The sequence below is a fragment of the Streptomyces sp. NPDC001135 genome (genome assembly GCF_053598395.1).
Genome location: NZ_JBSFKD010000015.1, coordinates 55,955 through 171,297, shown reverse-complemented (window position 1 = coordinate 171,297; position 115,343 = coordinate 55,955). Strand labels below are relative to the sequence as shown.

General features: G+C 72.5%; 101 protein-coding genes, 1 tRNA gene, 1 pseudogene and 2 riboswitches (2 of these 105 running past the window's edge). Of the genes and pseudogenes, 77 read left to right on the top strand and 26 right to left on the bottom strand.

Annotated elements, in window-relative coordinates; translation table 11 throughout:
• The 8 genes from ACWC94_RS20210 to ACWC94_RS20175 all read left to right on the top strand — a co-directional run.
• A protein-coding gene (locus ACWC94_RS20210) for a GNAT family N-acetyltransferase (RefSeq protein WP_450798129.1) crosses the window boundary here: on the top strand, positions 1–488 show its 3' portion. Its footprint begins 493 nt before the window's first position; 488 of the gene's 981 nt are visible here — the last part of the coding sequence; its start codon lies off the left edge, out of view; its stop codon occupies positions 486–488.
• The gene (locus ACWC94_RS20205) at positions 485–1,828 is read left to right on the top strand and encodes an ABC transporter substrate-binding protein (protein ID WP_450798128.1); all 1,344 of its coding nucleotides are present in this window, start codon (positions 485–487) and stop codon (positions 1,826–1,828) included. Before ACWC94_RS20210 ends, ACWC94_RS20205 begins: the two co-directional genes overlap by 4 nt.
• Entirely contained in the window at positions 1,822–2,781 is a 960-nt protein-coding gene (locus ACWC94_RS20200) for a carbohydrate ABC transporter permease (protein WP_450798127.1), read from the top strand. The genes ACWC94_RS20205 and ACWC94_RS20200 overlap by 7 nt, the downstream gene beginning before the upstream one ends.
• A complete protein-coding gene (locus ACWC94_RS20195) occupies positions 2,778–3,647 on the top strand; it encodes a carbohydrate ABC transporter permease (RefSeq protein ID WP_450798126.1) in 870 nt (289 codons plus the stop codon). Before ACWC94_RS20200 ends, ACWC94_RS20195 begins: the two co-directional genes overlap by 4 nt.
• Before the next feature lie 72 nt (positions 3,648–3,719).
• Entirely contained in the window at positions 3,720–4,532 is an 813-nt protein-coding gene (locus ACWC94_RS20190) for a LytR/AlgR family response regulator transcription factor (RefSeq protein WP_450798125.1), read from the top strand.
• 251 nt (positions 4,533–4,783) lie between these two features.
• Complete coding sequence (locus tag ACWC94_RS20185; RefSeq protein ID WP_450798124.1) at positions 4,784–5,032, top strand: hypothetical protein; 249 nt, start codon at positions 4,784–4,786, stop codon at positions 5,030–5,032.
• 31 nt (positions 5,033–5,063) lie between these two features.
• Positions 5,064–6,800 carry a sodium/solute symporter gene (locus ACWC94_RS20180; protein WP_450798123.1) on the top strand — a complete coding sequence of 579 codons (1,737 nt, stop codon included), beginning with the start codon at positions 5,064–5,066 and terminating at the stop codon, positions 6,798–6,800.
• 510 nt (positions 6,801–7,310) lie between these two features.
• On the top strand, positions 7,311–8,498 hold the full coding sequence (locus ACWC94_RS20175) for a sensor histidine kinase (RefSeq protein WP_450798122.1): 1,188 nt from the start codon (positions 7,311–7,313) through the stop codon (positions 8,496–8,498).
• A 27-nt stretch (positions 8,499–8,525) separates the two neighbouring features.
• On the opposite strand, the gene ACWC94_RS20170 is transcribed toward ACWC94_RS20175, so the two are convergent.
• The 5 genes from ACWC94_RS20170 to ACWC94_RS20150 form a co-directional block, all read right to left on the bottom strand.
• Positions 8,526–9,062, bottom strand: a complete 537-nt coding sequence (locus ACWC94_RS20170; protein WP_450798121.1) for a hypothetical protein — start codon at positions 9,060–9,062, stop codon at positions 8,526–8,528.
• Positions 9,059–10,234, bottom strand: coding sequence for a hypothetical protein (locus ACWC94_RS20165; RefSeq protein WP_450798120.1), 1,176 nt, complete (start codon positions 10,232–10,234; stop codon positions 9,059–9,061). The genes ACWC94_RS20170 and ACWC94_RS20165 overlap by 4 nt, the downstream gene beginning before the upstream one ends.
• Before the next feature lie 66 nt (positions 10,235–10,300).
• A complete protein-coding gene (locus ACWC94_RS20160; protein ID WP_450798119.1) occupies positions 10,301–12,496 on the bottom strand; it encodes a hypothetical protein in 2,196 nt (731 codons plus the stop codon).
• Positions 12,493–13,569, bottom strand: a complete 1,077-nt coding sequence (locus tag ACWC94_RS20155) for a hypothetical protein (RefSeq protein ID WP_450798118.1) — start codon at positions 13,567–13,569, stop codon at positions 12,493–12,495. Before ACWC94_RS20155 ends, ACWC94_RS20160 begins: the two co-directional genes overlap by 4 nt.
• Positions 13,570–13,581: 12 nt before the next feature.
• Positions 13,582–14,496, bottom strand: coding sequence for a protein kinase domain-containing protein (locus tag ACWC94_RS20150; protein WP_450798117.1), 915 nt, complete (start codon positions 14,494–14,496; stop codon positions 13,582–13,584).
• Between ACWC94_RS20150 and ACWC94_RS20145 the strand changes: the two genes are divergently transcribed.
• From ACWC94_RS20145 to ACWC94_RS20080, 14 genes are all read left to right on the top strand, one after another.
• Positions 14,479–14,661, top strand: coding sequence for a hypothetical protein (locus ACWC94_RS20145; protein ID WP_450798116.1), 183 nt, complete (start codon positions 14,479–14,481; stop codon positions 14,659–14,661). The two genes, ACWC94_RS20150 and ACWC94_RS20145, sit on opposite strands and share 18 nt — an antisense overlap.
• 102 nt (positions 14,662–14,763) lie before the next feature.
• On the top strand, positions 14,764–15,615 hold the full coding sequence (locus ACWC94_RS20140; RefSeq protein ID WP_450798115.1) for a CHAT domain-containing protein: 852 nt from the start codon (positions 14,764–14,766) through the stop codon (positions 15,613–15,615).
• A complete protein-coding gene (locus tag ACWC94_RS20135) occupies positions 15,612–16,250 on the top strand; it encodes a hypothetical protein (RefSeq protein WP_450798114.1) in 639 nt (212 codons plus the stop codon). The genes ACWC94_RS20140 and ACWC94_RS20135 overlap by 4 nt, the downstream gene beginning before the upstream one ends.
• A gap of 1 nt (position 16,251) precedes the next feature.
• Entirely contained in the window at positions 16,252–17,265 is a 1,014-nt protein-coding gene (locus ACWC94_RS20130; protein WP_450798113.1) for a HesA/MoeB/ThiF family protein, read from the top strand.
• A complete protein-coding gene (locus ACWC94_RS20125) occupies positions 17,262–18,761 on the top strand; it encodes an effector-associated domain EAD1-containing protein (protein ID WP_450798112.1) in 1,500 nt (499 codons plus the stop codon). Before ACWC94_RS20130 ends, ACWC94_RS20125 begins: the two co-directional genes overlap by 4 nt.
• A complete protein-coding gene (locus tag ACWC94_RS20120) occupies positions 18,754–19,845 on the top strand; it encodes a JAB N-terminal domain-containing protein (RefSeq protein ID WP_450798111.1) in 1,092 nt (363 codons plus the stop codon). The genes ACWC94_RS20125 and ACWC94_RS20120 overlap by 8 nt, the downstream gene beginning before the upstream one ends.
• A complete protein-coding gene (locus tag ACWC94_RS20115) occupies positions 19,793–20,665 on the top strand; it encodes a hypothetical protein (RefSeq protein WP_450798110.1) in 873 nt (290 codons plus the stop codon). The genes ACWC94_RS20120 and ACWC94_RS20115 overlap by 53 nt, the downstream gene beginning before the upstream one ends.
• Before the next feature lie 118 nt (positions 20,666–20,783).
• The gene (locus ACWC94_RS20110; RefSeq protein ID WP_450798109.1) at positions 20,784–22,697 is read left to right on the top strand and encodes an ATP-binding protein; all 1,914 of its coding nucleotides are present in this window, start codon (positions 20,784–20,786) and stop codon (positions 22,695–22,697) included.
• 39 nt (positions 22,698–22,736) lie between these two features.
• Positions 22,737–23,942 (top strand): AAA family ATPase, encoded by a 1,206-nt coding sequence (locus ACWC94_RS20105; protein ID WP_450798108.1) that lies wholly within the window; start codon positions 22,737–22,739, stop codon positions 23,940–23,942.
• A gap of 30 nt (positions 23,943–23,972) precedes the next feature.
• Entirely contained in the window at positions 23,973–24,767 is a 795-nt protein-coding gene (locus ACWC94_RS20100; RefSeq protein ID WP_450798107.1) for a hypothetical protein, read from the top strand.
• A gap of 3 nt (positions 24,768–24,770) precedes the next feature.
• Positions 24,771–25,040, top strand: a complete 270-nt coding sequence (locus ACWC94_RS20095) for a hypothetical protein (RefSeq protein ID WP_450798106.1) — start codon at positions 24,771–24,773, stop codon at positions 25,038–25,040.
• Positions 25,037–25,711 (top strand): hypothetical protein, encoded by a 675-nt coding sequence (locus tag ACWC94_RS20090; protein WP_450798105.1) that lies wholly within the window; start codon positions 25,037–25,039, stop codon positions 25,709–25,711. Before ACWC94_RS20095 ends, ACWC94_RS20090 begins: the two co-directional genes overlap by 4 nt.
• A 95-nt stretch (positions 25,712–25,806) precedes the next feature.
• Positions 25,807–27,462, top strand: coding sequence for a hypothetical protein (locus ACWC94_RS20085; protein ID WP_450798104.1), 1,656 nt, complete (start codon positions 25,807–25,809; stop codon positions 27,460–27,462).
• Entirely contained in the window at positions 27,459–30,626 is a 3,168-nt protein-coding gene (locus ACWC94_RS20080; RefSeq protein WP_450798103.1) for a hypothetical protein, read from the top strand. Before ACWC94_RS20085 ends, ACWC94_RS20080 begins: the two co-directional genes overlap by 4 nt.
• A gap of 42 nt (positions 30,627–30,668) precedes the next feature.
• Here ACWC94_RS20080 and ACWC94_RS20075 read toward each other — a convergent pair whose 3' ends face one another.
• The 4 genes from ACWC94_RS20075 to ACWC94_RS20060 all read right to left on the bottom strand — a co-directional run bounded on the left by ACWC94_RS20075 (position 30,669) and on the right by ACWC94_RS20060 (position 34,170).
• A complete protein-coding gene (locus ACWC94_RS20075; RefSeq protein ID WP_351240601.1) occupies positions 30,669–30,878 on the bottom strand; it encodes a radical SAM-modified peptide, FtsH ternary system-associated in 210 nt (69 codons plus the stop codon).
• Positions 30,879–30,882: 4 nt separating this feature from the next.
• Positions 30,883–31,890, bottom strand: a complete 1,008-nt coding sequence (locus tag ACWC94_RS20070; RefSeq protein WP_450798102.1) for a radical SAM protein — start codon at positions 31,888–31,890, stop codon at positions 30,883–30,885.
• Positions 31,891–32,017: 127 nt separating this feature from the next.
• Positions 32,018–33,193, bottom strand: coding sequence for a hypothetical protein (locus ACWC94_RS20065; protein ID WP_450798101.1), 1,176 nt, complete (start codon positions 33,191–33,193; stop codon positions 32,018–32,020).
• A gap of 140 nt (positions 33,194–33,333) precedes the next feature.
• Positions 33,334–34,170: a hypothetical protein gene (locus tag ACWC94_RS20060; protein WP_450798099.1), complete on the bottom strand. Its 837-nt coding sequence runs from the start codon at positions 34,168–34,170 to the stop codon at positions 33,334–33,336.
• Positions 34,171–34,387: 217 nt separating this feature from the next.
• On the opposite strand from ACWC94_RS20060, the gene ACWC94_RS20055 reads away from it, so the two are divergent.
• From ACWC94_RS20055 to ACWC94_RS20035, 5 genes are all read left to right on the top strand, one after another.
• Positions 34,388–35,035, top strand: coding sequence for a methyltransferase family protein (locus ACWC94_RS20055; RefSeq protein WP_450798098.1), 648 nt, complete (start codon positions 34,388–34,390; stop codon positions 35,033–35,035).
• Positions 35,036–35,145: 110 nt separating this feature from the next.
• A riboswitch (cobalamin riboswitch) is annotated at positions 35,146–35,265 on the top strand.
• A gap of 56 nt (positions 35,266–35,321) precedes the next feature.
• Positions 35,322–35,729 carry a hypothetical protein gene (locus ACWC94_RS20050; protein ID WP_450798097.1) on the top strand — a complete coding sequence of 136 codons (408 nt, stop codon included), beginning with the start codon at positions 35,322–35,324 and terminating at the stop codon, positions 35,727–35,729.
• A gap of 183 nt (positions 35,730–35,912) precedes the next feature.
• Positions 35,913–36,054, top strand: a riboswitch (cobalamin riboswitch).
• A gap of 36 nt (positions 36,055–36,090) precedes the next feature.
• Entirely contained in the window at positions 36,091–36,312 is a 222-nt protein-coding gene (locus ACWC94_RS20045) for a CbtB domain-containing protein (RefSeq protein ID WP_365725295.1), read from the top strand.
• Positions 36,313–36,334: 22 nt separating this feature from the next.
• Positions 36,335–37,087 carry a CbtA family protein gene (locus tag ACWC94_RS20040; protein WP_450798096.1) on the top strand — a complete coding sequence of 251 codons (753 nt, stop codon included), beginning with the start codon at positions 36,335–36,337 and terminating at the stop codon, positions 37,085–37,087.
• A 144-nt stretch (positions 37,088–37,231) separates the two neighbouring features.
• Positions 37,232–37,570: a hypothetical protein gene (locus tag ACWC94_RS20035; protein WP_450798095.1), complete on the top strand. Its 339-nt coding sequence runs from the start codon at positions 37,232–37,234 to the stop codon at positions 37,568–37,570.
• Positions 37,571–37,744: 174 nt separating this feature from the next.
• On the opposite strand, the gene ACWC94_RS20030 is transcribed toward ACWC94_RS20035, so the two are convergent.
• Together ACWC94_RS20030 and ACWC94_RS20025 are read right to left on the bottom strand one after the other, a co-directional pair.
• Positions 37,745–38,356 carry a histidine phosphatase family protein gene (locus ACWC94_RS20030; protein ID WP_450798094.1) on the bottom strand — a complete coding sequence of 204 codons (612 nt, stop codon included), beginning with the start codon at positions 38,354–38,356 and terminating at the stop codon, positions 37,745–37,747.
• Between the two features lie 334 nt (positions 38,357–38,690).
• Entirely contained in the window at positions 38,691–40,337 is a 1,647-nt protein-coding gene (locus ACWC94_RS20025) for a penicillin-binding transpeptidase domain-containing protein (RefSeq protein ID WP_450798093.1), read from the bottom strand.
• A 139-nt stretch (positions 40,338–40,476) separates the two neighbouring features.
• On the opposite strand from ACWC94_RS20025, the gene ACWC94_RS20020 reads away from it, so the two are divergent.
• On the top strand, positions 40,477–41,469 hold the full coding sequence (locus ACWC94_RS20020; RefSeq protein ID WP_450798091.1) for a LysR family transcriptional regulator: 993 nt from the start codon (positions 40,477–40,479) through the stop codon (positions 41,467–41,469).
• Entirely contained in the window at positions 41,466–42,338 is an 873-nt protein-coding gene (locus ACWC94_RS20015) for a serine hydrolase (protein ID WP_450798089.1), read from the top strand. Before ACWC94_RS20020 ends, ACWC94_RS20015 begins: the two co-directional genes overlap by 4 nt.
• 43 nt (positions 42,339–42,381) lie before the next feature.
• Here the strand turns inward: ACWC94_RS20015 and ACWC94_RS20010 are convergent, their stop codons facing one another.
• Together ACWC94_RS20010 and ACWC94_RS20005 are read right to left on the bottom strand one after the other, a co-directional pair.
• A complete protein-coding gene (locus ACWC94_RS20010) occupies positions 42,382–43,116 on the bottom strand; it encodes a hypothetical protein (RefSeq protein ID WP_450798087.1) in 735 nt (244 codons plus the stop codon).
• 160 nt (positions 43,117–43,276) lie between these two features.
• A complete protein-coding gene (locus ACWC94_RS20005) occupies positions 43,277–44,221 on the bottom strand; it encodes a beta-ketoacyl-ACP synthase III (RefSeq protein ID WP_450798150.1) in 945 nt (314 codons plus the stop codon).
• Positions 44,222–44,323: 102 nt separating this feature from the next.
• Between ACWC94_RS20005 and ACWC94_RS20000 the strand changes: the two genes are divergently transcribed.
• The 6 genes from ACWC94_RS20000 (at position 44,324) to ACWC94_RS19975 (ending at position 50,392) form a co-directional block, all read left to right on the top strand.
• A complete protein-coding gene (locus ACWC94_RS20000; protein ID WP_450798086.1) occupies positions 44,324–44,941 on the top strand; it encodes a TetR/AcrR family transcriptional regulator in 618 nt (205 codons plus the stop codon).
• Positions 44,942–45,047: 106 nt separating this feature from the next.
• Positions 45,048–45,761, top strand: coding sequence for a FadR/GntR family transcriptional regulator (locus ACWC94_RS19995; RefSeq protein ID WP_450798085.1), 714 nt, complete (start codon positions 45,048–45,050; stop codon positions 45,759–45,761).
• 13 nt (positions 45,762–45,774) lie between these two features.
• Positions 45,775–46,596, top strand: a complete 822-nt coding sequence (locus tag ACWC94_RS19990; protein ID WP_450798083.1) for a sterol desaturase family protein — start codon at positions 45,775–45,777, stop codon at positions 46,594–46,596.
• A gap of 42 nt (positions 46,597–46,638) precedes the next feature.
• Positions 46,639–46,851, top strand: coding sequence for a hypothetical protein (locus ACWC94_RS19985; RefSeq protein WP_450798082.1), 213 nt, complete (start codon positions 46,639–46,641; stop codon positions 46,849–46,851).
• A 118-nt stretch (positions 46,852–46,969) separates the two neighbouring features.
• Complete coding sequence (locus ACWC94_RS19980) at positions 46,970–47,773, top strand: intradiol ring-cleavage dioxygenase (protein ID WP_450798081.1); 804 nt, start codon at positions 46,970–46,972, stop codon at positions 47,771–47,773.
• A gap of 174 nt (positions 47,774–47,947) precedes the next feature.
• Positions 47,948–50,392, top strand: coding sequence for an ATP-binding protein (locus tag ACWC94_RS19975; protein WP_450798080.1), 2,445 nt, complete (start codon positions 47,948–47,950; stop codon positions 50,390–50,392).
• 250 nt (positions 50,393–50,642) lie between these two features.
• On the opposite strand, the gene ACWC94_RS19970 is transcribed toward ACWC94_RS19975, so the two are convergent.
• Both ACWC94_RS19970 and ACWC94_RS19965 read right to left on the bottom strand, forming a co-directional pair.
• Positions 50,643–50,828 carry a hypothetical protein gene (locus ACWC94_RS19970; RefSeq protein ID WP_450798079.1) on the bottom strand — a complete coding sequence of 62 codons (186 nt, stop codon included), beginning with the start codon at positions 50,826–50,828 and terminating at the stop codon, positions 50,643–50,645.
• The gene (locus ACWC94_RS19965; protein ID WP_450798149.1) at positions 50,828–52,504 is read right to left on the bottom strand and encodes an acetolactate synthase large subunit; all 1,677 of its coding nucleotides are present in this window, start codon (positions 52,502–52,504) and stop codon (positions 50,828–50,830) included. Before ACWC94_RS19965 ends, ACWC94_RS19970 begins: the two co-directional genes overlap by 1 nt.
• 192 nt (positions 52,505–52,696) lie before the next feature.
• On the opposite strand from ACWC94_RS19965, the gene ACWC94_RS19960 reads away from it, so the two are divergent.
• The 7 genes from ACWC94_RS19960 (at position 52,697) to ACWC94_RS19930 (ending at position 60,755) form a co-directional block, all read left to right on the top strand.
• Complete coding sequence (locus ACWC94_RS19960) at positions 52,697–53,434, top strand: flavodoxin family protein (protein WP_450798078.1); 738 nt, start codon at positions 52,697–52,699, stop codon at positions 53,432–53,434.
• Between the two features lie 4 nt (positions 53,435–53,438).
• Complete coding sequence (locus ACWC94_RS19955; RefSeq protein ID WP_450798077.1) at positions 53,439–54,881, top strand: molybdopterin-dependent oxidoreductase; 1,443 nt, start codon at positions 53,439–53,441, stop codon at positions 54,879–54,881.
• A 2-nt stretch (positions 54,882–54,883) separates the two neighbouring features.
• Positions 54,884–55,387 (top strand): hypothetical protein, encoded by a 504-nt coding sequence (locus tag ACWC94_RS19950; protein ID WP_450798148.1) that lies wholly within the window; start codon positions 54,884–54,886, stop codon positions 55,385–55,387.
• Between the two features lie 1,075 nt (positions 55,388–56,462).
• Entirely contained in the window at positions 56,463–57,302 is an 840-nt protein-coding gene (locus ACWC94_RS19945) for an RNA polymerase sigma factor SigF (RefSeq protein ID WP_450798076.1), read from the top strand.
• Positions 57,303–58,159: 857 nt separating this feature from the next.
• Positions 58,160–58,504 (top strand): MerR family transcriptional regulator, encoded by a 345-nt coding sequence (locus tag ACWC94_RS19940; protein WP_450798075.1) that lies wholly within the window; start codon positions 58,160–58,162, stop codon positions 58,502–58,504.
• 205 nt (positions 58,505–58,709) lie between these two features.
• Complete coding sequence (locus ACWC94_RS19935; protein WP_450798074.1) at positions 58,710–59,888, top strand: PP2C family protein-serine/threonine phosphatase; 1,179 nt, start codon at positions 58,710–58,712, stop codon at positions 59,886–59,888.
• 462 nt (positions 59,889–60,350) lie between these two features.
• Positions 60,351–60,755 carry an STAS domain-containing protein gene (locus tag ACWC94_RS19930; protein WP_450798073.1) on the top strand — a complete coding sequence of 135 codons (405 nt, stop codon included), beginning with the start codon at positions 60,351–60,353 and terminating at the stop codon, positions 60,753–60,755.
• A gap of 29 nt (positions 60,756–60,784) precedes the next feature.
• Here the strand turns inward: ACWC94_RS19930 and ACWC94_RS19925 are convergent.
• Positions 60,785–61,021: pseudogene (locus ACWC94_RS19925) on the bottom strand (carbonic anhydrase); the annotation flags it as partial.
• A gap of 585 nt (positions 61,022–61,606) precedes the next feature.
• Between ACWC94_RS19925 and ACWC94_RS19920 the strand changes: the two are divergent.
• A complete protein-coding gene (locus ACWC94_RS19920) occupies positions 61,607–62,077 on the top strand; it encodes an ATP-binding protein (protein ID WP_450798071.1) in 471 nt (156 codons plus the stop codon).
• Positions 62,078–62,451: 374 nt separating this feature from the next.
• Positions 62,452–62,525, top strand: a tRNA-Met gene (locus tag ACWC94_RS19915).
• Between the two features lie 627 nt (positions 62,526–63,152).
• On the opposite strand, the gene ACWC94_RS19910 is transcribed toward ACWC94_RS19915, so the two are convergent.
• From ACWC94_RS19910 to ACWC94_RS19895, 4 genes are all read right to left on the bottom strand, one after another.
• A complete protein-coding gene (locus ACWC94_RS19910) occupies positions 63,153–65,342 on the bottom strand; it encodes an FUSC family protein (protein WP_450798070.1) in 2,190 nt (729 codons plus the stop codon).
• Positions 65,343–65,687: 345 nt separating this feature from the next.
• Complete coding sequence (locus ACWC94_RS19905) at positions 65,688–66,863, bottom strand: glutathione-independent formaldehyde dehydrogenase (RefSeq protein ID WP_450798069.1); 1,176 nt, start codon at positions 66,861–66,863, stop codon at positions 65,688–65,690.
• Between the two features lie 292 nt (positions 66,864–67,155).
• Complete coding sequence (locus ACWC94_RS19900; protein WP_450798067.1) at positions 67,156–68,277, bottom strand: hypothetical protein; 1,122 nt, start codon at positions 68,275–68,277, stop codon at positions 67,156–67,158.
• A gap of 606 nt (positions 68,278–68,883) precedes the next feature.
• The gene (locus tag ACWC94_RS19895) at positions 68,884–70,665 is read right to left on the bottom strand and encodes a PucR family transcriptional regulator (protein WP_450798065.1); all 1,782 of its coding nucleotides are present in this window, start codon (positions 70,663–70,665) and stop codon (positions 68,884–68,886) included.
• 276 nt (positions 70,666–70,941) lie between these two features.
• Between ACWC94_RS19895 and dnaK the strand changes: the two genes are divergently transcribed.
• From dnaK to ACWC94_RS19835, 12 genes are all read left to right on the top strand, one after another.
• The gene (dnaK, locus tag ACWC94_RS19890) at positions 70,942–72,843 is read left to right on the top strand and encodes a molecular chaperone DnaK (RefSeq protein ID WP_450798063.1); all 1,902 of its coding nucleotides are present in this window, start codon (positions 70,942–70,944) and stop codon (positions 72,841–72,843) included.
• Between the two features lie 8 nt (positions 72,844–72,851).
• Positions 72,852–73,460: a nucleotide exchange factor GrpE gene (gene grpE / locus ACWC94_RS19885; RefSeq protein WP_450798061.1), complete on the top strand. Its 609-nt coding sequence runs from the start codon at positions 72,852–72,854 to the stop codon at positions 73,458–73,460.
• Between the two features lie 6 nt (positions 73,461–73,466).
• Positions 73,467–74,420 (top strand): DnaJ C-terminal domain-containing protein, encoded by a 954-nt coding sequence (locus ACWC94_RS19880; protein WP_450798059.1) that lies wholly within the window; start codon positions 73,467–73,469, stop codon positions 74,418–74,420.
• Entirely contained in the window at positions 74,417–74,824 is a 408-nt protein-coding gene (locus tag ACWC94_RS19875; protein WP_450798057.1) for a chaperone modulator CbpM, read from the top strand. The genes ACWC94_RS19880 and ACWC94_RS19875 overlap by 4 nt, the downstream gene beginning before the upstream one ends.
• Positions 74,815–77,454 (top strand): ATP-dependent chaperone ClpB, encoded by a 2,640-nt coding sequence (gene clpB, locus ACWC94_RS19870; protein ID WP_450798055.1) that lies wholly within the window; start codon positions 74,815–74,817, stop codon positions 77,452–77,454. The genes ACWC94_RS19875 and clpB overlap by 10 nt, the downstream gene beginning before the upstream one ends.
• The gene (trxA, locus tag ACWC94_RS19865) at positions 77,451–77,897 is read left to right on the top strand and encodes a thioredoxin (RefSeq protein ID WP_450798054.1); all 447 of its coding nucleotides are present in this window, start codon (positions 77,451–77,453) and stop codon (positions 77,895–77,897) included. Before clpB ends, trxA begins: the two co-directional genes overlap by 4 nt.
• A 5-nt stretch (positions 77,898–77,902) precedes the next feature.
• Positions 77,903–78,166 carry a UBP-type zinc finger domain-containing protein gene (locus ACWC94_RS19860; RefSeq protein WP_450798052.1) on the top strand — a complete coding sequence of 88 codons (264 nt, stop codon included), beginning with the start codon at positions 77,903–77,905 and terminating at the stop codon, positions 78,164–78,166.
• Entirely contained in the window at positions 78,166–79,980 is a 1,815-nt protein-coding gene (locus ACWC94_RS19855) for an FAD-dependent oxidoreductase (RefSeq protein WP_450798050.1), read from the top strand. Before ACWC94_RS19860 ends, ACWC94_RS19855 begins: the two co-directional genes overlap by 1 nt.
• A gap of 48 nt (positions 79,981–80,028) precedes the next feature.
• Positions 80,029–80,529, top strand: coding sequence for an Hsp20/alpha crystallin family protein (locus ACWC94_RS19850; RefSeq protein WP_450798147.1), 501 nt, complete (start codon positions 80,029–80,031; stop codon positions 80,527–80,529).
• 163 nt (positions 80,530–80,692) lie between these two features.
• Positions 80,693–81,256 (top strand): WS/DGAT domain-containing protein, encoded by a 564-nt coding sequence (locus tag ACWC94_RS19845; RefSeq protein ID WP_450798049.1) that lies wholly within the window; start codon positions 80,693–80,695, stop codon positions 81,254–81,256.
• Between the two features lie 223 nt (positions 81,257–81,479).
• The gene (gene panD / locus ACWC94_RS19840; protein ID WP_450798048.1) at positions 81,480–81,899 is read left to right on the top strand and encodes an aspartate 1-decarboxylase; all 420 of its coding nucleotides are present in this window, start codon (positions 81,480–81,482) and stop codon (positions 81,897–81,899) included.
• 41 nt (positions 81,900–81,940) lie between these two features.
• On the top strand, positions 81,941–82,285 hold the full coding sequence (locus ACWC94_RS19835; RefSeq protein WP_450798047.1) for a GNAT family N-acetyltransferase: 345 nt from the start codon (positions 81,941–81,943) through the stop codon (positions 82,283–82,285).
• A gap of 439 nt (positions 82,286–82,724) precedes the next feature.
• On the opposite strand, the gene gndA is transcribed toward ACWC94_RS19835, so the two are convergent.
• Positions 82,725–84,164: an NADP-dependent phosphogluconate dehydrogenase gene (gene gndA / locus ACWC94_RS19830; RefSeq protein ID WP_450798046.1), complete on the bottom strand. Its 1,440-nt coding sequence runs from the start codon at positions 84,162–84,164 to the stop codon at positions 82,725–82,727.
• 293 nt (positions 84,165–84,457) lie between these two features.
• On the opposite strand from gndA, the gene ACWC94_RS19825 reads away from it, so the two are divergent.
• The gene (locus ACWC94_RS19825) at positions 84,458–85,621 is read left to right on the top strand and encodes a transglycosylase family protein (RefSeq protein WP_450798045.1); all 1,164 of its coding nucleotides are present in this window, start codon (positions 84,458–84,460) and stop codon (positions 85,619–85,621) included.
• Here the strand turns inward: ACWC94_RS19825 and ACWC94_RS19820 are convergent.
• Entirely contained in the window at positions 85,611–86,801 is a 1,191-nt protein-coding gene (locus ACWC94_RS19820; protein WP_450798044.1) for a DMT family transporter, read from the bottom strand. The two genes, ACWC94_RS19825 and ACWC94_RS19820, sit on opposite strands and share 11 nt — an antisense overlap.
• Positions 86,802–87,028: 227 nt before the next feature.
• Between ACWC94_RS19820 and ACWC94_RS19815 the strand changes: the two genes are divergently transcribed.
• The 9 genes from ACWC94_RS19815 (at position 87,029) to ACWC94_RS19775 (ending at position 96,693) form a co-directional block, all read left to right on the top strand.
• Positions 87,029–87,790, top strand: a complete 762-nt coding sequence (locus tag ACWC94_RS19815) for a (2Fe-2S)-binding protein (RefSeq protein WP_450798043.1) — start codon at positions 87,029–87,031, stop codon at positions 87,788–87,790.
• 40 nt (positions 87,791–87,830) lie between these two features.
• Positions 87,831–88,982 (top strand): glycogen synthase, encoded by a 1,152-nt coding sequence (gene glgA / locus ACWC94_RS19810; RefSeq protein WP_450798042.1) that lies wholly within the window; start codon positions 87,831–87,833, stop codon positions 88,980–88,982.
• 50 nt (positions 88,983–89,032) lie between these two features.
• Positions 89,033–90,259: a glucose-1-phosphate adenylyltransferase gene (gene glgC / locus ACWC94_RS19805; protein ID WP_450798041.1), complete on the top strand. Its 1,227-nt coding sequence runs from the start codon at positions 89,033–89,035 to the stop codon at positions 90,257–90,259.
• A 9-nt stretch (positions 90,260–90,268) separates the two neighbouring features.
• The gene (locus tag ACWC94_RS19800) at positions 90,269–90,553 is read left to right on the top strand and encodes a hypothetical protein (RefSeq protein ID WP_450798040.1); all 285 of its coding nucleotides are present in this window, start codon (positions 90,269–90,271) and stop codon (positions 90,551–90,553) included.
• Between the two features lie 10 nt (positions 90,554–90,563).
• Positions 90,564–90,830 carry a hypothetical protein gene (locus ACWC94_RS19795; RefSeq protein ID WP_450798039.1) on the top strand — a complete coding sequence of 89 codons (267 nt, stop codon included), beginning with the start codon at positions 90,564–90,566 and terminating at the stop codon, positions 90,828–90,830.
• Positions 90,767–91,030: a GNAT family N-acetyltransferase gene (locus ACWC94_RS19790; protein ID WP_450798038.1), complete on the top strand. Its 264-nt coding sequence runs from the start codon at positions 90,767–90,769 to the stop codon at positions 91,028–91,030. The genes ACWC94_RS19795 and ACWC94_RS19790 overlap by 64 nt, the downstream gene beginning before the upstream one ends.
• A gap of 132 nt (positions 91,031–91,162) precedes the next feature.
• On the top strand, positions 91,163–93,484 hold the full coding sequence (locus tag ACWC94_RS19785; protein WP_450798037.1) for a GH92 family glycosyl hydrolase: 2,322 nt from the start codon (positions 91,163–91,165) through the stop codon (positions 93,482–93,484).
• A gap of 155 nt (positions 93,485–93,639) precedes the next feature.
• Positions 93,640–94,971, top strand: coding sequence for a wax ester/triacylglycerol synthase family O-acyltransferase (locus ACWC94_RS19780; protein WP_450798035.1), 1,332 nt, complete (start codon positions 93,640–93,642; stop codon positions 94,969–94,971).
• Positions 94,972–95,190: 219 nt separating this feature from the next.
• Positions 95,191–96,693: an SDR family NAD(P)-dependent oxidoreductase gene (locus tag ACWC94_RS19775; RefSeq protein ID WP_450798033.1), complete on the top strand. Its 1,503-nt coding sequence runs from the start codon at positions 95,191–95,193 to the stop codon at positions 96,691–96,693.
• On the opposite strand, the gene ACWC94_RS19770 is transcribed toward ACWC94_RS19775, so the two are convergent.
• The gene (locus ACWC94_RS19770) at positions 96,672–97,082 is read right to left on the bottom strand and encodes a hypothetical protein (RefSeq protein ID WP_450798031.1); all 411 of its coding nucleotides are present in this window, start codon (positions 97,080–97,082) and stop codon (positions 96,672–96,674) included. The genes ACWC94_RS19775 and ACWC94_RS19770 overlap by 22 nt on opposite strands.
• Positions 97,083–97,576: 494 nt before the next feature.
• Between ACWC94_RS19770 and ACWC94_RS19765 the strand changes: the two genes are divergently transcribed.
• Both ACWC94_RS19765 and ACWC94_RS19760 read left to right on the top strand, forming a co-directional pair.
• On the top strand, positions 97,577–97,750 hold the full coding sequence (locus ACWC94_RS19765; protein WP_106980896.1) for a hypothetical protein: 174 nt from the start codon (positions 97,577–97,579) through the stop codon (positions 97,748–97,750).
• 61 nt (positions 97,751–97,811) lie between these two features.
• Positions 97,812–98,297: an N-acetyltransferase family protein gene (locus tag ACWC94_RS19760; RefSeq protein WP_450798029.1), complete on the top strand. Its 486-nt coding sequence runs from the start codon at positions 97,812–97,814 to the stop codon at positions 98,295–98,297.
• On the opposite strand, the gene ACWC94_RS19755 is transcribed toward ACWC94_RS19760, so the two are convergent.
• Positions 98,275–99,657 carry an amidase gene (locus ACWC94_RS19755; protein WP_450798027.1) on the bottom strand — a complete coding sequence of 461 codons (1,383 nt, stop codon included), beginning with the start codon at positions 99,655–99,657 and terminating at the stop codon, positions 98,275–98,277. The two genes, ACWC94_RS19760 and ACWC94_RS19755, sit on opposite strands and share 23 nt — an antisense overlap.
• Before the next feature lie 218 nt (positions 99,658–99,875).
• Here ACWC94_RS19755 and ACWC94_RS19750 point away from each other — a divergent pair, with 218 nt between their 5' ends.
• Positions 99,876–102,212 carry an alpha-L-fucosidase gene (locus tag ACWC94_RS19750; protein WP_450798025.1) on the top strand — a complete coding sequence of 779 codons (2,337 nt, stop codon included), beginning with the start codon at positions 99,876–99,878 and terminating at the stop codon, positions 102,210–102,212.
• 475 nt (positions 102,213–102,687) lie between these two features.
• Here the strand turns inward: ACWC94_RS19750 and ACWC94_RS19745 are convergent, their stop codons facing one another.
• On the bottom strand, positions 102,688–103,734 hold the full coding sequence (locus ACWC94_RS19745; protein ID WP_450798023.1) for a LacI family DNA-binding transcriptional regulator: 1,047 nt from the start codon (positions 103,732–103,734) through the stop codon (positions 102,688–102,690).
• A gap of 215 nt (positions 103,735–103,949) precedes the next feature.
• Between ACWC94_RS19745 and ACWC94_RS19740 the strand changes: the two genes are divergently transcribed.
• From ACWC94_RS19740 to ACWC94_RS19710, 7 genes are all read left to right on the top strand, one after another.
• Positions 103,950–105,239, top strand: coding sequence for an ABC transporter substrate-binding protein (locus ACWC94_RS19740; RefSeq protein ID WP_450798021.1), 1,290 nt, complete (start codon positions 103,950–103,952; stop codon positions 105,237–105,239).
• 5 nt (positions 105,240–105,244) lie between these two features.
• Complete coding sequence (locus ACWC94_RS19735; RefSeq protein WP_450798019.1) at positions 105,245–106,132, top strand: carbohydrate ABC transporter permease; 888 nt, start codon at positions 105,245–105,247, stop codon at positions 106,130–106,132.
• Positions 106,129–107,034: a carbohydrate ABC transporter permease gene (locus ACWC94_RS19730; RefSeq protein WP_450798017.1), complete on the top strand. Its 906-nt coding sequence runs from the start codon at positions 106,129–106,131 to the stop codon at positions 107,032–107,034. The genes ACWC94_RS19735 and ACWC94_RS19730 overlap by 4 nt, the downstream gene beginning before the upstream one ends.
• A 26-nt stretch (positions 107,035–107,060) precedes the next feature.
• A complete protein-coding gene (locus ACWC94_RS19725) occupies positions 107,061–108,317 on the top strand; it encodes a glycoside hydrolase 5 family protein (RefSeq protein ID WP_450798015.1) in 1,257 nt (418 codons plus the stop codon).
• Positions 108,314–110,311, top strand: a complete 1,998-nt coding sequence (locus ACWC94_RS19720) for an endo-beta-N-acetylglucosaminidase (protein WP_450798013.1) — start codon at positions 108,314–108,316, stop codon at positions 110,309–110,311. The genes ACWC94_RS19725 and ACWC94_RS19720 overlap by 4 nt, the downstream gene beginning before the upstream one ends.
• Positions 110,312–110,371: 60 nt before the next feature.
• Positions 110,372–113,392, top strand: coding sequence for an alpha-mannosidase (locus ACWC94_RS19715; protein ID WP_450798011.1), 3,021 nt, complete (start codon positions 110,372–110,374; stop codon positions 113,390–113,392).
• 88 nt (positions 113,393–113,480) lie between these two features.
• On the top strand, positions 113,481–113,948 hold the full coding sequence (locus ACWC94_RS19710) for a DUF4231 domain-containing protein (RefSeq protein ID WP_450798009.1): 468 nt from the start codon (positions 113,481–113,483) through the stop codon (positions 113,946–113,948).
• A gap of 13 nt (positions 113,949–113,961) precedes the next feature.
• On the opposite strand, the gene ACWC94_RS19705 is transcribed toward ACWC94_RS19710, so the two are convergent.
• Positions 113,962–114,666: a FadR/GntR family transcriptional regulator gene (locus ACWC94_RS19705; protein WP_450798007.1), complete on the bottom strand. Its 705-nt coding sequence runs from the start codon at positions 114,664–114,666 to the stop codon at positions 113,962–113,964.
• Positions 114,667–114,828: 162 nt separating this feature from the next.
• Between ACWC94_RS19705 and ACWC94_RS19700 the strand changes: the two genes are divergently transcribed.
• Positions 114,829–115,343 carry the beginning of a sugar ABC transporter substrate-binding protein gene (locus ACWC94_RS19700; RefSeq protein ID WP_450798005.1) on the top strand. 550 nt of this gene lie beyond the right edge of the window, so the window shows 515 of its 1,065 coding nt (coding positions 1–515); its start codon is at positions 114,829–114,831; its stop codon lies beyond the right edge, outside the window.

The following is a 115,343-nucleotide window of genomic DNA, read 5'->3' as shown; positions in this document are numbered from 1 at the left end:
ACCGCGGCCTGGTCGGCTACCGGCTCCCGGACGAGGTCGCCCACCGCCTGGACGAACTGACGGCGCGGGGCCACCGATTCGCCACCCCCTCCGACGACGACCTGGTGGACCTGGTCGCGCTCGCCGGGAACCACTTCAACCCGGACTGGGCCCGCGCGATCCGGGAGTGTCTGGCCGCGGGCACACCGCTCGACCGGATCGTCGTCGCCCGGGACCCCTCGGGCCGCCTGACCGGCTGGGCGATGCACGGCGCGTACGCGTCGGCCGACGAGCGGTTCGGCCCGTTCGGCGTGCGGGAGGAGATGCGCGGCACCGGACTCGGCAACGTCCTGCTCCACCTGGTCCTGGAACGGATGCGGGCCCGCGGTGCGCACAGCGCGTGGTTCCTGTGGACCGGCGAACGGTCCCCGGCCGGCCACCTGTACCGCAAGGCGGGTTTCACCACCACCCGGGTGTTCCGCGTACTGCGCCGGGAGACCGCCCGGTGACGCGCCCACCGCACAGCCCCCGCCGCACCCACGGCCTGAGCCGCCGTCACTTCGCCCTCGCGCTCCCCTCGGCGCTGCTCGCCTCCGGTTGCGCCGCGCCGCACCGGGGGACCGGCCGGCCCGGGGACCCGATCGTCCTCACCCTGCTCTCCCACTACGCGAGCGGGGAGCTGAAACAGGCCCTGCAGGGCCCGGTCGACGAGTGGAACGCCACGCACGACCGGGTCAAGGTGCAGACGAAGGCCGTCGAGTTCACCGAACTGCTGACCACCTTCATGGTCCGGCAGGCCGCGGGCCAGGGCGCCGACATCCTGCACCCGTACTGCCTGTGGAACGGCCAGCTCGTCCGGGCCGGTGTCCTGCGGCCCGCCCCGGCCGAGCACGCCGAGGAGATCAGGCGCGGCTACGGCGCCGCCGCGGTCGGCGCCGCGTCGGTGGCGGGCAAGGTCTACGGCTACCCCACCGAGGCGCAGACGTACGCCCTCTACTACAACAAGCGCCTGCTGCGCGAGGCCGGTCTCGACGGCCCGCCGCGCACCTGGCGCGAGCTGGAGGAGACGGCGTACCGCACCGCCAGACGGGACCGGTACGGCAACACACTGGTCCAGGGGTTCGGGCTGTCGGCCTACGACGACTCCACCACCGTCGGCCAGACCCTAGCCCTGCTCAACGCCGCCGGCGGCAGGTTCGTCTCCGCGGACGGCCGGCGCACCGCCATCGACGCGCCGGCCGGCCGGGCCGTGTTCGCGCTGGAGCACCGCCTCGTCGGCAGAGGCGCGAGCGACCCCGGCGTCAACGTCTACAAGGCGTTCCCCTCCGGTCAGGTGGCCATGGTGATCAGCGCGGGCTGGTGGACCGGGAGCCTGAAGCCCCTGATGGGGAGGGCCTACCGCGACGTCGGCGTCGCGCCCGTGCCCGTCCCCGAGGCGGACGACCCGCGCGCCACGCTCTCCACCGGCTTCATGCTGGGTGTGAACACGGCCAGCGAACACCCCCGCGAGGCCTGGGAGTTCCTGCGCTGGCTCAACACCGAGAAGGTGCCCCTCACGAAGGGTGCGGCGGCGACCCGGATGAGCGCCCTGCAGGTCTCGGTCGGCTCCCTGACCGGCCGCGCCGACGACATGCGGACACTCCTGGGGCGGGGCGGCGATCCGAACCTGCGCCCGTTCCTGGACGCGCTCGCCTACGCGGTGCCGGAGCCGAACGTGCCGGGCGCGCAACGGGCCAAGTCGCTGCTGCGCAAGAACGTCGAAGCGCTGTGGACCGGTCAGCAGTCGGTCGACGAGGCCCTGCGCACCGTCCGCCGCCAGGTCGATCAGGAGGTGTCGCGCTCATGGTGAACGCCCTGGCGCCGCAGACGGCCGGACGGACGGCGGTCACGCCGCACCCCGCCGGCACGCTGGACGGCCGTACCCGGCACCGGCGCCGCCAGGCCGTCGTCGCCTACCTCTTCCTGGCACCGGCGTTGCTGTTCTTCGCGGTCTTCCTGGTCCTGCCGCTCGGCTTCGCGCTGCTGCTGTCGATGTCCCGCTGGGCCGGGTTCAGGCTCGGCGACATCGATCCGGTCGGCCTGGACAACTTCACCGGCCTGTTCGCGGACGGATCGACGTTCCTGACGCCGGTCCTCACCAACACGCTGCTGTTCGCCCTGGGCACCGTGGCCCTCGCGCTCGCCGGCTCGGTGCTCGTCGCCACCTGCATCGACAAGCTGCGGTTCCAGGGACTGTGGCGCACCCTCTACTTCCTGCCGATCGTCACGACCGTCGTCGCCGTCGGCAACGTGTGGAAGTACATGTACGAGCCGGGCGGTCTGGTCAACGGCGTCCTCAACGCCCTCGGGCTCGGCTCGGTGGCGTTCCTGCAGGACCCGGACACCGCACTGCCCTCGGTCGTCGTCGTCCAGGCCTGGGCCTCGGTCGGCTCGGCGATCCTCGTCCTGACCGCCGGGCTGAAGTCCATTCCCGATGCGTACTACGAGGCCGCCGCGCTCGACGGCGCCGGGCCCGGCACCGTCTTCTGGCGGATCACCCTGCCGCTGCTGCGGCCGTCCCTGCTGTTCGTGTGCATCACCCAGTTCCTCACCGGCCTGCAGTCGTTCGCACTGATCATCGTGATGACCCAGGGCGGCCCGGGTGACGCGACCAACGTGGCCGCGCTGGAGATGTACCGGCAGGCCTTCAGCTACGGCGACTGGGGCACCGCGAGCGCCGCCGCCTTCGTGCTGTTCACGGTGGTCCTCCTGGTCACCCTGGTGCAGTTGTGGATCTTCCGGCGCAAGGGGGAGGACGCATGAGCCGCCGCCGCTTCCCGTGGCTGTCGTACCTGCTGGTCGTGACCGGCGCCGTGCTCACGGTGGTGCCGTTCCTCGACATGGTGATGACGTCCTTCAAGGGGCCCGGCGAGGCCGGCACGCTGCCGTACCGGTTCCTGCCCGAGGCGTTCGACCTGTCCAACTACCGGGCGGCGATCCACCAGCTCGACCTGCCGGTGCTCTTCCGCAACAGCGTCGTCGCCACCGCCCTGATCACCGCGTCGGTGCTGCTCACGTCGTCGCTCGCCGGCTACGCGCTCGCCAAACTCCACTTCCCCGGACGGGGCCTCGTCTTCCGCCTCGTCCTGTCGACGATGATGTTCCCGCCGTTCGTCTTCTTCATCCCGCACTTCCTGATCCTGGTGCACTGGCCGCTGGCCGGCGGCAACGACCTGTCCGGGCGCGGCGGCGCGGGCCTGACCGTCAGCATCGTGGCGCTCGCCGTGCCGTTCCTCGTGAGCAGCTTCGGGATCTTCCTGACACGCCAGTTCATGCTGTCCATCCCGGACGAGGTCCTGGAGGCCGCGCGCATCGACGGGGCCGGGGAGTTCACCGTGTGGTGGCGGATCGTCCTACCGCAGACCACCCCGGTGCTGGTGACACTCGGGCTGCTGACCTTCGTCGACGCCTGGAACGAGTACATCTGGGCGCTGCTCGTGTCGACCGCGAACCCGGACGTGATGACCCTGCCCGTCGGCATCCAGCTCCTGCAGGACCACGTCGACCCGACCCGCACGACGCCCATCGTCATGGCCGGCCTCGTCCTGAGCGTCCTGCCGGTCCTGGTCCTCTTCCTGCTGCTGCAGAAGTACTACATCCGCGGTGTCATGCTCAGCGGCCTCAAGTGAGGCTTCCCATGAAGAGGCCGGGAGACCACCATGCACCGGTAAGCGGTTGAAAAGGAAAGGAGCCGGCGGGGAATGAGCGCGAGCGACGTGCCCTTGCGGGTACTGGCGGTGGACGACGAGGAGCCCGCGCTCGAGGAACTGCTGTACCTCCTGGGGCGGGATCCGCGGGTCGGCAGCGTGGTGCCCGCGGCAGGGCCCACCGAGGCCCTGCGCCGGCTCGGCCGGGCCTCCGAGGACGGTCCGGACGGCGGCCCGGCCGTCGACGTCGTCTTCCTCGACATCGACATGCCGGGACTCGACGGCCTCGAACTGGCCCGTCTCCTCGGCCGGTTCGCCGCACCACCACTGATCGTCTTCGTCACCGCGCACGACGACTTCGCGGTCCGCGCCTTCGACCTCAAGGCCGTCGACTACCTGCGCAAGCCCCTCCGCGAGGAGCGCTTCGCCGAGGCCGTACGCCGGGTCGCCGAACTGGTCCGGGCCGGCCAGGGCCCGCGGCCGGCCGCAGCCGCCGCAGCCGTGCCGGAACCGGCACCCGCCTTCGGCGACCACGTCCCCGTGGAACTGGGCGGGGTGACCCGGTTCGTGCCCATCGCCGACATCACCCATGTCGAGGCACAGGGCGACTACGCGCGGCTGCACACCCCGCACGGCAGCCACTTGGTGCGCGTCGCGCTGTCCACCCTCGAGGAACAGTGGCGGGCCCGCGGCTTCGTGCGCATCCACCGCAGCCGGCTCGTCGCACTCGGGCGCATCGAGGAACTCCGCCTGGACGGCGGCAACGTGACCGTGCGGATCGGCGACCGCGTCCTCGCCGTGAGCCGGCGCAACGCCCGCGAACTGCGGGACCTGCTGGCCAGGCACGCGGCCGGCCGGGCCCGTTGAGCACCCGGCGCGGTCCCCGGGTGACGGACCTGTGGCGATTGCCGTCCGCCGACTGTCTCCACGACGGCGCGCTGCGTACACTCACCGCAGCACAAGGTGATCACCGCGGCGTCGGGGAGTGCGGCATGGGTGCGGAGTCCGTCCCTCGCAGAGAGGTGGTCACCGGACCGCCACACCCTTCGGGCGGTACGACCGCACCACGCCCGGGTGCCCTGCCCGGGCCCCGACCGGACGTGCGCGTACGCCAGTTGATGCGCCGTCAGCTCCGGGCCGCACTCGCGGCCACGGCCCTCCTCGCCGTCCTGCTCGGCCTGCTCCCCGTACTCCTGCGTGTCCTGCCCCTCGCCGACGCGGCCCCCCGCGTCCCCCTCGCCGTCTGGCTCCTGCTGGGCGTCGCGCCCTACCCCGCGCTGCTGGCCATCGGCGCCTGGTACGTCCGCCGCGCCGAGGCCAACGAGACCGGCACGGCCACCGCCGGCATCCCCGCGGAACGCCCCTGACCATGCGCCGACCAACCGCCGGGGCCGGCCGGTGAACCAGACGTACGGCATCGTGGGCGTCACGGCCGTGGTCCTCGCCACGGTCCTCGTCGGCGCGCTCGGCCTGCGCATCTCCCGCACCACCTCCGACTTCTACGTCGCCTCCCGCACCGTCGCCCCGCGCCTCAACGCCTTCGCGGTCAGCGGCGAGTACCTGTCCGCCGCCTCCTTCCTCGGTGTCGCCGGACTCGTCCTCGCCCAGGGCGTCGACATGCTGTGGTTCCCCATCGGCTACACCGCCGGCTTCCTGGTGCTGCTGGCGTTCGTCGCCGCCCCGCTGCGCCGCTCCGGCGCCTACACCCTCCCCGACTTCGCCGAGGCGCGGCTCCAGTCCCGGGCGGTGCGCCGGATCGCCGGGGTGCTGGTCGTCGGCATCGGCTGGCTGTATCTGCTGCCCCAGCTGCGCGGCGCCGGTCTCACCCTGCGGCTGCTCACCGGCGCCCCCGGCTGGCTCGGCGGGCTGGTCGTCGCCGCCGTGGTGACCGTCGCCGTCGCCGCCGGCGGGATGCGCAGCATCACCTTCGTCCAGGCCTTCCAGTACTGGCTGAAACTCACCGCGCTGCTGGTGCCCGTGGTGTTCCTGCTGCTCGCCTGGCGCGCCGACCACGCCCCCGCACCGGCCTGGGACGACCGGCCCGTCCTCCACCGTTCCACCGAGGTGCGCGTCGAGGGGCCGCTCACCCTCACCGTGCACGAGCCGGTCCGCGTGACCGCCTCGGGAACCGTCGACGGCCGTGCCGTGCGGGGGAGTTCGCTGCGGCTCGGTGCGGGCCCCCACCGGATCGGCGCGCACACCGCCCTGCGCTTCCCGGCCGGCGCCCGCGTCCCCCTGCCCGATCCGGGGCCCGACCGCACCGCGGCCTCCAGCTGGGCCAGGCCGCTGTCCTCGGACCGCGAGCAGCACAGCCTGTACGCCACCTACGGACTGATCCTCGCCACCTTCCTCGGCACCATGGGCCTGCCGCACGTCGTGGTCCGCTTCTACACCAACCCCGACGGCCGCGCCGCCCGCCGCACCACGGTGAGCGTGCTCGCCCTGCTCGGCGCGTTCTACCTCCTGATCCCCCTGTACGGCATGCTCGGCCGGCTGTACGCCCCCGATCTGCTGCTCACCGGTGACACCGACGCCGCTGTCCTGGTCCTGCCGCAGCGGCTGATCGGCGGGGTCGCCGGTGACCTGCTGGGCGCGCTCGTCGCCGGTGGCGCGTGCGCGGCGTTCCTCGCCACGGCCTCCGGACTCACCATGTCCGTGGCGGGCGTCCTCGCCCAGGACGTCCTGCCCACGCTCGGCGTCCGGCACTTCCGGCTCGCCACGCTGCCCGCGATCGCGGTGCCGACCGCCGCCGCGGCCGTGGTCAGCGACCTCCCCGTGGCCGACGCGGTCGGCCTGGCCTTCGCCGTCTCGGCCTCCTCCTTCTGCCCGCTGCTCGTCCTCGGTATCTGGTGGCGCGGCCTGACCCCGCCGGGTGCGATCGCCGGGCTGCTCCTCGGCGGCGGCTCGGCGCTCACCGCGGTGACGGCCACGATCGCCGGCGGCGCCCGCTCCGGCTGGCTGCACGCCCTGCTGGCCTGGCCCGCGGTGTGGTCGGTGCCCGTGGGCTTCGCGGCGATGGTCCTGACCTCCCTGGCCACCCGCGACCGCGTGCCCCCCGGCACCGCCGCCACCCTGGCCCGCCTGCACCTCCCCGAACCCCCGCCCACCCCCCGCCCCGGACCGGCCACGACCTGACGAGGGATCCGTTGTGCACACCCCCGACACGACCCCAACAGTCCAGCCAGCACCCCACCCCCGTCCCCCCGCCACCCCCCGTCCCCCCGCCTGCACCCTCGCCGCACGTGCCTGCCATGTCGCCGACAGCGCCTGTACACCCGCTGCCCCCGGCCGCCGTTGGGCCGACAGCGCCTGTACACGCGCTGCCCACGCCCGCCATGCCGTCGGCGGGGCCTGCGCACCCGCTGGTTGCGCCCGCCGTTTCGCCGGTCGGGCTCGCACGCTCGCCGCACGTGCCTGCCGTGTCGCCGCCGGTGCCTGCGCACCCGCTGCCCACGCCCGCCGTGTCGCTGGTCGGGCCTGCGCACCCGCTGGTTGGGCCCGCGTGCGCGTCGGGCGGGGCCGCGGGCCTGCCCGCCGTGCAGGCGCGGCCGTCCGTCGGTCCGGGCAAGGGCGCGGCGGGTGCACTGTCGGTGGTGCCCTTGGGCGGGGTACCGCCCGTCCCGGCGCCGCGGACGCGCGGCGCCCATGACCGTCCTCGGTACCGCCGCCCTCGTCCTGGCCGGGCTCGCGCTGTTCGTCCTCGGTGTCGCCCTCGGGCACGGTGCGGCGCGCCGGCAGCAGGAGCACACGGCCGACAGCGACGGGGCCCACGCCCTGCGCACCGCCGCGCTCGCCGCGGCACCCCTGCGCGGCGGACTGACCCCGGACACCGCCCGCAAGGCGGCCCGCAGGCTGCGCCCCCTGCTCGGCAGTCCCGCCCTCGCCCTCACCGACGACGCCTCCGTGCTCGCCTGGGACGGTGCCGCCGACCACCACCGCCCGCAGATCGCGGAACGGCTCGCGGAACGGCTCGCCCACCCTGCGCGCACCCGGGCCTTCCCGCTGTCCTGCGACGACGCCGGCTGCCCCGTCCGCTGGGGCGCCCTGGTGCCCCTGACAGCCGACGGCGGTGTCCCCGGCGCCCTCGCCGTGCTCGCCGCCGCCGAGTCCACCGCTCTGCTCCGGGCCACCGAGGAAGCGGCGCGCCGGCTTTCGCTGGACCTCGAACTCGCCGGCCTCGACCGGGCCCGAGCCAGCGCCCACGAGGCCGAGGTCCGGGCCCTGCGCGCCCAGATCTCCCCGCACTTCATCTACAACTCCCTCGCGAGCATCGCCTCCTTCGTCCGCACCGACCCCGAGCGCGCCCGCGAACTCCTCCAGGAGTTCGCCGACTTCACCCGCTACTCCTTCCGCCGGGACGGCGACTTCACCACCCTCGCCGAGGAGCTGCGCTCCATCGAGCAGTACCTCGAACTCGCCCGCGCCCGCTTCGGCCGCCGCCTGAAGGTCACCCTGCGCATCGCCCCCGAGGTGCTGCCCGTGACCCTGCCCTTCCTCTGTCTGCAACCCCTCGTCGAGAACGCCCTCAAACACGGCCTGGAGGAGTCCGTGGAGCGCAGCAGCGTCACGATCATCGCCGAGGACGAGGGAACCGAGGCCCGGGTCGTCATCGAGGACAACGGGGTCGGCATGGAACCAGAGCGCCTGCGCGCGATCCTGCGCGGTACGGCCGGACCCGCCACCGGCATCGGACTGAGCAACGTCGACCGCCGGCTGCGCCAGGTCTACGGCGACGACCACGGCCTCGTCATCGAGACGGGCGTCGGCGCCGGCACGAAGATCACCCTCCGCGTCCCGAAGTTCCGCCCGGGCATCCAGGCCCCGCCGCCGTGACCCCGCCTGCGTGCCCCCGCCCCTCGGTCAGCTGTCGTCGTCCGAGGAGTGACACCTCTTCGGGAACGAGGTGTCGCCGTCGGGCGTGGCGAGGAAGAAGACGTCGATCCGCACCTTGCCGGACGGCCCGCCCTTCCAGTAGCCCCGCTTCGGCGCGTGCCTGAAGTGCGAAAACCCCCCGGTGATCATCGAGTTGACCTTGTCGGCGGCCTCCTGACCCGGCCCCGGGTCCGGCGCCGTGCCGAAGGAGAGCACGAAACCCGCCGTACGGTCCGCCACCCCGGCCCCGCGCAGCTGCGCGCCGAACTGCTTGCGCACGGACCCGGCACTGCCCGTCCGCACGGTGAAACTGCACGGCTTGAGCACCAGCCCCCGCTCCGCCGGCTGGGTGCTCGGCGGCGGGCTGGACGGTGTGCGGGGCTTCGGCGTCGTACCCGTGCGCTGTTCGCGCGGCAGTGAGCCGAGGGCGATCACGAGCAGCAGCAGGAGCAGGTCGGCGAAGAGCCACCCGGCGAGCAGCACGGTGCGCCCGGCGGCCGCCCGCTGCGGCGGCCGGCGGCTCACGGCCGGCCCCGGTACGGCGGCGGGTCGGCGTTGTCCAGGCCGCCGGACGGAAGGTGCCCGGTGCGGCTGTCGAGGCGGTCGACGAGCTGCCAGATGCTCCGGGTGGAGTCCACCAGGTTCTCCGCCCGCTCGGTGAAGACGAGCAGCGTCTCCCCGAGACTGCGGGCCAGTTCCCGTACCGAGGCGACCGCGAGGTCGTGCCGGTGGATCTCCTGCCCGGTCGTCTCCTGGGCGCGCCGCAGGTCGCCGACGAGCGTCTCGATGGCGGCGCGCAGTTTCGCCTCGTCCTCGGCGTTCTGCTCCCGGATCCGGATCAGGTCCTGGGCCAGCTCGCTGGGCGGGGTGAGCCCCCGGATCAGCCGGGTCAGTTCGTCGACCGTCTTCGTCCAGCCGTCCAGGGCGCTCTGGATCCTGCTGCCCGGGCCGGTCTCCAGGACGGCCGTGATCTCCTGGGAGGTGCGGTGCAACGCCGACACCAGTACCTCCGTACCGGCGTTGAGCTGGGAAGCGAGCTTCTCCGCGCTCCGGCTGTCCAGCGGCTTGCCGGCCGGCCGTGCGGGCGTGGCGAGCAGGAACGTGGCCAGCGCCAGTTCGTTGGCGAGCCGCCCGCGCTCCTCCTCACGGGAGAGCCGGCGCTCCCGGCTGCGCTGCAGGGCGTGCAGCACCAGGGTCAGCAGTACGACGGCCAGGATGAGCAGCGTGACGTGGAGCGCGGACGTGCCCAGGGTCACGGTGGTCGGCTCGGGCGGGCTGCCCTGCGGGAAGCCGCGGGCCCAGCCGAGCAGGAAGGGGTCCTGGCTGCGGGTCGCGTCGTAGGCGTCCAGGGCGCCGCGCAGCCGCCACCAGGTGAGTGCGATGGGCGCGAACACCAGCACGTCGCGGGCGACGCCGAGCCAGCCCTCCAGGGTGCCGCGGCCCTTCGAGGGCGCATCCGGGAGCAGCACCTCGGGCGGGTAGGCGGCGACCAGATCGGTGCCGGCGAGGGTGGCCCCGCCCCGCTCCAGGTCGGCGACGACGCGGTCGAGCACCCGGGTGTCGGAGCCGTCGGCGCGGGCACGGTTCGCCAGGGCGCGGATCCGCCCGGCGATGCCGTCGAGTTCGGAATCGAGGCCGGTGCGTTGCGTGGGGACCGACCCGGGGTTCGGCGGTGTTGCCTCTTCAGTCGATGTCATGCGGCGTCATTCGTGTCGTCCGGCAGTCGGTGTGGGGAGCGGGCAGGGCGGCGGGGGTGCCCGACGTCAGGGCATGGAGGTCAGCAGGATGTAGCCGAGCGTGCAGAGCAGGACGAAGAGCAGCGCCGACACGAAGACCACGGCGAGGCCGTCGAGTTGGCCCAGGCCCCCGAGCCCGCTGCGTCGGCGGCCGGGCGGCTCCTGCTGGCCGCCGTCGGCGTGCGGGCCGGCCGCCCACCGGCTCGGATCCCGCGGCGCCGGCGACTCCCACTGCGAGGGGTCGGGGACGACTCCCTGGGCGGGGTGGCCCGACCCTGGGACGGCCGGATGGTCCCACGCGGTGTGCGCGCGTGCGGGGGAGGGGGTCGACGGGTACGGGTCCGCACCCGTGGCGGCCGACGACTGTGAGCCGGTGCCCGTGGCGGGCGGGTCGTGCCGGGGCCCGCCCGGCGTGGCCGGGACCGGGCCGGGGGCGCCGTGGCCCGGCGGCGTGGCCGTTCCGCCGCCCAGTACCGGTCCGCCCGGCCGGGACCCGTAGGGGGAGCCCGCGCCGGGGCCGGGGTACCCCTCGGCGCGAAGGAACTGCTCCGACAGCTCGTATCGGATCCGCTGCTGGGCCCCGTCGTCCGCGGCGAGGTCCAGTGCGGCGGCGTACAGGCCCAGCGGCGCCCGGACCCCGGCGCGTTCCACCAGGGTCGCGGCGACCGTGCGGTCCAGCCGAGGGCCGTGCGCGGCCAGGAGCAGCTGGCGGAAGCAGTCGACCTCCTTCACGCGGTCGCCGCCGGCGATACGGTCCACCGGGTCGAGCAGCAGGCCCTGCTCGTACCACAGCCGGGCGGCGACCGGGCTCGGGCCCGCGTCCGCGAGGTGGCGCAGCACCAGGTGCATGGCCTCCGGGTAGCGGCCGGCGTAGCGCGCGACGAGGTCCAGGAGCTCCTCGGCCGGGCTGGCCGCGAGGAGGTCGGTGTGGTCCAGCGCACCGGGGGGCATGCGCAGGGCCAGGGCCACGATCAGGAGCCGCCGGTGTGCGGCCCGGCTCAGGTCCAGGCCCGGGGGCGGCACCTGCCGGCCGAAGACCCTGGCCACCACCGGGGGTGCCGGTTCCGCGTCCCTGGTCGCCTCCACCAGCCCGTCGGGCCCCTGCCCGGTGAGGCAGGCCTCCACGGCCTCGGTCAGCAGCAGGTCCCGCAGCTCGGGATGGCGGGCGGCCCGCAGCTCCAGGCGGCGCCAGCGGCGCAGCGCCGCCGTGAGCCACTCCGCGGACTGCCGGCGCAACTCGCCGGTCATGCGCGCCCGTTCACGGACCAGGACACCGCGCTCGACGGCCCGTTCGAGCAGGGAGTCGTCGAGGAAGACGTCCAGGCGGACCCGTGGGTCGGCGATCCGGCCGTCCACGACCGGTACCGTCCGCCGCCAGGCGTCCACGTCCTGCGCGGTGTGCAGCGGGTGCGGCGGGCGGATCCGCTCCAGCGCCGCGTGTCCGTCCTCCCGGTACAGCTCCACCAGCTGGGCGGCGAACCGGGCGGTGTCCGTGTCCGGCGGGGGCTCGGTCACGTCGACGCGCCGGCGCTGGTTGATGTACATCGACTGCGGCGGACGGGAGGCGAGGAACACCACCCGGGGCTGATGACCGCCCTTGTCGGTGGACTCCCGGCTCGCGAAGGTCCAGGGCCTGCCGGAGACCGGCCCGGCGATGTCGAACAGGGCCGTCATCGTCGGCAGGGCGAGCTGCGGCCGGGTGAGGACGCTGAAGTCCTCCGCGGGTTCGGCGAGGATCCGGGCGACGAGCGCGGTGAGCTGATCGGCCGGGACCTCGGCGACCCGGTCGCGCAGCGCGGCCAGGCCGGGCCGCGCCGCCTGCCTCAGGTCGTCCAGGTCGAGCGCGGCGAGGTCCGACCCGGCGCCGTCCGGCTCGCGGTCCCGCCAGCCCGGCCAGTCGTGCAGCCCCAGGGCGATTCCGGCGTCGATCGCGCGCGGGTCGCCGACCAGGACGTGGGTCAGCGTGGCGCCGCCCCGGCCGTGCGGGTTGCTGGAGGGCAGCTTGCGCAGGACGGCCGCCTCGTCGTCGAACACCAGGTGGACGAGGCTGGCGGAGTCCTCCGGCTGTTCGCCCTGGCCGTCCTGGGTGGCCCAGACGTACTGGAGGCGCTTGGCCCAGCGGTCGAGGGTGCGCAGCCCGGAGTGGGCGACGGGGCGGACCCCGGCGTTGCCTTCGTGGTCCCGTTCGGCCCAGCCGAAGAGGATCTGGTCGACCGTCGTCATCGGACAGCTCCCTGGCCGGGGCCGTCGGGGTCGAGGACCCCGCACATGGCGAAGAGGGCGAGCATGGGTTTGAGGGTCCGGCGCGGCGCGAAACTCCCGTGCGGGGAGCGCTGGACGCCGTCCGCCTCGACCGCCTTGTGACCGGTCGCGGTGGCGAAGTGCAGCGTGGAGCGGGCGCAGCGCACGAAGGGGGCGAGCCAGCCGGCGGCGCCGCGGGAGCTGAGGAAGGCGTAGGCGTCCTCGCTCTCCTGCTCCACGGTGGCCAGTTGCAGTTCCTCGTCGGGGGAGGTGTTCTGGAACCAGCGGTCGACGAGGGGCTCGTGGTGCCGCAGCAGATCGCACTTGCCGACCACGACGGCGGCCGGCAGCGGCAGGAACTGGGAGCCGTCCACCCCGTGCAGCCGACCGATCTTGTCGAGGACGACACCGAAGGACGGGTCGCCGGTGACGCTGCCGGTGGCGGCGGTCAGCCCGCGGATCCGGGTCGGGTCGACCACGAAGACCAGCGCGCTGACCGCGCCGAGGAACGGCACCTCGGCGTCGTGGTCGGCGAGCCACTCGCCGGAGACGTCGAAGAAGGCGACGGCGACATTGCGTCCGGTGTTGCTGTTGTGGATCCACAGGGCGTCGGTGAACTCCGGCGGCTGGGCCGGGGTTCCGGCCAGGCCCTGGCCCTGGTCGAGGAAGGGCCGGACGACGTCCTTCAGATAGCGCTGGTGCAGTTTCAGGTCGAGCCCGCCGACGACCAGGCCGAGGCGGGCCATCCGGTCGACGTCGGAGAGCATGCCGAGCATGGCGGCGAGCAGATGGCTCTTGCCGGCCGCGGACTCGCCGACCACGCCGATGACCAGGGGCTCGCCGAAGTCGCCGTAGCGGCCGGGCAGGACGTGCGGCTCGCCGCCGCCCGTGCACAGCCGGTAGGCGTCGAGGCGGCGGTGGTTGCCGAGCACGTCGTCCTCGCCCTCGAGCGGGGCGAGCGGCTCGGGCCGGCCGTCCGCGGTGAGGGTGACGGTCTCGGCCTTCGCCCAGTCGACCATGCTGAGGCAGATGGGGCACCTCACCTTTGCTGCCATGTCACTCCCCCCTCAGGCCAGCGCCAGGACGGCGATCAGCACGCCGACGAGCGTGACGGCCACGGCGACCGACAGGACGAGGGCCCGCCTGCCCATGACGGGCGTGACCGGGCCGGTGCGCGGGGCGGCGGCGGGCGGCTGGGGGTACGCCTGTCTGTGCTGCCGCTGGTTGAAGGCGTGCTGCCGGGCGCGCAGTTCGTGGAAGTGCTGGCGGGCCTGCTGTTCGGCCTCGGCGAGGCGGGGCGGGCGGGACGTGCCCGGGCCGGAGCCGGTGCTCCGGCCCGCCTGGGTGTCGCGGCGCAGCCGCAGTGTGTATCCGCTGACGCGCTGACGCGCCTCGTCGGTGAAGACCCCCTCCAGCAGGGTGCGCTGGCCGGCGTCGAGCCAGCGCACCCGGTCGCGCATGTCCGCGGCCGTGGTGGCCTCCTCGCCGGTGGCGAGGTGGAAGATGACGGCGCCGGCGGAGTAGACGTCGTCCCGGCAGTCGGCCCGGCCCTGGCCCTTGGCCTGTTCCGGGGACCGCCACGGGTCGGTGCCGGCCGCCGCGCCGCGGGGCTCGCCCTCGTCCAGGGTGAGACCGAAGTCGGCCAGCTGCAGGGTGGTCCCGTCCCACCACAGGGTCTCGGGCCGGATGTCCCGGTGCACCAGGCGCAGGTCGTTCAGGTGCCGGAGCACCGCGAGGATGCCGTCCACGACGGCCCACAACTGGCCCGCCGCCAGCGGTAACCGGTCGCCGATCTCGGACAGGGGGCGGCCGCGCCGGGTGGCGAGGAGGTAGGGCGCCCGGCTGTCCACCCGGTAGCCGATGACGCGGCTGAGTTCGGGCGGGTAGCTGGTGATGCCGAGCCGGCGCACCAGCACGTCGGCCGTCCTGACGGTCCGTTCCAGCTCCCGGCGCGCCGCGTCGGTGTGGGCGATGCGCTGCACGACACGCTCGCCGCCGCCGTGCACCAGCAGGCCGTGACGTTCCCGGAACCCGTCCCGGGATATTTCTCCCTGGCGATCGAAATCGATCTCGAAGATCGATTTTCCGGCATCGCGGCCACCACAGGTGATCATTTCCAGACGCTCGATCAAACCCGCCCCCGATAAGTGTGCTGCGGAATCCGAAACTACACCCGCGGAGCGTCACTGCGCGTACCCTTCTCACCAACGGCCCAATACGTGACGGTAGTTGGCTCGGGGGACGAACAGATGGCCAGTCCGACATGGACACAACTGCGTGATGCCGGCGCATTCGAAACACTGGGCGAATTGTTTCCGGACGCACCCCACAGTCACGCCTTTCTCGAAGACCTCGGAATCAGCCCGGCCCTGCTGCCGCCGTTCTCCCAGCTGCCCGCCGCCTCCTGGTGGCGCGCGGTCTGCCGGACCGTCGACCAGGGCCGCTTCCAGGGCGTCACGCTCGGCGACCTCGTCACCGCGGCGGCCGTGCTCTTCCCGGGACACGAGGGCCTCGCGGCCCTGGCCGGCCGGAGCACCCCGGCGGGCCTGCGGGTGCTGTGTCTGATGTCCGCGCCGCTCGACGAGGCCAGGCTGCGCATCGGCGCCGAACAGCGCGTCGTCCGGGAGGCGGCGGCCCGCTCCGCCGGCCGGCTGACGGTGGAGGCCCACCCGGCGGCCCGGGTGTCCGACATCCTGCCCCAGCTGCAGGCGGTCCGGCCGCACATCGTGCACTTCGCCGGGCACGGCACGGACGACGGCCGGCTGCTCTTCGAGGACGAGACGGGCACCTCCGCCCCGGTCCCGGTACGGGCGCTCGCCGCGGCCCTCGCCCTGTACGCGCCGCTCACCTGCGTCGTCCTCAACTCCTGCTGGTCGGCGGCGTACGCGGACGGCCTGCTCGGCTGCGCCGACACCGTCGTGGGCACCAGCGGCGAACTCACCGACGACGCCGCCCTCGCCTTCGCCAAGGGCTTCTACGAATCCCTCGCCCACTCCACCGCCGTCGACCGGGCCTGCGAGGCCGCCCGCGTGGCCCTCCTGCTGAGCGGCCACGACCCGGACGAGGTGCACCACCGCACCCGAAGGGGCCGCGCGGCATGACGACACCCGACACGCCCCGCGCCACCTCCGCCCCCGCCGGCGTCGCCAGCGCCTTCGAGCGTGGACTGCAGCGCGGCGACAACCCGCAGGTCGCCGGAGCCGACGGCCCGGCCTCCACCACCGTGGACTCGCGCTGGCTCGGCACCTGGCGGCGCCCCGGCTCCGCGCGCCGCGCCCCCTGCCGGGTGTGCGGCCACACCTTCCGGCTGGACGACACCGTCTATCTGCGCCACGCCGAGGACGGCAGACTGACCGACGTCACCCACCACTTGCGCAATCTGCCCTGCAGCGGCGAGGCCCCGCCCGCCGACCCGTCCGACCCGGGGGCGCAGGCCGCCTTCTTCCGCGGCGTCGACACCACCGACCCCCGGCCGGACACCCTGCACACCGTACGGCTGATGCCCGGCGACCCGGTCCTCGGGCAGCCGCGGCAGCGCAACGCCTGCTTCGTGTGCACCCACACCTTCCGGCTGTTCGAGACCGTGGTCGTCTGCCCCTGCTCGCCCGAGGACCCCGGCTGCCGCAAGGCCGTCCACCAGGACCCGGCGCGCGGCCTCGGCTGCTTCGAGCAGTGGCGCAGCGAACTGACCGTCCAGCAGTGCCCCATGAACTTCCGCACCCTGAGGCGGAACTGACATGGGACGCTTCGACCGCCACGCCCTCGTCAGCGGCTGGGACCAGCAGCGGCTGGCGGAGGCCACCGTCGTGGTGTGCGGGGTGGGTGCCCTGGGCAGCCAGTGCGCCCAGGCGCTCGCCCTGGCCGGCGTCGGCCGCCTGGTGCTGTGCGACCCCGACACGGTCGCGGAGTCCAACCTCAGCCGCGCCCCGCTGTTCCGCGCCGACGACATCGGCGCACCCAAGGCCCCCACCGCGGCCCGCAGACTCACCGCTCTGTCCCCGGTGACCCGGGCCGAGGCCCGCACCGCACCCCTGGCCAGCGGGGTGGGCCTGGCCGAACTGCGGGACGCCTCGCTGGTCGTCAGCTGCCTGGACAGCCTGGCGGCCCGGCTCCAGCTCGCCGGCCGCTGCCAGCTGGTGGGCGCCGCGCTGCTGGACGGCGGCACCAGCGCCTGGGGCGGCGAGATACGGCTGTACGAGCCGTCCGGGCCCTGCTTCGGCTGCGGCCTCACCCCCCGGGACCGCGCCGCCCAGGACGACCCGTGGGCCTGCGCGGACGCCGTCGTACCCGAGGCGGGCGCCTCGGCGCCCGTGTCCGCGCTGATCGGCTCATGGCTGGCGGTGACCGCGGTACGGCTGCTGTGCGGTGCCACCACCGGCCCGGGCGTGATCCGGGTGGACGCCGCCGGCGGTACGGCGACCCCGGTGACCGTGCCCCGCGACCCCGACTGCCCCCTGCACCGCCGTATCCCCGCCGACCTGGTGGCTCCCGTCCCCGACACGGTGCTGTCCACCCCCGCCGACCTGACCGCCCATCTGGCCCCCGAGGAGACCGTGATGACCTGGGCGCCCCTGCCCGGTTCCCCGCCCCCGCGCGAGTCCACCCGGCTCACCGACGCGCCCCCGCGTGCCCGGCTCGCCGATCTCGGTGTGGCGCCGCGCGAGATCCTGCCGGTCGTCACGACCGGCCGCACCCGCGGAATCCGCTACCTGGAACTGGCCGGGGCCGACGGGAAAGGAACACCCCGATGACGTACGAAGCGGGCAAGCTCCCCTCCGACATCAAACGCGAACTGGTCAACCTGCTGGGAGAGCTCTACCGCACCCAGAACCAGGCCGAGGAAGTCCTGGACGACATGGACTTCCCGCAGCAGGCCCGGCCGCGCTGGGACGCGGGCCAGGAGATCGGCGCCTACTGGCGGCAGGTGGTGCGTGCGCTGGAGCTGGGCGCCGTACAGCGCGACGGTGTCCAGCAGCTGCTGGACACGGTGCTGGGCCGCTGGCCGGGCAACCAGGCTCTGCAGAAGATCCGTGCCTTCCTCGAGGAGGAGGAGCGGGAGCAGGCCGGCACCGCCGGGAACGCCGACACGCTGTACCGGACGGTGGAGTTCGTGGGCAGCGACGCCTACCCCGAACTGCTCAGACTGGTGCGCGAGCTGGTCGACGCCGACGCCGTCCAGCTGTACGCCGGCCACCGGCAGGCCGCCTACCGGGTCGCCGCGATGCTCCCGGACGGACTGGACCGGCTGCGCGAGCGGGCCGCGCGCATCGCACCCGACGTGGAAGTGCTCTACGGCGAGTACGACTTCCGCCCGACCCTGTACACCCGCCTGGAGGTCATGGGCCCCGACGGCCAGCAGTTCGAGATCCCGTACGTGCCCAACACGACCCTGCCGAGCGAACTGGTCCCCGCCGTCTGGGCGCAGTACCGGCCGGAGGTCGCCCAGGACGCCAACGGCCATCTGCTGCGCGCCGTGGTCGACTTCCGCGACGAGAGCGGCGAGGCCCGCCGCCTCGATCCCGAACAGCCGCTCTACAACCAGGGCGTGCGCGACGGCGGCCAGCTGCAGATGTCCGCCGAGTCGACGGCCGGTGTCGACGGCTTGCTGCGCTTCGAGGCGCTGGCCCGGGCCCGCGACGACATCGTCGACTTCGCCGCCGAACACGACGAGTTCACGCTGGTCACCATGGACGACGAGCGGCTGCCGATGGAGTACCGGGTGGAGCTGCACGTCCCCGGCTTCGCCCCGCCGGAAGACCTGGAGACCTGGCCGCTCGAACCCCGCCGTATCGACCAGCACGAGCTGGACGTCTGGATGCCCTCCGAGTTCCCCATCCAGGCCCCGCGCGTGCGCTGGCGCTCGGACGTGTTCCACCCGAACATCGCCCGGGACGAGGACCGCAAGGGCGCGGTGTGCCTCGGACCGCTGATGACGGACTACACACCCGACCTGAGCATGTACTCGCTGTGCCAGATGCTCATCGACATGGCCCGCTACCGCAACTACGAGATCCTGCCCCACGACTACCGGATGGCCAGGGACTTCGACAGCCTCGTGCAGGACATCATCGAACGCGGCGGATACCTCGACGCGGGCGCCGCCGCCTGGGCGTTCTCCTGGGAGGGCCAGGAACGCATCAAGGAGATCGGCGGCACCACCTGGCTCGCCCGGGCGGGCCTGACCGAGCGGGCCGACCGCTCCCGGTTCCTGGAGGTCCAGCGCATGGAGGTGAGCGCGGATGAGTGAGGAGAACCGCGCCGGCACGGCCATGGTGCTGCTCTACAAGGGCACGTCCTTCGACCTGGTCGGCAAGATGACGCTGTCCTCGCTGATGGTCGAAGGACTGCGCCGGGACCTGCCCGACGGCGAACCCGACGAGCCGCTGATCATGCATCTGCGGTATGTGCGCAGGCCGGACCCCCGGCTGGTGGACGGCCCGCGCACGATCCACAACCTGCGCAGCCAGATCGGCCGTCTCTCAGTGATCGTCTCCCAGGGCGGAGAGACGGTCATCGACCGCGAGTACAAGGTGCGGGAACTGCTCGGCCCGGTCCTGCAGCACGTGGTGCAGCAGCTCGACCCCGACGAGCAGGTGTGGGGCTTCTGCATCGACCATCCCTCCCTGAGCGGTCTGGCCCTCGGGCGCTCGACCCCCGAGGTCGAGGGCACCATGGACCTCAACCTCCGCGAGAGCAGACGCAGTTTCACCGTGCGCAAGGTGGCCGAGCCGCCGGTGCCCGGGGTGGACCCGGCGGACCTGGGCATCGACGCGGCCGGGCTCGGCCAGGTGACGGTCCTGCTGTCCGGCGACATCCACGGCCATCTGCAGGAGATGAAACTGTCCCGCCGGCTGGAGGAGGGCGGGTTCCTGCTCGGAAAGGTCCTGCGCGTCCTCGGCCCGGAGCGCGCGGACGGGGCGGACGACACCGGCGAGGCGCCGGCGGACCGCTATCTGGTGGAGATCACCGAGGTCACCCCGGCCGAGCACGCGGGCGCCGGAGCACTGCACTTCACGTTCACCGGCGACTCCTTCCGCGAGGTGAACCAGCGCATCACCGCCTCCGGGCAGGACCGGCAGCTCATGGGCTGGTACCACACACATCTCTTCTCCGGGAACGACTCGGGCCTGTCGAGCATCGACGTCGATCTGCACCTCGGTACGTTCCGCCAGCCCTGGCAGGTCGCCGGACTGATCAATCTCACCGGCGAGGAGCGGCTGCTGCGTTTCTACGCACGTTCCGGCGACTCGGTGCGCGAATGCGAACAGTGGGTGAAAGATGACCGCGGTCGATACCGCCTTGCGCGTCCTGTTGTGGTCGACGGCCGCTGACGGCGGCGCGGCCACGCGGCCGGCACCGCCGGAGGGCGAGCTGACGGTTCCGCAGGAGCTGGCCGATCCGCCGTCCGACGCCACCGCGGCCGTCGTCCGGCTGGCGGCGCAGTCGGCGGCCCGGCTGCGGCTGGACGCCCTCGCGGCCCGCGAGCGGCGGCCGGTCGGGGCCGGGGCCCTCCTGCTGGCCGCCGCGGTCGGCGCACGGACCCAGGCCGAGCTCGCGGCCGAGACGGTCCGCGCGGTACCGCCCGCCCGCTCGCTGTGGGACGTGCTCACCTACCACGCGGTGGTCGCGCCCGCGCTGCCGCACATCGCCGACCCGGTGCTGGCCGGGCGGCTCCGGGCCGCCTCACCGCTCACCGCCCTGCTCGACCGGCCCGACCCGGTCGGCGAGACCCAGGCCGAACTCCTCCTGGAGGACGTGCTGCTGACCCATCCCCAGGGCCGCCGCCTGATCACCACCGTGTACTGCGAGGCCCCCGCCTCCCCGGCCCAGGCCCTGTGGCGGGGGCGGCTGCTCGACCAGCTCCGGATGGGCGAGCGGGAGCTGGTGATCGACGTGTACGAGGCGGCCCTGCTGCGCCACACGGAGGCACACCTGTCGCTCATCCACCGGGCCCGCGTCGGCCTGACCGTGCCACCCGACCTGGCCGCCGCCCGCCCGGTCGCCCACTGGTGGGCCGCACTCGCCCGGCTGGAGCGCTCGCACCGGCGCCTGCTGCGGGCCCGCTCGGGCATCGGCACCGCGTACCTGCCGGGGGTGCGGCTGTACCGGCAGGTGGAGCGGCTGGAAGCGAGTGGGGGGAGTACCGCGTGACCGGGACTGTGTGCCGGTGGCTGGTGGGGGGCCGTTGCGGTGTCGGTACCGCGTATCTGCCGGGGGTGGGGCTGTACCGGCGGGTGGAGTGGCTGGAAGCGAGTGGGGGGAGTACCGCATGACCGCAACCGTGCGCCGCATGTCCGTCGTTGCCCCGGACGAGGCGTCCCTGGCGGCGCTGCGCCGGCAGCCGCCGCACGTCACCGTCGAACAGGCCCTGGCCTCCGGGCCGTACCTGCTGCTCCTGCCGCTCCCGCCAGGCTGGGACGTGCTGAGCTGGGAGACCGTCTCACCCGAACTGCTGCTCCAGTCGGAGCTGCCGCACGGCACCCCGCTCTACGCACCGGCGTACTCGCCGACCGCGCCGCAGCCCGACCTGACCAAGCGGCCCGACCCGGGCCACACCACCGAACCACCCCGCGAACAGGCCGCACCCGAGGAGCCGGTGTACCGGCACCCGCAGCCCGGGGAGCTCCACGAGGACCAGGCGACCGTCCTCGCCTACGGCCGGGACATCGCCCAGGTCGCCTCGCTGCTGCGGGCCCGGCTGTCCGTGCTGGTCGTGGCCGAGAAACCGGTGGTGCCGCACCTGTGGCGGGAGATGGCCTCCCGGGCCGGGCTGCGGGCCGAGGTGCTGGAGGAGCCCCCCGAGGGCGAGGACGGCGACCCGCAGGAGCAGCCGCCGCCCGGCGAGCAGCTCATCCCCCCGGTGCAGCAGAACCCGCGCCAGCGCCTGCTGGCCCGGCTGCGCGAGCTGGTGCGCGCACTCAACGACGACACCGTGCTCGTCGTCCAGCACCTCGACCTCCTCGCCGGCGGCTCCGACGGACAGCTCTCGCCGGAGGCGCGGGAGGTGACCGAGCTGCTGCACGGGGCGCCCGAGCGGGTGATGCTCGCCTTCGCCGCGCCCTCGCTGTCCGTGCCCGAGGTGCTGGCCGAGCGGTTCAGCACCCGCGTCACGATCACCGGCGTCCCGCGCACCGTGTGGTTCCGTGACGACCAGGAGGAACAGCCGCTGGGCCGGGCCCTGGTCACCGTCGGCGAGGCGGAGCGGTTCGAGCGGTACGACCCCATCGAGTTCTACAAGCACGTCGCCGGCATGAACCCCGTACTGCTGCGCCAGGCCCTGCGCTACGCGATGAGCGTCCACCGGGACCACCCGGCGCCGGTCGCCCGCGACCTGTACTCCACGATCCGGGCGTTCAAGGCCCAGATGTCCAGCAACTTCGAGGTACCGGACGTCGGTTTCGACGACATCGCCGGCTACGACGAGGTCAAGGCCCACATCCAGCGGGCCATCGACATCGTGATGGGCCACCACCGGCTGCCCCCGGAACACGACCACCTGCGCACCAAGCTGATCCCGCGCGGCTTCATCTTCCACGGCCCGCCGGGCACCGGTAAGACCCTCTTCGCCAAGGCCATCGCCAACCGGATGAACGCCACCATCCTCGTGGTGTCCGGCCCGGAGGTCATGGGCACCTACGTCGGCGAGAGCGAACGCAACGTACGGGAGATCTTCGCCGAGGCCCGCCGCAACGCCCCCTCGGTCGTGGTCTTCGACGAGTTCGACTCCATCGCCTCGCGCCGCTCGGAGCACTCCGACGGCGGCACCCGCGCGGGCAACGCCGTGGTCGCCCAGATCCTCACCGAGATGGACGGCTTCCGGCCGGAGGTGCCGACCCTGGTGATCGGCACCACCAACCGGCTCAACCTGATCGACGAGGCCCTGCTGCGGCCCAGCCGCTTCGAGTCCATCGCCATCGACCTGCCCAACGACGAGGCCCGGCTGAAGATGATCAGCCTGCACGCGGCGAAGTTCGGCATCGACGTCAGCGGCGGGGTGGACGAGCTGATCGCGTCGGCGCTGCGCGGACGCAACGGCGACGACATCCACTCGGTCTTCCGGGACGCCTTCGTCGCCGCCCACTTCCAGGACCCGCCGGTGCAGCCCACACCCGAACAACTCGGCCAGATCGTCGGCCAGTTGCAGCGCAAACGACGCGAGCAGCGCCGCTCGGGCAGGCGCTGACGCCGTGGCGGTCACGAGGGACACGAGGAAGGAGGCACGGTGAGCTGGGGCCAGGACACCGTCGACACCATCAGGGACCTGGAGTACGTACGGCGGCGGCTCGACGGCGAGTTCGTCGGCCGGGACCGTGCGGTGCGGCTGCTGCAGCTCGCCGTGGTCTGCCGGGAACACGCGCTGCTGCTCGGACCGACCGGCACCGCCAAGAGCGAGCTCATCTCGGCCCTGGCCCGGCACATCGAGGCCCGCCGCTTCACCTATCTGCTCACCCGGTTCACGGAGCCGTCGGAGATCTTCGGCGCGCTGGACTTCGAGCAGTTCCGGCAGGGCGCCTACCAGGTGCGCACCGAGGGCATGCTGCCCACCGCCGAACTCGTCTTCCTGGACGAGGTGTTCCAGGGCAGCAGCGCCATCCTCAACACCCTGCTGACCCTGCTCAACGAACGCCGCTACCACAACGGCGCACGAGCCGAGGACGCCCCGCTGATCAGCCTGCTGGGCGCCACCAACGAGATACCCGACGATCCCGGCCTGACCGCGTTCTCGGACCGGTTCCTGATCCGGCTGGAGGTGGAGCCGGTGGGCGGTACCGACCTCGAACGGCTGCTCCAGGTGGGCTGGGAGCACGAGACCCGCCGGTTCACCGCCGCCGTCCAGGCGTCCGAACGGGCGCGGGGCGCGGACACCGCCGCCGGGACCGGCGCCCACCGCAGCTCGGGCACGGTGACCGTCGAACGGCTGGGCCGGCTCACCCTGCGGCTGAGGGACGTCGACCTGGACCCGGTCCTCGGCGAACACCGGGAACTGGTACGTCAGTTGCTGATCCAGGGGGTGCGGCTCTCGGACCGCCGGCTGGTGCGCAGCCTGAAACTCGTCGCCGGGGCCGCGCTGCTGCGCGAGTCCCGCACCGCCGAACCCGTCGACCTGTGGCCGCTGGCCCACATCTGGACCGACCCCGCCGACCGCACCACGGTCGAGGAGGCCGTCCAGGCCGTCGTGGAGAAGCACGGCGGGGAGCCGGCCGGGCGGCGCCGCCCCGACCACGAGATCCTGCTCGACGCCCGGGAGATCGGCGCACCGCTGATGGCCGGCCGGCGGCCCAGCGAGTGGAGCGTCGTCGAAGGACTCCACAAACTCGCCGATCTGTCACGGGAGTTGAGGGAGCATCCTCCGGTGAACACCCAGACCGAGGCAGAGCTGTCTCGTATCATTGCCGAAGTGAACGCCTTGCTCGACCAGTTCGAGTGAGGGCGGGAACACACGAGGGGGTACCCCAGCATGTGCAATCCCCGACGGGTCCGCATCCGGGCCTCCAGCCGGCTCACCCGCATATGGCAGGAAGAGCTGCGCCGTACGGGCCGGGCCAGCGCCGAGGTGGCCGGCGAGGCCACGCTGCGGGAGGAGTTCGGCACCCTGCTCGGCGCCCCGGCCCGCCGGGCCTTCGAGGACGCGCTCGGCGCCGACACCCGGTGGACCTGGCAGGACGGCGCCTACCGGCTCGAGATGGACGGCGGCACGGTCGTCTACCACCTCGACACCGGGGAGATCGAGATGACCGCCCGGCTCAGCGACATCGTGACCGCCGAGGCCGAGGTGACCCGCACGCTGCGGGGCACGGTCGACGTGAACACCACCGCCGAGCACACCGAGAGGTACTTCGACGACAGCTGGGCGGGTCTGAGCAAGTCTCTGGCCGAGCGCACCGCCCGCGCCCAGGCCCAGGAACGCGCCGACCGCGAGGCCGCGGAGCAGGCCGCCCGCCAGGAGGAGCGGGACCGCCTCGCCGGCCGGCGCAGCCTGGCCGGGCAGCGCGACGAGATCGACGCGGAGGCCCGCGCGGAGGCCGAACGCCGGGCCGCCACCGAAGCGGAGCGGCGCCGCGGGGAACTCGAACGGGACGCCGAGGCCCGGCTGCGGGACACCCGGACCGGCTTTCTGCGCCCGGTGCACGAGGTGCTGGCCGTGGCCTACCGCGACGCCATCGTGGCGTACGCCCGTGAGCACGGCGTGCAGGACATCCAGGTCGACGAGACGGACGGCACGCTCAACATCCAGTTCGAGATGGAGGCCTGAGCGATGCGGGTCAGGGTCGACTTCCGGTACAACGCCGAGACCGGCGAGGTCGAGCTGTTCCAGGTGGACGACATCGGCCGTACCACCCGGATCGAGGACCACGACGCCACCCACGAGGAGATCGCCTACGCGATCGGCCGGGTGCTGGACCGCAGGCCCGTGGCGGAAGAGGTACGAGACCAGGAACGCGAGCCGCAGCTCCGGCAGCTGCCCACCCAGGCCGATCCGGCCGGCGAAGAACAGCACCGCGAACCGAGGCGCGCCCACGAATGAGCAGATCGCCCGACCTCCTCGCATACGCCGCCCGCTGCTACGAGCAGGCGGGCGACTACGCCGAGGCCGCCCGCTGCCACGAGGAGGCCGGCCATCCGCTGAAGGCGGCCGAGCTGTGGGAACAGGCCGGTGACCCGGAGCGCGCCGCCGCCCTCTGGCGGCGCGCCCGCCGGCCGGGCCGGGCCGCCGAATGCCTGCTGTCCGCACGCCGCTTCGAGGCGGCGGCCGAGTGCTTCGAGCAGGGCGGCGACCTGCTGAGCGCCGGCTGGACCCTGGTCACCCTCACCCGGTCGTACGCCACCGCCGAGCACCTGTTCGCCGTCGCCCAGCCGCGAACGGCGGGCGAGCGGCTGCGGCGCCGGCTGGGCCGGCAGCTGGCCGCGGCCCGGGCCTACGGCGAGCACGAAGCCCTGCTGCGCACCCTGGCGGGCGTACCGGAGCGCATCGGCTCGCTCACCCCGGCCCGGGAGCGGGCCGAGGCCGAGGCCTGGGCGGTCACCGCGGCGGACCACATCCGCCGCCCGGACCTCGGCGCCCTCGTCTTCGCCGCCTCCTACCGGGCCGGTGTCAGCGGCTGCGCCGACCGCTGGCAGCAGTGGGCCGCCCGCACCCTCGGCGACACCACCGGCGTGCCCACCGGACCCGCGCCGCCGGACCCGGCACGGGACTAGGGCCCTTCCGACGGCTCTCCGCGGCGGAAGGCGCGGCGGTCCATCGAAAGGCCCTCGGGCGAGCAGCATCGGCAGATCCATACATCGGGGGATCCATGAGTACTCTTTGGCGGCGCAAGAAGCGGCCGTTCCCCTTGTTTCCCGCACAGCAGCCCGCGCCGCCCGTGCCGGCGCAGGCCGACCGCTCACGGTCCATCACCGTGATCCCCAAGCCCCCGCACGGCCAGGACACACCGCCCGCGCCCCCCGGTGAACCCCCGGCCGCCGAGCCGGGGGAGCGGGGCGAGCCGGCCGGCTGGTCGGCCGTGGTCCGCTTCCCGTCCCCCCGCGCCGCCCTCGGCCATGTCGCGGCGACGGCCGAACTGGGCCCGCCCGGCCTGCGCAGATCCCCCTACGACCCGTCCGTGTGGGCGCTGCTCACCCCCGGACACCAGCCGGGACTGCCCTTGGCGGCCGGGTACGGCGGCGTGGTCTGCGAGGCCGACGCCGACGGCCTGCTGTGGCCCGACCGCCCGGCCGCACGTGTCCCGCGGGCCATCGGCGAGTTGTCCACCGTCGCCGGGTGGGAGCCGGTGTCCCTCGCCGAACTCGCCGCGCACAGCCCGGTGGCCGGCCCGCCGCCCGGCCTGAAGGAGGCCGCCGTCCTCGCACCGGGCGCGCTGGGCCGCTGGCTGCTGCGCCGCTGCCTGGCCGCGGGCGTGGCGACCACCTTCACACCCGTCGAGCGGCTCGGACCGGACGGCCGGGACGCGGGCTGGCTGCTGCTGCGGCTGAGCGCCGCGGACGGCGCCGTACCCGCTGGACTGGTCGAGGCCTGCGGCAGGCTGCCGGGGACCGTGGCCTGCCGGGCCGCCGACCCCGACTGCCGGCTGCTGGTCGACGTGCGGCTGCGGCTTCCGCTGGACGACGCCGCACTGCTGGAGGAGGTCCCGCCCGCGGGGCACCTCGTCGTGGAGCGCGCCGTGGCCGGACCACCCTGGCAGTGGCGGCCGCTGGGCGAGGCCGCCGCGGGTGAACTCCTCGACGCGCACCCGGTGCCGGCCGCCACCGCACCCGTGCGCACCCCGGTGCCCGTGCCCGCCCTCGGGCCGCCGCTGCCGGTCCGCCTGGTGGCCAGCGCACGGGCCCCGCACCGGGTCGATGCCGTGCTGGTCGCGGACGGCGAACTCGACGCGCTGCGCCGCTTCCTGCGCACCCGGCCGCTGCACGAGACCGCCGTGGTCGCCTTCGGCCCCGGCCGCCACCTGGTGACCGAGCCACCCGGACTGTGCCAGGCCCTGCCCTTCGGCGTACCCGTCCACCAGGCCGGTCCCGGCGCCCTGTACCTGGAAAGCGGCTGCGTCCTCAACCCGCCGCTGCCGGACACCGCACGCGACGAGGTCCTCGGCCTCGGCCCGGACGTCATCACGGTGCTGTGCCGCGACGGCGCGTGGCGGCTGCGGCTGGCCGACTTACGGCCCGCCTGGCAGCTGTGGATGCCCGCGCCGCCCGCCTTCGCCACCGGACTGTCCGAGCCCGCGCGGGAGCTGCTGGACCGGCTGGCCGCGGTGATGCCCGAACCGGAGCCCGCCGGGCCGGCCGCGGCGCACACCCCGGAGGCCGAACGGCGGCGGCTGAACCAGGTCGCCATGGAGCACTCCCTGCGCGGCGAGTACCGCAAGGCCGCCGAACTGCTCGAGCGGGCGGGCCACTTCCAGCGCGCCGCCCAGATGTACGAGCGGGCCGCGGCCGAGCTGGGCGAGGGCCTGTGAGCACACCGCCGGCCGGTGCCTTCAGCGCCCAGCACATCCTCACCGTGCCGGCGGCCGACGCCCGCGGCCTGTGCCTGTCGCCGGACGGCACCGGACTGGTCGTGGTGCACGGCGGCGCGGTGGTGCGCCACGACGACGAGGGCCGCGTCGTGTGGCGGCTGCCCTGGCCCGGTCCACCGCTCGGCACGGACCCGCACCCCGGCACCGACGCCGCGGTGTGGACGCCCGACGGCGACCGGCTGTTCCTGCTCCGCGCGGGCCGGCTGGTCCTCCTCGACGCGGACACCGGGGAGCCCGTGGAACTGCCCGCGCAGCTCCACACCGAGGGTGAGATCACCGCCCTGGCCCTGTCGCCCGACGCCCGGCTCCTCGCGGCGGGCCTGCGCACCGGCGACGTCCTGCTGCTGTACCGGGCCGAAGGCACCGTGACCCGGCTGCGCGGGGTCGACCCGGTGGTGGAGGTGTGCTGGATCCCGGGCCGGCAGGACACCTTGTGCGTGGCCACGGCGACGTCCGCGCAACTGTGGGAACCGCACGGCGGCACCATGACGGGCACGCTCGGCGGGCTCTTCGAGGGCCTGCGCCGCGTGGCCTGCTCCCCGGAGGGGCGGCCGATCGCCGTCGAGGACTACGCGGGGCTACGGCTCCTGGACCCGGGCTCCGGCCGGGAACTGCGCCGCGAGTTCGTGCCGTACCGCATGAACGCGCTGACGTTCAGCCACGACGGCTCCCTGCTGATCGCCGGTTCCGAACTGGACGGGCTGCGCGTCCTCGGTCCGCGCCTCGACGTCCTCGGGCAGCTGCCCGGCCACATCACCGGCCCCGGCGACCTGAGCCTGTCGGCGAGCGGGCTGTTCGCCGCCCGGCTCGACACGGACACCATCGCGGTGTGGGAGCCGTCCGGCGCGGTGCCGCGCCCGCACCGGCGCCGCGACCCGGCCGCGCTGCGCCGCTGGGCCAACGCGATGGGTGTCACCGTCGGCAAGGTCCACACCCGCACCGGGGAACGGCCCCCGGGCGTGCTGCGCGCACTGCGCCTGCCGGAGGCCGGGCTGGGCTGTGTCGCCCCCGCCCTCGTGTGGTCGCCCGACGGCGCCCGGCACTGGTGCGAGTCCGGGCCGGGACGCATCCTCGAGTACGCCGCCGACGCGACCCGCCCGCGCGGCGAGGCGCCGGTGCGGAGCTTCCCGCACGGCTGGTACGACGCCGCCTGCCTGGCCGGCGACCGCCCGGTCCTGGTCCTGGCGTCCCATTACGAGCAGGGCGTCAACCGGCTGGTGGACCCGGGCGACGGCGGGGTGCTCGCCGAACGCGCGGCGGGGCAGGCGGTCACCGCCGATCCGCTGCGCCCGCTGCGCTGGGCGGCACCCGAACCCGGCGCCGCTCCCCGGCAGTTGCTGGTGCACGACCTGGCCCAGGACGGTAGCGGGCCGCAGCGGCTGCCCGTGGAGGACGGGGTGCGCCGGCCCGCCTGGTCCCCGGACGGCCGGCTCCTCGCGGCCGGTACCCGCGGCCGGGTGATCGTGTGGAGCACGGCTCCCACCGGCCGGTGCCGCCGCGTGCGGGTGCTCGACTGGCCCGACCCGCAGGCCATGGTGTGCCAGGTGGCCTGGTCCCCGGACGGCAGCCGGCTGGCCGCCACCCCGGGCAGCGCCGGCGGCCCGGTCGTCACCTGGGACACCGGCACCTGGCAGCGGCGGCAGACGTTCGGCGAGGCCGGCGGCCGGGACTGGGCGCCGGTGCTGTCCTGGTGCGCCGACTCCCGGCTGCTGGCGTTCGCGTCCGCCGACCAGGACTCCGTGACCGAGGTCTGGGACGCGCAGGAGGCGCGCCGGATCCGGGTGCTCGTGCCACCGGACGGGGTCGGCGGCCACCTGTGGACGCTGCGCTGGTCACCGGTCGGCGACCAGCTCGCGGCCACCTACAACTCCGGTGCCGCCGTCCTGTGGGAGCTGTTCACCGGCGGTTCGCGCACCGCCCCCACCCCGGTCCCGCCCAACGGCCAGGAGGAACTGGTACGGGTCGCCGTGCTCGCGGCCGTCCACGGGTTCGGGGTGCCGCTGGACCTGCTGGCGGACGTGCTGGCGCTGCTGCACGGCACCACCCCGCCCCGGCTGCGCACCCTGGCCGACCACCGCGGCCTGCACGCGCTGCGCGAACTGGGCTGGCCGCCGCCCGCGCTCGCAGGACTGGCGCTGCTGCTGGTCGCGGACCTGCCCGCCGACCCGGCGTACCTGGCCCCGCCCGAGGTCACCCCGGCCGACCTCGCCCAGGCCCTGGGCCGGGCACTGACCGGCTCCTCCATCCCCGCCCGCAGATCCGCCCCCACCCTCACCGAACTGACCGCGGCGCTGGGCACCGTGGACGACCGGCTGGTCGCGCTGCTGCGCATCCTCGGCCCCGAGGCGGTGGCCGCCGACCCCACCCTGCCGGCCCGGATGCGCCGGCTCCCGCTCTCCCTCACCCCGCCCGGCCCCGCGCAGCGCGCCCTGCTGGGTCTGAGGCTGCTGGACGGCGACACCGGCCTCGCCATGGGCGGCGGGGGCGGTACCGGCCGCTCCGGGCTGGCCCGGCACGGCCCCGCCAACCGGCTGCTGCCCACCCAACTCGCCCTGCCCACGGAGCTGCTCAGGGCCCGGCACGCCCGCGACGAGCTGCTGTACCGCACGAGCAGCGGCCGGCTGCCGCGCGATCCGCACGGCCTGGTCCTGGTGCTGGACGACACGCCCGCCACCCATGGCAAGGTCGGTTCCGTGCTGCGGCTCGCGGCCCATCTGATGGCCGCCACCGTGCTCAGACTGGGGCGGCCCTGCGCCCTGGTGCCGCTCGGCGAGCCGTGGCGGTCGCGGATCCTGCAGGGCCCGGAGGACCTGGTCCAGGTGTGGGCCGCCGGCCCGCTGACGCCGGGTGACGCGCCCACGGCGTTCCGGGAGGCCGAGGTGGTGGCCGCCCGGCTCACCGCCGACATGTCCGGGCCGCCCCGGATGGTGCTGTTGTCGCACCCCTACCTGCGGCCCGCACCGCGACCGGGACTGCGCGAACTGCGTGTGCACTACCCGCACATACCCTGGCGCGAGCCCGGTCGGCACCGCCAGGTCCTGTCACCGGAGCCGTCCCCGGAGGAGCTGCGGGCGGCACTGACGGCGCTGCTGTCGGACGACTGAGGACGCTGTTCCGCACGGGTGAGGGGCCGGCGTGCCGCGCGGTCAGCCGCAGAGCATCTGCTCGATCGCGTCCGGTCCCAGGGTCTGGAGCAGCTGCTCCAGCACCTCGGGCCGGAAGGCGTCGCCGAGCACCTGGACGCCCCCGCCGTCGACGCGGATGCTGATCCGCACCAGGCGCCCTTCGGGATGCTGCTCGTACTCCTCGGGCTGGATCAGGTCGGGGATGTGCTCGACCATCCGGTACTCGGCCATGGCGTCACCATCGTCCTTCCACTTCGGCGCCGCACCGCGGGCACCGGCCGTCTTCGAGAACGTTCCCGCCCAGGGCCCAGATGTCCCGTGCCACCACGGCCGTACGGCACCGCGGGCACCGGGTGGCCCGCCCGTCGGCGCCCAGGGCCCGTTCGACGTACACATGCCGCAGCCCCTCCTCGTGCCCGATCCGCACCCCTGCCTCGAGGTCGGCCACCGGCGTGGGCGCGTGGCCGGTGCGGCGGTGGGCGGGGGTGGCCCGGACGAGATGCCAGGGGATCGCGGGGTCCAGCGCGGCCAGCGCCCGGGCGATCGGCCGCAGGGTGCCGGGGCCGGCGGTGAGGCCGGGGATCAGCGGGGTCGACACCTCCACCCAGACACCGTGTTCCCGCAGGCCGGTGAGCGCGTCGAGCACGGGACCGGGCCGGGCGCCGGTCAGTTCGCGGTGGTCGCGTTCGTCGAGTGTCTTCACGTCGACGTTGACGGCGGCGACATGGCGTGCCGCGAGCTCGACGGCCTCGGCGGTGAGGAAGCCGTTGCTCTTCCAGACCACGTCCACACCGAGCGGGCGGCCCGACTCGGCGAGCGCGGCGGTCAGTTCGATGGCCAGCGAGGGTTCGGTGTAGGAGATCGCGACGCAGCCCGCGCGCCGTGCCGCCTCGCCGGTCACCTCGGCCGGGTCCACCGGCTCGGCGTCCCAGCGGACGGAGTCCACCCGGCCGTACTGGGACATGCGGTGGTTGATGCAGTAGTCGCACGCGAAGGTGCAGCCGGGCGCGGCCAGGGTCAGACAGGGTGTGCCCGGCCGGTAGTGGTACAGCGGTTTGCGCTCGACGGTGTCCCAGTGCCGTACCGACGACGCGAAGGTCGCGGTCTCCAGCCCGTCCCCGGACCGGCGGCGCACCCCGCACAGACCCGTCTCGCCGTCCTTCAGCGAACAGCGGAAGGGGCACAGCACGCACTGCACCCGCCCGTGCCGCGGCCGGTGGAGGACCGCCGGCGTCCACTGCATGCCCATGTACCGTCCCCCGCCCGGTCGGTGCGCCTTTGCCAGGGTAGCCCCAGCCGGGTCAACTCGCCTGCCGGTCAAGCGACTTCGATCAGGATTCAACAGGGGTGGAGCCGGCTGCGGCAGGGGCTCACCGGCGATCCACCCGGCCCGAATGCGCCGTCGTGGCGTCCAGCGCGTTCAGGACGGCACGTCCCGCCTCGGTGCGTGCGCGGCTGCGGCCGGTCACCGACGGGTCCGCGCCAGGCACCGCCCTCGTCCCGGCGGACCGCAGGCGCAGCACCTCGGCCACGGCCCGCTCGCCGACGCCCTGCCGGTCGTAGGCGGCCGGATCCCGCTGGAAGGCGAGGGCGGCCGCCGCCAGCACCCCGGACGCCGAGGAGCACCGGGACGGGCCGCCCGCCAGCAGCCGCCGCGCCCCCTCGCCTGTGTCCGCGCGGCCGGACGGACGCCCGGCCGCGAGGAGGCCGGTGAGCGACAGCCCGTCCAGCCCGGACCAGCCGCCCCGCACCAGCGCCCCCGCCACGACATGGGCCTCGTAGCCGTAGCCGTAGCCGTCGCCGTCGCCGGTGTCGTCCGGCGCGCCCGGGTGTCCGGCCAGCCGGGCGGCGGCACCGGCCAGCCGCAGCCGGGCCCCGGGCGGCGGATGCGCGCCGTCGAAGTCCCGCTCGTCCACGTCGTCCCCGGCGTCGAGCAGTTCGGCGAGTACGGCGCCGTAGGCGGGCCCGCACAGCACGGCGGCGCACACGTCGGCGAACGCCTCGCCCGACCACCGCTCCCAGGGGACGGCACGCCCCGGGGGCAGACCGGCCGTCGTGACCCGCCGGCGGATCTCGTCGCCGAGGCCGCGGTCGTCGTCGATGTGGTGTGCGGCCTCGTGCGCCACCGTGAGCAGGGCGGGCAGATGGGAGCCGAAGGACCAGGGCACGTCGATGACCGGGAACGGCAGCCGCGCGGCGGCCTCACGGCCCTCGCGGGTGTGGATGCCACCACGGGGCAGCAGGTCGTGGTAGGCGCTGCCCCGTCGGTGGGCGCGCGGCGCGGCCGCCCGGCTGAACGCGACCAGCGGGGGTTCCTTGGCGCGGGCGCCGGTGAGCCCGAGGACCGGGCCGTAGCACTCCCACGCCACCTCGTCCGCGACGTCCAGGACGCGGCGGTAGTCACGGACGCGCCGCAGCAGGAGCCGGGTGCGGTAGTAGTCCCACACATGGTGCAGGTCCAGGACCCGGCCGGGCACTTCGTCGCCGCGCCCGTCCGCGAGCCGCGCCCGTACGTCGGCCACGCCCACGCCGAGCAGCGCGAGCACCGCCTCCAGCTGGCTGTGGTGCTTCTCCAGCGGGCCGCCGGCGCGGCTCGCGCCCTGCCACTGGCGCAGTTCCTCCTCCAGCCCGGCGACGGCGTGCAGCCGTGCCGCGGCGCGCCGGACGGCGAGCGGGGCGGGGCCGGTCAGGGCGCGTCCTGGGCCGGCTCGGTCCCGGTCCCGGCTCTTCCGGCCGGCTGGGCCGGGGCCTCGAGCACGGCCGCCGGGTCGTCGCAGGCCTGCTCCAGCAGCAGGGGCGGTACCGGCTCGGCGTCGAGGCCGCGTCCCGGCTGCACGGGCCCGTACTCCTCACGGACCCCGCCGAGCCAGGTGGCGCGCAGCCGTACGACCCGGAAGAGGGGTGTGAGGGCCTCACCGATCCACTGGAAGCCCAGGTGCCTGCTGCCGGCGAGCCGCGCCGAGCCCGCCAGGTCGAGCAGTTGCAGCGGCCCGGTGCCGACGGACGCGGCCAGGCTCAGTTCGGCCGAGGCGCCCGCCTCGGCGGCCACCAGCACGGCGGCGGCGTCGGCCCGGACCACCTCGGTCACGGCGAGCAGCCCGGCCTCCCACCGGCCCTCCCAGTAGCGGCGGACGAGCGTGCCGGCCAGGGCGCGGGTGTCGGTCAGGCCGCTCCCGGTCAGGCCCTGGTACGCCACCAGCGCGGCCCGCTGCCGGGCGAACCGCAGCAGGACCCCGGCGTCCGCGTCGGCGAGGGCCGTGAAGAGGGGGTCCGTGGCGCCGGAGGCCTTGAAGCGGACGTCGATCCCGCCGCCGGCGTCGTACAGGAAGGCGCCGCGGGCCTCGGGCGGCGTCTCCTCGAAGCCGATCCGGTGGTCGGCCAGTGTCCCGGCCGCGCGGACGGATCCCCGTGCGTCGTGCAGGACGTCCCCCACGGCGACCTTCTGCAGCAGCGGCCAGGCCAGCCACCAGTCCCCCCACGCCTCACGCATGGCGTCCCGGTACACGGCGAACGCATGGACCACGGCGTTCAGCTCCTCCCCTGTCCCGCCCGAGCACCTGCGCGCAGGCTAGCAGCGCCCCCTCCGGACACGCCCGAACTTCCGTGTCTGTACGGGCCTTGCCCGTGACTTCTCCATCCGTGGACGGAGGACGGTGGAGACCGGTGGAGCCCGGTGCGGGGTCTCTCCATCGACCCGTGGGTGGTGGTGATCGGCTGGGTACGCGGAGCAGTCTTGAGGCATGGGTTCTCTTCACTCGGCACTCGTCCTGACCATCGACGTCTGCGTCCTGATCTTCGTCGCGGCCTGGGTCGTGGGCGCTGTCCTCTTCGGCGTGAAGAGCCGGTCCGGACTGCGCGGCTGGGTGCGCGGACTGCGCCGCACACTGCCGCGCCGGCTGCTGCCGGCCGCGGGCGTCTCCGTCTTCTTCATCCTGATCGGGCACTCCGAGGGCTTCTGGCGCCGGCTGCAGTACTGGCGGCCCGAGCCGGCGCTCCTGGGCGCACTGCTCGCCGTCGCCTCGACCGCCCTGCTGCTGTGGGCCCGCTGGGCGCTGGGCACGATGTGGGCCAGTGTGCCGACGGTCCGGGAGCACCACGAGCTCCGGACGGACGGGCCCTACCGGCTGGTCCGCCACCCCATCTACACCGGGCTGCTCGGCCTGGTCACCGGTTCCATGCTGGCCTGCGGCTTCGGCGTCTGGGTGGCGTTCCTGGCGGTCGCCGTCCCCTGGCTGCTGCGCCGGGTCCGGATCGAGGACGGCCTGATGGCCCGGCAGTTCGGCGCCGCCCACGACGCCTACCGCGCCGAAGTCCCGGCCCTGATCCCCCACATACGCCCCATGGCCCACCGGGCCGGCCGGCGCCCCGCGGGCAGCGTGCGGCGGTAGCCCGGTCGTCCGCTCCCACCGCGCCGCGGAGGGCGCGGGCGGTGACGGCTCACGCGGCGCTCCGAGAGGTGATGGCATGATGACCGGCGACATAGGGCGACGGCGGTCCGAGGAAGCCGGTGTGAATCCGGCGCGGTCCCGCCACTGTGACCGGTGAGCGAGTTCCGGCAGGCCTCCGTCCCTCCCGGGGCGGGCAGGCCGGGCGGGCGACGACCCGGGAGCCAGAGACTCACGCGGTCGCCTCCTCGACGTACACCGGGGCGGAGCTCCCCGGGAGGGGAGTGACATGGGCGTGCCCGAGAGGCCGGCGGAAGAGGTGTCCGGCGGGCCTGTGACGGGGAGCGCCGCGGCGCCGTGCCGGGTCGTCGTGTGCCGGGACTGCTGCTGTGGCACTCCCAAGGTGACCGGGGTCGATCACATGGCGCAGACCGCACGGCTGAGGGCACGGGTGCCGGTGCGGATCTCCGACTGCCTCGATGTGTGCGACCAGGCCAACGTCATCGTCGTACAGCCGTCCACGGCTGGCCGGGCCGCCGGTGCGCGGCCGGTCTGGCTCGGACTCGTCAACGATCCGGAGGCGACCGAGGACATCGTGACCTGGGTGCGGGCGGGCGGCCCGGGCGTCGCTCCCCAGCCGGACATCCTCGGCCTGTACACCTTCACACCGCCACGACGCCGTGCGGATCCCCGTTGACCCGTGGGTCCGGTGCGGCACCGAGCCCGGCGCAGGACGCCACCGGCCGACGCGCCCCGTGTGCAACTCGCGCCCGGAATCGACGGGTTGGGTCCCGGCCGCGGTGCCGTCCCACCGGCCTCGTACCGTCACGCCTGGTGAGGGGGGAAGGTCACGGCGGCCGGAGGCGGTCTTGGCCGTGCGCGCGACACGCGGTACGGTCTGTCCGATATCGACGACGGCGAGACGGAAGCCGGTGTGAATCCGGCACGGTCGCGCCACTGTATGCGAGTCGCCCCCGCGGCGTCCCGTGAGTCAGACCCGTGGCCGTCGTCCTGTGCACCACCGAGATGGGACGCGAACTCCCAGAGGAGGTTCTGCCATGGCGCAGACCGTCGCCCAGCCGACAGCCACCACCCCCGTCGTTCCCGCCAAGCTGCCGCTGAAGGCGATTGCTCCCTGGGCGGTCTTCTTCGGCATCCTGATGCTGGTCCTGCTCTACTTCGTCGGCGCCGAGCAGGGCGCCACCTCCGTGCTCAACGGCACGGACGTCCACGAGTGGGTGCACGACGCCCGTCACCTGCTCGGTTTCCCCTGCCACTGAGGCGAGGGGACACCGCACGCCCATGAATTCCGCAACCGTACGGAACCTCCTCGTACGGGGCATGCTCGCCGGCCTCGCGGCCGGCGTGCTCGCCCTCGTCGTGGCGTACGTCCTCGGTGAGCCGAGCGTCGACAAGGCGATCAGTTTCGAGGAGGCCCACTCCCACGAGCACGAGATGGAAGTCGTCTCCCGCTCCCTGCAGTCCACCGCCGGCCTCGCCACCGGCGTCCTCGTCTACGGCGTCGCCTTCGGCGGCATCGCCGCGCTCGCCTTCTGCTTCGCCCTGGGCCGCGTGGGCCGCTTCAGCCCGCGTGCCACGGCACTGCTGCTGTCGGGCTGCGCCCTGCTCGCCGTGTACGTCGTGCCGTTCCTGAAGTACCCGGCCAATCCGCCGTCGGTCGGCAACGCCGACACCATCGGCAAGCGGACCACCCTGTACTTCCTGATGATGCTGCTCAGCGTCCTGCTGGCGATCGCCGCCACCCTCCTGGGCAAGCGCCTGGTCCCCCGTCTGGGTACCTGGTGGGCGACGGTCGTCGCGGTGGCCGCGTTCGCCGTCGTGATCGCTCTGGCCTACCAGTTCCTGCCCGTCGTCAACGAGGTGCCCAAGGGCTTCCCGGCCACCCTGCTGTGGCGGTTCCGGCTCTCGGCACTGGCGATCCAGACCGCTCTGTGGGCCGGATTCGGCCTCCTCTTCGGCGAGTTGGCCGAGCGCCTGCTGAACCCGAAGCCGGCGACGGCCGGGAGGGGACGAGCGGTTCCGGCCGCGCACTGACCCCTTCCGGACAACAGAGGGCCCTTCGGAACCATCCGGGGGCCCTTCGGCGTTCTCCGGACACCGACGCGCACGGGATCATCGGCAGGGCACGGGAATCCGGCGGACCGGGCGCGTCACCCGGGCGAGGAGCGGAGGAACCGAGTGGCCAGAACCCCACAGCCCCGCCGCATCACCCTCGGTGGCCGCGACGCGGTCGCCCTCACCCCGCGGGAGTACGAGCAACTGGTCGCCAGCCGACGGCAGATCGGCGGCCAGAGCGCCCGCGTGCGGGTGCTCGCCCAGCAGGCCAAGCGCACCGAACAGCTCCTGCACGACCTGGAAACCCTGATAGCGGCCTCCGGGGACGGCTGCCAGGGACGGTCCCACCCGGCGCCGACGCCGTGCCCCGGCCGCCAAGCCACGGAGCCGAGCGCCGACGGCGCCTGCCTGCGCTGCGCGATAGCGGCGCTGCTGCGCCGTCACCGGGACTCGGCAGCCTGAACCGCCGGTCGCCGGCGCCTGGGCCCTCTCGTTTGGATCATCCCGGCGTCGCAGGGGCTGGCACGCACATCTGGCGCGTTGTCGTCACTCGCCGACGCTCCGCGTCGACTCCCTCCTCCGCCTCGCAGCCGCACGCACGAGACCGTGCTCCGGTCGGCTGGAAGGCACCCCACCTCACAGCCGGCCTGATCCAAACGGCAGGTCCTGGTCGGCGTCCGGCGCGGCAAGCGGACGCCCCAGCCGCAGATTCCAGCGCCCGGCCCGGCCACTGAGTTCGGTCACGGTCAGCGGCGGTACATCGAGGCGCCAGAACACCGTGGCGGGCATCCCCAGCGCGTCGGTGACGGCCGCCCGTACCACCTCCGGCTCGACGACGGCGACCGTACGGCCCTCCGCGGCCCGCGCGTCGGCCAGCCACCGCGCCACCCTTGCGCACAGGTCCCGCACGGACTCACCCCCATGCGGTGCGCAGCCCGGGTCGGTGAGCCAGCGGCCCACCGCCTCCGGCTCGGCCGCCCCCACCTCCTGAAGGGTGCGGCCCCGCCAGCGGCCCACGTCGAGCCCCGCCAGCTCGGGCACCGGCGCGCCGTCGAGGCCCAGCGCCGTGGCCGTCTCCCGGCAGCGCGTGCTGGGGGAGACGGCCACACGCCCCGCGCCGGGCAGCGACCCGGCCGCCGCCCGGGCCCGCGCCGCGCCACCGTCGTCGAGCGAGCTGCCGTCGTCGAACCGTGCCTGCCGCAACGACACGCTCGTGGCGGGGGAGACGAGTAGAACTCGGCTGGTCACGCGGATGCTCCTGCTGCCGTCATGGGGCGCGGGACTCGACCGGTACGGCCCACGCGGCCGCGAACATAGCATCCGCCGCATGCCTTCCGTGCTCCCCGGCCGGTCACTTCCGGCCCGGCCCGGTGCGCCGGTCGACGAGCGTGTCACCCGGAGGAAGGCGCGGAGCCCCATGGCCCCGGTGCTGTCCTCGGGCTGCCCTGGCGCTGCGCGGCACATCGGGCCGCCGGCAGTCCGGACGGCAGCGGTGCCGTTCCTGACACACGCGAGCCGAAAGAACACAGTGGCAACGCGTCCGCCGCCACGCCGGCCGCGCCTGCCGCGCGATGACGGTCCCTCAGGAGGCATCGGCGGGAACAGCGGTCAGCAGGCCGTGGATGATGGGGCCGGCGGAGCCGCCGCCGGTGACTCCCTGCTCCACGACGCACGCCACGGCCACGTTGCCCCGGTAGGCGACGAGCCATCCGTTGTTGGGCTCGCCCTCGGAGACCTCCGCGGTACCGGTCTTCGCGCCGATGTCACCCGGGAGGTCGGACAGGCTTCTCGCCGTGCCGTCGGTGACGGTGGTGCGCATCATCTCGCGCAGCTGTGCGACGACCCTGCCGGGAAGCGGGGCGGTGGTGGTCGTGTCCTTGGCGTCGCCCTTGATCGTGGGCTGATGGAAGGTTCCGGAGACGGCGGTCGCGGTGACGGAAGCCATGATCAGCGGATTGGCCTGGATCCTGCCCTGGCCGATCATCGAGGCGGCCTTCTCGGTCTCGTCCTTCGGCGCCGGTACCGAGCCGTCGTAGGAGGGGATGCCCACGTGCCAGTCCTGTCCGACGCCGAAGTACCTGCGGGCGACGTCGCCGAGCTCCCGGTCGCCGAGTCTGCCCCGCAGGCCGATGAAGGCGGTGTTGCACGACTCCGCGAAGTCCTTCGAGAACGTGGCGTTGCGGTGTTCGGAGGTCTCCACGTTGTGGAACTGCTTGCCGACCGTGACGTACTTCGGGCAGTCGACGATGTCCTCGGGCGCCACGGCGTTCTTGAGCAGCAGGGCGCTGCTGGTGACGATCTTCCACGTGGAGCCCGGCGCATAGGTGCCGGAAACGGCTCGGTTGAAGCCGGACGACGGGGAGTTGGCCATGGCCAGGATCTGCCCGTTGTCGATCCGGAGGGCGACCAGCGAGGCGTTCTTGCCGCCGGCGTGGGCCGTGAGGGCCCTCTCCGCGGCGGACTGCCAGATGACGTCGAGCGTGGTGCGGACGGCCCGGCCGCCCGAGGTGTCGCCCTTCCCGCCGAAGGTGGCCTCCGTACGCTCGACCTCCCCCGTGGTCCGGTCGACGAGCTGGATCGCACCTCGCGGGCCGGAACCGGAGCTCTCGCCGGAGGCCAACTGGGCCAGGACGGGGCGCACGGTGGGGTGGGCGTCGCCCGAGAGGGTTTTCCCGTTCCGGTCGACAGCGGGGGGCGGATCCGCGTCCTCGCGTTCCAGGTGGAACTTCGCCGAGTCGCTCAGGTGCGGGTGGACGAGCGAGAGTGTCCAGTGCACCTTCCATCCGCCCGCCGCGTGCTTGCTGAGTGACAGTGTCGACTTGTAGGTCCAGGTGCCCAGGCCGGTCACGGGCATCCGCGCCGTGAAGGGGACGCTGACGGTGCCGTCCCCGCCCTCGACGGGGGCCGCAGCGGTCAGCGTGGGTCTGCCGATGTCGAGGCCCTTGGTGAAGTTGCCCAGCACCTCCTGCGCCGTACCAGGCCGGTCGGTGCGGCCGGCCGCGTTCGGCAGGCGTCCTGCGGCCCAGTCCGCGAGAAAGGCGCGGGCCTGGGCGACGGCCGCCGGGGCGGGGCCGGAACGGGAGGTGCCGCGGGCGAAGGGGCCGAGGCCGGCCGCGTACGTCGCGCCCGCGACGACGGCTGTCACCACGGCGGTCGCGGTGACGGCCCGTACGGTCCTGCGGGGCTTGCGGCGGCTGGTGGCCGTGGTGGTGTATTCGGGTTCGGACATCGTCTGGTCCTGTCTCCGTGGGCAGTTGCCGGGCTCCCCGCGTGGGGAATCCGTAGCCCGAGGAGAGCAATGCCCCGCGGTGCCTGTCCAAGACCCATATCAATCGTGGATTGATCAATATCCGATATGATTGCTGATCGTGGACCTCGTACGGCACCTGGAGTGCTTCGTGGCTGTTGCAGAAGAGTCACACTTCGGCCGTGCCGCGACTCGGCTGGGCATGGCCCAGCCGCCGTTGTCACAGCGCATCCAGCGCCTGGAACGGGAGCTGGGTGTCCGGTTGTTCGAGCGCAGCAGCCGACAGGTGACCATCACCGAAGCGGGGACGCTGCTGTTGGCGGAGGCCCGTGAACTGCTGGCCCGCTCCGAGGCGTTCACCGCCACGGCGCGCCGCATCAGGGACGGCGAGACCGGGCTCCTGCGAGCCGCGCTGTCGCCCGACATCCCCGGCGAGACCGTCGCCGCGCTGCTCACGGACTTCCAGGGGCGTCATGCAGGACTGAAACTGGAGCTGCTGGAACTCACCACCACCCAGCAGCTCGACCGGTTCGCGTCGCACGACCTGGACGTCGGGATCGTCCATCATCCCTGTGACGTCTCCGGTTTGGAGCTCGGCCCGGTGCTGCGCCGCGAGTTGGGTGTGCTGCTGCCGCGCGACGCCGAGGCGGCCGAACTCGACGAGGTACCGCTCGCTGCGCTCGTGGGCTACGACCTGATCCTCTTCCCCCGTACCGCGGCTCCGGCGCTGTACGACGAGCTGCTGACCGCTTGTGCCCGCAACGGTTACACCCCGGCCGCGGTCCGGCACGGTCAGGGCGCCAGCTTCGTCCGCGGTCTGGTCCTCTCCGCCAACGCCGTGGCGTTCGGCCCGCGCGACGCCCAACCCGCCAAGGCACGCGACCGGCAGCCGGAGCACGCCGCCGGCATCGACGCGGGTGTCGTCTGGCGGCCCCTCGCCGGCGCCCCGCTGGCCTGGCGGCACTCCGTCGCCTGGCCCAAGGGGCGCGGCGACGCCGCCGTCAGCGCCTTCACGGAGGCGGCCACGCACGCCCTGCGCGCGACGGCCGGCGCCACCGGCGACGTACCCTCACGGCCGTTGCACCTTCGCCCGGCATCGGAGTACTGGCTGTGACCGACATCCCCGGCCGCATTCGCGCGGCCTTCACCGAAGCCGGTGTCACCGGCCGGCTGCACGCCCTCGACATCGACTCCGGCGCACAGATCGACGTCGGCGCGGACCAGCCGGTCTGCACCGCCAGCGTCCACAAGCTCTGCCTGCTCGTGACCCTCCACGAACTGGCCGCGGCGGGGCACCTGGATCTCGGCGAGCAGATCGAGTGCGCTTCGGCCGGCCGCACCGCCGGCCCCACCGGACTGGCCGCCATGCTCGACCCGGTGCGCATGTCCCTGCGCGATGTGGCGTACCTGATGATGGCCGTCAGCGACAACGCCTCCGCCGACCTGCTGCTGGGGCGTGTCGGCCTCGACGCCGTCAACCGCACCACGGCTCGCCTGGGCCTCACCCGTACGCACGCCGTCCACACCTTCGGGGAGCTCTTCGCGACCATCCGGGAAGACGCCGGACCCGGCGGCGCCCAGGCCCTGGCCGACCCCCACGTCATCTCCCGGCTCAGGGCGCTCGACCCGACCCGCACCAACCGCAGCGTCCCGCGCGACATGACCCGGCTGCTCGGCGCGGTCTGGCGCGACGAGGTCTGCACCCCCGAACACGGCGCCTCCATCCGCCGCCTCCTCGGCCTGCAGGTGTGGCCACACCGCCTGGCCTCCGGCTTTCCCTTCGACGACGTCCATGTAGCCGGCAAGACCGGCACCTTGCCGACGGCGCGCAACGAGGTGGGTGTCGTCGAATACCCCGACGGCGGCCGCTATGCCGTCGCCGTCTTCACCAGAACCGCCAACACAGCCGCCACCCTCCCCGCTGCCGATGCCGTCATCGGTACGGCCGCACGCATCGCCGTCGACGCTCTGCGCGCCTTCTGACGGGGATGCGGTGCGGATGAGCCCTGGCGCCGGCAGCGCAGGCTCACCCCGTGACGACGTGGCCGTCCTTGGCGACTTCGTAGTATTCGGTGGAGCCGAGATCCAGCTCGACCACCATGCCGTGCCGCTTGCGGAGACCCGCGACCGATCCCGACGCGGGCTCACGCAGGCAGCGCGTCACCGGAGGGTCGTCCTTCGGGCATGGCCCGGGCTCCTCGACGAGAAGGCGGGGATTGCGCTCACGCACCGGGTCCCAGACGAGTGTCTGCGGAGCGTCGAACAACTGGGTCGGCTCCGGGGAGTGCGGACCGGACGGATTGGGACCGTGTCCGCGGTAGTAGTCGACCAGGTGGCTGCGGTAGTAGTCGTGACCGAACGCGATGAGGGACCCCGGTCGGTCGCCGGCAGCAAATATGCCGTCGAGTACGGAGCCGAGCCGCTTCGGATCGACCCCGTAGTATGCGCTGACCTGCATCGAACAGCGGATCTTGTAGGCGTCGTCGCCGTTCGGCTCGAGCCACTGCTTCGCTGTTCCCCCGAAGCAGGCGTCGCGTACGACGAGCATGCCTCGTCCGAGCGGGGTGTCGTGGGCGTACGCCCGCACTACGTCTCGAAGGCGGTCCTGCGCGGCCTGCCGAGCGTGTGCCGCCCGGGCGCTGCCGGCGAGCTCGCGGACTTCCTCCGGGCTCGTGGCGCGGTCCTGGGAGGAGCAGGCGGAGAGAGCCAGCACGACCACGGCGGCAACCGTGCCCCCCACGGTCCTGCGCGATCCCGTCATGTTCCCCCTCCTTCTCCGGCGCGTCACCGCAGATGCGCTCTGGCACTCTGCGCCCGGGCGGGCGGCGTGCGCATGAGTACCCGTACTCACGTGTCCCGGAGGCGGGTCAGTCCTCTCGTGGCACCTGACAGGACGTGCCGGCCGGGCCCGTTCGAAGGGCTCAAGGGCAGTCGATGACCTGGCCCGCCCAGGACAGTCCGCCTCCGAACGCGAGCAGCAGGACCGGGGCGCCGGTGCGCAGTTCGCCCCGTTCGACCAGCTTGGACAGGGCGAGAGGCACGGACGCGGCCGACGTGTTGCCGGCATCCACCACGTCACGGGCGATCACCACGCTGTCGGGCAGACCGAGTTGTCCGACGACAGCGTCGATGATGCGCAGATTCGCCTGATGGGTGACCACGCCGGCCAGGTCGGACAGGGACAGGCCGGCCCGTGCGCAGGCTTCGCGGGCGATGGCCGGCAGTTCGCCGGTGGCCCAGCGGAACACGGTCTGGCCCTCCTGGGCGAAGGAGGGGTGCCAGTCGCCGACCAGGCGGACGGCGTCGCCGCGTGTGGGGTCGGAGCCCCAGGCGACCGGGCCGATCCCGGCGCTGTCCGCCGCGCTCAGCACGGCGGCGCCCGCGCCGTCGCCCAGCAGGACGCAGGTGCGGCGGTCGCTCCAGTCGGTGACGTCCGACATCTTCTCGACGCCGATGACCAGGGCGTGCCGGGCGGCGTCCGCACGGATCGCGTGATCGGCGCAGGCGAGTGCGGTGCAGAAACCGGCGCAGCCGTTGTTGAGGTCGAAGGCCACCGGGGCGGGCAGGCCGAGACGTCCGGCGACCTGGGCGGCGATGGAGGGGCACCGGTCGACGGCCGTGCACGTGGCCACGGTGATCAGTCCGATCTGGGCGGGCTCCAGCCCGGATGCGGCCAGCGCCTTGCTCGCGGCTGCCGCGGCCATGTCGGTCACCGATTCGTCCGCGGCGGCGATGTGCCGGGTGGCGATGCCGGTACGGCGCCGGATCCATGTGTCACTGGTGTCGACCATGGCGGCCAGGTCGTCGTTGGTGAGGACGCGCGTCGGCTGGTAGTGGCCCATGGCGGCAATGCGGCTGCCCGGCACGGTGGCATGCACAGGTGATCTCCTCGCTCGGCGACAGTGCAGCGGAATATAGCAACCGATCGGTCGGAAGTTAAACGTGCGCGGCTCGCTACGATGGACGGCATGAGCCCTCGCAACTCCGCAGTGGAAGCCCGCAGAACGCGGCAGCGCATCGTCGAGCGCGGCATCGCGCTCGCCTCGCTCGACGGTCTCGAAGGGCTCACCATCGGACGCCTGGCGGCCGACCTCGAGATGAGCAAGGCCGGTGTGCTCGGGCACTTCGGCACCAAGGAAGCGCTTCAGCTGGCGACGCTGGAAGGAGCCGCGGCAGCGTTCTCACGCCTGGTGTGGGAACCCGTGGCTCAGGAGAGGCCGGGCCTGCCCCGCCTGCGCGCCATCTGCGACACCTGGATCGCCTACCTCGAGAACGAACGTGACGTCTTCCCCGGCGGGTGCCTGTTCGCCACGGCCTCCGTCGAGTTCGACGCCCGTCGCGGCCCGGTCCGCGACGCGGTGGCCCGGCTCGCCCGCGTCTGGCGGCGGCGCCTCGCCACCGAGGTGCGCGCGGCCGTGACGGCGGGCGAACTCCCGGCGGACACCGACCCGGAACAGGTCGTGTACGAGCTGGTCGGCCTCTATCTGTCGCTCAACCAGGAGATCCAGCTCTTCGCCACCCCGGGGGCCTCCGACCGTACACGGCGGTCACTGGACCGCTTGTTGGGTCCGTGTCCGACATCGTGACGCGGCGGAGAAGAGCCCGCACGGGGCGCGCAGCCGGTCGGTGCCCCCGCAGAAAAACTGGTCCAACCAGTTGACCAGCAGGCCGTTCGCCCCCACCCTGATCGCCATGAATCAGGGACCCGTCCGGCGCGAGGCAGTCTCCGACCAGCTCTTCGCACTCCTGCGCGACAGGATCCTCGGCGGGGAACTGCCGGCGGGTGCCGCGCTCACCGCCGAACGGGAGCTGGCAGCCGAGTTCGGGGTGAACCGGCATGCCGTCCGTGAGGCCGTCAAACGGCTCCAGCAGGCACGGCTGGTCGAGGTCAGCCACGGCGGTCGCACGCTCGTCCTGGACTGGCGGCACACCGCCGGCCTCGACCTCGCCATGGGCATCGCGGCGGCCGACGCCGGGCCCTCGGTGGAGGACCTCGCCCGCGACGCCCTGGAGATGCGGGCGTGCATCGGCGCCGACGCGGCCCGGCTGTGCGCGATCCGGTGCTCCGAGGACACCGCCGGGGAGATCGCCGAGGCCGCGGGCCGCTACGCCCGCACCGGGCCCGATCTGACCGAGCTGGCCGAAGCGGACGTCGCCTGGTGGCGGCTGATCGTGGAGGGGTCCGGGAACACCGCCTACCTGCTGGCCTTCAACAGCCTGGTGGGCGGCACACTCCCGGTCGCCGACGTGCCGGACGACCTGCGGGCCGCGGAACTCCTCGACGTCGAAGCACATCAGCGCCTGGCAGCGCACATCGCGGCACGCGAGGCCGAGGCGGCCGACCGGCTGGCGCGCGAGCTGCTGTCCCGCAGTGTGCCCGCCGCGCCGCGGAAGGCGGTGCGCTGACATGATCCCGGCCGTGGTCTACGCGATACCCGCGTTCGTGCTCCTGGTCGTCGTCGAGGCACTGTCCTACCGCTTCCTCCCGGACGACGACGCGCGCGGCTACGAGCTGCGGGACACCGTCACCAGCATGTCCATGGGCGCCGGCAGCCAGGTCGTCGCGGTGCCGTGGAAGGCGGTGACGATCGTGGTGTACGCGGCCCTCTTCGCCGTCGCCCCGTGGCACCTGTCGCCGCTCTCCGCGTGGACGTGGGTGCTGCTGTTCTTCGGCGACGACCTGGCGTACTACGCCTTCCACCGCGCCCACCACCGGGTGCGGGTGCTGTGGGCGAGCCATGTGGTCCACCACTCCAGCCTCAGCTTCAACCTCTCCACCGCCCTGCGCCAGAGCTGGACGCCGATGACGGGCCTGCCCTTCTGGCTGCCGCTGGCGCTGCTCGGCATTCCGCCGTGGATGATCCTGCTGCAGCAGGCCTTCAGTCTCGTCTACCAGTTCTTCCTGCACACCGAGCGGGTGAACAAACTGTGGCGGCCGGTGGAGTGGTTCTTCAACACGCCCTCCCACCACCGCGTCCACCACGGCTCGAACGCCAGGTACCTGGACCGCAACTACGGCGGCGTCCTCATCGTCTGGGACCGGCTCTTCGGCACCTTCGAACCGGAGGGCGTACGCGTGGTGTACGGCCTGACGAAGAACATCGGCACCTACAACCCGGTGCGGGTGGCCTTCCACGAGTTCGCATCCGCATGGCGCGACGTCCGCGCGGCGCGGCGCTGGCGCGACCGTGTCGGGTACCTGTTCGGGCCCCCCGGCTGGGCACCCGGGGCGGACGGGTGACACACCGCCCCTGGACCGGGTCGTCAACCCCTGCCGGCGCCCGTGCCCGCCGTGCGCCTGTGGCGCTGGACCCGCACACGGCACGTTCCGGTCCTGGCCGGCCCCGGTTTCGCCGCCGGGGACGTGGCGCTGACGCTGCCCGGCCGGGTGGCCTTCGCCGGCGCGATCGCCTTCTTCCCGGGCGCGCGGCCGGCTGGAGGCCGCGTTCCCGCGTGCGGAGGCCCTGCGGTGACCGTCGCGGCATCGGCCCTGTGAGAGGGCCGTCTCGGGGATGACGAACGACCGGACCTGCTCCGCCCGGGTTTCGTAACGCGGTGGCTCCGTGGGTCGTCCGTGCGATCCCGTGGGCCGTCACCGGCGTCATGCTCACACCATGACTCACACCCCCCGCGACAACACCGCGGAACCGCAGCGCGACCTCGAGCCGTCGGACGTTCCCGCGGGTGCCACCCGCAGGTCCGTCATAGCCACCCTGGGCGGCGCCACCCTCGGTGTGGCCGCGCTGGGCCTCGCCGCGACGCAGGCGACCGCCGCCACCGGGCACCGGGCCGCGGCCCGGCCGGCCGCCGACTGTGTCCTCACGCCCGAGCAGACCGAGGGGCCGTACTACCTGGACCTGGAGACGGTCCGCAAGGACATCACAGAGGGGAAGGCGGGTGTCCCGCTGACCCTCCGCGTGACGGTGGTCGACGCGGCGACCTGCGCCCCGCTGCCCCAGACGGCGGTCGACATCTGGCACTGCGACGCCCTCGGGGTCTACTCCGGGTATGTCGCCGGCGGTTCCACCCCGGACACCACCTTCCTGCGCGGCGTGCAGCTGACCGACTCCGCCGGTGTCGCGGAGTTCACCACCGTCTACCCCGGCTGGTACGTCGGCCGGGCCCTCCACATCCACGTCAAGACGCATGAGGGAGGCACCGTGTCGGGCGGGACGTACCACGGCGGTCACGTGTCCCACACGGGCCAGCTCTACTTCCCGGAGGCGTACAACACCAGGATCGCCGCCCGGTCGCCGTACCGGAACAACACGGCCACCCGCACGCTCAACGCGCGGGACGGCATCTACCGCAACGGCGGGTCCTCGACCCTGCTGAATCTCACCCAGGCGGGCAGCGACCTCGGCAAGGGAGTGACCGGGAGCGTCGTACTCGGTATCGACCCCGCCGCCACACCCTGACGCGACCTGACGCACCGGGATGCCCGCGGTGGCCGGCCCCGCCACGGAGCCGGCCACCGCACGCGCGACGGCGGTCGCTCCGCTCCTGCCGAAGCCGACCGGCGCGGTTTTCACAGGGACACATGAGCCGAAGGCGATGGTTTCGTTCCGGGGCGGTGCGGCCAGGAATCGGGGATGAGCCGGAGTCGAACATGCGATGTGTGCGGTGCGGCGCTGATCGTGAGGCCGCACGGGGGTCGGCCGGCTCGGTACTGCTCCAGCGCCTGCCGGCAGCGGGCGCTGCGGCGACGGGCGGCTTCGGGTGCCACGGTCGCGACGGCCGGGGGGAGCTTCCTGCCGCCGGCGCTCGACTCCTTCGTCGGCCGGCAGCACGAGCTGTCGGGCCTGCGCACCCTCCTGAGGACCTCGCGCCTCCTCACGCTGACCGGTGCCGGCGGGGTGGGCAAGACCCGGCTGGCGCTGGAGTTCGCCAAGCGATTACCCAAGCGCTTCGCACGAGTCGACCTCGTGGAACTCGCCTCACTCCAGGACGGCGCGCTGCTGACGCAGTCCCTGGCCGCCGCGCTGGGAGTGGGCGAGCGAGCGGGCCGGACCGGCGTCGACGCGCTGGTGCGGGCGATCGGTGACGCCCCCCGGGTGCTGATTCTGGACAACTGCGAGCATCTGGCCGAGCCGTGCGCCAGGCTGGCCCAGACCCTGCTGGGCCGCTGCCCCCGTCTGCGGATCCTGGCCACCAGCCGGGAGGCCCTGAGGGTGCCCGGAGAGACCGTGTTCCGGGTCGGCGAGCTGTCCCTGCCGGCGGCCGACGCCGGAGACGATGTGACGGCCCTGATGCAGTCCGATGCCGTACGGCTCTTCGTCGACCGCGCCGCGAGCAACTCCCCGGGGTTCACGCTCCATCGCGGCAACGGCCACGTGGTGGCCGAGATCTGCCGCCGCCTGGACGGCCTGGCGCTCGCCGTCGAACTCGCGGCCCGCAACGTCGGTGCCCTCGCGCTGAGCGACATCCTGGCGGGGCTGGAAGACCAGTTCTCCCAACTGGACCTTCTGACCAGGGGGAGCCGCACCGGACCCGCACGCCACAGCGGGTTCGCCGCAGCGGTCGACTGGAGCCACCGGCTGCTGGATCCGGCCGAGCAGGCCGTCTTCCGGCGCCTCTCGGTCCTGGTCGGCGGGTTCGACGCGACCGCCGCACAAACCGTCTGCGCCGGTGACGGCATAGGCCGGCGGCAGGTCTTCCGCATCCTGTGCGCCCTGGAAGCGAAGTCGCTCGTCGTCCGTCTGCCGGGAGAGACGGCGCCCACACGTTTCCGGCAGTTGAGTGCCATCCGTACCTGCGCCCTGGACCGTCTGCGGGCATCCGGTGAGCTGCACGCCACCCTGCGCCGGGCGCTCGCGTGGCTGACCGAGCTGGCCGGGCGGGGCCGCGGGGAGGTGTTCGCCGACCAGGCCGGCAGCCCGCTCGCGGCGGAACGGGACAATCTCGCCTCCATACTGAACTGCAGCGCGGGCCACGGCGACACCGTACGGGTGCGGCTGACCCTGGAACTGGCGCGCGTGCACTACCAGCAGGAACAGCCGTCGGCCGCCCGTGCGTTGCTCACCGGTCTCCTGCGGGGAGCCGCGGGCCGGGCGCTGGGCGGGCAGGTGTCGGCGCTCGCCGCACGGGTGGCCTGTCAGCAGGCCGACCTGGACGAGGCACTGCGCCTGGCCGAGCAGGCGGTGCGGGGCGAGCGGACGCGCCGTGACGCCGCCGGACTGGCCAACGCCCTGGACGCCCGGGCGGCCGCGCGGCTGTGCCGCGGTGAGTTCGCCGAGGCCATCGCGGATCTGAGGGAGTGCCTGGAGGTCGTCGCGTCCACCGCGACGCCGCAGGACACGGCCTGGTGCACCCACCACCTGGCCTGGGCACTGCTCCAGGCCGGCGGAGAGCTGGAGGCCGACGAACTGATGTCACGATGTCTGCCCGTGCTGCGGCAGCAGGCGCCATGGCCTCGGACCGCGGCCGCGCTGCACACCGCGGGGGCCGTACGGCTGGCCCTGGGGCGTCTGCGCAGCGCGGAGACCTTGTTCGCCGAGGTGCTGCGGATCGTCCCAGGGTCCAGTTTCCATGCCCTGTACCCCGTGGAGGGTCTGGCCCTCGTGGCCGCCGAGAGCGGCGACATGCAGCGTGCGCTGCGGCTGTACGAGGCGAGCGTGCAGGCGCGGCGCCACCTGGACACCGAGCCCGAGGCTCCCTGGCGGCACAGGGTGGAACAGGCGGCGGAGCGTGCCCGGACACGGCTCTCGGCAGCGGCGCAGGAGGCTGCCGTCGCCGGTGCCCGCGGGCTGCGCGGGGAGCGGCTGGTGGTGTACGCGCTCGGCGCGGGGAGCGGCGAGGCCCGCACGGCGCGCGACGTCCGCGCCGGCGACGAGCGGCTCACCGCAAGGGAGTCCACGGTGGCCGAACTCGTCGCCGAAGGGCTGACCAACCGGCAGATCGCGGCCCGGCTCGGCCTTTCGATCCACACGGTCGCCACGCACCTGGACAAGGTCCGCGACAAACTGGGCCTGCGCTCGCGCACGCAGATCGCACTGTGGGCGGCCGCACGGACCGGGGGTGGGAGCACGGCCCGGTGAGCACCTGGAGGTGGTCCCCCCGTCCCTCACCCAGGTGAGGAAGGCGCTGACAGCCGCTGACGAAGATCTCGTACTTGGGATCGTCATCATGGTGGGCTGCTTCCCCGCTTGCTGTGTGCCGCACGTAAGAGGGCGCCCGCGCCGGCTCGCCGTCACTCGGGCGGCGGACCGGCCGCGAAGGTACGGCCCTCGTGGGTCCACCGGGCCGGCTCAGCATCCGCCGCGGCCGACGCGGCCCTGTCCTACGCCCTCACACGTCTTCCTTCGGCTTGGCGAGCCGGCGTTCCAGATCGCGCAGGTCCTTGGCGAGGGAGGAGCGGACCCGGCGGGACAGCAGGGCAGTGGCCAGCCGGAAGGGGCCACCGGGACCGCCTGCGACGCGGATGGCCGCAAGAGTGCCGCGCGGGTGCGGGTCGAACGAGTAGGTGACGTGCATCAGAACGGGCCGCTGAGACTGCCGAGCCGGTCGGTCAAGCGCAGGTTCTCGGAGTAGTCGACGGGGCAGGCGATCACGGAGACGCCTTCGTCGTCGAGGGCGCGGCGCAGTGCGGGCAGCAGCTGGTCGGCGGACTCGACCCGGAAGCCGCGTGCGCCGAAGCTCTCGGCGTAGGCGACCAGGTCCGGGTTGGTGAACCGGGTGTGGCTGTGGCGGCCGAGTTCCAGTTCCATCTTCCAAGTGATCAGACCGTATTCCTGGTCCACCAGAACGAGGACGACCAGCGGGATGCCTTCGCGCACCGCGGTCTCCAGTTCTTGTGAGTTCATCAGGAACGAGCCGTCGCCCATCATCGCCAGGACGCGCCGGTCCGGCCGGGCCAGTTTGGCGGCGATGGCGCCCGGCAGCGCGAAGCCCATGGTGGACAGGCCGTTGGAGACCAGGCAGGTGTCCGGTTCGTAGGTGGGGTAAAGACGCGACATCCACATCTTCCCGGCGCCGGTGTCGGCGAGCACGATGTCGTGGCGGTCCAGCGCGGTGCGGACGTCCGCCACCACGCGCTGTGGCACCAGGGGGAACGTGTCGTTGTCGCGTCCGTACCGGAGTTCTTCGTCGAGCAGCGTACGGATCTTCGCGCTGCTCGCCGAGTCGTAGGTGAGTCCGTCGGGCAGCGCTGCCGCGAGGGCGTCCAGTGCCTGGGAGGGATCGCCCTGGACGCCGACTGCGACGGGGTAGTGGGCGTCGACCTCGGCCGGAAAGCGGTGCACGTGCACGATCCGCTTGTCGCCACTGGGGTTGATCTTGGACGGATCGAACTCCTGGATCTCGTAGCCCACACAGATCAGCACGTCGGCGGCGTCGAAGCCGAAGTTGCCGTAGTCGTGGCGCATGAAGCCGACCGCACCCAGAGCGTTCGGGTGGTCGTCGGGGAAGACACCCTTGCCGTGAAACGTGGTCGCAACGGGGACGTTCAGCCGCTCGGCGAACCGCAGCAGAGCGGCTGACGCCCCGGCCCTGGCGGCGCCGTGGCCGGCCAGCACGGCAGGACGGCGTGCCGCGGTGAGCACCTCGACCGCACGCGCGATCTGCGAGAGTGACGGCGCATCGGCGTGCACCGCGTCGATCTGCAGGGGTGCCACATGCTCGGCGGGTCGCTCCGCTTCGACGTCCTCCGGCACCGCCAGGAACACCGCTCCGGGGCGTTCGCTCTGCGCGGTCTTGAACGCCTTGCGCACCATCTCCGGCACCGCGTCCGGACACTCCACGCGGGCCGCCCACTGGGTGACGGGAGCGAACATCGACACCAGGTCGATGACCTGGTGCGACTCTTTGTGGGTGCGGCGCAGGGAGCCCTGCGCGGACAGGGCCACCACCGGCGAGCTGTTGGTCATGGCGTCCGCGGTGCCGAGCAGCAGGTTGATCGCGCCGGGGCCCAGTGTGGCCGAACACACCCCTGCCCGGCCGGTCAGCCGCCCGTAGATCTCCGCCATGAACGAGGCGGCCTGTTCGTGGCGCACCAGGACGTACCGGATCCCGGAGCCCTGCAAGGCGTCCACGAAGCGGATGTTCTCCTCACCGGGGATGCCGAAGACGTACTCCACACCCTCGGCCCGCAGACAGCGCACCAGCAGGTGCGCCACGTCCTGCGCTGCTGCCGTGTTCCGCGACCCGGTCATGTCTTCGGTGCCCATGGGGCGAACGTAGGCAGGCCCGTCTGCCCCGGCCACTCGTCCGCCGCCGACCGGGGCGTGGACCGCCCAGGGCCATTCGGATGTGTTGTGGTGGCGGTCACCGCGGGCGGCCCGCACGCTGGGCGACGTGGACGAGTCGCCGTGCACGGGCCGGCGGCGGAACTCCGGGAGGACCGTGTGACCGCTACGTCGCCCGACACCGACGCACCACCGGCCCGCTACGACGACCTGCGCGCCCTGGTGCTCAACTGCACCCTCAAACGCTCACCGGAGACGAGCAACACCGAGGGGTTGATCCACCGGAGCACCACCATCCTGGAAGGACAGGGGGTGCATGTCGACGTCGTACGTGCCGTGGACCACGACATCGCCACCGGTGTGTGGCCCGACATGCGGGAGCACGGCTGGGAGACGGACGCCTGGCCCGAGCTGTACCAACAGGTCCTGGCGGCCGACATCCTCGTGCTGGCCGGCCCCATCTGGCTCGGTGACAACAGCTCCGTGATGAAGCAGGTGATCGAGCGCCTCTACGCCTGCTCCAGCCTGCTCAACGAAGCCGGGCAGTACGCGTATTACGGCCGTGTCGGCGGCTGCCTGATCACCGGCAACGAGGACGGCGTCAAGCACTGCGCCATGAACGTCCTCTACAGCCTGCAGCACCTGGGCTACACCATCCCGCCGCAGGCGGACGCCGGATGGATCGGCGAGGCCGGTCCTGGCCCCTCGTACCTCGATCCCGGCTCGGGCGGCCCGGAGAACGACTTCACCAACCGGAACACCACCTTCATGACCTGGAACCTCCTGCACCTGGCCCGCGCCCTGAAGGACCTCGGCGGCATCCCCGCCTACGGCAACCAGCGCACCGCCTGGGACGCCGGCTGCCGCCGCGACTACGAGAACCCCGAGCACCGGTAGCGCGATGCCGGAGACAAGCCGCGGAGGGCCGTCGGACTCGGAGCCACCCAGTGGATCACGCCGCCGAAGACCGGCCGAGAAGCATGCGTGGGAGCAACCGAAGCGTGTACTGGCCGGTGGGGCGGCAGCGGTGTCGAAGGCAGCCGCTCGTGCCCGTACGGCGGCGCTGCGCATCGGGCGACTGCCCGCGCCCCCGGGGCCGTTCCGTCCCGGGTTCTGGCGCAGTCCGATCCGGGGGCCTTGGCTTACGTCGGTGTTCGGCTGCGTGCTGCTGGCCGGCATTCCGCTGCTGTTCGTCACCGGACTGCTGTCCTACGCCTCCTACAACCCCGAGCTGAGCCCTCTCAACGACGAGACCCCCGACAAGGGCGTGCTGGGCTTCTACCTCTTCGACTGGCCCACGCATCCGTACTGGCTCTACCGACTGCTCCAAGGCGTGCACGTGACGCTGGGCGTCGTTCTGGTGCCGGTCCTGCTGGCCAAGCTGTGGTCGGTGATCCCGAAGCTGTTCGAATGGCTGCCGGTGCGCTCCCTCGCGCATGGACTCGAACGGCTGTCCCTGCTCCTGCTCGTCGGCGGCGTCATCTTCGAATTCGTCACCGGCATCTTCAACATCCAGCTGTACTACGTCTTCCCGGGCTCGTTCTATCGCCTGCACTTCTACGGCGCCTGGGTGTTCATGGCCGCCTTCGTGGTCCATGTGTGCCTCAGACTCGGCCGGATGACCCGGGCCCTGCGCTCGCGCAGCCTGCGCGCGGAACTGCGCACCGATCTCGCCCACACGGTGCCCGAACCCCCTGATCCGGACGGCTTGGTGGCGGCGGTCCCCGCCCCACCGACCATGACCCGCCGCGGCGCGGCGGGCATGGTGGGAGCGGGATCGCTGCTCCTCCTCGTCGTGACCGCCGGGCAGAGCATCGGTGGCCGGCTGCGTGCCACCGCGCTGCTCGCACCGCACAACCGGGATCCGGGCGTCGGCCCCAACGGCTTCCAGATCAACAAGACGGCGGCAGCCGTCGGCGTCACACCCGCACTGGTCGGCCCGGGCTGGCGGCTGGAGGTCCACGGACGCGGAGCGCCACGGATCCTCACCCGCGAGCAGCTCCTGGCGATGCCTCAGCACGCCGCCGCCCTGCCGATCGCCTGCGTGGAGGGATGGTCCACCGAGGACCAGCACTGGAGCGGCGTACGGCTGGCCGACCTGGCCGCCCTGGTCGGCATGTCCGACGCCGGAAGCGTTCTGGTGCGGTCCATCCAGCCCCCTGGCCCCTTCACCAGGGTGGTGCTGCGAAGCAACCAGATCAACGACTCCCGGGCATTGCTCGCCCTCCGCGTCAACGGCGCGGACCTCTCGCTCGACCACGGCTACCCGGCCCGCATCATCGTCCCGGCCAACCCCGGCGTGAACAACACCAAATGGGTCCATCGGCTCACCTTCAGGGCGTGACCATGGCACGATTCGTCCGCTGGTACGGCTCCGGCCCCCTGCATCTTCTGGTCCTGATCGCCTCGTTCGCCCTCACCGGCTACGCCACGGTGCGTCTGTTCGCCGTCCAGCCGCAGGAGGTGGCGATCTGGTTCGTCGGTGCGGCCGTCCTCCACGACCTGATCCTGCTGCCCCTGTACTCGCTGGCCGACCTGTCGACCCTCTCCGTACTGCGGCATCGAGCGGTCGACGGACCGATGGTCCCGTGGATCAACTACCTGCGCGTCCCCGCCTTCCTGTCCTGTCTGCTCCTGCTGGTCTGGTTCCCTCTCGTCTTCCGTCTGGCGGCCCCCTACCCCGGCGACACGGGGCTGCCCGACAGCGTCTACGTCAGTCGGTGGCTGGCGATCACCGGCGTACTCTTCGCCGGCTCCGCGGTGGCGTTCGCGGTCAGGCTCCGCCGCTGCCGGCATGCCCGCCGCACCGACGAGGGCCCGTCCGGCCCAGGGCGTGGCGGCACATCGTGACGACCGACGAGGGCGCACTGGACGCCGCCGACGAGGACCCCTGCGCGCTGGCCCCGCAACCCGGCCTCGGCCCGGTCTGTCTGCGGCTGCCGTGCTGGAACGCAGCGTCGGCCCCGACCTCGACGTCGGCTGCGGGCCGGCCCGGTTGTGCAGAGAGCTCCTGGGCCGAGGAGTCTTCGCCCTCGGGGTGTGCGCGGCACCCCGAGATCGTTCAGGGACCGGGTGCTCGTACGGGGGCATGCTCCGCATCCGCGCGGCCAGTGCGCGAGCTTCCACGGCACTGGTCTGCCGGGTCCCTGAGCGGGCCCTGTGGATCACACAGGCCTTCTGGCGGCGGAGCCAGTGCAGGACCACGGTCTCCCCTCGCTGCTCAGCCCCGCCGGACAGAGATCAGCCGCGCCACCACGGCCGGCTCCAGCACGGCCGCGATGAGGTAGAGGCCCCTCACGTCGGGGTCTTGCCCCTGACCTCGTCCTGGCTGCCGCACAGAAGGCGGCACCGGTGCCAGGGGCCGCGGACGACTGACGCATTATCCCGACAGCGAGGGGCGCGCCGTCGGAAGAGTCAGCAACGGGGCCGGTGTGAGTCCTCGAACCGGATCGCCGGTGATCTGGTGGAGGTCCAGGTGGGGGACTCCGACCCAGTGCTGCCGGTGGCTCGGGCCGCCGATGCGGGCCGGGTGGGGCAGGTGGAACGGCCAGTGGGGGCCCGTATCTCGGTGCAACCGCTACTGGTTCGCCCCCTGACGCCCCCGACCGGGGCCCCATTCGAGGACCCCGACGCCACTGCACCCGTGACCCGCTTGCTGGCCTGTGCCACAGGGCGCCGCCCCGGTTCCGGTCGCAACCCCTGCTCCACCCGCAGCACGAAGGACGCCAGGCCGACTCCGGAACGCCGGCGGGTTCTCCGGCCGGACCGGGCGGGCGGCCTCTCAGCGGGGAGACGTGCCAGCTCACAGCCCTGCCCCTCGATCGCGTGGTGGCAGGCATGGGTGGAAAGTGAAGGGGTAACCGAAGCGCCGTCGGCCCTTTCACAGCGGGCCGTGGCACGAGTTCGAATCCGGGAGGGGACCTACATGGCGCTCATGAGCACGCTGGACACACAGACCACCGAGCTGCCCGAAGTCGCCGACCCCACCCGGGTGGCGCCCAAGGATGCCCGCGAACTCTCCCGGTTGTTCTTCGAACAGCTGGCAGTGCTGGAGGAGGGCACGCCCGAGTACAGCTACGCGCGCAACACGCTCATCGAGATGAACATGTCCTTGGTCCGCTACGCGGCCGGCCGGTTCCGCAGCCGCGGACCGGAGGAGAGGGAGGACATCGTCCAGGTCGGCATGATCGGCCTGATCAAGGCGATCGACCGGTTCGAGCTGTCCCGCGAGGTGGAGTTCACCTCCTTCGCGATCCCCTATGTCGTCGGGGAGATCAAGCGGTTCTTCCGCGACACCACCTGGGCCGTGCACGTTCCCCGGCGGCTGCAGGAGGCCCGCGTACAGCTCGCCCAGGCCACGGAAGAACTGCGAAGCCGGTTGGGCCGCACGCCGACGGTCAAGGAACTGTCGGAGCTGATGAGCCTGCCCGAGGACGAGGTGATGGAGGCCCGTCTGGCCGCGAACGGCTACAACTCCTCCTCCCTGGACGCCGCCATCGGCGGCAGCGAGGACGGCGAGAGCGTCCTCCAGGACTTCATCGGCGTCGAAGACACCGACCTGGAGTTGGTGGAGGACTTCCACTCCCTGGCCCCGCTGATCGCTGACCTGGATGAGCGCGACCGGCAGATCATCCACATGCGCTTCGTGGAAGAACTCACCCAGGCCCAGATCGGCGAGCGCCTGGGCGTCTCCCAGATGCACGTCTCCCGGCTCCTGTCCCGCTGCCTCGCTCGCCTGCGCGAGGGCCTGCTCACCACCGGCTGACAGCCAGCTGTCCGCACCCGGCCTGATGCCCGCCACAACCGTGGCGGGCATCAGGCGTTATCCGGCGCACGGCCCCGAGGCCAGGGGTGCAAGGCGTCGCGAGCGGTGGGGTGACAGGCTACGACGTCATCGAGACCGACGATCTGGAAGAGACGTGCGACGGAGGCACTGGGTGCTGCCCGCCGTAACCGGCTCCCGGCGCTTCGCGCGGTTCGGGGGTGGTGGTGAGAGCGTTGATGCCGCTGGAGTCCATGAACGTGACGTCGTCGACGTCCAGCACCGTCCGGTACGAGGCGACGCCGTGAGCAGCTGCGGCATCCCGCCCCTCGGCTGGGGTCTCTGAGCGGATCGTGCGCCCCGACCCAGGAAGGGCGACCGCCATTCGAGTGGGCACTCTTCCTCCCTTACCTGCGGTAGAAGCACACACACCCTCCATGGAGGAAAACTGTCATGGCGACAGTAGACATTCCGCCGATGCGGGGTTAGCGTTGTCTCCGTACCCAGAAGTCGAAGTAGGTACAGCAGGTACGAACTGCTGTACAGGTAGACCAGAAGGACACGGCCCCCGTGGGGCTGTGAGCAGCACCCGCGGTATCCGCGCAATCGAAAGGTAAGGAGCAGAACGCCATCAGGATCGCCCGGGCGAGGAAGCAGTCCGCCCGGGTACAACGCAAGGCCCCGGATTGGAAGGTGGTCCCCGGTCACGCATTCGCGATCCCCGCAGCCCCGCCCTCCCGGGCGGCACCTGCGGAAAAAGAAGGCCGGCGCGGAGCGCCGGTAGATGGTGTTGAAAGCTCGGGGCCCGGGTGCCAGTACGGCACCCGGGCCCCCCGACGCGTCCCCGAAAGAAGAGGTCTATGCCGCCTGCCGGTTCCCGTCCCGTCGGCCCTCTCGACGATGATGACTATCCCGCCTACACCATGGGCCGGGCCGCCGAGATGCTCGGCACCACCCCTGCCTTCCTCCGTGCCCTCGGTGAACACCGCCTGATCACCCCGCTGCGCTCCGACGGCGGCCATCGCCGCTACTCCCGGTACCAGCTGCGCATCGCCGCCCGAGCCCGCGAACTCGTCGACCAGGGCACCGCCATAGAGGCCGCCTGCCGCATCGTCATCCTCGAAGACCAGCTCGAAGAGGCGCAGCGCATCAACGAGCAACTGCGCGCCGAGGGCGGCAAGCCTCAGCCGAGGACATCAGCCTGATCAGAACGCCCGAACCTGAGGGAACCGATGCACTGCCGGCGGACGCGGCCGCTGAGGGACCGCACCGCCGTTCGGCGGCTCAGACGGGCTCAACGCGTCAACCGAACTCCGCCGGAAGAGAGAACCGCGAGCGGGCGTGATGCAGGTAGTGGGTGACGAGGGGCGAACCCGGGGAAGAAGGACCGGCAACCGATAGGAGGTTGCCATGGATGGCGGGGATCTGGAACTGGGGCAGCTTCTGGCCGCCGCTGAGGCGGCACCGCCCGGGGAGTCCGTCGAGGTACTTGCGAATGACCTGCGCAAGCGCTTCGGGGCGGAGCGTGTGTCGTTCCTGTTCGTCGACCTCGTGGGTCGGCGGCTGCTGCGCCTGACCACACAGGCCGAGGATGACATGGGCGGCGCTGCCGAGCGGATCGACCTGGAGGGCAGCGTCTACGACGCAGTCCTGCGCACCCAGTGCCAGCGCGTGGAACCGGACGGCCAGGGCGGGCGGCGCGTGATCTCGCCGGTCACCAACCGCGGCGACTGCATCGGTCTGCTGGAGGCTACGCTGCAGAACGCCGACGACACCGTGCTCGCGCAGATCGAAGACGCGGCGCACGCACTGGCCTACATCATCGTCACGGACCGCCGCTTCACCGACCTGTACCACGCGGGACGGCGCACCACCCGGACCAGCCTGGCCGCCGAGATCCAGCACCACCTGCTTCCCTCGGCCTCCTGCTGCGAGGCTCCCCAGTTCACCCTCGCGGCAGGGCTGGTGCCGGCCGACGACATCGGCGGCGACACCTACGACTACACACTCGATCGCGACACACTGCACCTGTCCGTCACCGACGCCATGGGTCACGACACCAACTCCGCGCTGCTCGCCACACTCCTGGTCGGCGCTATGCGCGGCGCCCGCCGCAGCGGCTGTGACGCACTCCAGCAGGCGCAACACGCCCACGACGTCCTGCTGACCCACAGCCGCGGTCTGGCCACTGGCCAATTGCTGTGCATCGGCCTCACAACGGGGACCTGCGAACTGGTCAACGCAGGGCATCCCCGGCCCCTGCGCCTACGCAAAGGCGCCACCGAGGTCGAAGAGGTCCAGCTCGCAGTCAACCTCCCCTTCGGCGTGGCAGCCCCCGCCTCCTACCATGTCCAGGAACTCCATCTTCTCCCCGGCGACCGTCTGATCCTGCTCACTGACGGCATGCAGGAACGCGGCGCCGGAGCCGTCGACCTGGCATCCCTCGTGTGGGACACCCGCACCTCACATCCCAGGGAGGCCGTGCGCAGCCTGACCACCGCGGTACTGGATGCCTGTCGGGGAAACCTCAGGGACGACGCCACTGTCCTCATCCTGGACTGGCACGGTCCGCGGCGCGAAGACGGGTAGGGTCCGGTTCGCTGATGTCTGTCTTCACTGCCCCCACAACAGATCTCCCGCTGAACGTCTTCGCCGACTCCAGCACGCCGCTGAGCAGCGCGGGCGGAGGGTACCCTGCGGGGCACCTTCCGACCGCAACCGGTCTCCGTTCGCAGCCGGCGCCGACATCGGCGCGCTTGGCGTAGACCACCTGCACGGTCAGGTCGTTGGTGGGGCGGCGGCGTGGTGGGGCAGGACCGCGTGCAGTTCAACCCGGAGGGCCTGCTGCAGCTGCGTCGTGTGCCGTGACGGGGTCCGTCGCAGGGCCCGCGTCCTTCACCGTGGCGCCGGCGCCCTGCCCGGCTTGCGATCAACCGGGAAACGCCTTGGATGGAGGCAGGCGGCATCTGCACGCAAACCCTCGCTGACCAGGCGTGCAACGCGTCGCAGGGGGCCTGGCGTTTCGTGCAGAGCCGCGAGAAGGGACGGGCCATGCGCTGGAGCATCGTCCGCACCGAGGAGATCGCCGTCGCTTGCGACGTCGTCAACGGCTGGACCGTTGTCGAGGTCGACGGCGAGGTGGACATCCACACCCACGCCTTGATCCGTCAGGCAGTCATCCGGCTGCTGGGTGAGGGGCACCGCCACTTCGTCCTCGACCTGTGCTTCGTGCCCTTCCTGGACTCGATGTTCCTGGGCACCGTCGTGACGCTCACCAAACGCATCCGGGAACGCGAGGGCTCGCTGCGGATCACGTGCCCCTCGGCTCGGATGCGCACCGTCTTCGCGCACGGCGGCCTGGCCGACGCCTACGAGTTCTACGACTCGCCGCAGGAGGCCACCTGCCAGTCGCCGGCCCTCGACGGCCTGGCGCACTGGCCCGGTCCCGCACGCTGAGGAACCGCTGTGGAACGAGCCGGGGCCGGTCAGACCGCGGTGGGTACCGCGGCGCCCAGGCCCCGGGCGGCGACGAGCTGGGCGCCGCCGTCGGCGAGCCGGTAGCGCAGGCCGACCACGGCGACCCGGCCGTCGGCGACCCGCTCGGCCAGCACACGGGAGCGGTCCAGCAGCAGGTCGACGGTGTGCCTTATGCGCTCGGCGAGGACCTCGTCCGCGTCGAAGCGGCCCGCGGCCGTGGCCGCGAGCACGCTGGGGGTGACGCGCGAGCACCCGGACGACCCCGGGCAGCGTTGAACCCGCCCCGAGCTGGACGTGGTCCGGGTGGTACTCCGGTCGCTCGGGCAGCAGGACCGCGAATCGGTCCCAGAAGCGGTTCCGTCGGCCATGCCGGGCCGGGCACTCCGCCACCACCTATGCGGGCCGCCTTCTTCCCGCCCATGGAGAGGCCGCCGCTGAAGCGTCCGTGGCTGAGGGCTTGGTGGAGGGTTTCCCGGCAGTCGGTGAGGGTGTCGACGCCGACAATGCCGTGGTCGAAGCATCCAGGGCCTGGCGGAGTGTGTCGCCGGTGTGGTGGTCGATCTCTCCGGCCAGGGGCACTCTGCGGATGCCGTCGACGGTCGTGGACACGACCGACAGCGGGCCTGGCTGCCCAGTGGGTCCGGTATTGGTCATGGCTGCCTCGGCCATGCTGGTGATCCTGGCATATTCACACTCTCGTACGCAGTGCCGCCCGGCACGGTACGGGCGGCTTCTTTGCGTGGCACAGCCAACAAGGCGGGCAAGGCGTGAACCCCGCCTGCGGGGGTACGTGCCGGGCATCGTGAACGGGGAATGAATGGCGGGCTGTGATGGGATCAGACCCGCAAGGGGAGGACGACACCGCGCCTGACGCCCAAGTTCTGCAGACCGGCGTAGCGCTGGAGGGGGACGGGACCTGCATCGCCCAGGCCCGCCATCTGGCCGCAGGTTTCCTCACCCGCGCTCAGAGCGCACACGGTGTGACGGTCTCTCAGCGTGCCGTGGACCTCACCCAGCTGGTGGTCAGCGAACTGGTCACCAACGCCCGCAAGTACGCGCCCGGACCCGTACTGATGGAACTGCGGATCATGGGCGAAATGGTGGAGGTCGTCGTCTGGGACTCCGACCCGGTGCTGCCGGTGGCGCGTGCCTCGGACGCCGACCGCATCGGGCAGCACGGTCTGGAGATCGTGATGGCCGTCGCGCAGGGCGTGGAAGCCCGGCGCGAGCCGGTCGGCAAACGCATCACCGCCCGCATCGCCCTCGCCTCTGGCCCGGCCGGCACCGGCCACAAACCCTAGGAAACGTGGCCGGCTACCGCGGGCTCGCCCGCGTTCACCATCACGGCCGTGCCGGCTGCCACCGCCCGCTCCCTGCGGCACCCTGGCGCAGGGGGTACTGCTGTGTGAGTGTGGAGGAAGAACCTGTCTGGTCCGGTGAGAGCCGGGACCTCACCTTCGACATGGCACTGGTGACGTTCATGGACGCCGCAGGTCTGAACCTGCGGATGGTCTGAGCCGGGGCTGAACTTCTTGCAGGAGATCAGCGGGCTACCCCCCGAGGTGGAAGGTCCCGAATTCCGTGAGCACCGGGGCCTGCGGGAATTCAGAATCCGGACCGGGGCGAAAGTCGATTGGGCCGATCCTGCTCGGTGCCGTACAGTTCACCGTACCGACGCGGGGTGGAGCAGCTCGGTAGCTCGCTGGGCTCATAACCCAGAGGTCGCAGGTTCAAATCCTGTCCCCGCTACTCAAACGTGAAGGCCCGGTATCCACCGGGCCTTCACTGCATGTGGGCCGGTTCGGACCTGGCTCTCGGCGAACAGGGCACCGCGGTCGCAGAAGGCGTCAACGCACTGGGCTAACGCAACGGACGTACAGTACGTGACTGAGCGCCCCGCCCCGCCGGGTTGAAGCATGGCAGTTGGCCGTCGGATGGTCGTACTGGGTGTGGCTCCGGACTACCGAAATCCGAGGTTCGGGTCGGTGCAGGCCAGCTCGCTGCTGGCGACCCAAAGGCGAGAGGCGACGGCCGGGTCGGCCATGTGGGAAGGGACGGGACCTTGGCCTGCCCCAGGAGCGCGGCGGGCAAGGCGCGCAGCCGCTCGCCGGGGGTTGTCACGCTGACCTGCGGGCGGGACGGGGTGAGGGAGTCCGGTCTCTCGACGCGGCGGGTCGTCGACGGCGACCCCGCGTTGTGGACCACCGCGTCGAGATGATCGAGGTCCAGTCCGTCTGCGGCGGTCATCGTGACGGCCAAGGCGGAGAAGTCCTTTCGGTGGAACGTCGAGGGGATCGAACCGCTGATCCTGGCGGGTCTGATCCTCGTGATGGCGACACCGGCGTACGTGTGGCGGCGCTCGACGCGGCCGGGCGACTATGTCCCGTTCCAGGAGGCGCGACGCTCTCTGTGGCCGGCGCCGTCACCCACCCCGGTGCGCGGCCCCTCCTCCGTACCCTCCGCAGTCAGGGTCGCCCGCACCCGCTGCTCCTCGCGAGCAGAGGCGACGTCCCGTTCCAGGGGTGTGCGGCTCACGGCTGTCGCGAGGTCTTCCAAGGCCCGTTTTTGCAGTTCCGCCTCGCGCCGCACGACCGGGCTCCCATCGCCGGCGGCGTCCTCCCACGCGTGGAGCGCCTCCTCCACGCGTCCCCAGTCCGGATTCCTGTGCTCGCGCACGGCGATTGCCGCCTTCGCGGTGTCCGTCTCCAGGGCCTCGGCGAACCGCTCCGCCTCGGGGACGAAACGGCTGTCGGCCCGGGGGACGTGGCTCTCCATGAGCATCGCTGCCCGGCCGAACCCCTTGAGCGCCTCCTGCGCCTCCTGCGCCTCGCGCGACGTCAGACCCCTGGGGCGGACCGGTTCCTGCCGTGCCCGGTCGTATGCCTCCTGCCAGGCGGCACGTGCCTCCCTGCTCTCCAGCAGTGCCCTGCGCATGTCGGCGTGATGCTCCCGGGTCGGTTCGGCGTAGTTGCGGAGCACCGTGGCCGCGTAGCGGCCGTTGGCGGCGAGCCAGTCCGCAAGCCGGCCCGGCAACCGGGGTGTCTCCCATGCGGGGAACACCACGTACGCCAGCATCGCCAGGGCCCCGCCGAGCAGGGTGAGCACCACCCGCTCCGGGACTGCCTGCTCCCATGCCTGGCCGCCCATGCCGAGCAGGAAGACGACGTACGCGGCGGTGAAGCACTGGGAGTAGGCGTAGCCGGTACGGTTCAGCGTGTACGACAGGCCCGCCGAGACCACTGCCAGCGCGCCGAACACATGGGCATCCGGTCCCAGGGCCCGCACCATCACGGTGGCGAGCGCGACCCCCGCCAGGGTCCCGGCGAGACGGGCCACCGCACGCGCGTACGTCCGGTGGAAGTCCGGCCGCATCACCATCACCGAGGCGATGGGCGCCCAGTAGCCGTGGCCCAAGGGGAGCCGGGCGGCGATCAGATAGCCGAGCGTGGCCACCGCCGCCAGGCGGACGGCGTGCCGGAACACGGGCGAGTCCCGGCGGAGCTCACGGCGGACCGCCCGTACGACGACCGGGACCAGCCGGAGCATGGTCGGGCGCACCAGGAACTGGGCGCCGGCGAGGCCGGGCGGCGTGGGCGTCCTCCTGCGCGCGCAGCCGCTCCCGGCGATCTCCAACGCCTCGCCGAGCAGTTCCACGAGCCGCTCGGCGGCCTGCCGCGCGGGGCCCTCCAGCACCTCGTGCTCCTCGTCGACGCGCAGGACGTCCATGCTCCCGGGCCGCACCTCGGCGGGAGTGCCGCGGCGGACCGTACGGGCGGCCGCATCCAGGACGTCGGCCGCCGCGTCGAGCAACTCCCGCGCGCGGTCGCGCCCGGGTCCCTCCGCCGGGGCGCCGACGTCCGGGTCGGCGAGCGCGGCGACGACCGGCCGAATGCGCTCGGCGAGTCCCCGGGGGCCGTGCAGGACGGGGGGACGGGTGCGGGCCTGTGACGGCGTCACGGCAGCCGCGTCCCGGGCCGTCATCAACGGCTCCGGGTCGAACGGGGCGGTCGGGTCGTGCCGCAACCGGCGGGCGTAGTCAGCCACGGCGGCCAGGGCGTCGGCGAGCGCGTCACGATGCGCTCCCCAACGCCGGATCGGGAACAGCAAGATCAGCACGGCCTGCGTCACGCCCCCGAGTGCGATGACCCCGGCGTGCCCCAGGGCGCGCCCGACGCTCGTGGGCAAGGTGATGGTCACCAGCATGCTGCCCACGGTCGTCGCTGCGACGATCCCAGCGGTCGATCCGACGGCCCACGCCATGCCCGCGGCAAAGGCCCATACGGCCAGCAGCGGCAGGAACGTCACGAGTCGCCCCGCCGCCAGGTAGCCCACGAAGGTGCTGAGCGCCAGACCCGCGCCCGCGCCGAGCGCGACCACCTTGCGTGGACGCCAGCTGCGCTGGAAGGTGGCCCCACCCGCGGAGTAGGCGCCGAGGGCGGCGGACGCGGCGTACGCAGGGGAGATCAGCCACAGCGCCGGCCCGATGACGATCGCCACCCCAGCGGCCGTGCGCAGCGCGAGCAGGGGCTCCAGCCGCGTCTCCTCGATCGTGAGCCCGGATCGCACGACCTCCCCGAAGGACCGCAGCCACGTCACGGGTGTCCGCCTGGCCGGAACGCCCTGCCGGGTCGCGTCGGCCTGGTTGAGGTGCGGCAGCCGTCGGGCAAGGAAGCCTCCCACACGGCCCGCTGACTGGCTGGCGGCCGCAGCCGCTGGACGGGGCGCTGCTCCTGCGGACACTGCTGAGCGTCCGCAGTCCGTCCTCCAGGCCGGAGCGCGGGCAATCGTTGTCGGTTCAGGTCCGGCCGGAGCGCGGCGATTGCCCCCAGCCCCGTCCGGCGGACGGGCAGATCGCCACCCGTTCCCCGGACCGGTCCAGGGAAAACAGCGGGCACGGCGGCCCCGGGTCTCTTACCGCTTGTGGCCGTTGCCGTGTCCGTTGGGATGCAGGACCACCTTGGTCCAGCCCTCGTCACGGGCGTCGAAGTGCTCGTAGGCGGTGGGGGCCTCGTCCAGGCTGAGCTCGTGGGAGACGACGAAGCTCGGCTTCGCCTTCCCGCCGGCGATCAGGTCCCGCAGCGCCCGGTTGTACTTCTTCACCGGCGCCTGCCCGGTTCCCATGCGCTGGCCCTTGAACCACATCATGCCGAAGTCGATCGGGACCTTGCCCTGGGCTTCCAGCTCGCCCTGGGCCTCCGCGCCGCCGGGGTCCTGGGGCAGGAACACGCCCACCACGCCGATGTCGCCCGTGAACCTGACCGAGTCGATCAGGCCGTTGAGCGTGAGGCTGGCGTCCTCGTGTCCCTGGGGGTCGTGTGCCTGGTAGCCGACGCATTCGCAGCCGTTGTCGGCGCCCAGACCGAGGGTGGCCTCCTTGACGACCTCCGCCGGGTTCCGCTCGGCGGTGTTGATGGGGATGGCCCCGATCTCCTCCGCCTTGCGCAGCCGGTCGGGCTGGTGGTCGGCCGTCCAGACGCGGCCGGCGCCCTTGAGGAGGGCGGAGTAGGTCGCCATCAGCCCGACGGGACCGGCCCCGAAGACGATGGTCTGGTCGCCCGGCTTGACGTGGGCCATCTCGGTGGCGTGATAGCCGGTGGGGAAGATGTCGGCGAGCATCACGTAGTCGGTCTGCCGCTCGGCGGCGTCCTCGCCCAGGCGCAGCGCGTTGAAGTCTCCGTAGGGCACGCGCAGCAGCTCCGCCTGGCCGCCCTGGTAGGGGCCCATGTCGGCGAATCCGTAGGCGGCTCCGGCGAGGGCCGGTTCCGGCTGCATGGTCAGGCAGTAGTTGGTGAGGCCCTGCTCGCACTGCTTGCAGAAGCCGCAGGCGATGTTGAAGGGCAGGACCACATACTCGCCCACCTGGACCTTGCGGACGGCCGAGCCGACCTCCACGACCTGGCCCATGTTCTCGTGTCCCAGGGTGCGGCCGGACTCGAACGAGGTGCGACCCTCGTACATGTGCAGGTCCGAACCGCAGATGTTGGTGGTGGTGATCTTGACGACGATGTCGCAGGGATGTTCGATCTTCGCGTCCGGTACGTCCTTCACTGTGACCGTTCGCGGTCCTTCGTATACCGCTGCCTTCATGATGGCTTCCCTTGATGTCGCGGCATGGCGGTGCTGGAGAGGGCGTAAAGGGCCTGACGCTCGGAAGTGCCGGCGGGGTCCGTGGCTCCGCAGCCCTCTGCGGGCCGTTCACCCAAATCAGATGGAACGGTCTTGCCGTCGGCCCGCCAGGCGGAGCTTCGGCGCCCCGGCGGCGTTGCGTCCGGGTCCCCGTCGGCCCCCGAGGCGAAACAACCACGTACCGGCCGATCAGCGGAATCTCCGGACCCGGACGACCACCAACCGACGGCACATCTCCGACTGAGGTCACCCGCTAGTCACCGTGGTCGCGCTGCAGCATGCTGCGACGCTCCTGTTCGCGCTTGGAGTAGGCGGCTGCCCGGATCGCCTCATCGCTCTCCAAGCCCGATCCCAGCGCGCCGCCCACCGTGGCGACCGAAGCGACGAACCAGGCCAACGTCCAGTACTCCGTGACGTGCAGCGGCGTTCGTGTCGTGGAAGCGAACACCCGGTCGTTGAGGATGAACAGCGCGCACACCAGGTTGATGAGCATCAAACCCACGTAGCAGACGATCACCCCGATCCCCACGGTCACGATCGTCGAGGCGTTGTAGAGAGCCGCCCTCTTCCCCGCCTCCGGCGAAACCTCATCCGTTCGATGCCACAGGTTCGCGTCCACGATCAGCCAGCCGATCATGAGAGCGACAGACCCGACCATGGCGATCACCAGGCGTGGCGTGCTCAGGTAGGTGGCCAGGTTCCAGATGGTGGAATTCACCGTGGCGACCGCCCCCGTGGCGAGTGCGGCCGCCAGGGCTTTCGACAAGCCCGGCACCAAGCGCCACGGCCGGTTGGCGCGGACCATACCGCCGAGCACCCTCAGGTAACCGCGCGGCCCACTGACGACGTACCGCAGATCGGCGATCTCCTCCTCACCGATCTGGCCCGGATGGACAGGCGCGAGACGACCGATGAAGGGCCCCCGCAGCGGCTGGCTTCCCGGAGGCCCTTCAGCCCCCGTGCCCTGCAGGGCCGCCAAGCTGAGCACGGCTTCTTCCACGGCCTGCCGGGCCCTGGTCTGCAGCCGGAAGCCCCCCAGCGACGGAAGGGACAGCAGCGCCAAGCCGTGTTCGTGACTCAGATCCACCACGAGCTTGCGCCCGTGCGAGTGCAGCGGAAGGTCGGTGAGGGCCACGACGATGTCCCAACTCTCCGCACGCCCGCGGTCCATGATCCGGCGCGTCAACGTGGACAGGTCCTCGGTCCCTGCGGTGAAGGGCTCACTGACCACCTCGACGTCGAACCGTCGTCCCTGGCCTGACCTGTCGGCGAGCCGATCAGGAAGCATCTGGGCCATGCGCTGCGCGATCTCCGTCGGCGTATCCGGATCCGCCAGAAGAGCCACGACCGTAACGTCCTGAGACGACACCCGCATGACTCCTTCTCGTCGGCTGCCCCCGCGATCACACGTGGCCACAGGATGCCCCCGAGGTAACACCGACGCCGCGTGACACGCTGGCCCCTGCCAGCAGGTGCAGGCGGTACGGTCAGATCTCCTCGACCTCCCCCGTGCAGGACCTGTCCCACCACCGAGCCACACGGTTGCGTGCGCCACTACGAGCACCAGCTCCGCGCCACCCGGGCGGCACCGCACGCCGCGCCACCGGACACCCCGCTTCGGTGTCCTGCCCGGAACTGCGCAGGCAGGGGGCAGGCGAAGGCCCCGACTGGTTCGCGGGATCCCAGCCAGGGCCGATCGCGAGTGGGCGCGAAGGGCGGTCGCCTCGCGGCAGGGGCTCCATAGGGCTTCAACCGAACGATCGTCCTCATGGGCAAAGGGTGAGGCCCGGGGACACAGTTCCCTGGTCCGGGGCCCCCTGCCGTGGTCCGATGGCGGTGATGAACCAAGGCCCCGCCTCATGGCGCGACGCGACCTCGCTGGATCAAGGCGAGGAAGGGCCACCCACCCCCCGCAGCGCTGCAGCAGGGCAGCCCGCCCAACTGCTACTGACACCGCTCGCGCAAAAGTTCCAGTGAGGCATCAGCCGGGTCCGCCCAGCACGATCTTCCACACGCGGGTCGCCACCTGGAGGTTCAGCCGGTCCTCGACGTTCGCGAGGTCGTGGCCGCTGATGTCGCGGATGCGCTGGAGCCGATAGCGGAGCGTGCTGCGGTGGATCGCGAGGGAGTCGGCGGTCTCGTCGTAGTTCCCACCGCAGTCGAAGTACCGGGACAGGGTCTCCACCATGGTCGCGTGGTGCCGGGAGTCGTAGTCGATGAGCTGCCCGAGCCACTCCTGGACGAACGTCTCCAGTTCCCGGTGACCGCTGCCGGGTCCCAGGATGCGGTAGAGGCCGAGCTCGTCGAAGAACGACGTGCCGTAGCGCTCGCGGGACTGGCGGCGCACCTCCATGGCGCGCTGCGCCTCCTGGTAGTGGTGGGGGATGTCGTTCAGGGAGTCGCAAGGGGCGCTCACCCCGATCGTCCCGGACCGTGTCCCGGTCTCCCGGGCGAGTGCCTCGTACAACGCGCGGGCGTGCGGCCTGTCGCCAGTGATGAGGACGACGTGGTCGGAGCGGCGGGTCAGCAGCGAGCGCATGCCCACCGCAACGGCCGCCCGACGCACGGTCTGCGCGAAGGAATCGTCCGCGGTCCGGTTCGACCACTGCACCACGACGACGTAGTGGCTGCCGTGCAGGTCGTGTCCGACTGCCTCGGACCGGGCGTAGGCGCTCGGCTCGTCCGTCCCTGCCAGGAGGTCGTCGGCCAGCTCGCCGTGCAGCTTGAGCTCCACTTCGGCCAGATTGCGCAGGTGCGTCAGCTCCAGGGCGAGCGACGCGGCGGCGTGTCCAAGCGCGAGTACGGTGTGCTCGTCGGCCTCGTCCCGGGCATCGACCAGCGCCAGCACACCCAGGATCTCGCCGTGCGGGCGGATCAGGGTGATCAGCCGGTCCCTTATCCGCACCGGCCCGGCCTCTTTGGCGACGGCGTGCAGCATTTCGTCCCGGCGCACGGGGTCCGGTTCGGGATAGGGGACGGGGCGGTCGGGGCCGGTCCAGGACCTCAGCCGACCGAAGCGGTCCTCGAACAGCGCGGGAAGCCCAGTGAGCCCGTGCAGTGCGCGGGTGACAGCTTCCTCACCGCCACCCGAGGCAGCGACGTCGGCCATGAGAGCGTGAACGGCTCGCTCGTAGCCCAGCTCAGCCACCACAGAGATCAGCTGCCGCTGGAGGGCTGTGCGTTCCTCCCGCAGCCGGTGCAGCTCCAGCGCGTCCTCGCGTTGGCGGCGGTGTGCGAAGGCGACCGCCAGTGCAGCAGCGGTGTGCCGGACGAGCATGGCGAGCAGGGATCGCTCGGCCCTGGTGGGCCGGGAGCGGGACGTGACCACGAGGTAGCCGTGGAGTCCCCCAGGTCCGCGTAGCCCCAGGGCGCGGCCCCAGGGCCTGCCGGCCACGGTCACGTTGCCGTCCTGCCCGGCCAGCTCCCGAACCCTCCGGCCCACGGCCAACGCATGCGTCTGCCCGTTCCTCGGGCTGGGGACAAGGTCGCCGCCCACCTTGAGGTATCCGGCCTCGGCGTTGTACGGCCCCGCGGCGACTATGTGATCCATGGCCAGGCGCAGGATCTCGCCTTCGTCCGGAGCGTCGAACTGGGCGCGGGAGAGCGCGACCAGTTCGTGGAGGGCACGGGCGGCTGGGGTGCGAGCGGGCAGGCGGGGCCCCCTGGGCGCGGCCGTGGGGCGCCGCCCGCCGCTGCCCCGCGGAAGGCTGCCCTTCCGGTCGGAGCAGCGGTGGTACAGGCTGTACGCCCGACTGCCGACCATGCGATCACTCCGTCCTTCGGAGGTGAGCGGCTTTCGCGTACCCGGCCCCGGGCCGGCTACCCGAGACGTGTGGGTTCTTTCTCTCGTACTCGTGGGGCGACCGGACCCGTGCATTCCTGACTCGCCAGGCGCAGGCGTGGAGCCACCCGGTTCGACACCCTGGGGAGTGCTCGAGACCCTCCGTGCGCACCCGTGGGAACGCCCGAGATCCCACCTCTACCTGAACGAACGTGATCCGGAGAGTCGACGCAGGCGCCGCACCGGGAGGAGTTCCTCATGGCCAAGGCAGTGGGCATCGACCTGGGCACCACCAACTCGGTGATCGCCGTGTGGGAGGGCGGCGAGCCGTCCGTCGTGCCCAACAGCGAGGGCAACCGCACGACACCGTCCGTCGTGGCCTTCACCGACACCGGGGAACGTCTGGTGGGCCAGCTGGCCCGGCGCCAGGCGATCCTCAACCCCAAGGGCACCATCTACTCGGCCAAGCGGTTCATCGGCCGGCACTTCGACGAGATCTCCGACGAGGCCAGGGCGGTGGCGTACGACGTCGTCGAGGGCGACGGCGGGGCGGCCCGCTTCAAGGTGCGCGACAAGCTGTACGCGCCTGAGGAGATCAGCGCACAGGTGCTGCGCAAACTCGCCGACGACGCGTCCAAGCAGCTGGGGGAGCGGGTCACGGAGGCGGTCATCACGGTGCCCGCCTACTTCAACGACGCTCAGCGCACCGCCACCAAGGACGCCGGACGGATCGCGGGTCTGGAGGTGCTGCGGATCATCAACGAGCCGACGGCGGCTGCCCTCGCGTACGGCATGGACAAGAAGGAGCACGAGACGGTCCTCGTCTTCGACCTGGGCGGCGGCACCTTCGACGTGAGCATCCTCGACGTCGGCGACGGCGTGGTGGAGGTGCGCTCCACCGCTGGTGACAGCCACCTGGGCGGCGACGACTTCGACCGGCGTCTGGTGGACTACCTCGCGGACGACTTCCAGAAGGAGAACGGCATCGACCTGCGCAAGGACCCGCAGGCGCTGCAACGACTGTTCGAGGCGGCGGAGAAGGCCAAGACCGAGCTCAGTTCGGTGACGCAGACGCAGGTCAGCCTGCCGTTCATCACCGCCGACGCCTCGGGCCCCAAGCACCTCACCGACTCGATCATGCGGTCCACTTTCGAGCAGATCACCGGCGACCTGGTGGAGCGTTGCCTGGGACCGGTGCAGCAGGCGATGGCCGACGCGAAGGTCGGCGAGAGCGACATCGACGAGGTCATCCTCGTCGGCGGTTCCACCCGCATCCCCGCTGTCCAGACCCTGGTCCGCCGGCTGACCGGCGGCAAGGAACCCAACATGAGCGTCAACCCCGACGAGGTCGTGGCCCTGGGCGCCGCGATCCAGGCCGGGGTGCTCAAGGGCGAGGTCAAGGACGTCCTGCTGCTCGACGTCACACCCTTGTCGCTGGGCGTGGAGACGCGCGGCGGAGTGATGACGAAGATCATCGAGCGGAACACCACCATCCCGGTGCGCCGCAGCGAGACGTTCTCCACCGCCGAGGACAACCAGCCGGCCGTTGATGTGGTGGTCCTCCAGGGTGAGCGCGAGCGGGCCGCCGACAACCGGGTGCTGGGCCGGTTCCAGCTCACCGACATCCGGCCGGCGCCGCGGGGCGAACCACAGATCGAGGTCACTTTCGACATCGACGCCAACGGCATCCTCAACGTCAAGGCCCGCGACCGGGACACCGGCAAGGAACAGGGCATCACCATCAGCGAGAGCTCCAACCTGGACCGCAGTGAGGTCGAACGCATGGTCCAGGAGGCCGAGCGCAACCGGGGCCAGGACCAGGCACTCCGCGAGGCCGTCGACGCCCGCAACGAGCTCGACGCCGTCGCGTACCAGGTCGAGAAGCGCCTCGCAGAACTGGGCGACGCGGCGCCGGCGCACGAGAAGGCACGCGCCGACATGCTCGTGTCCGACGCCCGGGCGGCGGTCAAGGAAGAGGCTGGTGTGGAGCGCGTGAGGCCTCTGACCTCCGAACTCCAGCAGGTGCTCGCCGGGCTGGCGGCCCATGAGGGCGCCTCCGCCACGGGCGGCGGTCCCGGCCAGGACGCCGCCACCGGCGGTCCCACGGGTGGCGGTGGCGGTGACGATGATGTCATCGACGCCGAGTTCGACAAGGACTGAGGCGCGCCATGCCCACCCACCCCCAGGAACCCGACCGGGCCGCATCGGATCCGGGCGTACGGGTCCCGGAAGGCGCCGGATCTCCTCCTCGCGGGGATCTGCCCCAACCGGGCCCGCCCCGGCCCGAAGCGGCGAACGGCGAACCGGGACCCGATGCCGCCGGCCCCGCGCCTGCCGAGGACGAGTACACGACCGCGATCCGGGAACTGGAGGACCGCTGGCGGCGCGCACTCGCCGACCTCGACAACCTTCGCAAGCGTCACGCCAGGGAACTGGAGCGCGAACGGGCGGTCGAGCGGTCCCGCACGGCGGACGCCTTCCTGCCCGTCCTCGACAACCTCGAACTCGCCCTGACCCACGCCGGCGCCGATCCGGGCGCGATCGTGGAGGGCATCCGGGCCGTACGCGACCAGGCGGTGAACGTCCTCGAACTGCTCGGCTACCCGCGGCATGCGGAGACCGGCGTCGCCTTCGACCCGGCCCGGCACGAGGTGGTCGGTGTCGTCCAGGACCCCGACGCCCCACCGGGCACCGTCGTCGAGGTGCTGCGCCCCGGCTACGGGGACGGCGAACGGCAGCTCAGGCCCGCCGCCGTGACGGTCGCGAAGCGGGAGTGACCGGTCATGGCACGGGACTTCTACGAGGTGCTGGGCGTGTCGCGGACCGCGAGCCAGGACGAGATCCAGCAGGCATATCGCAAACTCGCCCGCAGGTACCACCCGGACGTCAACAAGGACCCCGGGGCGGAGGAGCGCTTCAAGGACCTCAACGAGGCGTACAGCGTCCTGTCCGATCCCAAGACCCGAGCCCGCTACGACCGCTTCGGCGAGGATTTCCGTAAGATCCCGGAGGACTTCGACGAACGGGTCGCGGCGGGAGCGGGCGGCGGCTTCCGCGGTCGGAGGACCGCAGGCGGTGGCGGTCCTCGCGTCCGGTACGCCACCGGCTTCGGCGACGACTTCGGCGCGGAAGGCATCGACATCGAGGACCTGCTCGGCTCCATGTTCGGAGCCGGCACCGCCCGAGGCGGCGTCCCCGGAGCGGACCAGGAGGCCGAACTGCCGCTCACCGTCGAGGAGGCGTACCGAGGCGGCCGTCGCACCGTCACACTCGCCGGCCCCACCGGGCAGCCGCGGCGCTACGAGGTCGACGTGCCACCGGGCATCACCGACGGGCAGCGCATCCGGCTGGCGGGTGAGGGTGGCCGGGGCAGTGGTGACGCCGCCGCGGGCGACCTGTACCTGCGGGTGCGTATCCAGCCCCACCCCCGGTTCCGGCTGGACGGCCGTGACGTGCACGTCCAGGTCCCGGTCGCCCCGTGGGAGGCGGCCCTGGGTGCGACCGTGCCGGTGCCCACGCCCGGCGGCGGCACGGCCAAGGTCACGGTGCCCGCGGGTTCGTCCAGCGGCCGGCGGCTGCGGCTGCGCGGCGAGGGCATGCCGAACCCGCGGGGCGCGAACGGCGACCTGTACGCCGAACTTCGCGTCATGGTGCCTCCCGCCCTCGGCGACCGGGAGCGCGAACTATTCGAGGAGCTCGCCGCCACTTCCTCGTTCGACCCCAGGAGGACGCGATGAACGACCGACCCGCGGGAGCGGGAGGCACCGGCCGGGCCGGCGTGGGCGCCCGTCCGGTACGAACGGGCGCCGACATCACCGCCTCGACGGCTGTCCGGTACGCGCTCGTGCCCGTCCCCAGGCTCTCCCTGGCCGCCGTGGCCCGTCGCTCGGGCCTCCACCCCGATCTGATCCGCCGGTTCGTCGCCCTCGGCCTGGTCGACGCCGAACGCGACGCCGCGGGGCACCTGGTGTTCGACCCCACGGCCCCGGCGGTCCTTGCCCGCATCCAGCGGCTGCGCACCGGACTCTGCCTCAACTACGCATCCATCGGCCTGGTGCTCGACCTGCTCGACCGCATCAGCCTGCTCGAAGCCGCCCTGCGCGGCCGCGGCACGAGGAGTGAAACACCCCCATGGACATGAACCGTCTCACCCAGAAGTCCCAGGAAGCCCTCCAGGAGGCCCAGAGCGCGGCCGTCGGCATGGGGCAGACCGAGGTCGACGGGGAACACCTGCTGCTCGCGCTTCTCGATCAGGAGGAAGGTCTGATCCCACGGTTGCTGCAACAGGCCGGCACCGAGCCGAAGGAGCTGCGCGCGGCCGTGCGCGAGGAACTCTCCCGCCGCCCGAAGGTCACCGGTCCCGGCGCGGCACCCGGCCAGGTCTTCGTCACTCAGCGCCTGTCCCGCCTGCTCGATGCAGCCGAGCGGGAGGCCAAACGCCTCAAGGACGAGTACGTGTCCGTGGAGCACCTCCTGCTCGCCCTGGCCGAGGAGGGCTCGGCGACCGCCGCCGGACGGCTGCTCAAGGAGCACGGCGTGACCCGGGATTCGTTCCTGAGCGCGCTCACCCAGGTCCGCGGCAACCAGCGCGTCACCTCCGCCAACCCTGAAGTGGCCTATGAGGCTCTGGAGAAGTACGGCCGCGACCTCGTCCTCGAGGCGCGGTCCGGGCGGCTGGACCCGGTCATCGGCCGTGATGCGGAGATCCGCCGCGTCACCCAGATCCTCAGCCGCAAGACCAAGAACAACCCCGTCCTCATCGGCGATCCCGGCGTCGGCAAGACCGCCATCGTCGAGGGCCTGGCCCAGCGCATCGTTCGCGGCGACGTCCCCGAGGGCCTGCGCGACAAGACGGTGTTCGCTCTCGACATGGGCTCCCTGGTCGCCGGCGCCAAGTACCGCGGCGAGTTCGAGGAACGCCTCAAGGCCGTCCTGTCCGAGGTGAAGGCCGCCCAGGGACGCATCCTGCTCTTCGTCGACGAACTCCACACCGTCGTAGGCGCGGGCGCCGCCGAAGGGGCCATGGACGCGGGCAACATGCTCAAGCCGATGCTCGCCCGCGGCGAACTCCACATGATCGGCGCCACCACCCTCGACGAGTACCGCAAGCACATCGAGAAGGACGCCGCCCTCGAACGCCGCTTCCAGCAGGTGCTGGTCGACGAGCCGAGCGTGGAGGACACCATCTCCATCCTGCGCGGACTGCGCGAACGCCTCGAGGTCTTCCACGGCGTGAAGATCCAGGACACCGCACTGGTCTCCGCGGCCACCCTCAGCCACCGCTACATCACCGACCGGTTCCTGCCCGACAAGGCCATCGACCTCGTCGACGAGGCGTGCGCCCGGCTGCGCACCGAGATCGACTCGATGCCCGCCGAACTCGACGAGATCACCCGCCGCGTCACCCGCCTGGAGATCGAGGAGGCGGCCCTGTCCAAGGAGACCGACGCCGCCAGCAAATCTCGTCTGGAGGAACTGCGCAAGGAACTGGCCGACCTGCGCGGTGAGGCCGACGCCAAACACGCCCAGTGGGAGGCCGAACGGCAGGCCATCCGCCGCGTGCAGGAACTGCGCCAGGAACTGGAGCAGGTCCGCCACGAGGCGGAGGAGGCCGAACGCGCCTACGACCTCAACCGCGCCGCCGAACTCCGCTACGGCCGCCTCCAGGACCTGGAGCGCCGACTGAAGGCCGAGGAGGAGCAACTGGCCGCCAAGCAAGGGCAGAACCGGCTGCTGCGCGAGGTCGTCACCGAGGAGGAGATCGCCGAGATCGTCGCGGCCTGGACCGGCATCCCCGTCGCCCGTCTCCAGGAGGGCGAACGCGAGAAACTGCTGCGCCTCGACGAGATCCTGCGCGAGCGCGTCATCGGCCAGGACGAGGCCGTCAAGCTCGTCGCCGACGCCATCATCCGCGCCCGCTCCGGCATCCGCGACCCCCGCCGCCCCATCGGCTCGTTCATCTTCCTCGGCCCCACCGGCGTCGGGAAGACCGAGCTGGCCAAGACCCTCGCGGCGGCCCTGTTCGACTCCGAGGAGAACATGGTCCGCCTCGACATGAGTGAGTACCAGGAGCGGCACACCGTCAGCCGGCTCATGGGCGCACCACCCGGATACGTCGGCTACGAGGAAGGCGGCCAGCTCACCGAGGCCGTACGCCGCAAGCCGTACTCGGTCGTGCTGTTCGACGAGATCGAGAAGGCGCACACCGATGTCTTCAACACCCTGCTGCAGGTCCTCGACGACGGCCGCATCACCGACTCCCAGGGCCGCACCGTCGACTTCCGCAACACCGTGATCATCATGACGTCGAACATCGGCTCCGAGCATCTCCTCGACGGCGCCACCGCCGAGGGCGAGATCAAGCCGGACGCCCGCGCCCTGGTGATGGGCGAGCTGCGCGGGCACTTCCGCCCGGAGTTCCTCAACCGCGTGGACGACATCGTGCTGTTCAAACCGCTCGGCGAACGGCAGATCGAGCGGATCGTGGAGCTGCAGTTCGACGAGCTGCGCCGCCGGCTCGCCGAACGCCGCATCACCGTCGAACTCACCGCGGCGGCCCGGGAATTGATCGCCCACCAGGGCTACGACCCGGTGTACGGGGCCCGGCCGCTGCGCCGCTACATCTCCCACGAGGTCGAGACGATGGTCGGGCGCGCCCTGCTGCGCGGTGACGTCCAGGACGGCGCGACGGTCCGCGTCGACGCCGAACACGGAGAGCTGGTGGTCACCTACGACCAGCCCGAGGACGTGAAGGGAGCGCGGGCGGCATGAGCACGATGCAGGCGACGACCGTCAGTTGCCCCCACTGCGGGCGCACCAACCGGGTGCCCGTGGCCGCGGAGGGCCGCCCCAGGTGCGGCCACTGCAGGCAGCCCCTGCCGTGGATGGTGGACGCGGGCGACGCCGACTTCACCGAGGTCGCCGAGCGGGCCGACGTCCCCGTCGTGGTCGACCTGTGGGCCACCTGGTGCGGCCCCTGCCGCATGGTCAGCCCCGCACTGGAGAAGGTCGCCACCGATCTCGCCGGCCGAATCAAACTCGTCAAGGTCGACGTCGACAAGAACCCGCGACTGTCGCAGCGTTTCGAGGTCCAGGCCGTACCGACACTGCTGATCCTCGACCGGGGCGAGACGGTCGCCCGGCAGGCGGGGGCGGCGCCCGCCCCCGTTCTGCGCCAGTGGGTGGAACAGTCGATCACCGCCCGGAAAGGGTGATCCGGATGACCCTGCACGCAGACCCCCACCTCGCGCTCGTCCGGCCGGTCCAGCCGCTGACCCCAGAAGGGTGTCAGGAGTGTCTGACGCTCGGCTCCCCGTGGGTCCACCTGAGGCTCTGCCTGACCTGCGGGCACGTCGGCTGCTGCGACTCCTCGCCGAACAAGCACGCGCGCAGGCACGCGGCTGCCGACGCTCACCCGATCGTGCAGTCGTTCCAGCCCGGCGAGGAATGGCGCTGGTGCTACGTTCACGAGGCGTTCGTCTGATGTCCGGCGACCAGTCGCTGCCGGGCGAAGAACCGGTGCCGGAGAAAGCGGACGGGGCGGCCTTCTGGGAGACCCCGGACATCTACGGCGCGTATCCGCGCCTCACGGAGGACCAGACAGCACGGCTGGCGGAGCACGGGCAACGCCGGACCATGGCTCCGAACGACGTACTGATCCGGGAGGGGGAGCGCTGCGAGACGTTCTTCGTCGTCCTCAGCGGTACGGTCGCCGTCGTCGAGGACCACGGCACTCCCGAGGAGCACGTCCTGCGCGTGCACGGCCCCGGTCGCTTCATCGGCGAACTCGGCCTGCTGTACGGACAAGTGGCCTTCTACACCGCTGTCGCCAGGGAGCCGGGCGAGGTCCTCGTCGTCTCCTTGGACCAGTTGCGCCACCTGGTGTCCGAGGACTCCACCATCGGGGACACCGTGCTGCGTGCCTGTCTGTGCCGTCGCGCGCTGCTCGTCGGACAGGGCGCCGGCTTCCGCATCATCGGCTCGCGCTACTCGCCCGACACCAGACGGCTGCGCGAGTTCGCCGTCCGCAACCGGCTGCCGCACCGCTGGATCGACCTGGAGACCGACGAGGAGGCCGAGGAGCTGCTGCGCCGCTTCGGCGTCGACCCGGCGGAGACACCACTCGTCATCTGGCGGGACACCACCCTGTTGCGCAACCCCAGCAACGCCGAACTGGCCCGGCTCATCGGCCTGCCGTCACTACCCGCCGGAAACCGTCACGGCGACGTCCTCATCGTGGGCTCCGGACCCGCCGGCCTCGCCGCCGCGGTGTACGCCGCCTCCGAGGGCCTGAGCACCACGGTGGTGGAGGCGATGGCCACCGGCGGCCAGGCCGGCACGTCGTCCCGCATCGAGAACCTGCTCGGCTTCCCCTCCGGCGTCTCCGGCGCCGAACTCACCGAACGCGCCGTGCTCCAGGCCGACAAGTTCGGCGCCAGGATCAGCATTCCGCTGGAGGCGACCGGTCTCCATCCCAAGGACGACGACCACTACGTCGTGGCGTTCGCCGACGGCAGCGAGATCGCCGCCCGCGCCGTCGTCCTGGCCATGGGTGCCCGCTACCGCCGGCTCCAGGTGCCCGGTATCGAACGCCTGGAGGGAACGAGCGTGCACTACTCGGCGACCGTCTACGAGGCCCAGCAGTGCCGCACCGACCCGGTGGCCGTCGTCGGCGGAGGCAACTCGGCGGGCCAGGCGGTGCTGTTCCTCGCCGGGTACGCGCCGAAGGTGCACCTGCTGGTCCGAGGAGCCGGCCTTGAGGCCAACATGTCCCGCTACCTGGTCGACCAGGTCGAGCGCCATCCGCGGGTGGAGGTCAGCCTGCACACCGAGGTCACCGAGGTCATCGGCCAGGAAGTGCTGGAGGAGCTCGACGTGGTCGACAACCGCACGGGCGGGCACCGCCGGCTCGCGGTACGGAGCCTGTTCGTCTTCACCGGCGCGGAACCTCACACCGAGTGGCTCGCCGGCACCATCGCCCTCGACTCCCGCGGCTTCGTCCTCACCGGGCCGGAGGCCCAGGAAGCCTGCGCTTCCCCCGAGGTGTGGCACGGCCGCGGGCGCTCGTGCATGACCCTGGAGGCCAGCCTGCCCGGGGTCTTCGCGGTAGGGGACGTCCGCAGCGGCTCGGTGAAGCGGGTGGCCTCCGCCGCCGGTGAGGGCGCGATGGCCATCCACTTCGTGCACCGGCACCTGGGGCACTCGGCCGTACCAGGAACCACGGGCACGTCGGCTGTCGCGGGCCACTCGGACGTCTCCCCACGCATACGTCACAAGGAGTCCGCATGGCTCGCATGACGCATGGCGGACGACGAGATCACGAGAAGGAAGAAGGAGGCGATGGCGATGGCCATGCCCGTCCGGCGCCACCGCGGTGGCGGCCTGCAGGAAAGGCCCGTCTGGGCACCCACCCCTGTCAATCCCCTGGCCGAGTTCGACGAACTGCTCAACCAGATGAGCGGCCTGCTGGAGTCGACGGTGGGCGCGGCACCCGCGGTTGCGTGGACGCCTCTCGCGGACGTGTCGGAGTCCGAGGACGCGTTCCACATAGAGATCGAACTCCCCGGAGTGAAGAGCAAGGACATTGACGTAGAGGCCAACGGTCCCGAACTCGTGGTCAGCGGAGAGATCAAGGAGCGGGAGCGCAAGGGTGTCCTGCGCCGCAGCACCCGCCGCGTCGGAGCCTTCGAGTACCGCTTGCGGCTGCCCGGAGAACTGGACACCCACAAGATCAAGGCTGAGATGCAGGACGGAGTGCTCAGCATCACCGTCCCCAAGGCCGACGTCGCAAAGCCGCGGCACGTCGAGATCACCGAGACGAGCGGAAGCACCGAGAGCAGCGGCTGAGACGCGGGCACCGCGGTTGACAGCGCGGGCCGCTCTGCGTGCGCTGTGGTCCAAGCGTGATGGGGACGCCTTCACTTCTCCACCCACCGGGCACACCCGGTGGACGTACCAGGACGTTCCTGAAGCCCGGGTGCGCACAGCAGCCGACGCCTATGGGGCCACGGTGAACGACATCTGCTTGGCTGGGCTTGCGCAGGCACTCCGACGCTGGCACGCCCTTCACTCGACGACCGGCCAGGGCTGCCCCGACGTGCAGGCTCTCGTACCGATGACGCTGCGCCAGGAACACGAGACGCATGCCCCCGGCAACCGGCTGGCCGCCGGGCATCTGACGCTTCCGTGCTCCGCGGCGCAGTTCGAGCAGGCTGTTCGAGACGTCCACCATCAGATGAGTACCGCACGAGCCACCCGGCAGCGCGACGTTATGCGCCTGGCCATGCGGCTGATTCCCGCCCGCCTGGGGGCGCATGCGTGCAATCGGTTCACTGCCGGGGAAGCGGCTCCCGTCATCGCGAGCACCGTCGTCTTCCCGAGGACCTTCACGTGTATGGGAGGACGCCTGCGTGCCGCGTCGATCTTCACCGACCTCTCCAATGACCAGGTTTGTTACGCGTCGTTCACCAGGGCCGCGGGTGTCGTCAGGTGCGGGGTTATCTACGACAGCGCACTCGCCCAAGGTCACTCCGTCCCGGGTTTATGGGCAGCCGCGATGGCTTCCGGTTGCTGATGCCTCTCCAGCATCGGCCGGGCCATCCCCAGCCAGCGTGATGCGCTGCTGCTGACCCCGGTTCGCAGGTCGCTCTGGACCAGATCGCGCAGGTGAGAAGCCTGCTCGCCGTGGCGCACGATGTTCTGGTAAGCCTTCGTTTGAGAGGCATGCCGATGTACAATCCACGACGCCCTTGACCCGCAAAAAGCAGGCAGGGAGCAGACAAACCGGGAGTTTCTCCATGCTGCGCACCATGTTCAAGTCCAAGATCCACCGCGCCACCGTCACCCAGGCCGACCTGCACTACGTGGGATCGGTGACCATCGACGCCGACCTCCTCGACGCCGCCGACCTGCTGCCCGGTGAGCTGGTGCACATCGTCGACATCACCAACGGCGCCCGGCTGGAGACGTACGTCATCGAGGGCGAGCGCGGGTCCGGGGTGATCGGGATCAACGGGGCGGCGGCCCACCTCGTGCGTCCCGGAGACCTGGTGATCATCATCAGCTACGCTCAGGTCACCGACGCCGAGGCGCGGGAACTGGAGCCGCGGATCGTGCACGTCGACGGCGACAACCGGATCGTGTCCCTCGGTGCCGACCCCTCCGAGCCCGTCCCCGGCTCGGACCAGCGGCGCAGCCCGCAGGCCGTCCGGGCCTGACCGGGGGACCGCGCCGGACCGGACCAGGAGCGTGCCGAGCCATGAGCGAGACCGGGATCCGCGACGACCGGGCGGCGGGCCGCCTCGAGGCCGTAAACGAGGGTGAGGTCGTCGGCCGCATCGAGTACTTCGTCCTGGAGTCGCCCGGCCGCGCCCTGGTCCCGGTCCACACGATCGTCGAGCCCGCCCATGAGGGCAGGGGCATCGCCGGCTCCCTCGCCCGCGAGCTGTACGCCCTCGCCGAGCGCGAGGGCGTCCCGGTGGCGCCGCTGTGCCCGTACGTCGTCCGGTGGGCCGAGCGGCACCCCGAGGTCGCCGCACCGGCCGATCCGCGGCTGACGGAAGCCGCCAAGGACTGGCTCCGGGCCCACCCCGGCCGGTTCTGAGCGGCGGCTCGCCCTGCCGGGTGAGTGACCAGGGGTCCTTCGGGTAGGCGGGGGAGTAGTCCAGAGGCGACGTCCAGCGACTGCCCGGAGGACACCATGACGAACCCGCATCCCGACCCGGTCCCGCCGGGGCCGGCACCGGGCCCAGGACCCACCCCGCCGGACCCCTACCCGAGCCCCGTCCCACCGCCCGAGCCGGTCCCGCAGCCCACACCACCCCCGCCGGGCCCCAGCCCGACCCCGCCCCCGGTCCCGCCGGATCCCTCACCGTCCCCGATCCCGCCGGGCCCGGAGCCGGTCCCGAACCCCGAGCCGGGCCCGCCGCTCACCTGAGGACCCGGTCGCCGTACGAGGGGCGCGGGGAGCTGCGCGCCCCGGCCACGATGCACCCGCAGCCGCGCGACGGACAGTTCCCCCACCCTCTTGGGCGCACGGAAAGCTATGCGGAAACCTCGGACCGGTCCCCACCCCACAACGTGTGGAACGCGCCCTCCCGGTCCACCCGCCGGTACGTGTGCGCCCCGAAGAAGTCCCGCTGCCCCTGTGTGAGGGCCGCAGGCAGCCGCTCCGCCCGCAGCGCGTCGTAGTACGCCAGCGCCGCCGCGAACCCCGGCGTCGGGACCCCCTGCCGCGTCGCGGCGATCAGCACCTCCCGCCAGTCGTCCTGCGCGTCCGCGATCTCACGCGCGAACGTCTCGTCCGACAGCAGGCTCGGCAGGTCGGCCCGGGCGTCGTACGCGGCCCGGATGCGGTCCAGGAACGCGGCCCGGATGATGCAGCCGCCCCGCCAGATCGAGGACACCGCACCGAGGTCGATGTCCCAGCCGTACTCCTCGCTGCCCGCGGCGATCTCGTGGAAGCCCTGCGTGTACGACACGATCTTCGACGCGTACAGCGCCTGCTCGACCCGGTCGGCGAACGCCGCCGCCTCCGACTCGCCGAGTGCGGCCGGCGTCGGCCCCGCGAGATCCCGCGAAGCGGCCCGCAGCGCCGCGTGCCCGGACAGCGACCGGGCGAAGACCGCCTCGGCGATGCCGGACACCGGCACGCCCAGGTCCAGGGCGATCTGCACCGTCCAGCGGCCGGTGCCCTTCTGCTCGGCCTGGTCGACGACGACGTCCACGAACGGCCTGCCGGTCGCCGCGTCCACATGGGACAGCACCTCGGCGGTGATCTCGATCAGGTAGGAGTCCAGCCGGCCGGTGTTCCAGGTGCGGAAGATGTCCGCGATCTGCGCCGGCGTGTACCCGGCGACATCGCGCAGCAGCTGGTACGCCTCGCCGATCAGCTGCATGTCGGCGTACTCGATGCCGTTGTGGACCATCTTCACGAAGTGCCCGGCGCCGTCGGGACCGCAGTGCGTGACGCAGGGGGCGCCGTCCGCCGCCTTCGCGGAGATCTTCTCCAGCATCGGGCCGAGGGAGGCGTACGACTCCTTCGAACCGCCCGGCATGATGCTCGGCCCGTGCAGGGCGCCCTCCTCGCCGCCGGAGATGCCCGTGCCGACGAAGTGGATGCCCCGCTCGCGCAGTTCCCGCTCCCGGCGCCGGGTGTCCGCGAAGTGCGCGTTGCCACCGTCGATGATCATGTCTCCGGGTTCGAGGAGCGGCGCGAACTCCCGGATCACCGCGTCGGTCGGCTCGCCCGCCTTCACCATGATCACCAGGCGGCGCGGGCGTTCCAGGGCCGCCACGAACTCCTCGGCGGTCTCGGCCGCGACGAAGTCGCCCTCGTGCCCGAACTCCTCCACCAGCGCCTTGGTCCGCGAGACCGTGCGGTTGTGCACGGCGACCGAGTAGCCGTTGCGGGCGAAGTTCCGGGCGAGGTTGCGGCCCATGACCGCGAGGCCCGTGACACCGATCTGCGCTGAAGTGCTCATACCGCCTGCTCCCTGGTTGCCTCGTGACTACGGCTCCGTCAGTACGGGTCCTCGCCCATCCTGACGTGCCGCTCCGGCGAACGCACATCCGGCCCGCCACGCTTGTGTACGGGGCGACGGCGCCTTCGCCTCACCCTCCGGCGGTTCCGCCCACAGGCCGGCGGCGATCCGGGTCAAGACAGGGCCGTTCCCGGCCACTTGTGCGGTGCGGGAGGCCGGTTTTCCGTCTTGTCATGGCCTGTTCGTGGCGCTTACTTTTGCCCCTCCTGACGCATGCCGAGGGGAATTCGGACATGGCCGTACGCGGCCGGCATCGCCGGTACCAGCCGAACAGGATCAACCGCGCCTCACTCACCGTCACGGCGGGCGGCGCCGGCCTCGCGATCCCGCTGGTCGCCGTCGGCACGGCCGACGCGGCCGACGCCTCCACCTGGAACAAGGTCGCCGCCTGCGAGTCCAGCGGCGACTGGAGCATCAACACGGGCAACGGCTACTACGGCGGGCTGCAGTTCACCGAGTCCACCTGGGCGGCGTACGGCGGCACCCGGTACGCCCCGCGCGCCGACCTCGCGACCCGGGGCCAGCAGATCGCCGTGGCCGAGCGGGTCCTCGACGGGCAGGGGCCGGGCGCCTGGCCGGTGTGCTCGGTGCGGGCCGGGCTGGGCCGGGGCGACGCCGGCCCGGGTCCGCACACGGACAGTGCCGCGACCCGGGCCGGGAACGCCGGGAAGAAGACGGCGGTACCGGACGTACGGCCGCAGACCACCCCGCAGTCGCGGGCCGGCCGGGCCGAGATGTACACGGTGGTGCACGGCGACACGCTCTCCGGCATCGCCGGCGAGCACCACGTCCGCGGCGGCTGGCGCGGGCTCTACGCCGGCAACCGCGCGACGATCGGTTCCGATCCCGACCTGATACTGCCGGGCCAGCGGCTCAGCCTGCGCGGCACGGCCGCCGGCTCCCCCACGTCCCCGGCGAAGGACGCCAACTCGCTGAAGGGGAAAGCCCCTTCACGGCACCGGGCCGCACCGCACCACACCGGGTCCACCGGCCGCACGCTCGTCGCCCCCGTCGACGCGCCCATCGGCACCGGCTACCGGGTGGCCGGCGCGCACTGGTCGAAGGGCTACCACACCGGCGTCGACTTCCTCGTGCCGACCGGCACCGCGGTGCAGGCCGCGGAGGCCGGGCAGGTGGTGGCCGCGGGCTGGGGCGGCTCGTACGGCTACCAGGTGGTGATCCGGCACGCCGACGGCCGCTACACCCAGTACGGCCATCTGTCGGCGATCTCGGTGCGGACCGGGCAGACGGTCGGCGCGGGGCAGCGGATCGGCCGTTCCGGAGCCACCGGAAACGTGACCGGCCCGCACCTGCACTTCGAGGTGCGGACCGGACCCGGCTTCGGCACGGACATCGACCCGCTCGCCTATCTGCGGGCCGGCGGCGTCAGGATCTGACGCAGGTACGGGCCGGGTCCAGGACGGGCCGCGCCACGGGGACGTGCGCGGGCAGCGCGGGGTACGACGCGGGGAGCACGGGGTCGCCGGGCGGCTCGGAGCCGTCGGCGTCCTCCCCGCCGCCCGGTCGCGGCATCAGCAGGTCCCGCGGCACCGGCTCGCCGAGCACTCCCTCGGGCTCCGGGGCGCCGGCCCGCTCCGGCTCGGCCTCGGCTGCCGCTCCCCGCTGCTGCGGTACGTCGAGGCGGGCGCCGGCCACGGCGGCGGCCGTCGCGGCGGCCTCCACAGGGGAATCGGCAAGGGATGTCGCAAGCGAAGCCGCAGGGGCGGGCGCCCCGCTGTGCTCGATGCCGTGCTCGATCCGCTCGGTGGTCAGCATGATCAGGCCGCCCGCCGCCACCACACCGCAGGTCACGGCGAGCGCGGCGCCCGTGCCGCCGTGGCGGAACGTCTCGCCGAACATCAGGGTGCCGACGGCGGCCGCCAGCACCGGGTTGACCACGGTCAGCGTGGCCAGCGGGGCGGCGAGACCGCCGCCCCGGTAGGAGGCCTGGGACAGCAGGACGCCGGCGACGGCGAACAGGCCGATCACCGCCAGGGAGGGCAGCGCGGACAGGCCGACGCCGTGGGTCCAGTCGACGGCGACGGTCTTGGTGAACACCGACGACATGCCGAACGCGACACCGGAGGCGGTGGCGAACAGCACACTGCGCACCGCCGGGTGCCGGTGCGCGGCCAGCCCCGCGCACATCAGCGCCACGACCGCGCCGCCGGTGACCAGCGAGACCGCCACCCGCTGGGCCGCGTCGAGGGAGTGGGTGTCGGAGGAACCGACCAGGGACAGCAGACCGGCCAGGCCCACCGTGGCCATGACCGCGCCGCGCCAGGCGGTCGCCCCGGCCCCGCGGCCGACGAACAGCGCCGCCATGGGCAGCGCGAAGACGATGGTCAGCGCGCCCAGCGGCTGGACGAGGCTGAGCGGACCATAGGCCAGCGCCACCACGTGCAGCACGCCGCCGAGGCCGTTGAGCGTCAGCGCCCCCCACCAGCCCGGCCGGCGCAGCGGCAGGTACGCGGGGGCCGGCGAGGACATCGCCACCTGCTCCTGGACGATCGCGCCGGCCGCGTAGGCGAGGGCGGACACGAACGACAGCAGCACGGACAACGCGAGGGCGCTCATCGGCGTCTCCTCTGCGTGGGACGGGGGCCCTGAGCCCGGCGCGGCGGACGGTCGGATCGCATGGCCAACACTCTGCCCGCCCGCGCTCTTGCCGTCGTCGTCCCTGAGCACGCCATGCGTCCTACTGCCGATGGAGTACACCGGCCGCGCGATCATCCTCGGGACGGGTGCGCAAGAGGGAGACCTGGGGCTCCGGCCCGGGAACGCGCCTGGTACCACTGCTTGTCGTGGACCTCGACCCCGCTCTCGCCGCCCTCCGCCCGCTCGGCGGTTTCTTCGTCCTGCGTACGGCCCCGGGCCCGGCCGGGGCCGCCGGCGGACCGGATCCCGGGCGGCTGCCGACACTCGCTGAGACCTACGAACGAGTGACCCGGGACGTTCACCGCGACGCCCTGAGCCAGCGCGTGGCCACGGTCGCGGACCGGCTGCGCACGCCCGAGCCGCGCGTCGCCGCCTCCGTGGCCCAGCAGGGGCTGGCCGCCCGGCTGTGGTCCGCGGCCCTCGGCAGCGCCGTGCTGTACGGGCAGTTGCCCGACCTGGACCCGCGCCTGCTGCGCTGGGACCCGTCGGCCGCCGCCCCCGACGACCTGTACCTGACCGAGCTGCGCCCGCGGCCCGGCGACGCCGCCACCCTCGCCGCCACCGTGCTGCACGGCCACCTGGAGCCGCTGCGGGCGGCCCTGCGGGCCCGGTACGGCAGCGCACCCGGACTGCTGCGGGGCAACGCCGGCTCCGCGCTCGCCGGGGCGGCCCGGGAGCTGGACCGCTGGGCCCGCGCGCACGGCCGTACCGATCTGGCCGCCCGGGCCCGCGCCCTGACGGACGAACTCTTCACCCACCCCCTCCTGCGCACCACCGGCACCCGCGCCGGCACGGCCTTCCGCCGCCGCAGCTGCTGCCTGTACTACCGGGTGCCCGGCGGCGGGGTCTGCGGGGACTGCTGCTTCACCCGGCCCCCGCGCTCTTCCCCACGGGCCGCGTCTGGGTGACCATGAAGGGGAACTGCCGCCGAGACCAGGGGGTTGTCGGGTGCGAGTGGGACTGCTGACCCGGGAGTACCCCCCGGACGTGTACGGCGGCGCCGGGGTCCATGTGGAGTTCCTGGCCCGGGAGTTGACGTCCCTGGTCGACCTGGAGGTGCACTGCTGGGGCGAGGGCCGCGGGGTGGGGGTCGTACGCCACCGGTCCTGGTCCGCGCTGGACGGCGCCAACGACGCCCTGCGCACCTTCTCCGTCGACCTGTCCGTCGCCGCCGCCCTCCAGGGCCGCGAACTCGTCCACTCCCACACCTGGTACGCGAACCTGGCCGGCCACTTCGCCAAGCTCCTGTACGGCGTCCCGCACGTGCTCACCGCGCACTCCCTGGAACCGCTGCGCCCCTGGAAGGCGGAGCAACTGGGCGGCGGATACGCGCTGTCGAGCTGGGCGGAACGCACCTCGATCGAGGCCGCCGACGCGGTGATCGCCGTGTCCGGAGCCATGCGCGAGGACATCCTCGCCTGCTACCCGGCGCTCGACCCGGCCGCCGTCCACGTGGTGCACAACGGCATCGACACCCGTCTGTACCGCCCCGACCCCGGCACCGACGCCCTCACCCGGCACGGCATCGATCCCGGCCGCCCGTACGTCCTGTTCGTCGGCCGGATCACCCGCCAGAAGGGCGTGCCCCATCTGCTGCGCGCGGTACGCGACATCGACCCGGGCGCCCAGGTCGTGCTCTGTGCGGGGGCGCCCGACACCCAGGAGGTCGACCGGGAGTTCCGGGAGCTGTTCGCGGAGCTGAGCCGGGTCCGCACGGGCGTGTTCTGGATCCCGCGGATGCTGCCGCGCCCGGAGGTGATCCAACTCCTCACGCGTGCCGCGGTGTTCGTCTGTCCCTCGGTGTACGAACCCCTCGGCATCGTCAACCTGGAGGCGATGGCCTGCGGTACCCCGGTCGTGGCCTCCCGGGTCGGCGGCATCCCGGAGGTCGTGGACGACGGCCGCACCGGTGTGCTGGTCGACGCGGACGACGAGTTCGAGACGCGTCTCGCGCGTGCCCTGGACACCGTCCTCGGCGATCCGGCGGCCGCCCGGCGGATGGGCGAGGCCGGACGGGAGCGCGCGGTCGGCGAGTTCGGCTGGGACGCCGTGGCCCGGCGCACGGCCGCGCTGTACGAGGAGATCCTCAAGCAGGCTTAGTCCCGTCCGCGCGGGGCAGCCATGGTTCAACCAGGGTGAGGGGAGCGGCCATGCGTCGTGGAGGGCCTTCCGTACTCGGGATCGTACTGGCGGGCGGCGAGGGGAAGCGTCTGATGCCGCTGACCGCCGACCGCGCCAAACCAGCCGTGACCTTCGGCGGCACCTACCGCCTCGTCGACTTCGTCCTGTCCAACCTCGTCAACGCCGACATCCTGCGCATCTGTGTGCTGACCCAGTACAAGTCGCACTCGCTGGACCGGCACATCACCACCACCTGGCGGATGTCCAGCCTCCTCGGCAACTACGTCACCCCGGTCCCGGCCCAGCAGCGCCTCGGCCCGCGCTGGTACCTGGGCAGCGCCGACGCGATCCTGCAGTCGCTGAACCTGGTCCACGACGAACAGCCCGAGTACGTGGCGGTGTTCGGCGCCGACCACGTCTACCGGATGGATCCGCGGCAGATGCTCCGGGAGCACATCGAGAGCGGCGCGGGCGTGACGGTGGCCGGGATCCGGGTGCCGCGCACGGAGTCCTCGTCCTTCGGCGTGATCACGCCGGGTCCGGACGGCCGCGCGGTCGACCGCTTCCTGGAGAAGCCCGGCGATCCGCCCGGCCTCGCGGACGACCCGGAGACCGTCTTCGCCTCGATGGGCAACTACCTCTTCACCACCAAGGCCCTCGTCGAGGCGCTGCAACGGGACGCCGAGGACGGGCAGTCGGTGCACGACATGGGCGGCTCGATCCTGCCCCAGCTCACCGCCCGCGGCGAGGCCCGGCTGTACGACTTCAGCGAGAACCACGTGCCCGGCGAGACCGCGGGCGACCAGGGCTACTGGCGGGACGTGGGCACCCTCGACGCCTACTACGAGGCACACATGGACCTCATCGCCGAGCGTCCCGCGTTCAACCTCTACAACCGGCAGTGGCCCGTCTACACCCACTCGGGCCAGCTGTCCCCGGCCCGCTTCAGCGCGGGCGGCATCGCGAGCGAGTCCATCATCAGCGCGGGCTGCCTGGTCCGCGGTCAGGTCACCCGGTCGGTCCTGTCCCCGGGTGTACGGGTCGACCCGGGCGCGGTGGTCCAGGGCTCGGTGCTGCACGACAACGTGCGCATCGGCCGGGGCGCGGTGGTCCGCGGCGCGGTCCTGGACAAGAACGTCGAGGTCCCGCCCGGCGCGACCATCGGCGTCAACCCGGAGCGGGACGCGCGGCTGTACACCGTGTCCAAGGGCGGGGTGATCGCCCTGGGGAAGGGGCAGCGGGTGCCCCAGGGATAGGGTCCCCGCATGAGATGTGGGATGTGCGGGTCCGAGCGGCTGAGCCCGGTCGGTGAGCTCACCTCGGGGGAGCGGTCGTTCGAGCGGCTGCGGCTGAGGTTCCGCCGCCCGGGGTTCTTCAAGCCCCGGCCGGAGTTCGAGGCCTCGCGCGCGCGTGCCTGCCGCGACTGCGGAGCCCTCCTGCCCTTCCTCACCGAGTACGACCGGCGGGAACTGGACGCGGTGGCCGACAGCCTGGTCGAGGCCGAGGACGCCGGCCCCGGCCCACGCACCTGGGACCCGCCCGTGGGGTAGGGCCGGGCGCGTGTCCGCTGCTCCCGCTCTCCTGCTCCGGCCCGCCACGCGTGCCGAGCTGCCCGCCGTTCTCGCTCTGCCCGCCGACGAGGACCGGGTGGTGGACCCGGCGACGGCGGAGGTGACGGAGGCGTACGAGCGCGCCTTCGCGGCGATCGAGGTGGATGCCCGCAACGAGATGCTGGTGCTCGTCGACACCGCCGACGGGACGGTGTGGGCTGCCTGCAGGCGACGCACATCCCCGGGCTCGGCAAGCGGAGTGTCGAGCGGGCGCTGATCGAGGCGGTGCGGATCCGCGCGGACCGGCGCGGCGGCGGGCTCGGGCGGACGCTGATGGAGCGGGCCGTTCAGCGGGCACGCGCGCGAGGCTGCGCGCTCGTTCAGCTCACCAGTGACAAACGCCGCGCGGACGCGCACCGCTTCTACGCGTCGCTGGGCTTCGCCGACAGCCACGAAGGGTTCAGGCTGGCCCTCTGACCGTCTGTCATGGTTCGTTCGCACACATGACCTTGTGCGACGCGTTGTGCGTAACCCCCGTGGAATGCCCGGGTTCGGGTCGTTCGCCCTTCAGGATGCAGGCAACGACTCGAACTTCCGGAGGTCACCGACATGAGAGGGACCCGGCGCACACGGCTGTGCCTGGCCGGGGTGATGGCAGCGTCCGCGCTGATCGCCACCCCCGCCGCACGGGCTGCCGAGCGGACCGACGGCCACCTCACCGACCTGGTCAACCCGTTCATCGGGAGCCAGGACGAGGGCAACACCTTCCCCGGTGCGGCCGTACCCTTCGGCATGGTGCAGCTCTCCCCGGACACCGGGCACAGCACCGGCTACGACTACACACAGAACCGTGTTCGCGGGTTCTCCCTGGTCCATCTCTCGGGCGTCGGCTGCCGCATCGGCGGCGACCTGCCCGTGCTGCCCACCACCGGTGACGTCACACAGACGGACTACTCCCAGTACGCGGCCGGCTTCTCGCACCAGGACGAGACGGCGAGCCCCGGCTACTACCGGGTCGGCCTGTCCTCCGGTATCCGCGCCGAGCTGACCGCGACCGAGCGCACCGGCGTGCAGCGCTACACCTTCCCGGCCACCGGCAAGGCCAACGTCCTGCTGAACGCCGCCCAGTCGCTGCACAAGGCGGTCTCCAGCACCGTCGAGATCCTCGACGACCGCACCGTGCGCACCGCGATCACCGGCCGCGGCTTCTGCCGGGACACCGGCCCCTACACGGTCTACACGATCACCCGCTTCAGCCGGCCCTTCACCGCCTACGGCACCTGGGACGGAAAGACCGTCACCCCGGGCTCGCGCAGCGGGCACGGCGGCGCCTACGTCCGCTTCGACACCACCGCGAACCGTACCGTCGAGGCGACCACCGCCCTGTCGTACGTCGACGCGGGCGGCGCGGCAGGCAACCTGCGCGCCGAGGGCGACCGGTCCTTCGACGCCGTGCGCGAGCGGGCCCGCGCGGAGTGGGAGAAGCGGCTCGCCGCCGTGCAGGTGCGGGGCGGCACGGACACCCTGCGCCGGACCTTCTACTCCTCGCTGTACCGGTCCTTCCTCGCGCCGAACATCGGCAGCGACGCCGACGGCCGGTACCTCGGCTGGGACCACCGTACCCACCGTGCCGACGGGTTCACGTACTACCAGAACTGGTCGCTGTGGGACACCTATCGCACCCAGGCCCAGCTCCTCGCGCTCCTCGCGCCGCACGAGGCACGGGACATGGCCCGCTCGGTCGTCGCGATCGCCGAGGACGGCGGCTGGCTGCCCAAGTGGGGCTACGGCCCGGTCGAGACGAACGTCATGAGCGGCGACCCGGTCACCCCGTTCCTGACCACGGCGTATCAGACGGGGCTGCTCAAGGGCTTCGAGGAGCGGGCCTACCGCGCGCTGAAGAAGAACGCCGACGGCGTGCCGCCCGCCGACTACCCGGGCATCGGCCGGGAGGCCAACGCCGAGTACCTCGCGCACGGCTTCGCCCCGTTCATCGAGGACCGTCCGCTGGCCAAGCTGGGTGACTCCGACTACCACCACGGCGCCTCCGTCACCCTGGAGTACGCGCTCGCCGACGCCATGCTGGCCCAGATGGCCCGCGGACTCGGCCACGAGGCCGACGCCGACCGGTACGCGGCGCGCGCCCGGAACTACCGGACCATCTTCGACCCGTCGACCGGCTTCTTCCGTGCCCGCGACGACTCCGGAGCCTTCACCGGTTCGGCCGACCCGGCGCTCGGCACCGGTTTCCACGAGGGCACCGCCTGGCAGTACCAGTGGCTCGTGCCGCAGGACGTGCCCGGCATGGTGCGGCTCATCGGCGGTGAGCGCGCCGCCAACGAGCGCCTGGACTCCTTCTTCGCCTACGACCGCCTGCTGGCCGACCCGGCGAAGACCGCCCGCGAGGTGTGGGTGCACGGCAACGCGTACGCGTACTACAACGCCGACAAGTACAACCCGATGAACGAGCCCGACCTCATCGCGCCCTACACCTACCTCGCCACCGGACAGCCGTGGAAGACCACCGACGTGGTGCACGCCGCCCTGACCCTCTTCACCGACGGGCCCACCGGCATGACCGGCAACGACGACCTGGGCACGATGTCCGCCTGGAACGTGCTGTCGTCCATCGGGCTGTTCCCGATCCAGCCCGGCTACGGCACCTGGGGCCTGTCGACCCCGGTCTTCGACCGCGTCGACCTCACCCTGGACCGGCGGTACTGGCCGAGCGGCGGGCTGACGATCGCCGCGCCCGGCACCTCCGCCGCCGACCGCTACATCCAGACCGTCCGCGCCGACGGAACACCGCACGAGCGGACGTATCTGACGACGGGTGCGCTGCGCTCCCTGCGCTCGCTCGCGTTCACGGTCGGCCCGCGCCCGTCTGAGTGGGGTACGTCACCCGAGGCGGCGCAGCCCGTCCTGAAGTGACCTCACGTATCCCTTGGTCCCGCCCCGTTTGCCGGGGCGGGACTTAATCTGCTGTTAACTGAGCGTAGCCTGATCGTACTTGACCGTAATCGGCTGACAGGGATTGACTGCGAAGCACTGCAGTTCCACCCGTCGTCGACGCGTGAGGCAAGCCCTTGACTTCCGACCTGCTCGCTCCACTCGACCTGGCGTTCTGGAACATCGAGTCCGACCGGCACCCGATGCACCTCGGCGCGCTCGGCGTCTTCGGCGCCCACTCGCCGACCGCCGGCGCCCACGCCGCCGACCTGCTCGCCGCCCGCGCCGCCGCCGTACCAGGGCTGCGCCTGCGCATCCGCGACGTATGGCAGCCGCTCGCCTTCGGCGGCGCCACCCGGGAACCCGACCCGGACTTCGACCCGCTGAACCACGTACGGCTGCACGCCCCGACCGCCGACTTCCACGCGGCCGCCGGCCGGCTCATGGAACGCCCCCTGGAGCGCGGCCGGCCGCCGTGGGAGGCGCATGTCCTGCCCGGTGAGGACGGTGTCTCCTTCGCCGTCCTCTTCAAGTTCCACCACGCCCTCGCCGACGGGCTGCGCGCGCTGAAGCTCGCCGCCGGCGTCCTCGACCCGGTGGACATGCCCGAGCGGGCACCCCGCGCCATCGAGCCGCCGCGCGGCCTGCTCCCCGACGTCCGCAAGCTTCCCGGGCTCGTCCCCGGACTGGTCAGGGGCGCGCTGTCCGACGTCGGCCGGGCGCTGGACATCGGGGCCTCGCTCGCCCGGTCCACCCTGGGCATGCGGCCCGTCTCCGCGCTGACCTCGGCCCCGAGCGGCACGCGCCGCACCGCCGGGGTCGTCGTCGACATCGACGACGTGCACCGCGTGCGCAAGGCCGCCGGGGGCACCGTGAACGACGTGCTCATCGCCGTCGTCGCCGGGGCCCTGCGCCGCTGGCTGGACGAGCGCGGCGACGGCAGCAAGGGGGTGGCGCCCCGGGCGCTCATCCCCGTCTCGCGCCGCCGCCCGCGCGCCGCCCATCCTCAGGGCAACCGGCTCTCCGGCTATCTGATACGGCTCCCCGTGCACGAGCCCGACCCGCTCAGGCGGCTCGACACGGTGCGCACCGCGATGGTCCGCAACAAGGACGCGGGGCCCGACCGGGGCGCCGGCGCCGTGGCGCTGCTCGCCGACCACGTCCCGGCCCTCGGCCACCGGCTCGGCGGACCGCTCGTCGGGCAGGCGGCCCGGCTGTGGTTCGACATCCTCGTCACCAGCGTGCCGCTGCCGGGCGTGGGACTGCGGCTCGGCGGGCACGAGCTGGCCGAGGTCTATCCGCTGGCCCCGCTCGCCCCGGGCCAGGCGCTGGCGGTGGCCATCTCGACGTACCGCGGGCGGGTGCACTACGGGCTGGTGGCCGACGCGAAGGCCGTGCCGGACCTGGACCGGTTCGCTCACGCGGTGTCGGCCGAGGTGTCCACGTTGCTGTCGGTGTGCGAGGCCTGATCCCCCCCGCCGGACGGGGCTCCCACCCGCACCACCCGCACCACGTTCGTCGTCGCGTGCGGGTGGGCCCCGTGCGGCCCGCCCGCCCTCGCCGGCCGTGGAGCCGTGACCCTGGGTGAGACGGGTTTGGCGGCGAGCCCGGGTGCTCCGTAAAATTCCCCGTTCGAAAGCGGGCGCGAGTCGGAGCGCTGCGCGGGTGATCAGGGAAGCGGCAGCGCGATGACGGTGACAGAGGACGGCTCCGTGGCCACGGAGGCCGTGGACGAGGTGGTCTACGGGCCGGGTATCGACCCCGAGCGGCTGGCCGTCTGCCTGAGCGTGCTCGAGGAACTCGACCAGCTCGACGTCGACCACCCGGACGCGATCAAGGTCCGCCGGGCCACCTCGCACATCTACCGCACGGTCAAGCAGCGCCGCCGCCAGGAGCGCCGCGCCGCCAAGACCGCGCACGACCGTGCCGTCACCGAGGCCACGGCCACCGGTTCCGCCGAGCGCATCGACGACGAGACCGAGGGGATCCTGCCCTCCTCCAAGGTCGATGCCGGCAAGATCGCGGGCATACTCCAGCGCCCCCGCTCCTGCTACACCTGCAAGCAGCGCTACGTCGAGGTCGACTACTTCTACCACCAGCTCTGCCAGAAGTGCGCCGCCGAGAACCGTGCCAAACGGGACGCCCGTGCCGACCTCACCGGCAAGCGGGCCCTGCTCACCGGCGGCCGTGCCAAGATCGGCATGTACATCGCGCTGCGGCTGCTGCGCGACGGTGCGCACACCACCGTCACCACGCGCTTTCCCAAGGACGCCATCCGGCGCTTCAAGGCGATGGAGGACTCGGCGGACTGGCTGCACCGGCTCGAGGTCGTCGGCATCGACCTGCGCGACCCGGCGCAGGCCGTGGCCCTGGCCGAGCAGGTCGCCGAGGCGGGCCCGCTCGACATCCTGATCAACAACGCCACGCAGACCGTACGCCGCCTGCCCTCCGCCTACGCGGCCCTGGTCGAGGGCGAGAGCGCCCCGCTGCCCGCCGGTGAACTGCCCGCCCACCACGTCATCGGCGCCTTCAACTCCGGCGCCGTCGACGGCATCGCCGCGCTGCCCGTCGGTACCAGCGGCCTGGACGCCCAGAAGGTCGCCGACCTCGCCCTCGTCGCGGGCAACGCCAGTGTCGCCCGGCACCTCGACGGCACCGCCATCGACGCCGGCGGCCTCGTCCCCGACGTCGTCGACACCAACACCTGGGTGCAGACCATCGACCAGATCTCGCCCGTCGAGCTGCTCGAGACCCAGCTGTGCAACTACACGTCCCCGTTCATCCTGATCAGCGCCCTGCGCCCGGCGATGGCGGATGCCGCGAAGAAGGCCGCCAGCGGCCGTGCGTACGTCGTGAACGTCTCCGCGATGGAGGGCGTCTTCAGCCGTGGCTACAAGGGCGCCGGACACCCGAACACCAACGCCGCGAAGGCCGCCATGAACATGGTCACGCGGACCAGTGCCCAGGAGATGTTCGACACCGACGGCATCCTCATGACCTCCGTCGACACGGGCTGGATCACCGACGAGCGTCCGCACTACGACAAGCTGCGCCTCGCCGAGGCCGGCTTCCACGCCCCCCTCGACCTGGTCGACGGCGCCGCCCGCGTCTACGACCCGATCGTCCGCGGCGAGGCGGGCGAGGACCTGTACGGCGTCTTCCTGAAGGACTACGCGCCCGGCAAGTGGTGAGCCGGTGAACGCGGCGGCCCCGCGGGTCGGTCGACGGCGCCGAGCCTGGAGTTCCGGGCCGCCACCAGCTCCAGCACCGTGCGCCAGTCCTCCAGGACGCCCGCGTCGAAGCCCGACGTGCGGCTCTCCTCGCCGGCCTGGCGCAGCCGCAGCAGATCGTCGTCGGCGGGGGCGCTGGGGTCGCGGTCCTGGCGCACCAGCCGGAACACCCGCTCCCCGAGCAGCGAGCGCACCGCGTCGGCCGCGCCGACGTCCCGGACCAGCCCCGCCACCTGGAGCTCCTTGTCGGCGGGGCGGCTGCGGCGCAGCAGCGCGGCGGTGCGCAGCGCGTGCTGGTGCCGGCCGGCGTACAGCAGATCCATCAGCTCCTCGACGCTGCGCAGCTCCATGCGTCAGTCCTTCCGCGAGACAGCCGTTGCCGCTCATCAGCAGATCATGGCGAGCTTGCGGTCCGGCCAACGGCACTTGAACTGCACCGCGCCCCGGGCCGCAAGCCGGGTCGCTTCGAAGAAGTGTTCGCACCTGTGGGCCGAGCGGGTGATTCGTCATGCCGGTCGTGTGATGCGCCTAGTGCCAAATAGCGGCATATTGGGGGGCATTGAGGGGGTAATCAGCGGACGATAGTTACACCTTGTTTGCACTCCCTATCGAGCGGCAGGCCGCTCATTTGGTTAATCTGGAGGGGACGGGCAGCAGTACGGGGTCCCACCCACACCCACCGTCCGTCCCGGGGTGAGCCGGTTGACAACGGCCTGCTCTGCACGACGTACCGGCGCCACCGCGTCCGAACTGGCCTTCCATCCAGACCCGAGCGGGCGTCGAGTGCCGAAGCACAGGTTGTCCGGCAGGCCCTCGAGGGTGACCGACACATAAGGAGTGCGCGGTGACACCGGAGAAGACGAATCGCGAACAGCGCCCCAAGGAACGCACGGAGCGCGCGGGCAGGCGGCCCGGAGAGCTCGGCAGCCTCGACGTGTGGGCCCGTTCGGCCCCGATCCGCCTCGCGGGCTACGAGGACGACCTCGCCGAACCCCACATCCTGCCCAGCGTGGACTGACCCCCGGGTCGGACCTTCGCGATCGCCGCCCGCATGGGCGTGACCTGGCAGACTCACGCCCATGCTGATCAGAGAAGCCGTGGCCGGGGACTGGCCGCGGATCTGGCCCTTCTGGCACCGGATCGTCGCCGCCGCCGAAACCTACGCGTGGGACCCGGAGACCTCCGAGGAGGACGCCCGCGCCCTCTGGATGAACCCGGCCAAGCGCGTCTACGTCGCCGAGGACGCGGCCGGAACCGTGGTCGGCTCGGCCTACCTCACCCCGAACTACGGCGGCCCCGCCGCCCGCGTCGCCAACGCCGGCTTCATGGTCGACCCGGACCGCACGGGTGAGGGCGTCGGACGCGCCCTCGCCGGACACGTCCTGGCCGAGGCCAGGGCCCACGGCTACCGCGCGATGGTCTTCAACGCCGTGGTCGAGACGAACCCCGCCGTCGCCCTGTGGACCTCCCTCGGTTTCACCGTCCTCGGCACGGTCCCGGACGCCTTCGACCACCCCCGTCACGGCAGAGTGGGCCTGCACATCATGTACCGGTCACTCGTGTAGGGGTGTGTTCCGCCCGATCCGTCACCGGTGCCGTCCGCCGCCAGGGGCGCAGCCGTTCCAGTTCCGCGGCCAGCTCCAGCAGGACGGCCTCCGCACCCGGGCGGGCCACGAGCTGTACGGCGCAGGGGGCGCCCGAGGGCAGCGTGCCGGACGGGACCGACATCGCGGGCCAGCCGGTCAGGTTCCAGGGCGGGGTGAACGGGGAGTACGCGGTGTTGGCCAGGACATTGTGCAGCCAACCGCGTTCGTGCCACGGGCCGGCCGCGGGGGACCGGCGGGCCAGGGCCGGGGTGAGCAGGACGTCGTACTCGGTGAAGAAGGGCGTCAGCCGGGCGCGCAGCCGCTCCCGGCCGTCGCCCGTGCGTACCGAGCGGACGAACCGCCGGCCCACCGCCGCGTGCACCCGGGTCCGCCGGGCCAGCCGCGTCCGGTCCAGGCCCTCGGCGTCCGCGGCGGTGCCGGCCGTCCAGTGCCGCAGCGCGGTCACGCCCAGCGAGAGGGGATACGGCGGCTCGGCCCGCCGTACGTAGTGCCCGGCCCGCATCAGCACCCCGGCCGCCTCCCGGACCGCGGTCGTGTACGGCCTGCTCACACCGACTCCGGGGAGCGGGCTGCGCAGGGCCACGGCGATCCGCCGGGGCCCGGGCTCCTCCGTGCGGGCGACCGTGGTGTCGGCCAGGACCTCCAGCATCAGCCGCAGGTCCTCGACCGTGGTGGCCAGTGGGCCGTTCTCCGCCATACCGAACCAGTCGGCGTTGCCGATCCCGGCCGGCACCACCCCGTGCCCCGGCTTCAGCGTGACCAGACCGCAGTTCGCGGCCGGGATGCGCAGCGAGCCCATCCCGTCGTTGCCGAGCGCGAGCGGGACGAGTCCCGCGGCCACGGCGGCCGCGCTGCCGCCGGACGAGCCGCCCGCCGTACGGGAGCTGTCCCACGGGTTGCGCGCGGTCCCGTACGGCCCCTCCGTCGTGCCGAAGACACACAGCTCGGGCACGTTCGTCAGGCCCACGACCACCGCGCCGGCCGCCCGCAGCCGGGCCACCGTGACATGGTCCTCGACGGCCGGGGTGTCGGGGGTGGCGGCGGAGCCGTCACGGTGGGACTCGCCGCGCACCGCGAGGTTGTCCTTCACGGCCACCGGCACGCCCGCGAGCGGCAGTTCGGCCAGATCGGCGCGGGCGGCCACCTCGTCCGCCTCGGCGAGCGCCGCCTCGGCCCGCACCTTGCGGAAGGCCTCGAACCGCCGGTCGAGCCGTTCGATCCGCGCGAGGTGCTCGGCCACCACCTCACGGGGCGTCACGCGCTTCTCGCGCACGGCGGCGGCTGTCTCGGCGGCGGTCCGCCCGGCCCAGTCACCCACGGGCACTCCTTCGTCGGTCGTCGGCTACTCGCTGGTACGAATCAGGACGCAGGGAGAACTGTGCACGTCCGGACCGCGCACGTCGAGAGGCCGTCCCCACCTACGCTTCGGTCGTCCGACCATTGCGTGAAATTCAGCCCGGCGCAGACCCGTTGACAGCCCCTCAGCCCCACACAATCATCAGAGATCCGATGAATCGGAGTCAATGGGAGCCGCTCATGAGCATGTGTCCCAGACGTCTGATCCTGGGTGCGGCAGCGGGCGCCACCGCCGCGGCCGCCCTGCCCCTCACCGGCACGACACCCGCCCGGGCCGCCGACCGGCAGGGACCGTGGGCCGCCGTGCCCGACCCGGTGCCCGTCCCGCTCGACGCCCTGTACGACAACGACGGCATCGACACCGCCTCCGCACGCGGCGGCGACTTCGACGGCTCCGGCTACACCTTCCCCGGCGAGGAACTCCCCACCGGCCGCACCGAGGTGGACGGCGTGCCCTTCCTGTTCCCCGCCCCCACCGCCGGGACCCACAACAACGTCGTCGCCCTCGGCCAGCGCATCGACCTGCCCCGGGGCCGCTATCTGTCGGCCTTCTTCCTCACCGCCGCCAGCTACGGCAACGCCTCCGGCAGGGCCACCGTCCACTACGCCGACGGCACCACCACGACCGCGGGCCTGGGCGGCTCGGACTGGTACGCCGCGGGCGGCCCGCTGTCGGTGCCCTACCGCTACCGTCCCGACGGCGGCAGGGACGAGCACCCGGTCGGCATCGGTGTGGGCGAGGTCTGGATCGACCCGCGCCGGGAGGCGGTCGCCCTCACTCTCCCCGTCACCCACCCGGCCCAGGCGAACGAGGCGTCCCTGCACGTCTTCGCCCTCACCCTGCAACCCGCGGCCGACGGACGGGCGTTGGCCCTGCGCGCCCCGCACTCCACGCCCTCCCTGCTCGAACCGTCCGGGGCGCAGAGCGTGGAGGCCACGGTCGTCAACGCGGGCACCGTCGCCGTACTCGCCGCGGACGAGGTGTCGGTGACCGTGGACGCCCCGGGCGCCCGCACGGTCCGGCCCGCCCGCATCCGCCGCCTCGACCCCGGTGAGCAGGCCCGCGTCCGCATCGGCGTCCGCAACCGCCCCGGCACACCGCCGGGCACCCGTCGGGACGGCACGGTACGGGTCACCGGCCGCGGCGCCCAAGCGGCGGCCGGCCGGGCGCCGTTGACCCTGGGCACCGCCGACTACGACGCCACCGAGACCTCCCTCTCCGCCCACCAGGCGCCGTACTGGTTCCAGGGAGCCAAGTTCGGCATCTTCATCCACTGGGGTGTCTACTCGGTGCCCGCCTGGGCCCCGGTCGGCAAGCAGTACGCCGAGTGGTACTGGGACCAGATGCAGGACCCGGCCAACCCGACGTACGCCTACCACCGGAGCACCTACGGCGAGGACTTCGCCTACGACGACTTCATCCCCCGCTTCACCGCCGAGCGGTTCGACCCGCGGGCCTGGGTGGAACTGTTCCGCGACGCGGGCGCCCAGTACCACGTCCTGACCTCCAAGCACCACGAGGGCTTCGCCCTGTGGGACACCAAGGTCTCCAACCGCAACGCGGTGGCGATGGGGCCGAAGCGGGACCTGGTGCGCGCACTCTTCGACGCCTCCCGGCGCTACGCCCCCGAACTCCACCGGGGCCTGTACTTCTCCATGCCCGAGTGGTTCAACCCGGACAACCCCTGGATGGGCCACGCCCCGCGCAACCCCTACACCCTCCAGCCGCTCCCGTACACCGGCTACACGGCAGGCAAGGACTACGTCCACGACTACCAGGCCCGCCAGCTGCTCGAACTGATCCACGGCTACGACCCGGAGGTCATCTGGTGCGACATCGGCGGCGTGAACGACAGCGTCCCCGTCCTCGCCGAGTACTTCAACCACGCGAAGAACCGCGCCCGCCCGATCGACGTCACGGTCAACGACCGCTCGGGCATCGCCTTCCACGACTTCACGACCCCCGAGTACACGACGTACGACACCACCGTCGTCGCCAAGTGGGAGGCCAGCAGGGGCCTTGACCCGTTCAGCTACGGCTACAACCGGGCGACCCCCGACTCCGCCTACATGACCGCGGAGGAGATCGTGCACCATGTCGTCGACATCGTCTCCAAGAACGGCAACTTCCTGCTCGACATCGGCCCGCGCGCCGACGGCACGATCCCCGAGATCATGCAGACCCGTCTGCGGGAGACGGGACAGTGGCTGAAGACCAACGGGGAGGCGGTCTACGACACCACGTACTGGTCGCGGACGGCCCAGCTCGGCGAGGACCTGCGGTTCACCGTCCGCCCGGACGAGGCCTTCTACATCCACTCCCTCGCCGCGCCCGGCCCGAAGCTCACCGTCGAGGCCCCGGTGCCGGTCCGGGCCGGCGACACGGTCACGATGCTCGGCCACGACCGGCCCCTGACCTGGACGGTGCGCAGGGGCGCGCTGGTGATCGACGTACCCGAGGCGGCCCGGAAGGCGGGCAGCCACGCCTGGGTGTTCAAGGTGGCATGGCATGGCTGAGCGCGGCGGGAGAAGGTCCGGACCGCTCGGGCCCGCCGCGGCGCCGAGCGCCGGGTGGCGGGCACGGTGCCCGCCGCCACCGGCGGGTCTCGGCCCTGGCGACCCTGTGAACGGCATCGAACCGGCGAAGACGTCGCTCGTCACCGAGGACGCGAACCCGGCTCAGGGACAGTGTGCCGCCGCAACCGGGCGTCGAGGTGACCGGGCGGCAGCGCGAACCCGCTGCGGCCCCGGCGGGCGGAGCCCGCCGCGGGGCGCGAGCAGGATCCTGCCGCCGGCGTCGCCGGTACGGGCCCGGAGATGGCGGCTGCGGGTCACGGCGGCCCGGGCCGCCGTGCACGTCGCGGAGTTCGGGCTGTACCGATCGTCGCCCTGAGACCGCCCGCCGGGCCGGACCACCCGCGCGGCGCTGGACCAGGGTCTCGGCGCAGCCCCTGGGAAGGCCGTACACACGCACCGGGGGGCCGGCGAGCCCTCACACCTGCCGGGCCGCAGCCGTGCTGCCCCGTACCGTCAGGCGCGGTACCGGTACGCGCACGGCCCGCGCGGAACCCCCGTCCAGCAGGGCCGTCAGCTCCCGTGCCGCCGTGCGCCCGAACTCCGCGCTGTCGCGGGAGAGGGCGGAGAGCCAGGGTTTGACCATGCGGCACAGGGCCGAGTCCTCCCAGGAGACGACGGAGACGTCCTCCGGTACCGCGTAGCCGAGTCCGGCCGCTGCCGAGACACCGGCCACCGCCATCACGTCGTTGTCGTAGATCAGGGCCGTCGGGGCAGGGGCGGTGCGCAGTACGGAGCGGGTCACGGCCGCGCCCTCCGCGTCCGAGTAGTCGGTGGTGACCGAGCGGACCTCGCTCAGTCCGCGCCGGTCGGCCTCGGCGCGCAGGGTCCGGATGCGGCGCTGGGTGTGCGCGAGGCCGGGCAGCCCGGCGATGTGGACGATCCGGCGGTGGCCGAGTGCCGTCAGCTCGTCGACCACGGAAGCCATGGCGCCCGCGTCGTCCGCCCAGACGGTGGACAGCCCGGGGTGACGCTCGTCGGGTGCGCCGCCGATCACCACGGCGGGCAGCCCGAGTTCGTCCAGCAGGCCGGGACGCGGGTCCTCGGCGCGCGGGTCGACCACCAGCACGCCGTCCACCCGGTGCTCGGCCCACCAGCGCCGGTACACCGCGCACTCGTCGGCCACGTCCTCCACCACCTGGAACAGCAGGCCCAGGTGGCGTTCGGCCAGCACCTCCTGGATGCCGGAGACGAGCTGGAGGAAGAAGGAGTCGACGCCCAGTGTGTCCGCCGGCCGGGCCAGCACGAAGCCGACCGTGGCCGCGCCCTCGCCGGACAGGGCGCGGGCCGCCGCGCTGGGCCGCCACCCCAGCTGCTCCGCGACCCGCCGGACCCGGGCACGGGTGCTCTCGGAGACGCCGGGGCGGTCGTTGAGGGCGAAGGAGACCGCGCTCTCGGAGACTCCGGCGCGGCGCGCGATGTCCTTCATCGTCGGCCGGCGCGCCGGTGATCGCTTCGACGCCATGTCATCCCTCGTCTCGTCAAACAGCTAATGCGCTTGAGTACGCTGACCCTAAAGCGCATTAGTGACACGGGCAAGATCTCGCCGGGGACGGCTCTGACCTGGACTAATGAAGAGCGGATTTCTTTAGCTGGGAACCGTGCATTGACTTTCCCCGAACGGCCCGGGCAGGGTCGCTGGCATCACAGCCGCCGACACCGCAAGGGAGCCGTGTCACCGTGCCCACATCCCGCAGAGTCCTCGCCGCTGCCGCCTTCCTCGCCCTCGTCCTGCCGCTGAGCGCCTGCGGCTCGGGCGACGACGACGGCGGCTCGACCGACGCCTCGGGCAAGATCGAGGGCCACATCACCTTCCAGACCTGGAACCTGCGCGCGAACTTCAAGTCGTACTTCGAGGGCCTCATAACCGACTTCGAGAAGAAGTACCCGGGCACTCAGGTGAAGTGGGTCGACCAGCCCGCCGAGGGCTACCCCGACAAGCTCAGCGCCGACGCCGGCGGCGGCACCCTGCCCGACGTCGTCAACGTCTCCCCGGACCTGGTCGCCCCGCTCGCCAGGGCCGGGCTCGCACTCGACCTGGACAAGGCCGCGGCCCAGTACAGATCCGAGTACCTGGACGGGGCCTGGGCCGGCCACCAGGTGCCCGGCATGAGCGGCACGTACGCCTTCCCCTGGTACCTGAACACCGGTCCGCTCTTCTACAACAAGGCACTGTTCGCCCAGGCCGGGCTGAACCCCGACCGGCCGCCGAAGACATACGGCGAACTCTTCGCCGACGCCCTGCAGATGGCGAAGAAGAGCGGCGGCAAGGTCGCCACCCTCGCCAGCGTGCCCACCATCGAGGACTTCGGGCGCTACGGCGTGACCCTGATGAACAAGCAGGGCACCGCCTTCGCCTTCAACGACGCCAAGGGAGTCGAACTCCTCACCAGGTACAAGCAGTTGTACGACGCGGGGGCCCTCGACCCGCAGGCGCTCACCGCGACGCCGGAGTCCTCCGGCAAGAAGTTCCTCACCCGGGCCGTCGCCATGAACCCCGGCAGCGCCCTCGACCTCGGCAACTTCAAGAAGAACGCGCCCAGCCTCTACAGGAACATCGGCATCACCGACCAGATCACCAGCACCGGGCACGTCAACATGTACGTGATGGGGGTGATGGTCAACTCCCGCACCCACCACACCCCGGCCGCCGTGGCCTTCGCCCACTTCGTCACCGACGCGCGGAACCAGATGTCGTTCGCCAGGAAGGTCGCCATCTTCCCGAGCACCGCCGGCTCCCTGAACGACCCGTACTTCACCAAGGAGGACGGCACCGACGAGACCCGGGTGCGCATCGCCGCGGCCAAGTCCCTGAAGACCGCGGTCAACTACACGCCCGTGCTGTTCAGCGACCAGATGAAGACCGCGCTGCGCAACGAGGTCGCCAAGGCGCTGCAGGGCAAGGAGAGCCCCCGGCAGGCCCTCGACAACGCTGTCAACGCCGCCAACCGCCTCCTGGCGCAGGGCTGACCGGCATGGCAGCCCCCCTCCGCATCAGGCGTCAACTGCCCTTCAGTCCCTGGCTGTTCGCCGCGCCGGGGCTGCTGGTCACCGGCGCCTTCGTGCTCTACCCGTTCGTCTCCACCCTGGTGAACTCCTTCACCGACCGCCGCACCCTGCTCCCCGGCCACTTCGTGGGCCTGGCCAACTTCCGCGAGCTGCTGCACGACGACATGTTCTGGACCGGCCTGCGCAACAGCACGCTGTACATCGTCGGAGTCGTACCCGCCCTCGTCGTCCTGCCGCTGCTGCTCGCCCTGCTGGTGCAGAAGAACATCCCCGGCATCACCTTCTTCCGCTCCGCCTTCTACACCCCGGTCGTCGCCTCGATCGTGGTGGTCGGGCTGATCTGGGTGTGGCTGCTGGACGAACGCGGCCTGGTCAACTCGCTGCTGGACACCGTCGGAATCGGCCGGATCGGGTTCCTCAGCGACCAGTGGCTGCTCCTGCTGAGCGCCATGGCCGTCACGGTGTGGAAGGGCCTCGGCTACTACATGATCATCTACCTCGCCGCACTCGCGAACGTGCCACGTGAGCTGCACGAGGCCGCCGCCGTGGACGGCGCCGGACCGGTGCGCCGCTTCCTCTCGGTCACCGTGCCGGCCGTGCGCTCCACCATGGTGCTGGTCGCCGCGCTCTCCTCGGTCGCCGCCTTCAAGGTGTTCTCCGAGGTGTACCTGATGGCCGGCCCGAGCGGCGGCCCGGCCGGCGAGGACACCACCCTCGTCATGCTCGTCCAGCGCACCGGCACCGGCCTGACCGGCCGCGTCGGCTACGCCTCCGCCCTCTCGGTCGTCGTGTTCGCCGTCACCGTCGCGCTGATGCTGCTCGTGCTGCGCGCCGACCGCGGGGAGGAGTCGTGAGCGTCCTGGAGAGGGTACGGCCCGAGGGGACCCCCGCCCCGGAGCGGGAGCCGCGCGTCACCGACCAGGACGGCCGCCGTGTCCGCGCCGGCGAGCTGGTCTGGCGCTACCTGCTGCTCCTCGCCGTCCTCGCGCTGACCGTCGGCCCGTTCCTGTGGCAGCTGGCCACCTCCCTGAAGGGACCCACGGAGGACATCTACAGCTCACCGCCGAGCTTCCTGCCCGCTCACCCGACCCTGCACAACTACACGCGCGTCGCCGACACCATCCCCGTCTGGGACTACGCCCTGAACTCCCTGAAGGTCGCCACCGCCAACGTCGTCACCAACTGCGTCGGCTCGGCCCTCGCCGGGTACGCCCTGGCCCGGCTGCGTTTTCGCGGCCGGCGCGTGACCACGCTGGTGTTCGTGCTGGCGATGCTCGTGCCCGTCGAGGGCATCGTCATCGCCCAGTTCACCACCATGCGCGAACTCGGCCTGAACAACACCCTCGTCGGCGTCGTGCTGCCCGGCGCGGTAAGCGCGATGAACGTGCTGCTGATGCGGGGCGCCTTCCGTAACCTGCCGTACGAGATCGAGGAGGCGGCCTACGTCGACGGCGCCGACGTCTGGCAGCGGTTCCTGCGCGTCGCCCTGCCCTCGGTGAAGGGGACGGTGGCCGTCGTCGCGATCTTCGCCTTCATGGGCGCCTGGGACGACTTCCTGTGGCCGCTGATCGTGCTCAGCGACCCGTCCCGGTTCACCCTGACGATCGGCCTCAACTACCTGCACGGCACCTTCGCCGACGACGAACGCCTGGTCGCCGCGGGCACCGTGATCGCCGTGGCCCCGCTCATCGCCCTGTTCGCCTGCCTCCAGCGGTACTTCTTCCGCGGGGTCGGCGAGGGCGCCGTCAAGGGCTGACCATCCGTACGCCACAAGGACACTCCATGCCTCCTGCCGTGCGCTTCGGCGTCAACTACACCCCGAGCGAAGGGTGGTTCCACCACTGGCTCGACTTCGACCTCGACTCCGTGCGCGCCGACCTCGACGCGATCGCCGCACTCGGCCTCGACCACATCCGTGTCTTCCCGCTGTGGCCCTACTTCCAGCCCAACCGCACCCTGATCCGCCCGCGCGCCGTCGAGCAGCTGGTGGCCCTCGCCGACGCTGCCGCCGAACGGGGTCTCGACGTCAACGTGGACGGACTGCAGGGCCACCTGAGCAGCTTCGACTTCCTGCCCGCGTGGACGCGCACCTGGCACCGGCGCAACCTCTTCACCGACCCGGACGTCGTCGACGGCCAGGCCGCCTACCTGCGCACCCTCGCCGCCGCCCTCGCCGACCGGCCCCACTTCATCGGCATGACCGTCGGCAACGAGGTCAACCAGTTCGCCGCCAGACCCCACCCCGACCCCGACCGCATCACCGCCGAGGAGGCCGAGCGGTGGCTCGTACGGATGCTGGCCGCCTGCGCCGAGGGCGCCCCGGGCCGGCTCCACCTGCACGCCTCCTACGACGCCGCCTGGTACCAGGACGACCAGCCCTTCACCCCCGGCCACTCCGCCCGCCTCGGCGACGTCACCGCCGTGCACTCCTGGGTGTTCAACGGCACCGCCCAGCGGCACGGCCGTACCTCCGTGCCGGCCGAACACCACGCCGCCTACCTGGCCGAACTGAGCAAGGCCTGGGCGGACACCCCCCACCGGCCGGTGTGGCTGCAGGAGGTCGGCGCACCCGCGCCGCTCGTGCCCGCCGAGCACGCCGCCGCCTTCGCCGAGGCGACCGTCGCCCACCTCCTCGACTGTCCCGACCTGTGGGGCGTCACCTGGTGGTGCTCCCACGACGTCTCGCGCGACCTCGCCGACTTCCCCGAACTCGAGTACGGCCTCGGTCTGTTCACCGACGGCCGGCGGCCCAAGGACACCGCGCGCGTCCTGGCCGAGGCGGCACGCCGGCCGCACGCGGCCCCCGCCGTCCGCACGACGGCCCTCGTCGTCCCCGGCGATCCGGGCCGCCGCTCCCGCTGCGCCCCCGGCGGAGCCGTCTTCGACGCCTTCTTCCGGCTCGTCGCCGACGGCGCCCGCCCCACCACCGTCCTGGACACGCGCACGGACGACAAGGACCACCTCGCCGCGCGCGGCATCACCGAAGTCGTCACTCCCGACCAGGTACTCCCCACACCACCCGGAGGCACCCGCTCGTGAACCCCGCCAGACGCACCGTCCTCCTCGCCGGCGCCGCCGCCCTGCTCCCCGTGCCCGCACGGGCGGCCACCCGCCCCAAGGCCGCCGTGACCCCGCCGTACGCCTCCTACTGGTACCCGGACTCGCTGCCCTCCGGCAGCCCGGGCAGCGGCATCACCTGGCGCAGCCTGAAGAGCTGGCGCGCGGCCGACGACCCCGACCTCGCCTTCAACGCCGCGTCCGTGCCGCTCGCCGCCCGCTTCACCCCGACCCCGGCGAACCCCACCGCCCGCTCGGGCCAGGCCCGCATCCAGGCCCTGGTCTCCTTCGCACCGACGTCGAGCAACCCCTCCCAGGGCTCGGCCACCGCCGACTCCTACGCCCTCACCCACTGGGCCTACCTCGACGAGCTGGTCTTCTGGGGCGGCTCGGCCGGCGAGGGCCTGATCCTCGCGCCCAACGCGCCGGTCGTGGACGCGGCCCACCGGCACGGCGTGCCGGTGCTGGGCACCGTCTTCCTGCCCCCGGTGGCGTACGGCGGCCAGCTGCGGTGGACCCGGGACCTGGTGCAGAAGGACGCCGCGGGACATCACCCCCTCGCCGCGCAACTCGTCGCGGTCGCGGCGGCGTACGGCTTCGACGGCTGGTTCCTGAACGCCGAGACGGGTGGCGGGAACACCGCGCTGGGGCAGGCCGTGCTCGGCTTCGTCAAGGACCTGAAGGCGCGCGCGGCGGCCAAGGGGCAGCGGGTGACCTGGTACGACGCGATGACCGTGAACGGCACCGTCGGCTGGCAGGGCGCGTTGAACAGCCAGAACCAGGCGTTCTTCCAGGCCGCCGACGACATGTTCGTGGACTTCCGGTGGAGCGCGGCCACGCTCGCGGCCTCCGGCACGGAGGCCGGCCGGCTCGGCCGCGGCCGGTACGAGTTGTGGGCGGGCGTCGACGTCGAGTCGAACGGGACCGGTACGTCCGTGGACTGGGACGCGATCGTGCCGGCCGGCACGCCGCACGTCACCTCGATCGGCCTCTACCGCCCGGAGTGGACCCGCAACCACCTGCCCGCCGGCCGGCGCACCCCCGAGGACTTCCACGCCGCCGACGACCGGTTCTGGACCGGGCGGTCGCTGGACCCGTCCCGTCCGGACGCGAGCGATCCGTGGCGGGCGCCGGCGGTGTCGGTCGCCGACCGCTCGACGGTGACCTCGCTGCCGTTCGCCACCGTGTTCAACACCGGGCACGGACTGCGCTGGTACGAGCGGGGGACGGTCACCTCGGACGCGGCCTGGAGCCACCTCGGACTCCAGGACCGGCTGCCGGCGCGGCGGTGGGTGGTGCGTACGGCGGGGGAGCGGCCGGCGGTCTCCTTCGACTTCGCCGATGCGTGGCGGGGCGGGAGCAGTGTGCTGGTGGACGGTGAACTGGATCAACCCGTGGTGGTGGACCTGTACGCGACCCGGCTGCCGATCGGTGTGAACACGGTTGTCGAGCTGACGTTCCGGACCGATGCGGGTGCTGTGAACGTCGAGCTCGCCGTCGCCACGGCCGAGCCCAGCAGGCCCGGGGCGACGCCGCCGTACACCTATCTGCCGGTGAACGCGGTCAACGGGTGGCAGACCGTGAGCGTGCCGCTCACCGGGCTGTCCGGGACCGTGCGCGCCCTCGGTGTCCGGCTCACCGCCGCCGAGGGACCGGTGCGCTGGCGCCTGGGCGGCCTCGCCGTCCGGGACGCCGTCACCGCCCCCGCCGCCCCCAAGGGCGCCCGCGTGACCGCCGCGAGCGGCGGCGACCTCCGCCTCGCCTGGGACGCCGCCCGGGGCGCCGTCCGCCACTACGAGCTGCACCGCCTCCTGCCCGACGGCACCCGCCGATTCCTCGGTGGCACCTGCCAGCGCGCCTTCTGTCTCACCGGCCTGCGGCCCGAACAGGGAGAGAGCCTCGCACGGTTCGAACTGCGCACGGTGGGGGAGCTCTACAACGCCTCGACCCCCGTGACCGTCACCCACGCCTGGTGAGCACCCGGAACCGCAGCCACCGGAACCGCAACCACCCGGAACCCGCAGGGAGCACCCCGCATGCATGACGACCGCACTCTGGTGGAAGCCCGCCTCAGGCGCGTCCTCGACGAACGCATCCGCCCCGCCGTCCACCCCGAGTCCGTGCCGCTCCAGGTCGCGGTGTGGCATGCGCCCGGCGAGCCGGTGCCGGTCGCGGAAGGGCTCGCCGCCGAGCCGGAACCGATCCGGGTCGGCGCCCGCTGGGGCGCTCCCTGGGGCACGAGCTGGTTCCGGGTGACCGGGACCGTGCCCCGGGCCTGGGCCGGGCGGACCGTGGAGGCCCTGCTCGATCTGGGCTTCGACGAGAACATGCCCGGCTTCCAGTGCGAGGGCCTGGTCCACCGGCCCGACGGCACCCCGGTGAAGGGCCTGAACCCGCGCAACCAGTGGGTGCGCATCGCCGCGCCCGCCGAGGGCGGCGAGGAGGTGCGCCTGCACATCGAGGCCGCCTCCAACCCGGTCATCCTGGACTACCACCCGTTCCTGCCCACGCACCTCGGCGACCGGGAGACGGCCGGCAGCGAGCCGCAGTACACCCTCACCCGCATGGATCTCGCCGTCTTCGACGAGTCGGTGTGGCAGCTGGTCATGGACCTGGAGGTGCTCGGCGAGCTGATGGCCGAGCTGCCCGTGGACGCCGCGCGCCGGTACGACGTCCTGCGCGCCGTCGAGCGGGCCCTCGACGCCGTCGACCTGCAGGACGTGAACGGCACGGCGGACCGGGCCCGGGAGCGGCTCACCGGTGTCCTGTCGGCCCCCGCCGTACCCTCCGCGCACCGGATCAGCGCCGTCGGGCACGCGCACATCGACTCGGCGTGGCTGTGGCCGCTGCGCGAGACGGTGCGCAAGGTGGCCCGTACGGCCTCCAACATGACCGCGCTGATCGGGGACGAGCCGGAGTTCGTGTTCGCCATGTCCCAGGCCCAGCAGTGGGCGTGGGTGAAGGAGCACCGGCCCGAGGTGTGGGCGCGGGTGAAGAAGGCCGTCGCCGAGGGGCGGTTCGTGCCGGCCGGCGGGATGTGGGTGGAGTCGGACACCAACATGCCGGGCTCGGAGGCGATGGCCCGGCAGTTCGTGCACGGCAAGCGGTTCTTCCTCGACGAGTTCGGCATCGACAACGAGGAGGCCTGGCTGCCCGACACCTTCGGCTTCGCCGCGGGCCTGCCGCAGATCATCAAAGCCGCCGGATCGAAGTGGCTGCTGACGCAGAAGATCTCCTGGTCGCGGACGAACACGTTCCCGCACCACACCTTCTGGTGGGAGGGCATCGACGGCACCCGGATCTTCACCCACTTCCCGCCCGTCGACACCTACAACTGCTCCATGAAGGGCGGTGAAATCGCCCACGCGGCACGGAACTTCAAGGACAAGGGCCGGGCCCGGCACTCGCTGGCGCCCACCGGCTGGGGCGACGGAGGCGGCGGCACGACCCGCGAGATGGTCGCCAAGGCGGCCCGGCTGCGCGACCTGGAAGGCTCGGCGACCGTCGTCTGGGAAACACCCCGCACCTTCTTCGAGAAGGCCGAGGCCGAGTATCCCGACGCCCCGGTCTGGGCCGGCGAGCTCTACCTCGAACTGCACCGCGCCACCCTCACCAGCCAGGCGAGGACCAAGCAGGGCAACCGGCGCGGCGAACACCTGCTCCGGGAGGCGGAACTGTGGGCGGCCACCGCCGCCGTACACACCGGGTCCGCCTACCCCTACGAGGAGTTGGACCGCATCTGGAAGACGGTCCTGCTGCACCAGTTCCACGACATCCTGCCCGGCTCCTCGATCGCCTGGGTGCACCGTGAGGCCCGGGCGACGTACGAGCGGATCGCCGCCGAGCTGAACGGGATCATCGAGGGCGCCCAGCGTGCCCTGGCGGGCGAGGGCACGGTCCCTCTCGTCTTCAACGCGGCCCCGCACCCCCGCACCGGTGTGCCCGCCGCAGGTGCGGCAACGCCGCACACGGACGGTGCGACGACGCTCGTGCCGCGTCCGGACGGCGGACACGTTCTGGACAACGGCCTGCTGCGGATCGAGATCGACGCCCGGGGCCTGGTCGTCTCCGCCCACGACATCGGGGCCGACCGGGAGACGATCGCCCCCGGCGGCGCCGCGAACCTCCTCCAGCTGCACCCCGATTTCCCGAACATGTGGGACGCCTGGGACGTGGACGAGTTCTACCGGAACACGGTCACGGACCTCACGGACGCGGACGAGGTGAGCGCCGGCGAGGACGGGGTCTCGGTGCGGATCGTCCGCTCCTTCGGCGACTCCCGCGTCACCCAGGTGCTGTCCCTGCCGCCGGGGGAGCGGCGCCTGGTGCTGGACACGGAGGTCGACTGGCACGAGACGGAGAAGTTCCTGAAGCTGTCCTTCCCGCTCGACCTGCACGCCGAACGCTACGCGTCCGAGACCCAGTTCGGGCACGTCTTCCGGCCGACGCACACCAACACCTCCTGGGAGGCGGCCAAGTTCGAGGCGTGCAACCACCGATTCGTCCACCTGGAGGAGCCCGGCTGGGGCGTGGCGGTCGTCAACGACTCGACGTACGGCCACGATGTGACGCGCACGGTGCGCACCGGGGGCGACCGCGGTACGACGACCACGCTGCGCGTCTCCCTCCTGCGGGCCCCGCGCTTCCCCGACCCCGAGACCGACCAGGGCGTCCACCGCTTCCGGCACGCCCTGGTCCCCGGCGCGTCGATCGCCGACGCGGTCCGTGAGGGCTGGCGCGTCAACCTGCCCGAACGGCACCTGACCGGCTCCCGTGAGGTCACCCCGCTGGTCACCGTCGACAACGACGCCGTCGTGATCACGGCGGTCAAGCTCGCCGACGACGGCAGCGGTGACGTGGTGGTCCGTTTCCACGAGGCCCACGGCGGCCGTGCCCGGGCCACCCTCACGGCCGGCTTCGCGTGCGCGGACGTCACGGTGACGGACCTGCTGGAGCGCCCGGGCGGCGACACCGAGCCGCCGACGCGGGACGGCGACCGTGTGACCGTACGGCTGCGACCGTTCGAACTGGTGACCCTGAGACTGCGCAGGGCGTGAACCCGGGGTGGGCGAGGGCACCCGGTACGGCTGTCCTCGCCCACCCCGGGGCTTTCCCCGGCGCGGGCCCAGCCGCGATGATGTGCCGATGAGGCGAAGAAGGGTCCCCGACAGTTCCTGGGCCGCGGAGCCGGATCCCCTGCTGGCCCTCGTCCGCCGGGACGTGGCGTTCTACACGAGGACCTGCGCCCGGGCCAGGCGGCTGCACCACGTCACCGAGCTCGGCGCTCTCCTCACCACGTCGGTGACGGTCGTGGCGGCCGGCCTGCACGCCCCCGCCTGGCTGACCGCGCTGATCGCGGGCGGGGCCGTCTTCTTCACCGGCCTGCGCCAGCTGTACGGCGCCGGCTCGCGCTGGGTGCTGGCGGCGCAGGCGCGGGAGTCGTTGCGCCGGGCACTCGACCGCTACCTGCTCCTGCCCGAGACGGAACGTGACGCGGCGGCCCGGCAGGCGCTGCAGTCGGTGGTCGAGGAGGTCGGCGCGAACGAGCTGCGCGCGTGGTCCGAGGCGCAGAGCGGGCGCCCGGAACCGCCCGTGCCCTCGGTGGGAGCCTGACCGAGGGGCCCGGTCAGGCCCCCAGCTGCGTCCTGAGCCACTCCTCCACCTCGCCCACGTGGGCCGCTGCCGCCGCCCGTGCCGCCTCCGGGTCGCGGGCGGTGAGGGCGCGGTGGATGGCGGCGTGTTCGCGGCGGGTGCGGGTGAAGGCGCCCTCCTCCTGGTAGCCGCGCCAGACGCGGGCGCGGAAGGTGCGCGAGGACAGGCCGTCGAGGATCGCTGCCATGGTCTCGTTGCCCGCCGCGGCGGCGATCTCGCGGTGGAAGGCGAGGTCGTGCGCGAGGATCTCCTCGGGGTCGTCGGTGGCGTTCATCGCCGCCAAGTGCTCGCCCACGGAGGCGAGTCGGTCCTCGGTGATGCGCGCGGCGGCCAGTGCGGTCGCCGTCGACTCCAGGATGCGCCGCACCTCCAGGAGTTCCACCAGACGCGCGCCCCGGGACAGGTCCGCGACCACCCCGAAGGTCTCCAGCAGATCGCCGGCCTCCAGTGCGGTGACGTAGATCCCCGAGCCGTGCCGGGCCTCCAGGACGCCCATCACGGTCAGCGCGCGGATCGCCTCCCGCATCGAGCTGCGCGAGATGCCCAGCCGCGCGGCGAGGTCCCGCTCGGTGGGCAGCCGCTGGCCCGGCTCCAGCCGGCCCCCGGCGATCATCGCCTTGATCTCCTCGATGGCGCGCTGGGTCACCGTGCCCTTCTGCGGCACTTCCACCTCGTCCACGCCACTCCTCCCTCCCCCGGTGTGCCGCAGTCTAACCAGCGAAGTGGTCCGACCACTACGCCCTGAGTCTCGGGATTTTCCTTGCAGGAGGGTGTTGACGCGGCTTATTGGTCTGATAAGTATGCGGCGTCTGCTCGAACACCCTCGACGAGGAGCCGCGAGATGCCCGCCAGCACTGTCAGGAAGCGCAGCAGGTCCCGGATCATCGGCGTGACGGCTCTGGCCGCCGGCGCCTCCCTCGTGCTCGCCGCCTGCGGCAGCACCAAGGACACCGCGAGCGCGGGCAGCGGCGGCACCGGCAGGGTCGGTGTGGTCCTACCGCTGCTGACCTCGCCGTTCTGGCAGTCGTACAACGACTACGTGCCCAAGATGGCCGGGTCCGAGGGCGTCGAGGTGCTGAAGACGGTCAACTCCAACAGCGACCCGTCGCAGCAGATCACCGACATCGACAACGAACTCAACCAGGGAGTCAAGGGGTTGGTCGTCGCCCCGCTGGACAGCGCTGCCATCCAGGCCGGACTCGACCAGGCCGAGCGCAAGGGCGTGCCCGTGGTCGCCGTGGACGTCGCCCCCGACAAGGGGAAGGTCGCCATGGTGGTGCGCGCCGACAACGTGGCCTACGGCGAGAAGGCCTGCGACTACCTCGGACAGCACGTCGGCAGCGGCAAGGTCGTGCA

Excerpts from the sequence above, each read along its gene's own strand:
- ACWC94_RS20185 (WP_450798124.1), top strand. The coding sequence starts at position 4,784 with ATGCGCCGTCAGCTCCGGGCCGCACTCGCGGCCACGGCCCTCCTCGCC.
- ACWC94_RS20115 (WP_450798110.1), top strand. The coding sequence starts at position 19,793 with ATGACCGCGGTCGATACCGCCTTGCGCGTCCTGTTGTGGTCGACGGCC.
- ACWC94_RS20190 (WP_450798125.1), top strand. The coding sequence starts at position 3,720 with ATGAGCGCGAGCGACGTGCCCTTGCGGGTACTGGCGGTGGACGACGAG.
- ACWC94_RS20165 (WP_450798120.1), bottom strand. The coding sequence starts at position 10,234 with ATGACATCGACTGAAGAGGCAACACCGCCGAACCCCGGGTCGGTCCCC.
- grpE (WP_450798061.1), top strand. The coding sequence starts at position 72,852 with ATGCCCACCCACCCCCAGGAACCCGACCGGGCCGCATCGGATCCGGGC.
- ACWC94_RS20155 (WP_450798118.1), bottom strand. The coding sequence starts at position 13,569 with ATGGCAGCAAAGGTGAGGTGCCCCATCTGCCTCAGCATGGTCGACTGG.
- ACWC94_RS20135 (WP_450798114.1), top strand. The coding sequence starts at position 15,612 with ATGACGACACCCGACACGCCCCGCGCCACCTCCGCCCCCGCCGGCGTC.
- ACWC94_RS20120 (WP_450798111.1), top strand. The coding sequence starts at position 18,754 with ATGAGTGAGGAGAACCGCGCCGGCACGGCCATGGTGCTGCTCTACAAG.
- ACWC94_RS19850 (WP_450798147.1), top strand. The coding sequence starts at position 80,029 with ATGGCCATGCCCGTCCGGCGCCACCGCGGTGGCGGCCTGCAGGAAAGG.
- ACWC94_RS20195 (WP_450798126.1), top strand. The coding sequence starts at position 2,778 with ATGAGCCGCCGCCGCTTCCCGTGGCTGTCGTACCTGCTGGTCGTGACC.
- ACWC94_RS20200 (WP_450798127.1), top strand. The coding sequence starts at position 1,822 with ATGGTGAACGCCCTGGCGCCGCAGACGGCCGGACGGACGGCGGTCACG.
- trxA (WP_450798054.1), top strand. The coding sequence starts at position 77,451 with ATGAGCACGATGCAGGCGACGACCGTCAGTTGCCCCCACTGCGGGCGC.
- ACWC94_RS20045 (WP_365725295.1), top strand. The coding sequence starts at position 36,091 with ATGGCGCAGACCGTCGCCCAGCCGACAGCCACCACCCCCGTCGTTCCC.
- ACWC94_RS20110 (WP_450798109.1), top strand. The coding sequence starts at position 20,784 with ATGACCGCAACCGTGCGCCGCATGTCCGTCGTTGCCCCGGACGAGGCG.
- ACWC94_RS19800 (WP_450798040.1), top strand. The coding sequence starts at position 90,269 with ATGAGATGTGGGATGTGCGGGTCCGAGCGGCTGAGCCCGGTCGGTGAG.
- ACWC94_RS20000 (WP_450798086.1), top strand. The coding sequence starts at position 44,324 with ATGAGCCCTCGCAACTCCGCAGTGGAAGCCCGCAGAACGCGGCAGCGC.
- ACWC94_RS20100 (WP_450798107.1), top strand. The coding sequence starts at position 23,973 with ATGTGCAATCCCCGACGGGTCCGCATCCGGGCCTCCAGCCGGCTCACC.
- ACWC94_RS19965 (WP_450798149.1), bottom strand. The coding sequence starts at position 52,504 with ATGACCGGGTCGCGGAACACGGCAGCAGCGCAGGACGTGGCGCACCTG.
- ACWC94_RS20160 (WP_450798119.1), bottom strand. The coding sequence starts at position 12,496 with ATGACGACGGTCGACCAGATCCTCTTCGGCTGGGCCGAACGGGACCAC.
- ACWC94_RS19855 (WP_450798050.1), top strand. The coding sequence starts at position 78,166 with ATGTCCGGCGACCAGTCGCTGCCGGGCGAAGAACCGGTGCCGGAGAAA.
- ACWC94_RS20130 (WP_450798113.1), top strand. The coding sequence starts at position 16,252 with ATGGGACGCTTCGACCGCCACGCCCTCGTCAGCGGCTGGGACCAGCAG.
- ACWC94_RS19920 (WP_450798071.1), top strand. The coding sequence starts at position 61,607 with ATGGGATCAGACCCGCAAGGGGAGGACGACACCGCGCCTGACGCCCAA.
- gndA (WP_450798046.1), bottom strand. The coding sequence starts at position 84,164 with ATGAGCACTTCAGCGCAGATCGGTGTCACGGGCCTCGCGGTCATGGGC.
- ACWC94_RS20125 (WP_450798112.1), top strand. The coding sequence starts at position 17,262 with ATGACGTACGAAGCGGGCAAGCTCCCCTCCGACATCAAACGCGAACTG.
- ACWC94_RS19880 (WP_450798059.1), top strand. The coding sequence starts at position 73,467 with ATGGCACGGGACTTCTACGAGGTGCTGGGCGTGTCGCGGACCGCGAGC.
- ACWC94_RS19940 (WP_450798075.1), top strand. The coding sequence starts at position 58,160 with ATGCCGCCTGCCGGTTCCCGTCCCGTCGGCCCTCTCGACGATGATGAC.
- ACWC94_RS20025 (WP_450798093.1), bottom strand. The coding sequence starts at position 40,337 with ATGTCCGAACCCGAATACACCACCACGGCCACCAGCCGCCGCAAGCCC.
- ACWC94_RS20055 (WP_450798098.1), top strand. The coding sequence starts at position 34,388 with ATGGGTTCTCTTCACTCGGCACTCGTCCTGACCATCGACGTCTGCGTC.
- ACWC94_RS20085 (WP_450798104.1), top strand. The coding sequence starts at position 25,807 with ATGAGTACTCTTTGGCGGCGCAAGAAGCGGCCGTTCCCCTTGTTTCCC.
- dnaK (WP_450798063.1), top strand. The coding sequence starts at position 70,942 with ATGGCCAAGGCAGTGGGCATCGACCTGGGCACCACCAACTCGGTGATC.
- ACWC94_RS19970 (WP_450798079.1), bottom strand. The coding sequence starts at position 50,828 with ATGCACGTCACCTACTCGTTCGACCCGCACCCGCGCGGCACTCTTGCG.
- ACWC94_RS19725 (WP_450798015.1), top strand. The coding sequence starts at position 107,061 with ATGCCTCCTGCCGTGCGCTTCGGCGTCAACTACACCCCGAGCGAAGGG.
- glgC (WP_450798041.1), top strand. The coding sequence starts at position 89,033 with ATGCGTCGTGGAGGGCCTTCCGTACTCGGGATCGTACTGGCGGGCGGC.
- ACWC94_RS20090 (WP_450798105.1), top strand. The coding sequence starts at position 25,037 with ATGAGCAGATCGCCCGACCTCCTCGCATACGCCGCCCGCTGCTACGAG.
- ACWC94_RS19735 (WP_450798019.1), top strand. The coding sequence starts at position 105,245 with ATGGCAGCCCCCCTCCGCATCAGGCGTCAACTGCCCTTCAGTCCCTGG.
- ACWC94_RS19900 (WP_450798067.1), bottom strand. The coding sequence starts at position 68,277 with ATGCGGGTGTCGTCTCAGGACGTTACGGTCGTGGCTCTTCTGGCGGAT.
- ACWC94_RS20050 (WP_450798097.1), top strand. The coding sequence starts at position 35,322 with ATGGGCGTGCCCGAGAGGCCGGCGGAAGAGGTGTCCGGCGGGCCTGTG.
- ACWC94_RS20095 (WP_450798106.1), top strand. The coding sequence starts at position 24,771 with ATGCGGGTCAGGGTCGACTTCCGGTACAACGCCGAGACCGGCGAGGTC.
- panD (WP_450798048.1), top strand. The coding sequence starts at position 81,480 with ATGCTGCGCACCATGTTCAAGTCCAAGATCCACCGCGCCACCGTCACC.
- ACWC94_RS19825 (WP_450798045.1), top strand. The coding sequence starts at position 84,458 with ATGGCCGTACGCGGCCGGCATCGCCGGTACCAGCCGAACAGGATCAAC.
- ACWC94_RS19980 (WP_450798081.1), top strand. The coding sequence starts at position 46,970 with ATGACTCACACCCCCCGCGACAACACCGCGGAACCGCAGCGCGACCTC.
- ACWC94_RS19955 (WP_450798077.1), top strand. The coding sequence starts at position 53,439 with ATGCCGGAGACAAGCCGCGGAGGGCCGTCGGACTCGGAGCCACCCAGT.
- ACWC94_RS19930 (WP_450798073.1), top strand. The coding sequence starts at position 60,351 with ATGCGCTGGAGCATCGTCCGCACCGAGGAGATCGCCGTCGCTTGCGAC.
- ACWC94_RS19820 (WP_450798044.1), bottom strand. The coding sequence starts at position 86,801 with ATGAGCGCCCTCGCGTTGTCCGTGCTGCTGTCGTTCGTGTCCGCCCTC.
- ACWC94_RS20075 (WP_351240601.1), bottom strand. The coding sequence starts at position 30,878 with ATGGCCGAGTACCGGATGGTCGAGCACATCCCCGACCTGATCCAGCCC.
- ACWC94_RS19945 (WP_450798076.1), top strand. The coding sequence starts at position 56,463 with ATGGCGCTCATGAGCACGCTGGACACACAGACCACCGAGCTGCCCGAA.
- ACWC94_RS20175 (WP_450798122.1), top strand. The coding sequence starts at position 7,311 with ATGACCGTCCTCGGTACCGCCGCCCTCGTCCTGGCCGGGCTCGCGCTG.
- ACWC94_RS19950 (WP_450798148.1), top strand. The coding sequence starts at position 54,884 with ATGGCACGATTCGTCCGCTGGTACGGCTCCGGCCCCCTGCATCTTCTG.
- ACWC94_RS19895 (WP_450798065.1), bottom strand. The coding sequence starts at position 70,665 with ATGGTCGGCAGTCGGGCGTACAGCCTGTACCACCGCTGCTCCGACCGG.
- clpB (WP_450798055.1), top strand. The coding sequence starts at position 74,815 with ATGGACATGAACCGTCTCACCCAGAAGTCCCAGGAAGCCCTCCAGGAG.
- ACWC94_RS19835 (WP_450798047.1), top strand. The coding sequence starts at position 81,941 with ATGAGCGAGACCGGGATCCGCGACGACCGGGCGGCGGGCCGCCTCGAG.
- ACWC94_RS19905 (WP_450798069.1), bottom strand. The coding sequence starts at position 66,863 with ATGAAGGCAGCGGTATACGAAGGACCGCGAACGGTCACAGTGAAGGAC.
- ACWC94_RS19935 (WP_450798074.1), top strand. The coding sequence starts at position 58,710 with ATGGATGGCGGGGATCTGGAACTGGGGCAGCTTCTGGCCGCCGCTGAG.
- ACWC94_RS20040 (WP_450798096.1), top strand. The coding sequence starts at position 36,335 with ATGAATTCCGCAACCGTACGGAACCTCCTCGTACGGGGCATGCTCGCC.
- ACWC94_RS19875 (WP_450798057.1), top strand. The coding sequence starts at position 74,417 with ATGAACGACCGACCCGCGGGAGCGGGAGGCACCGGCCGGGCCGGCGTG.
- ACWC94_RS19715 (WP_450798011.1), top strand. The coding sequence starts at position 110,372 with ATGCATGACGACCGCACTCTGGTGGAAGCCCGCCTCAGGCGCGTCCTC.
- ACWC94_RS19710 (WP_450798009.1), top strand. The coding sequence starts at position 113,481 with ATGAGGCGAAGAAGGGTCCCCGACAGTTCCTGGGCCGCGGAGCCGGAT.
- ACWC94_RS19860 (WP_450798052.1), top strand. The coding sequence starts at position 77,903 with ATGACCCTGCACGCAGACCCCCACCTCGCGCTCGTCCGGCCGGTCCAG.
- ACWC94_RS19775 (WP_450798033.1), top strand. The coding sequence starts at position 95,191 with ATGACGGTGACAGAGGACGGCTCCGTGGCCACGGAGGCCGTGGACGAG.
- ACWC94_RS19785 (WP_450798037.1), top strand. The coding sequence starts at position 91,163 with ATGAGAGGGACCCGGCGCACACGGCTGTGCCTGGCCGGGGTGATGGCA.
- ACWC94_RS20140 (WP_450798115.1), top strand. The coding sequence starts at position 14,764 with ATGGCCAGTCCGACATGGACACAACTGCGTGATGCCGGCGCATTCGAA.
- ACWC94_RS19975 (WP_450798080.1), top strand. The coding sequence starts at position 47,948 with ATGAGCCGGAGTCGAACATGCGATGTGTGCGGTGCGGCGCTGATCGTG.
- ACWC94_RS19770 (WP_450798031.1), bottom strand. The coding sequence starts at position 97,082 with ATGGAGCTGCGCAGCGTCGAGGAGCTGATGGATCTGCTGTACGCCGGC.
- ACWC94_RS19760 (WP_450798029.1), top strand. The coding sequence starts at position 97,812 with ATGCTGATCAGAGAAGCCGTGGCCGGGGACTGGCCGCGGATCTGGCCC.
- ACWC94_RS20010 (WP_450798087.1), bottom strand. The coding sequence starts at position 43,116 with ATGACGGGATCGCGCAGGACCGTGGGGGGCACGGTTGCCGCCGTGGTC.
- ACWC94_RS19995 (WP_450798085.1), top strand. The coding sequence starts at position 45,048 with ATGAATCAGGGACCCGTCCGGCGCGAGGCAGTCTCCGACCAGCTCTTC.
- ACWC94_RS20070 (WP_450798102.1), bottom strand. The coding sequence starts at position 31,890 with ATGCAGTGGACGCCGGCGGTCCTCCACCGGCCGCGGCACGGGCGGGTG.
- ACWC94_RS19750 (WP_450798025.1), top strand. The coding sequence starts at position 99,876 with ATGAGCATGTGTCCCAGACGTCTGATCCTGGGTGCGGCAGCGGGCGCC.
- ACWC94_RS19745 (WP_450798023.1), bottom strand. The coding sequence starts at position 103,734 with ATGGCGTCGAAGCGATCACCGGCGCGCCGGCCGACGATGAAGGACATC.